Below are 115,343 nucleotides of genomic sequence, written 5' to 3' on the forward strand. Positions count from 1 at the left end.
CTTCGGTCTTCACGTTCAGATCGATCTGCTCTTCCGAGAACGTGCACCAGACTTTTTCCGATGTGCCGTCTTTGAAGTGAGCATCCACGAAAGGCGCTTTGGGTTTGCGTTTGTAGATCAGATCGATGTCCGCTTCAGTCGGTCGGTTCTCCGGCCAATAGTCGTTGTAGCGGATGAAGTAGTCCTTGTAGGGCGATGCTTCTTTCTTCTCCAAAAAGTCCAAATAATAGGGAGATTGCGCAGAAATGTGGTTGAGCATGAACTCATACATCATGTAGTATTTTTCGCTGATGCGCTTGATGTCTTCCCAGCCACCGAACCGCTCATCCACTTTTGTGTAGTCCATCGGCGAAAAGCCGCGGTCGCCCGATGAAGGGAAGAACGGCAGGATATGCACGCCGCCGACTACCCCTTTCAGATGGGTATCCAGCACCTGTTCCAGATCTTGCAGGTTATTGCCCAGACTGTCCGGATAGGTGATGAGCATTGCTTCGTTTTTGATTTTCATTACAGTTACCTCATTTTCAAATATCGTTAAGTTACGTCTTTTATTGGTGATGTCTAGCGGACCAAGCCTGCCTCTCGGAAATTAGATAAATCTGACCCATTGCGCTCTGCGATGCTCATTTGCATGGGAGTCTTAGGGATTCATCCCTTAGACTCCCAGTATAAGGTGACCGTAGGGAACGTTGCGAGGCCAGATTTCCTAAATTTCTTTCGAGGCAGAGCGGGCTTGGTCCGCTTTTCTTTATTTTCCGCCGGTTGTGGCGATGCCTTCGATGAATTGTTTTTGGAACAGGATATATAGGATAACCATCGGGATGATCGCGATGACCGAACCGGCCATTAGCTGCGGATAGTTCGTCGTGAATTGCCCTTGCAGGCTGGCCAATCCAGCCGACAGCGTCATTTTATCCTGGGACATGTTGACGACCAAAGGCCACATCAGATCTTTGAAAGCAAAGAGCGACGTGAAAATACCCAAAGCCACCAAGCCGGAACGCGCCAGCGGCATATAGATGCGGTAAAATACTTGCCAGGTCGTCGCGCCATCAATCGTGGCGGCTTCCATCAGTTCATCCGGCAATTTTATGAAGAATTGGCGCAGCAGGAAGGTTCCGAAAGCGGAAACGATACCCGGGATAACCAAAGCCGGGATTGAGTTCAAAAGACCCAGATTCTGGACCAATAAATATTGCGGCGTCAGATAGATCTGCGCAGGGATCATCATCTGTGTCAGGACGATACCGAAAAACAGATTTTTTCCGGGAAAATCCAGTTTCGCAACCGCAAAGGCCGCCATGGCGCTGAAGAGCGTCGAAGTCAACACCCTGAAGACAATCATCAAACCGGTGTTGATGTAAAAACTGACGAACGGCAAGGAATTCCATACCGCTTTGTAGTTCTCGATCTGGAATACTTCCGGGAAAATTTGCGGCGGTATCTGCGTAGATTCGCTGATTGTTTTACCTGAGGTCAAGACCATCCATAAGAACGGCACGACCATCAGCAAAGAGCCGATGATCAGCACAATATGGATCAGTGCTGTCGTTTTGTTCATTTTTGTCTGCATATGTATTCACTCCTAATCGTAGGTGACCCATTTTTTCTGCGCCAACAGCTGGATGCCGGTGATCGCCATGATGATAAGTACCAATGAGATGGCGACAGCCGAGCCGTAACCTTTATCGTTGAGCACGAACGATTCATTGAAGAACATGTATACTAATGATTGCGTGCTCTTCAGCGCCAAGTTCGTGCGGTCGAACATCATGAAGATGATATCGAACACCTGCAGCGCACCGATGACACTCGTCACCGAAACGAAAAACAGTTGCGGCGACAGCAATGGCAGCGTGATCGAGAAAAATTGTTTCAACGGTCCGGCACCGTCAACGACAGCCGCTTCATAATATTCTTTAGGTATTTCCTTCAGCCCTGCCAACAACAAGATCATGTTGTAGCCGACATTCGTCCAGATGCCGACGATGATGATCGACCAGATCGCCACTTCCGGATCGGTGATCCATAAGATATTTCCGGAATAACCGAGTTTATCAAGCACTGCATTCAGCAAGCCGTATTCCGAGTTGAACAGCCAGCGCCAAACCATGGCTACGGCAGCAGGAGCTGCAATCATCGGCAAGAAGAAGATCGTCCGGTACAATCCGACCGCTTTTATCTTTGTATTCATCAATACCGCAAAGAACAGCGACAGGATGATGGTGATAGGTACTTGGATCCCGGCGTAGAAAAAAGTATTCTTCAACGATTGCCAAAATTCAGGATCTTGCAGCATTTTCAGATAATTGTCCAGCCCGACGAAGGTCGACGTGCCGAACGTGCTCACGCTCTGGAAACTCATGTACAGCGATTGGAACAACGGGATGACATTCAGAATCAAAAGCCCGATCAAGGTCGGAGCGATGAAAAACCAGCCCCATAACGCCATTTTTCTTTTACGTTGCGCAGGTGTCACCGTACCTACCGTTTTTTCTTTAGGGATTGCTACATCCGATTTCATCATAGTTCACCTCTATATATTGAAAGCCACTTATGGGAGCATTCCCGTAAGCGGCCTTCTATTTTGTTATTTTTCGTTCGCCAAGACTTCTTCAACACCGGATACGATGTCTGCAGCAACATCTGCGACGGAAGCTTCGCCGTTGAATACCGGCATCAAAGCATTGTTTTCGATATCTTCCCAACGGGCTGTTTCTGCTGAGTAAGGCTTGATGTATGCATTTTCCATTTGGTCCACATAGACTTGCATATTGAATTGGCTGTACGCAGCTACGAATGTCTCTTCTGTTCCTTCATAAGCCGGAATAGCCGCGCCGTTCTCGCCTTGCAGACGCATCGCTTCCTCTGTTCCCAGGAATTCTACGAATTTCAGAGCCGCTTCTTCATTTTCGGTTGAAGCCGCAACGGAGTTCGCCAAGCCATTGAACACTGTCGCCGCTTGCTTGCCTTTTGGTAATGGTGCGACATCAGCATTGGCAGCCGTATAGTCGTTGTTCGCCATTTCGCCTGTCATCCAAGATCCGAAGAAGCCCATTGCACCGCGTCCTGATTGGAAGAAGGACAAGTTTGTGTTTTCAGCAAATTGACTTTGTGTCGGCGAAACGCCATGTTTCACGCTCAGATCCGCATACCATTGCACGGCTTCGATTGTTTCGTCCAAACGGAAACCGGATTCGGTCTTGTCATCGGACAATACGTAGCCACCGTTCTGGAAGATGAAGTTGTGGTAGCCTTCTTGTCTGTTCAAAGGAGCCAAGATACCATATACGCCGTTGTCGGGATCGTTCAGCTTTTGAGCGGCTTCCAGCATTGTGTCCCAAGTCCAGGTTTCATCCGGATAGGCAACGCCTGCCGCATCAAACAACGTTTTGTTGTACCATAACCCAATCGTATCGTAATCTTTCGGGATGCCGTAGACTGCATCATCAGCAGAATACAATTCGACCAATTCTTCCGGGAAATGATCCAATGAAGTCACTTCGCTGTTTGCGTAGGTTTCCGACAAATCCATCAGGACGCCGCCTGTAGCATATTTCGCGATTTCGTTGGAATGCATCCAGAATACATCCGGCATGCTATCACCTTTTGCGCCCGCTTCCAATTTGGTCCAGTATTGATCCCAAGGCGTCACTTCCACTTTTACATCGATGCCTGGGTTATCCGCTTCGAAAGCTTCTGCGATCGCTTCCATTCCCGGTTGTTGGATTTTGTCCCAGATGCTGTAAGTGATGGTCACATCACCGGAACCGGCTTCTCCATCGGAACCGTTTCCGCATGCACCTAAAACAAGTCCTGATAACAATACTGTAGCTAATGATACTTTCTTCCAATTCTTTAACATCTCTTCTCCACCTTTTCTTTTATCTATAAAATTGTATACTCGAAAACCAAGAAACTATTGGGCCATAGAGAAATTGCACCTGAACCATTCAAAATCAATCGTTTTGCAAACGTTTACTTGTTTTGATGTCATAATAATACCAAATACAGGAGAGGGCTGATAGATATTCAGCCGTACAAAAACATACCTTTTTGTTGATTTTAAAAAAATAGCAATAAATACTATACTGGCACCGAGCTAAACAGTAACCCTTCCGGCTTTCCCACTCCTTTCGTCTCTGGTAAGCTGACTTGTTTTAAATTATAGACACTTGAAAGCGTATACTATATAGTGCAATGTTTTAAATATCAGTCAAAATGTTGGATGCTGAAAGCACAAAGAAAGCCGGACCTGCCTGGAATCGATGCAATATCGTTCCAAGCGGCACGGCTTTTTTATGCTACTTGCCTGATTGCCTCATTTGGTTTTTACTTTCTTGACGTATACCCTTGGGGACAGCTGCATCTTGCTCTTGAAGATGCGCGTGAAACTCAAGGGGTTCTGATAGCCGACCTTTTCGGCGATTTCAGCGATGCTGAGGTCCGTCGTTTCCAAGTATTCCCGGCTTTTCTGGATGCGGAAATCGATCAGATATTCATGGGGTGTCCGGTTTGTCGTTTTATGGAAAACAGCGGTCAAATAGGAGTCATTCAGAGACAATTCCCGGCTGATGTCGCCGATCAGAAAATCACTGTCCTGATACCTGTCTTTGATGATCTCGATTGCCCTTTTCGTGTATTCGACACTTTTATTGATTTTCTCAATCTGTTTGATTTCGGTGCCATCCAAATCATGTGCGAGCATGCTCAAAAAGAGGTACAACTGTCCTTGCAGACGCAGCCGGGATAACGTATCGAACGGATTTGCCGCCATAATCTCCTGCAACATCGCCTTCACCTGCCCAAAGTTCTTCACGTTCCCCACCGGATGCGAAACCTGGAAACCGATGGCCGTCAGCAAAGCTTCCAGATGCTCGCCCTTCATTCCAATCCAATAATATTCCCAAGGATCCTCTTCATCCGCTTGATAATAGGTCATCACATTCGGATAAATGATGAAGAACTGGCCTTCTTTCAGGTTGAAGCGGCTATTGCCGATTTCGAAATATCCCTTTCCCTTCATAATGATATGGATCAAAAAATATTCCCGGACTGTCGGCCCGAAACTGTGGTTGGGAGCGCACTGCTCTTTGCCTTTGGTTGTGTAGTAAAGGTCCTTATAATAGATATCTTCCTTGAAAAAATCTTCATCCATTTCCATCACCTCGGTCCTTATTTCTGTTGTAGCCGCTGCCCCCATTATAGAATGCTCTCCTTGCTATGGCAAACCCGCACTTTTATCCGCAACTCTCCTCCCGCACGAAACTCCGCCCTTTCGCAATCACAGATTCTCTTGTACAATGAGAAAAGATTGCCCGCGTATCGGGCAGATCCCAAACAAACTGACTAATCCCATACCTTTGCTATAGATTTGGAGGCAATACCCTTGAAAAAAATCATCCTTTCCGCGTTGCTTCTGCCGCTCTTCCTGCTTTCAGCCTGCACAACCGCCCTGCCTGGGGAAGAAGTCATGCAGAATCTGGTCAACCGTTCCGCCGACCTGGACAGCTATCACCAGTTCGTCGCTTTCAGAACAACAACCACCAAAGAGGATCTCAATGGAGCAACAACAGTGAACGAGCAGTACACAACCGCCGACGCGACGCTGTTCCCGGAAGAAAAGACCGGCTATGGAAAGCGGATAGACAAAAACAACCCTTATCCCGCAACCAAATCCGAATTCTACGTGACTGCTGAAGTGGGTTACGTCCGGACCGACGATGCCGACTGGACCGCTTATGCCACCCCTGATGTACCCTTAGCCAGCCTGCAGGTCTATCCGCTGGAAACGTTCATCGAACTGAGCCAAATCATTGAGGAATACGGCACCCTCGAACTGGAAGGGGACGAATATTTGCTCAGCTTTTCCGGCAGCGATGATGCTTTGAACAAAGAGATCAACTACCTATTCCAGACTTTTCCAGCCGAACGGACCGATTACGATATCGAAATTCGTCTGGATGCCGAAACCTTCTATCTGAGCGACTTCTCCTACCGCTCGATCGTTACGCAAGCCGACCAGAAAGCCGTCTCCACGACGGAACTGACCGGCGAGTTCGATCTGTATGATCAAGCAAAAAAGTTGAAGTCGACGCCGGTATTCGATTCAGCAAGTAGTGTCCCGGAGACGAGTGATTCTTCATTTTGATAAAAATTCGATCCCAAAGTCAATCAATGTCTGCCTCTGGGATTTTGGTTGACTTACAAGTGTATTATGCATATAATACACTTGTACATATATTTTTTAACCCAAGTGTATTAACCGTTTAATACAATCGATCGGAAAAGGCAGGTGGAAAAAGTGATTTTTGACAAAAGAAGTCCGGTCTACGAACAGATTATCGAAATGCACAAGCAGAAAATCGTAAGCGGCGCTTTCCAACCCGGACAAGAAATACCGTCGCGCCGGGAATTGGCTACACAATTAAAAGTAAATCCGAATACGGTACAGCGTGCTTATAAGGAGATGGAGGGGCTTGGTTTGATTTATACAGATGGAAATTCTCTCAGCAAAATAACGGAAAGCCAATCAAAAATCCAGACATTAAGACAAGAGCTATTGGACGAGGCCTTGCAGGGATTCATCGAAACGGTACGCACAATCGGACTAGAGGATGAAGCGGTCCTGGACTTGATCAAAAAGCGCTTGAAGGAGGTGCACGTGAATGATTGAAATCAAGAATCTGGAAAAAAAATACGGCAAACGGACCATTTTGGAAGATGTCAGCTTTACCATCAAAAAAAATGAAGTGACTTGTCTGACCGGAATGAACGGTACAGGCAAAACGACCCTCATGAACTGTATTATGGGCTTAGTTCCACGCAACAACGGCTCGATTACGATCGACGGGCAAGACATTCATAAACAGCTATACGAAAAAATCTCCTATATCCCTGACTCACTGACGATGCCCCGATGGATGACAATCGCGGAGTCGATGAAGTTTATGAGTACCTACTACCCGAATTGGAATGCCGCCAAAGCGGATGAATTACTTTCGTTTTTCCGTCTGGAATCGGATCTGCAACTGAAAAATCTCTCAAAAGGGAATAGCGCAAAGGTGAGTTTCTTGTTGGGACTTTCTCTGGACGCGGATTACTATTTGATGGATGAGCCATTTTCCGGCATCGATGTCTTTGCCCGCGAGGATATTCTCGAGGTCTTCACGAGCAAATTCGTGACGGACAAGGGCGTCCTCATCGCCACTCATCATATGGATGAAGTCGAAATGTTGTTGGACCGGATCGTGATGCTGCGCAGCGGCCGTGTCGTCAAAGATTTTTACGCAGAAGACATCCGCCAAAACGAAGGCAAGGCAATCATTGATGTGATGCGGGAGGTGTATCAACCATGAAAAAATTTATGGAACTATGGACATTTGAGTGGAATCGCGCGAAACGGTTCTATGGCTTCCTGTTGGCTTTTGTGACGGCTTTACAGGCTTATGCAGTCTTCCACGAATACCATATCTGGAAAGACGGATATGAGAACTACCGGCAACAGAACTATGCTGCACTACCCGAACAATATCTGCAGGACTATGGGTATCTTACGTTGGAGGATGTGACAAACAACTCGTTCTTCGTTTTTTCGATCATGACAGCCATTTTCGCATTGCTGTTCTATGCCGTCTTTATCTGGTATCAGGATTGGTCTGGAAAAAACCGTTTCTCTTTCCGTTTGCTCAGTCTTCCGGGTAACCGTTTCGCTGTGTATGCAGCAAAATTCGCGACCATTTGGCTCCTGATTACAGGGCTGCAAGTTTGGCAAATCGGGCTTTTGTATCTTGAGGAGCTGGTCTTTTCCGGACTTATTCCGGCGGACATCTATCGGGAAATCCCCTTGCAGATGGCATCAACCAGCGCTTCTCCATTGGCCTTGGCTTTACCAAGTCTCTTTTCCAATTATCTGCTTTTTTACACTATTGGCTATACAGCGCTCACTTTAGGGTACACGTTCATCCTGATGCACTTGAGCGGACGTTGGAAAGGGGTATTCTTGGCAGCTACTCTCGCAATCGTCCTCTTTGCCGCGATGCTTCTCTTCTTGCGTACCGGCATCACGACGCGTTTGTATGCGGAAGAAAAGTACTGGATGACGATTGCCGTGAGCCTTATGCTTTTGCTGTCCGGGACATGGGCTAATTATCGGTTGCTTGAAAAACGCATCAGCGTATAGAAGGAGGACAAAAATGAGAAAACAAACGATTTTATTGCTGAGTCTCCTTTTGCTTACCATTCTCGGAGGGTTCTATGTCCAGCCGCTATTGGCAAAAGAAGAGCCTTTGCGTATCGGTATTGAGACAGTTTCTGGTGATGAAGCAGTTTTGGATGGCTTACTCTATTACGGAACAGCACACTCGCAATGGGAAACGACTACCCTAAGCTTTGACAGCTCCGGCTTGCGCCATTCCGAGACGCAACGTCAGGATGCATTCTTCCAAGACTACGCAGAAAGCGCTGTTCAGGTTTGGCGCGATGAGTATAAAGCATTTATGCGTGGGAAGCGGCCTTTTGAAGGGAATTATGCCGAAACCGAAGGAAACTTATACTATACAGCAGCGGATAATGACGGATTCCTGATAGCGACACTGGATAAGGCTGACAAAACTGTTGCGGAAACGCTCCTCGCTTATCCGGAAAAAAAAGAAAAGACCTATTTTAACGTCAATAGCACGGACTTCCTGGACGGTAAGCTGATTATCTCGTACAGCCGTTATGATGAGTATTCAAATGATCGTGGCACGGATATCCTGATTTATGATCTGGACAGTGGTATGCAGGAGGAACATTTTGCTTTCGATATACCTGCGGATTTTACGGGTTATCAGAGTGTTACCACATCCGTGTTGACACAAGGCGATCAAAAAGCAATCTTTGTCATGGAGCGGCTCGAAGAAACTGATTCGGAAGCTACAGAATACGTTGCACCGGTTGTCTCACTATCCTTCAAGCGCTATGATTGGACAACGAAGGAATGGTCAACACTGGCTGCTGAAGAAGCATTGGTGGATGATTTATCTTACGCAATTAAGGATGGTATTTTCTATCAATTGCAGCACACGGATCAGGAATGGTCAATCCAACCTCTTGATCTGATGCAGGATCAAGTGCGCGATAAAATCATTCTCCAGAATACTGCTGATTGGGAAGAGACCGTCGATATGAATTGGCAAATCCTCGTTTCCGACAACCGCATCATACTGACGGAAAATTATCTGGAGCCTGACCGAGCTTCTCAACTGGCTGTTTTCGAACTCCAGACTGGGGAAATGCTCTACAGCGGGGAAATCAATGCCACGTTCGCCGATACAAAAAAAATCGATTTGCTCTATTTTGATAAGATTATTTACGAACCCTAAAGCGAAAAAAGAACAAGATTCCAATTGGAGTCTTGTTCTTTTTTATTTCTCTTTAACTGTTGCTGCCTTTCTTTAAGGCAACATTTTGCCTGCAGCCTTATAGAGTTCATACCACTCGGTGCGGCTCAGCGCCACATCGGAAGCTTTGCAGATGGCTGCAATACGCTCTGGGTTCATGCTGCCGACGATTGGCTGCATTTTAGCCGGATGACGCAACAACCACGCGATTGCGATTGCTTCCCGGGATACACCTTTATCTTCCGCAATTGTGTTGATTTTTTCATTCAATTCCGGATAATCGGGATGGTCGAAGAACAGCCCTTTCTTGCCATTACCAGCTTGGAATGGCGACCACGGCTGGATCGTCATGTCCGAGATCCGGCTGTATTCCAGGACGGAACCGTCGTGCATGAATGAAGGATTGTTCATCATGTTCACGTTGAATCCTGCATCGATCATCGGTGCGTGGGTCAGACTGAGCTGCAGTTGATTGATCAATAATGGCTGTGTGACAGCTTTCTTCAACAATTCAATCTGCATCGGATTTTGGTTGCTGACGCCGAAATGGCGCACTTTCCCTGCTTTGTGCAGTTCATCGAAAGCTTCGGCGACTTCCTCCGGCTCCACCAACGTATCCGGACGGTGCAGCAGCAAGGCATCCACGTAATCGGTCTGAAGTCGTTTCAGACTTCCCTCCACCGATGCGATGATATGTTCTTTTGAGAAATCGAACATGACACCCGGCACGATGCCGCATTTCGTCTGCAGCATCACGCTGTCCCTCGCGATGCCGAGTTCCTTAAAGGCTTTTCCGAAAATTTCCTCCGAAGTCCCTCTGCCGTAGATGTCCGCATGATCGAAGTAATCGATGCCGTTGTCCACTGCCGTGCGGATGACCACTGTCGCCTCTTCATGCGTCAAAGCGTTCATACGCATGATGCCGAGCGAAATTTCTGATGCTAACAGTCCTGAATTACCGATGTTCATTTTTTTCAATTGTCATACCAACTTTCTTATTGGGATTATTTGAAAACGTTTCAATAAAATTAGTATAGCATTTTTGATGTGTTTTTGGGTAATGAAGCGCATCAAAAAAGTGCTGCCTCGAAGTGAGGCAGCACGATATGTTTTACCATTCAAGCGTAAGCATTGGCCCAAAGAACTTTTTCTCCGGCTTCCAGCGATTTTTGCACATCGATGATAGTCTGATTGGAGCTGCCGCGGAACTTCAATGTCAGATCCCGTTTGGACAGTTCGAAGCGGCCGTCGACGAGCACATCCATCAAGCGCAGCAATTCCTGCTTGTCTTCGGATTCTGAAGCCAATTCGTCCCAATAGTAGCCGGTCCAGCCCCAGATGTCCTTGGTCCGGCCGAACTCCGCACGGATGCGTCGCGCAAGCCGCAGCGCAACCTTCGTGTTGAGGAACGGTTCGCCGCCCAAAAGCGTCAAGCCCTGCACATAAGGCTGGCGCAGATCGGCCATGATCTGTTCCTCCAGCTCGGTCGTGTAGGCAATCCCGTAGTCGAAGTTTTGGACAATCTTATTGTAGCAGCCTTCGCAGGCGAACAGGCAGCCGCTCAGATAGATGCTGCAGCGCACGCCTTCGCCGTCGACAAAGTTGAACGGCTTGTAGTCCGCCACCTTGTCCTTGCTGTATTTCTCTGCCAACCATTCTTGCGGTTGCGGATTTTTCACTTCACATCACCTAACTGTTCTGATTACTGTTCTGACTTGCAATCCGCATGCAGATGTTTGACGCGGGCGGATATTTCTTTATGGCGACCTTTCACCATCGGACGGATCTGCGGATTGCCGAGATAGCCGCATGTGCGTTTTACGACGTCGCATGTCTGCGGATCGGTATTGCCGCATTCCGGGCATTGGAATCCGCGTTCGGTCGGATTGAAGTCTCCTTCGAAACCGCACTCCAAGCAGTGGTCGATCGGCGTATTCGTTCCCAAATAGCCTACTTTGTCGTAGGCGAAATCCCAGACTGTTTCCAACGCTTTCGGATTTTGCTGCAAGTTCGGGTATTCGCAATAATGGATAAAGCCGCCTGAGCAATATTGCGGATATTCCATTTCGAAGGTGATTTTTTCGAAAGGATTCGGATTCTTGCGGACATCGTAATGGAAGCTGTTTGTGTAGTATTCCTTATCCGTGATATCAGCGATGATGCCGAATTTTTCTGTGTCCATGCTGCAGAAGCGATCGGTCAAACTTTCGCTCGGAGTCGAGTAGACGCTGAAATGATAACCATATTGGTTGCCCCAAGCATCCGTTTTTTCCTTCATCTTCTTGACGATGTCCAAAGTGAAGGCTTTTGCTTCCGGATTCGTTTCCCAATCTGCTCCGTAGAAAACGGTAGCCGCTTCATACAATCCGATATATCCCAGAGAGACTGTAGCGCGTTTGTTTTTGAATAGTTCATCGACCTGATCCGTTTCACCCAGGCGTTTCCCGAAGGCTCCGTGCTGGTACAGGATCGGTGCGTTCGTAGGCGTCGCTTCTTTGGTGCGTTCGACACGGTAGACGAGGGCATCCTTACAGATGGCCAAGCGTTCCTCGAAGATGTTCCAGAATGCTTCCGGATTCCCTTCCGATTCCAAGGCGATTCTAGGGATGTTCAACGTCACGACCCCAAGATTCATCCGACCGGAATTGACTTCATTTCCGTTTTCGTCTTCCCAGCCCTGCAGGAAGGAACGGCAACCCATCGGTGTCTTGAAACTGCCTGTCAATTCAACGATTTTATCGTACATCAGCACATCCGGATACATCCGTTTCGTGGCACAAGTGATGGCCAACTGCTTGATGTCATAGTTGGGATCGTGCGTCTCTAGGTTTGTGCCTTTTTTCAAGGCGAAGATCAATTTCGGGAAGATTGCTGTGCGTCTTTCCTTGCCCAATCCTTTGATGCGTACTTGCAGGACGGCTTTTTGGATTTCGCGCGCAAACCAATCGGTACCCAGTCCGAATCCGAGCGTGGTAAACGGTGTTTGTCCGTTTGAAGTGTAGAGTGTGTTGATTTCGTACTCCAGGCTTTGCATCGCATCATAGATGTCTTTGCGGGTTTTTTCTTCGGCATAAGCAATCTGTTTCGCTTCGCCTTCTACCCACTCTTTAGCCGTTTCCAGATGCTTCTCATAGTTCAGGCGTGCGTAAGGTGCCAACACTTCGTCGACCCGGTCTGCGCTGCAGCCGCCGTATTGACTGGAAGCGACGTTCGCAAAAATCTGCGCCATTTGGGCAGTCGCCGTGTTGACTGAACGCGGGCTGTCCACTTCGGCATTACCGATTTTGAAACCTTCACGGAGCATATTCTGGAAATCGATCAGAACACAGTTCGTCATCGGTGAATACGGCTGGTAATCCAAGTCATGGTAATGGATATCGCCTTTCATGTGGGCGTTGGAAACGTGTTTCGGCAGCATCCGCAAGCCGATCGCTTTCGCGGCCACTCCTGCCGTCAAGTCCCGGATCGTATTGAAGACACGGCTGTCCTTGTTGGCATTCTCGTTGACGACGCTCTGATCGGCATTCATCAGGCTCTGGATGCGCAATTCGATGTCCTGTTGTTGGAGTTTTTTGACTTTCTTCGCTAGTTTATAGGTATTGTAGGCTTCGGCTAATGGCAGATTGCCCATTTCAGCAAGCGTCGCTTCAACCTGATCATGGATATCGTCTGTCGAAACACTTTCCGCTTCTGACGCAATCAGTTTGTCTACGACCAGTGCCACGACAGCATCCACATCGTAATCTGCAGCCGCTTCGTTCTGTTCAGATAAAAAACGCTCCGCTTTTTTGATTGCTTTATATATTTTCTTGGCATGAAAAGGAACAACCCGTCCATCCGCCTTCAATACTTGGATGTTCACTTCTGTGTCAGCGACTTGAAGATTCGTGCTCTCATTTAAGTAATCTGTTGGTAATGAAGCCATATTTTTCCCACTCCTTAGTTAAAAATCAACCGAACATGCAAAAAAAGCTAATAAAAAGTAAGAGGTCGTTACAAAGTGAGCAAGCTTTCCTTATCGGACGCGCTTCTCACGTTGGTTGCCTCTACTTAAAGTAGACTCTGTTTCGATTCTCTTTGTATACTATATATCATCCAAAGAGAAATTTCCACCACAATATATAGTGTTTAAAGTCAAATTCCGTCTAAATTCAGCAGACATATTTTGATGCTTTGGTCAATAGGAAAATACCCTGAAAATTAAAAAAAATGTTAAAAAACATATAAAGTACATAAAATCAATAGAATCTACTGTACTTTGTAAAAAAAAGCAGTTATACTATGACTTGTCAGAAATGTAAGCGATTCATTCTTATTTTCGGATCTGTTATCCGGCTTTAAGCCACAGGGATGTCAAAAGAATGAGGACACAAAAAAGGGGTGAAATGATAGTGTGGAAAAATAGAATGTTGCCTGAAATATCCAGAATTGCTAAATTTAGAATACCGGTCGGAGAAGGCCTATTTTTGAGACAGTGCGCTTCTTGGCAAAACCTTTTCCATCTGCCTTCATCTTATCGCTACCCGACTGGAAGCATCCAAGGCTATATTACACGATTGAATTGGACCGATGAATTTATCATTCTTGAAAAAGAACATAATGAAGCATTCGAATATTTTATTATCGATAGAAGAATTGAATCTGTAAAAGGCCCTTTTTCGAAGGAAGGGTTCGAGAAGGCGTTAAAAGAGGAAGCGATCGAGTTGCCATTGATTGAATTATCGGAAATGGACTGGATCATCAACTTTTAGAAGTTACTAAAAGAATACATAGAGCCGTAAGGAAAACATGTCCCGCATGTTTCCCTTACGGCTTTTTGCTGTATATTTGCTCTTTACCCCGGATATCCCCGCTGATGGAACCTATTCGTTGTCACCGATTCTGACATCCGTCCTATTCCCTACTCGCTCATGTCAGATTTATTTTAATCATGTTGACCAAAAATACACAACCGCATCCAACATCCCTGCAATTTGATGAGATTTAAGCTCAGAAATCTCATCATTTTCGCATCCAAGCGCTTGCAAACATTGATTTGTAAGCATTGTCACATTATATTACATGGTGCGTAAGCAGGATATAGCATCAATAAAATTATTTCTATACACTAAGACTATGCTAAAACAAAAGGAGGAATCATTTATGTTTTCATCAGTAGACACATTATGGACCTTGCTGGGAACGGTATTGGTATTCTTTATGCAAGCCGGTTTCGCGATGGTCGAGACGGGCTTCACTCGCGCTAAGAACGCAGCGAACATCATCATGAAAAATCTTATGGACTTTGTACTCGGATCATTGGGATTCTTCCTTATCGGCTACAGCATCATGTTCGGGGACGATATCGCCGGCATCATCGGAACTCCTGCTTTATTTATGGAAGGACTTGATTCCACCATTCCTGGAGCTGTCCATTTCATGTTCCAAAACGTATTCGCGGCAACTGCAGCCACTATCGTATCCGGAGCTGTTGCGGAACGGACAAAATTCAGCTCTTATCTCGTGTACTCCTTCATCATCTCCTTGTTGATCTATCCGATCTCCGGACATTGGATCTGGGGCGGCGGTTGGCTGGCTCAAATGGGCTTCATTGACTTCGCTGGATCCACAGCCGTGCATATGGTAGGTGGCGTTGCTGCTCTTGTCGGGGCTGCCGTCGTCGGTCCACGTATCGGAAAATATAAAGATGGTAAAGCACAAGTCATTCCTGGCCACAATTTGACGATCGGTGCCCTTGGCGTCTTCATCCTCTGGTTCGCTTGGTTCGGATTCAACGGAGCCTCAACGGTTGCGGCAACAGGAGACGAAACCCTTGCCTTGATTGGTACGATCTTCTTGAATACAAACTTATCCGCAGTCACAGCGACTCTGGTCACGCTCTTATTCACTTGGACAAAATATGGCAAGCCTGATGTATCCATGACACTGAACGGCTCACTGGCAGGGCTTGTTGCCATCACGGCCGGCTGTGCTGTCGTCTCTCCTTTCGGGGCTATCGCAATCGGAATCATCGCCGGATTCGCCATTGTACTCGCTGTCGAATTCGTCGATCAAAAATTGAAGATCGATGATCCAGTCGGTGCTTTCAGTGTACACGGTGTGAATGGTGCATTAGGAACAATCTTAGTCGGCATTTTCGCAACGGATGGCGGAGTATTGTACGGCGGTGGATTCAATCTTCTTGGCATTCAAACGTTAGGCGTCGCTTCCGTAGCCGCCTACACAGCCGGTGCCATGTATGTAGTCTTCAAGGTCATCCAAAAATCAATGGGTATCCGCGCTAGCGCTGAAGAAGAAATCATCGGTATGGACGTCGCTGAGCATGGCTTGACTTCAAGCTACCATGACTTTGTCGCAACGACTGCATTCGAAGATTATGTAACAGACAGCAGCAAACCTGCTGGAATCCCTGCTGTCCAAGAAGTGGACCTGACTAAAGTCGGAGCCTTCAAATTGGCTGATTCAGGCTACACGATGAATAAAGTGGAAATCATCGCCAATCCGGATAAACTGGAGCGTCTGAAAGCGGAATTGAACGCTATCGGTGTAACCGGCATGACGGTCACATCCGTGCATGGTTACGGGCTCCAAAAAGGCCAACAAACCTTCTATCGTGGTGCGAAGGCTGAGGGCAATCTTTTACCGAAAGTCCGCATCGAAACGATCATCAGCGAGGTGCCTGTCGAAGAAGTCATCCGTGCTGCCCGCCGCGCTTTATACACGGGTCATGTCGGTGACGGTAAAGTCTTCGTTTCCCCGGTTGCCGATGCCTTCCGCATCAGCAACAGCGATTCAGGCCCAGCTGCCCTAAAATATTATTAAACCGAATAACGAACACTAAATAAAGCCAAGGAGCCGTCTCACTGCGAGACGCACTCCTTGGCTTTATTTCTTTGCAGTAAACTGTTTCCAGGTTTTTTGTTTGCCCGCGCTTTGCTATAATAAGGACTATGATGGTGGCTCTCCACCAATCGATGAGGAGGAAAACATATGTGGGTCATCAAACCTTTTGAAGAACTGACAGCGAGGGAATTGCACCTCATCTACAAAGAACGGACTGCCGTTTTCGTTGTGGAGCAAAATTGCCCTTATCAAGAGGTGGATGACACCGACCTCGTCAGCATCCACTTCTGGAAGCAGGCAGATGATCGGCTGCTGGCCTATGCCCGATTGATCCCTGAACTGGATGATGTGCGCATCGGACGCGTCCTTGTCCCGCAAGGCGAACGCACCCATGGCTACGGCCAGGAATTGATGCAGGTCGTGCTGGAGTATGCAAAGATGCATTTCCCCGGACTAGCGATCCACGCGCAAGCACAAGCCTACTTGCAGGATTTTTATGCCTCATTCGGATTCCGGCCCGTATCGGATATCTACCTGGAGGATGATATCCCGCATATCGACATGATCATCGATTCGCAGAACACTCAAACGGAAAGTAAAAACCAACAGGAGGAACATCGTGAATAAATATCTTACAGCCAGCATACTAGGCATCATCAGCATCGGAATCAACGTCTGGATCATGTACCAGACACGCTACGACAAAGGCCTGAACCCGATCACAAAGAAAAACCTGGAGAAATTGTCCTACGCCCTGATCGTCGCCGCAGTAATGTTCATGACATTCGGTTAATCCAAAATAAAAAAGCCCAGCACGGGCTTTTTTATTTTGATTAATTCAGGACCATCTAAACGACCTATAACACTAAACCTGGATCCGCAAATCTTTTCTGCCGTAGATGAGATAGCTTAGACCCAATACCAGCAAGCTTCCGATGATGCAAATAACCATATACTCCCAGGAAATCCCCTCTTCCAACAAGGCCGCTGGATGTGCATATTCGATCGGCGACAAAACCCGCAGAAATTCGTATTCCTCGACCATTTTCGAGACAAGGCCGATCATATAGGTGCCGAACACCAACAATAGCGCGACTCCGCTTGTTGAACGGCTACTCGCAATGAACGTCGAGAAAAGGAAGCCGATCGAATAAAAGAACAACAATACCAACGACTCCGCACCGAACATCAGCGTGATATCCTTTATGATTTCCACAAAATCGGCTCCATCCTCCTTGAATAGATAGATGAACAGCAGAGCTGCGCCATATAAAACGATCCAAAAAATCAGCAGTAATACCAAGTTAGCGATGTATTTGCTCGTGACAATAGCTTTTCTGCTGATTGGCTGTGCATAAAGATACTCGATTGTACCGTTCGTCTCTTCCTTGATCAGCGCCTGCGCACCCTTCATCGTTGCAAAAATGCAGGCCGCCAAAAAGAGGTACTGAAAAATATAGGCAAAAAATCCGGCGGCCTGCAGCAAGCTCGCGCCATTCGTGAGCGAGAAAGCCTCCAGCATCTCAGGAGGCATCGCATCGAGCTTGGTCGTCAGGATGTCCTCCATTCCTTGATTCGACATGACGGGGAACATCGCCATCATCAAGCCCATGATCAGGACCATAAAAAACAACCACACGAACAAACCGTTGCGCTCCTGTTTCCACTCCAAACGGATGCTATTCATGGGATCCACCTCCACCATACAGGGTCATGAATTTTTCCTCCAGATTCTGATTGCGGATTTCGATATCCTCCAAATCCAGCGGCGCCATATCGGCCAGAATCTGCTTCACGTTGTCTTTGTAGAGCAAGGAAACGACCCGATCCGTCTTGGAAAGGACGCGATACCCTTTGGATTCGAAATCCTTCGTTACGATGGCTGAACCGGTCAGCGTCACCACTTTCCCTGGTTGATAACCGGAAGCCATATCTTCCACGGAAATGATTTTGCCTTCACGGATGAAGGCAGTCCGCGTACAGAATGCTTCCACTTCCGGAAGGTTATGCGTAGAAATGAAGACTGTCGCGCCTTCTTTGTTGTGGTAGTTCAGCTCCTCAAACAAACGATGCTGCATCAAAGGATCCAGTCCGTTTGTGGGCTCATCCAGTATCAAAAGTTCCGGATTGAAAATCAGACTGTTCACAATCGCGACTTTTTTCCGATTACCCAAGGAAAGGTCCTTCATTTTCTTTTTCGGCTCCAATGCGAAGCGTTCCACGTAATAAGCCATCATTTCCTTGATATTATGGATTTGGTGGAATTTCCCCGTCATCATCAAAATCTCTTCAACGGTAAGATTGCTGTAGTAGTGCACGTCACTCGGGACATATCCGATGATGCGCTTCAGGCTCTCGGAGTCTTTCTGGGCATCCAGTCCGAAAACTCGGGCATTTCCTTTGCTGGGCTTGATGAAATCAAGCAACAACTTGATGGTTGTCGACTTCCCTGCTCCGTTCGGCCCGATGAAACCAAACCGTTCGCCTTGTTCCACAGTGAGGTGAATATTGTCCAAAGCCACACTCTTACGGTATCGTTTGGTCAAACCTTCCATTTCGATTGCTTCCACTGTAACCCCTCCTCTAAAGAACTTTACATATATCCATTATACGTTTTCTCGGCTGAAGTTTACAGCAACAGCATGATTTTTCTTCCCTGAACGACACAAAAGGCCGAGACAAATTGGTCTCGGCCTTTTGCAGAAGAGCGGGATTCTTACACTCTCGGTAAACGCGTTCTGAATCCCGCTCTTTAAACGTGTTCTGATTTGCAGGGGATTCCGCCTAAGCTGACTACCACACACGGACAAAAAACGTCCGTTTAGTGTTAGTCCTCTTAGTGCTCGATTTCTAGAGCGGGATTCATCTCGCTCTTAGTAAACCTGTTCGAAAAGTCAGCTCCCACTAACGTTTCACACCCCAAGTAGTGAACAAAAGAGGTTCACTTCTTGGGGTGCTCCAACGTACGGGGAGCTAAACGACTTTTCTCACACTCTTAGTACATATTCAAGTATTGTTCTCTTTCCCACTCTGTTACTTGTTGGATGTAAGACATTACTTCGATTTCTTTTGATTCGACGAAATTGTTGCTGATGTGGTCGCCTAATGCGTCAACCAACAATTGGTCTTTAGAGAACTCTTCAAGAGCTTCTTGTAATGTTGTAGGCAAGTCCAAAATTCCGTTTTCGTAACGGTCTTCAGCTGACATTTGGTAGATGTTGCGGTCGATTGGAGCTGGAGCTTCCAATTTGTTCTTCACGCCGTCAAGACCTGCAGCCAATAATGCAGCTAAAGCCAAGTATGGGTTAGCAGCTGGGTCAACGCTACGCAATTCAACACGAGTGGACATGCCGCGTGATTCTGGGATACGGATCAGCGGTGAACGGTTTCTTCCGCTCCATGCGATGTATACAGGCGCTTCATAACCAGGAACCAAACGTTTGTATGAGTTAACGATTGGGTTGCAGACAGCAGTAAAGCCGCGAGCATGTTTGATCAGACCAGCGATGAATTGGTAAGCTGTTTCGCTTAATTGACGATCATCGTTTTTGTCGTAGAAAGCATTGCCGTTTTCGTTGAATAAAGACATGTTGAAGTGCATTCCGGATCCGTTGATTCCGAATACTGGTTTAGGCATGAACGTTGCATGCAAGCCATGTTTGCGGGCTACAGTCTTAACAATCAGTTTGAACGTTTGGATGTTGTCGCAAGCTTCAACAGCATTTGCGTATTTCCAGTCGATTTCGTGTTGTCCTGGTGCAACTTCGTGGTGGCTTGCTTCGATTTCGAAACCTAAAGCTTCTAATTCCAAAACAATGTCACGACGGCAGTTTTCGCCTAAGTCAGTAGGAGCCAAGTCGAAGTATCCGCCTTGATCGTTCAATTTCAATGTAGGTTGACCTTTTTCATCCAATTTGAACAGGAAGAATTCAGGTTCAGGTCCTAAATTAAATTCTGTGAAGCCTAACTCTTCCATTTCAGCAAGTGCGCGTTTCAAGTTGCTGCGTGGGTCTCCAGCAAATGGTTGGCCGTTCGGTTGATAGATATCACAAATCAGACGTGCAACTTTGCCTTGTTCAGTTCCCCAAGGGAATACTAACCATGTATCCAAATCTGGGTACAAGTACATATCACTTTCTTCAATACGTACAAAACCTTCGATGGAAGAACCGTCGAACATCATTTTGTTGTCTAATACTTTTTCTAACTGGCTGATAGGAACTTCCACGTTTTTGATTGTTCCTAAGATGTCAGTGAACATTAAGCGTAGGTAACGGACGTTATCATTCTTTGCTGATGCGATGATTTCTTCTCTAGTAAATTTTGGCATTTGTATTCCCTCTCTTTGACTGTGCTTTGTTTGTTTTTTTTATAATCTTCCCCAAGGTTTGTTTGAATCCCCAGGGTTAAATCCACTTGCGTTGAGTATCTCTTTGTAGAGGATGCGACGGACGTCTTCATCAGTCAAGTTTTTGTGCTTATTTTCAAGCTCCTCTTCTTGCTGCTTCTTCAGTCTTTCGGTACTGTACATCCGCTTGATTGCAGTGATGTTCAATCCTTCAGCCAAATAGTCTTTGACTTCCAGCAGACGATCGACGTCGTTCAATGAAAACATCCGGCGATTAGTATCTGTGCGCTTAGGATGAACGAGTTCTTGCTCTTCGTAATAGCGGATCTGTCTAGCTGTCAGATCCGTCAGTTGCATGACGGTTCCGATGGTAAAAACAGCCATCGAACGTCGTAGCTCTTTTTCTTTCATACCAACCCCTCCATCGAAGCTTCTGAGTTGAGCGAAACACAGATGTATCCTTTTTCTTCAGGAGTTAGTGCCTGTTGAGAAAAAGATAGTTCTTTTCAGCAATTAATCGTATTTACTAGCAATTAATTGAGTCATTTAATACAACAAGAATACTCCTAATTCTCATTCAAGTCAACGCTACCTTTACATTCCATGTCACATTTTCTAACATCTACGTAAAACCTTGTCAGAATAACATTTGAAAGGCATTTCATCTCCCCCTCACACGCCAATTCCCTCGCATGGGATAAAAAAAGAGCCCTTTAATGAAAAAAATATTAAAAAAAAATGTGAGTAACGAAACGGCTGCGACGATAAGCACCTGCAGAGGGTTTGGATTGCCGCAATTATCAGCGCCTTCACTTAGATGAACATACCTGCCCTCTCCAGTACCGCCGCAATATCCAAAAGCCACTCCTCTTTCCCTTTAGGAGCAGTGAACTGCACCCCCAAAGGCAAGCCGGAATCTGTTCGGTATACCGGCAGACTGATGGCAGGCTGCCCGGTCAAATTTGCTTGCTGCGTGAATGGGGTCACGCCCAAACTCTCTTCAAACATAGTCCAGACAACTTCTTTCCGGTCCGCTGCCGACAACAGATCCGCTCTGCGCATCCGCTCCTTCAGTTCCTCGCTTTGGAAAGCATGATCAATGCGGGGAGCACCTGCTGCTGTAGTCGGCTGCAGCAGCAAGTCATAGCTTTCATGAAACTGATCCATTGTGGCCGCAGCCTGGTCCCATAGGCCCAATGCCAAGGAGTAGTCGCCACCGGAGATTGTTTGGCCGTATTGATAGAGAGACCAGGAAACCAACTCCATGTCATCGGCCGTCAAAGGCCGCCCCAGTTTCGCGGCAAACCCTCGCAGCATCGCATCCGTTTCGGCTCCATTCATTGCATAGTAGGCCTCCATCAAAAGGATCCCGTCGATATCAGGTTTTTTTTCTTCCACTTCGTACCCCAACTCTTCCAATACTGTCACTGTCTGGAGTACAGCCTGCTTCGCGTCCGCACTGACGACAGATTTCACCGGTGATTCGAGTGAATAGGCGATCCGGAACTTGCGATGTTTTCCGGATTGCTGTTCCTGGAAATGGCTGCCTGGAAACAAGGGCGTTTGGAACGGCGCTGCCGCCTGGATTGTCTGCAGAGCATCGAGCATCATCGCTGTATCCCTTACCGTCTTCGTCAATGCGAAGCTGATCGATGCGCCTTGCCAGCCGCGATATGCTCCTGGCCCCACCGGCGTCCGCCCTCTTGTCGGTTTCAGCCCCACCAAACCTGTGAAAGAGGCTGGAATCCGGATCGAACCGCCACCGTCACTGGCGGTGGCGATGGCAACCATATCTGATGCCACGGCAGCTGCCGCACCGCCGCTGGAACCTCCCGGAGAATGGTCCCGATTAAAGGGGTTTCTGGTTGGTCCATGGATGACGGCATCAGTAATGTTTTTGAATCCGAATTCAGGCGTACTCGTCTGGCCGATGACGATGAATCCGGCCTTTTCAATTGCCTCGATAAAATGACTGGTGCGGGGAGCGACATAATTCCTCAGCAGCTGCGAGCCTGATGTTGACGGCTCCCCGGCCAAGTCCTGACCCAAATCTTTGATCAAGATTGGCACACCACCGAATAAAGTGTTCCCAAAGTCCCTTGTTTTGGCTTCATGCAGCGCTTTTTCCCTGCGCGTATGCACGACGGCATTGTAACGGGGATTCTCTCTATCTATCTTTTTGAAGGCATCCACAATCAATTCTTCAGGGGATACCTTTTTTGTCCTTAAAAGTTCGGTGTAGTACAGAGCATCTTTCTGGCGATCCATAAAAAAGCCTCCTTATCATTTTCGCATTTCCTTCCATTGTAGGTGGCACGCCAGAAAAAGGCAATGTTTTGCCTGGGCCAGTGCCTTGTTGTACCGGTTTCTGTCCCTATTCAACGGGAGGTAGACAGTATTTCCATTCATTTTGGATGACAACCAAACTGAAATATAGTAGAATCCTTCTATTGTCTCAATTTCAGAAAATGCAAAAGAACACCCGGATGAATTCAAAGGAAATGGAGTAGGACACGATGAACGAAAGATATAAGGACTTAAAATTGGCGGAACAGGGCGCACGGCTCAGCATGGTTGCGTATGTTACCCTCTCTTTCGCAAAACTCTTCATCGGGAATGCCTTCGGGTCAGCTGCGCTGAGTGCCGATGGATTGAATAATTTTACTGATGTCATTTCCACGGTCGCTATCATGATTGGCCTGCGTATCGCTCGTCGACCAGCTGATGAGGATCATCCTTATGGTCATTGGAAGGCAGAGACGATCGCAAGTCTCGCCACTTCCTTGCTTATGCTTCTGGTCGGCCTACAGGTTCTGTTCTCAAGCTTTTCAAAACTGACCAGTGGAGAGTTTACTACTCCCGATGTGCTGTCGGGTATCACTGCCTTGATCGCAGGGGTTATCATGATTGGAGTCTACATATTCAATAACCGGCTCGCGAACCGCATCAACAGTCTGGGCTTGGCCGCTTCCGCGAAAGATAACCTGAGTGATGCCCTTACCAGCTTTGCAACGGCCATCGCTATTTTTGGCTCCATTTTCGGGCTGTACTGGTTGGACGGTGTCATGGCAGTCTTCGTAGGCATCGTCATCATCAAGACTGCAATCGATATTTTCCGCGAAAGTGCCTTCTCCCTTTCCGACGGTTTCGAAACAAATCATTTGGCTGAATACCGACAGGCTATCCTCGACATTCCTGATGTCCAACAAGTGACGTCCATCGCCGCACGCAGCTATGGTGCAAATGTCTATGTTGATGTGACCATTCTGCTGGATGCGGAGCTGACAGTGTTGCGCAGCCACGAAATCACGGAAGCAGTCGAAGATTGCTTGCGCACGGTATTCAATGTTTTTGAAACAGATGTCCATGTAGAACCACTGACGCACTGATGTTATAAGTTTGATAGGCTTGCCATCATTTTGATGGTATAATAGCAGACGGATTTATACAGATTATTTTGGCGGACGCAGCTGCCATCCAGATCTGTCCGTCTTTTTTTTTGGGAAAAAATACATCTATTGGGAGTGACTTATGAAAGAAGAGAAACATTACGGCTTATTTACTGCAGTATCCATGATTGTCGGCATCTGCGTCGGATCAGGAATCTTTTTCAAAGCTGATGACATTTTGGGAGCGACCGGTGGGAACGTAGCATTAGGGATTTTGGTTTTCTGTATCGGTGCATTCAGCATCATTTTCGGGAGCATCACCTTGACGCAACTGGCTAACCGGACCGAAAAAAACGGCGGCGTCGTCGCTTATTTCGAGGAGTTCATCTCCGACAAAGCAGCAAGCGCGTTCGGCTGGTTCCAATTGTTCGTTTACCTGCCAACGATCACCGTCGTCGTGAGCTGGGTATCCGGCATCTACACCTGCATGCTGTTGGGTCTGCCGAACACATTGGAAACACAAACACTGATCGGAACAGGCTATATGGCGTTCTTCTTCTTGTTGAACTATTTCTCGCTCAGATTGGGTGGCTACTTCCAGAATCTCGCCACCATCATGAAACTGATTCCGCTGATCGCCATCGCCTTTGTAGGTATTTTCTGGAAAGAGCCTGCTCCGATCGTTCCTCCTGAATTGGCTGTTCCGATCACGAATGTCGGTTGGGGTTGGCTTGCTGCATTGGCACCTATGGCTTTCTCCTACGACGGCTGGACTATCGCGACAAACATCACGCATGAAGTGAAAAATGCCAAACGGACGATGCCAATGGCTTTGACCATCGGACCCTTGCTGGTTTTGGCCATCTACTTGACCTACTTCAGCGGACTGGTATCCATCGCCGGCCCCGAGTACATCTTGGCGATGGGGGATGAAGCCACTACAACAGTGGGCATTTCCTTGTTGGGCGAACGCGGCGGCAGCATCATTCTTTCGTTTGTATTGATCGCGATCTTGGGTGTAACGAATGGCGTAATCATGGGTATCCTGCGTTTGCCGCAGGCGCTCGCTGAGAAAAATATGTTGCCCAACAGCGCGAAGGTGAAACAGATTGATCCAAAAAGTCAACTGTCCCCGGTTGCTGCACAGATTGCTTTTGCAATTGCTTTTGTGTGGATGGTGTTGCACTATCTGACCCAAAAATCCGGTATTATGGGGGGCGGAGATGTCAGCGAAATCGCGATTGTCTTCAGTTATCTGACCTATGTCATCCTTTATCTGAAAGTCATCAGCATGAAAAAAGAAGGGGTCATCACCAGTCCTTTCTTCGGTTGGATCATGCCGGTATTCGCGATCATGGGCTCCGCCATCATTCTGATCGGCGGCATCGTGTCCAATCCGACTTATGTGCCGGTTTTCATCCTGTTCTGCTTCGTTGTTTGCTTCATCGGATATAAATACTACGAGAAAAAAATTACGGTATAACATTAATGAAGGGCTGCTCATGCCGAGCAGCCCTTCTTCGTTTTTTAGTGTCTGGACAGTATCCGCTCCTGGCTGCCGTCGAAGGAGTGTGCCTGACCGGAATCGAGCACCCAGCTCCGGCCAAGGTGCCGCTCCCCGGAGAAGAGAGACAATCCCCACGATGTCCTCCTGCGAAGCCTTGCTCGCAGGAGGATGCAGACTAAATGTTGGCCGAACTCCGGGGAAACCTCCCCTCACCGGAGCTCACGCTCACGTCCTTCGGTCGCACTCAAAAAAAATGGAGCCGTCCCGCGAAGGGACAACTCCATTTTTTTGACTGACATTTAGTTTTTGAATGAGTGGATCGGTGCAGGGCTACGTCCACCGCGGTTGATGAAGTCAGCCGAACTTTCTTCATGGACAGGTTGTACGGGAGCGCGTCCGAGCAAACCACCGAATTCAACAAAATCACCCACACCACAGCCGATTGCCGGAATCACGCGGACAGCTGTGGTTTTGTTGTTTTGGACCCCGATGGCCGCTTCATCCGCGATCATCGCTGCAATCGTTGTCGCCGGCGTATTGCCAGGGATTGCGATCATATCCAACCCAACCGAACAGATAGCCGTCATCGCCAACAACATATCCAACGAGATTTGGTTGGCAGCAGCCGCTTCGATCATGCGATGATCCTCAGATACTGGGATGAACGAGCCGGATAAGCCACCAACGTGACTGCAAGCCATTACGCCGCCTTTTTTGACTGCGTCATTCAGTACAGCCAAAGCAGCAACCGTTCCATGGGTACCGACTACGCCCAACCCAAACTCTTCAAGGATTTCCCCTACCGAGTCGCCGACTGCAGGAGTCGGGGCCAAAGCCAAGTCGACGATACCGAATGGCACGCCCAATTTTTGCGATGCGATATTCCCGACCAATTGCCCCATTCGGGTGATTTGGAACGCCGCTTTTTTGATTGTGTCGGCAACGATATCCATCGGTTCGCCTTTCACTTTTTCCAAAGCACGTTTGACGACACCAGGTCCGGAAATGCCGACATGAATTTCGCAATCCGCTTCTTCGATACCATGGTAAGCGCCGGCCATGAATGGATTATCACTTACGGAGTTTGCAAAAACAACCAGTTTTGCGCAACCGAAGCCGTTTCTGTCCGCTGTTTTTTCCGCTGTAGCAAGAACGATTTCGCCCATCAATTTGACAGCATCCATGTTGATGCCCGCTTTAGTGGATCCGATGTTCACGCTGCTGCAGACCTTGTCCGTCACTGCTAAAGCTTCCGGAATCGAGTCGATCAATATCTTGTCGCCTTTGTTGTAGCCTTTTTCAACTAGAGCCGAAAAGCCGCCGATGAAGTCGACGCCGACTTCCTTCGCCGCCGCATCCAAGGTTTTTGCGTAGGCTACATAGTCCGTGTCATCGCTTGCGCCGGCAATCAAGGCGATCGGTGTCACCGAAATCCGCTTGTTCGTGATCGGAACGCCATATGTATCTTCGATTTCCTGCGCTACGCTGACCAAGTTCTTCGCTTTAGTGGTGATTTTTTTGTATATTCTTTCACGAGCTTTTTCACCATCGCTGTCGATGCAGTCCAATAAAGAGATCCCCATGGTGATGGTACGGATATCCAGATTGTCCTCTTCGAACATGCGGATGGTGTCCAAGATATTGTCAGTTCTTAACATTCAAATGTCCCCCTAGATCCGATGCATTGCATGGAATGTGTCTTCTGCCTGTAAACGGATGACCAAGCCTTGTTCTTCTTCAACTTTTTTCATCGCTTCTTTGACTTCTTTGACCGAATTATTCGCCTCGTTCAATTCAACCATCAAAATCATGGTGAAGTACTCATCCATAATCGTCTGTGAAATATCCAGGATATTTACGCCCAGACGCGCCAATTCCACCGATACGCTTGCTACGATCCCAGTATGGTCTTTACCTGTTACGGTCATGATTGCTCTCATCTTTTTTCGCCCCTGCTTCTTTAGTTTTTTGTCGAGTCTATTATACCATTTTACAGCAATATGAAAATCCAATTAAAATTTTATGTTTCCTATTCTATCACATCTAAAGGGAATGACTACTGTTTTTTTGGGAAACGGAAACCGGTAACCGCTATCCAGCGGAATTTTTTTGTGTTCTTTCCCGAAACACGAAAATTATTGCAGATTCCGCATTAAATCTATCGCTTTTTGAGATTAATTGCTACACTGGATATAAGCAAATTCTAATCTAATCTCAAGGGGGTTTTCCAATGCAATTGATTCATTTCTCAGAAGCTGGGCAGAGCCGCATCGGCATCAAAACGGAGCGCGGTTTCCTGAACGCAGCAAAAGCGGCTGCAGCTTTATCCTTGCCTGTTCCTTCCTATATAGATGACGTATTGAAGGATCCGGTACAGGCCGCCCAACTGGATGCTATTCTGGCCCAAGCGGACACGCTGACGGATCCAGTCTACTATGTTTCCTTGGATGAGGTCACATTCCTGCCCGTCCTTTCCCGTCCGGGCAAAATCCTCTGCATCGGCAAGAACTATGCCGCCCATGTTGCGGAAACAAAAAGTGAGGCCCCGAAAAAACCGCTTGTCTTCAGCAAGTTCACGAGCGCTCTGGCTGCCCATAAAGAAAACATCCCGATTCCGGCCGGCACGGACAAGGTCGATTATGAAGTCGAGTTGGTGGCTGTGATCGGCAAAAAAGCTTATTGCGTCTCCCCGGAAGAAGCCCTAGAGCACGTAGCGGGCTACACCATCGGCAACGACGTGACTGCGCGCGACTGGCAAAAAGGATCTCCGCAATGGGTGCTGGGGAAATCACCTGACAAATTTGCGCCGCTCGGACCGGTCTATGTGACTGCCGATGAGCTCGATCCGACCCATCTTGATATTTCCCTCAAGCTGAACGGAGAGGTCCGCCAGAACAGCAACACAAAGCATCTCATTTTCGATATCGCGACGATCATTTCCTACATTTCCCAACACTTTGCCTTGGAACCCGGCGACATTATCTTCACCGGAACGCCGGATGGGGTCATCCTCGGTTATCCGGAAGACGAACAAGCCTGGCTGAAACCAGGTGATGTCATTGAATCTTCCATCGAAGGCATCGGGACATTGGTGAATAGTTTCTGCTAGAAAACATCCAAAGAGGCTCTCTCGTAATGAGAAAGCCTCTTCTTTTTGCGCCTGCTGAGCGGAGGCGTGCTGATAATAAATAAGAGCTAATCCGTCCCAGCTCCGGCGAAGAACCTCCTCACCGGAGCACATCGGTAACAATCGGACTCCCCTCCCACGAAGCCACCTTCATCGAAGAACGTAAACGAAATGAATCCTGAACTCCGGCGAAGCCTCCGTTCGCCGGAGAAGAAGACAGCCGATATGCGCGCAAAAAATGACCGAATAACGACGATAAAGGGCCTTCCTCAAAGTGACGAGGTAGCCCTTTATTTAAACTGTCCTATTTAAAAAACTGGTTCGGTCCCGACTGCCTGCAGTTGGAAATGCATCATTTCCATCGCCTGCAGCAGCGCCTCGGTTGTATCCAGCGAGGTCAGGCACGGCAGGTTGTTGTCCGCGGCTTCGCGGCGGATGAAGTAGCCGTCGGTTTCCTCGGTCTTGCCTTCGGTCATCGTATTGATGACGAACTGGATTTTCCCTTCGTGCATGCTTTTCAGGATATTTTCCCGTTTTGCTTCGCCATTTCGGAGAATCGTGACCGGCACATAGGCCTCCAGCAAGGTTTCCCCTGTCCCCTGTGTAGCAAGCAGACGATACCCGACCGCAACCAAGCGTTTCGCCAGCGGCAGGATTTCGTGTTTGTCCTTGTCGGCAATCGTCAGCAGCGCCGTCCCGTACTCGGGAATCTGGATATTGGCGGCACGAAATGCTTTGTACAGCGCTTTGGAAAGGATGGCGTCCTTTCCGATGATCTCCCCTGTGGACTTCATTTCCGGCCCCAATACGGTATCGACTTTCTTCAGTTTATTGAAACTGAAAACCGGCATCTTCACGTATACGCCTGATTTTGACGGAACCAGACCAGTCCGATAGCCTTGATCATTCAGTTTGATGCCAAGGATGCCTTGCATCGCCAAATTCGCCATCGGGATGCCGGTCACTTTGCTAAGGAATGGGATTGTCCGGCTCGCGCGCGGATTCACTTCGATGATGTAGACGACACCGTTGCTGATGACGAACTGGATGTTCACCAAACCGATTGTGTTCAGCCCTTGCGCCACGCGGATTGTGTAATCTTCAATCGTTTGGATCAGTTCAGCCGACAGATTCTGCGGCGGGTAAACAGCGATCGAGTCGCCCGAGTGGACGCCGGCGCGTTCGATGTGTTCCATGATGCCCGGGATCAGGACGGTTTCGCCGTCGCAGATCGCATCGACTTCCAGCTCTTGTCCGATCAGGTAATGATCGACCAGGACCGGCCGTTCGGGACTGGCCACGACCGCTTCGCGCATGTATTTCTCCAAATCGGCTTGGTTGTAGACGATCTGCATCGCCCGGCCGCCCAATACATAGGACGGACGCACTAAGACCGGATAGCCGATTTCGTCGGCAACTGCGACCGCCTCTTCAACGGTCACGGCTGTTTTACCGGGTGCCTGCGGGATATCCAAGTCGCGCAACAACTGTTCGAACAGTTTACGGTCTTCGGCACGGTCCAGATCTTCCAGGCTCGTGCCCAGGATCTTCACGCCGTGTTTGACCAATTTGTCGGCCAGATTGATGGCCGTTTGGCCACCGAACTGCACAACGACGCCCAACGGTTGTTCCAGGTCGATGATCGCCATCACGTCTTCTTCGGTCAAGGGTTCGAAATACAGCTTGTCGGAGATCGAGAAATCCGTCGAAACGGTTTCCGGGTTGTTGTTGACGACGATCGCTTCGTAGCCGGCTTCTTGGATCGCCCAGACCGCATGCACGGTCGCGTAGTCGAACTCGACCCCTTGGCCGATACGGATCGGACCGGAGCCCAAGACGATGACTTTTTCGCGGTCGCTCGGGAATGATTCCTGTTCCATTTCATACGTGCTGTAGAAGTACGGTGTGAAGGATTCGAATTCGCCCGCACACGTATCCACCATCTTGAAGACAGGGACGATGCCGTTGGCTTTACGCAACGCGTAGATGTCTTCCGAAGCCATGCCCCACAGTTCCGCGATGATTTCATCGCTGAAGCCGTATTTCTTCGCTTCGCGCAACGTCTCCAGATCCTTCACATTGGCTGCCACTTCTTTTTCAAGATCGATGATGTGCTTGAATTTGTACAGGAAGAAGTAGTCGATTTCGCTCCATTCGTGGATCGTTTTCAGTGTCACGCCGCGGCGCAGCGCTTCGCCCAGATAGAAAAGGCGTTCGTCGCAGGCGACGCGGATATTCTGTTCGATTTCTGCCATCGTCACGGTCTGGCCTTGGTCTTTCGGCAATGCCAGATGGTTGACGCCGTATTCCAAAGAACGGACGGCTTTCAGCATCGATTCCTCGAACGTATGGCCCATGGCCATGACTTCGCCTGTCGCTTTCATCTGTGTGCCGAGGGTACGGTCGCCCTTTTCGAATTTATCGAACGGGAAACGCGGGATTTTGGAGACAATGTAGTCCAAAGCCGGCTCGAAAGCCGCATAAGAAGTGCCGGTAACCGGGTTCTTCATTTCATCCAAGGTCAGGCCGACCGCGATCTTCGCAGCCATCTTCGCGATCGGGTAACCGGTCGCTTTACTCGCCAAAGCCGAAGAACGGCTGACGCGCGGGTTCACTTCGATGATGTAGTAGTCGAACGAGTACGGATCCAATGCCAACTGGACATTGCAGCCGCCTTCGATTTTCAGGGCGCGGATGATCTGCAGCGAGACATCGCGCAGCATTTGGTATTCTTTGTCGGACAACGTCTGGGAAGGCGCCACGACGACGGAATCGCCTGTGTGGACACCGACCGGGTCGATGTTTTCCATGTTGCAGACAACGATGGCGTTGTCGTTGCTGTCGCGCATTACTTCGTACTCGATTTCCTTGAAGCCGGCGATCGATTTTTCCAACAAACATTGTGTCACCGGTGAGTAGCGTAAGCCGTTGGCGACGATTTCGCGCAGATCGGCTTCATTATAACAGATGCCGCCGCCGGTACCGCCCATGGTGAAGGCCGGACGAACGATCAGGGGATACCCAATTTCGGCTGCGAAGCGAAGCGCTTCGTCCACCGTGTGGATGATGTCGCTTTCCGGAACCGGCTGATTCAATTCCGCCATCAATTGACGGAACAGATCACGGTCTTCGGCTTGTTGGATGGAAGTCAGTTTGGTGCCAAGCAACTCGACCTTGTACTCCTTCAGGATACCGGCTTCATCCAGCTCGACCGCCATGTTCAGACCGGTCTGGCCGCCCAATGTCGGCAATAGGGCATCCGGGCGCTCTTTGCGGATGATGTTCGCGATAAACTCCAATGTCAGTGGTTCCATATAGACTTTATCGGCAATCTCAACGTCCGTCATGATCGTAGCCGGGTTGGAGTTGACCAGGATGACTTTGTATCCTTCTTCCCTTAAGGCTAAACATGCTTGCGTTCCAGCATAGTCAAATTCCGCGGCTTGGCCGATGATGATAGGTCCCGAGCCGATCACGAGGATCGACTTGATGTCTGTTCGTTTAGGCATGCTTTGCCATCCTTTCTTTAAGCTTCAATTGTTTGAAAAACCTCATCCATCACTGCAACAGCCTTGTCGATTTCCGCGGTTGTCACATTCAGCGGCGGCAGGAAACGCAGGACCGTATCATGCGTGCAATTGATGATGACGCCTTTTTCCAAGCACTTCGCGACGATATCGGTACCCTTCATCGCCAGTTCCATCCCGAGCAGTAAGCCTTTGCCGCGTACATCGAGGATAAAGTCATATTTTTCCTTGAATGCCACTAATTTCTCTTTGAAATAGTTGCCCATCTCATTTACATTCGCCAGGATATTCTCGTCCTCGATCGCTTGAACAGTCGCAAAAGCCGCCGCACAAACAAGCGGATTGCCGCCGAAAGTCGAACCATGGTCACCCGGTTTGAAATGGGAAGCGACGACATCCTTCGACAACAGTGCGCCGATCGGAACGCCATTGCCCAAAGCTTTCGCCAACGTCATCACATCCGGTTCCACACCGTAGCCTTCGTAGGCGAACAGCTTGCCTGTTCGGCCCATGCCCGTTTGGACTTCATCAAAGATCAACAGGATATCCTTCTCGTCGCAAAGTGCGCGCACTTGCTGCAGGTAAGTTTGATCGCCCACGTAGACGCCGCCTTCGCCTTGGATCGGTTCCAGCAGGATTGCGCATGTCTTTTCCGAAACTTTGGCGGCCAAAGCCTCAAAGTCATTGAAGGGAACGTAGTGGAAGCCTTCCAGGAACGGATCGTAATCTTTATGGAATTGTTTTTGGCCGGTCGCCGTCAACGTCGCCAACGTGCGGCCGTGGAACGAGTTATCGGCAGTGATGATCTCGTAGCAGCCTTCGCCGTGGACCTCACGTCCGTATTTACGCGCCAATTTGATGGCTCCTTCATTGGCTTCCGCACCGCTATTGCCGAAAAAGACCTTATCCAGAACGGAATTCGTGATCAGTTTTTCCGCCAACTGCACTTGCGGCTCGATCCAATAAAAGTTTGAGCAGTGGACCAGTTTGGCTGCCTGTTCCGCTATCGCAGCCGTCACTTTCGGATGGTTGTGCCCTAACGCGTTCACGGCGATGCCAGCCAAGAAATCCAAATATTGCTTGCCATCCGCATCCTTCAGGTAGCTGCCTTGTCCTTCGACCATACAGATCGCTCCCCGGTTGAAGGTATTCATCAAGTAGGTTTGCCCTTTTGTTTTTATTTCTTCATTCGTCATTCTTTATACCCCTTCCTTATCGCGATCAATCATTGTGCCGATTCCTTCGTCGAAAAAGACTTCCAATAAAATCGAGTGGCGCAGACGGCCGTCGATGATGTGCGCTCCGGCAACGCCGCCCTTCAACGCATCGATGCAGCAGTCCACTTTCGGTACCATCCCACCTGAGATGATGCCATCCGCTTCCAGCGCCTCGATATCTTCGAGCGTGATCCGCGAGATAAGAGAATCCTTATCGTGATAATCACGGAAAATCCCTTCCACATCGGTCAGCAGGATGAATTTGTTTGCCTGGACGGCCTTCGCCACAGCGCCGGCTACATAATCGGCATTGATGTTGTAGCTCATTCCGTCCTTGCCCATTCCGATCGAGGAAATGACCGGGATGTAGCCGCTGTAGATAAGTGACTCCAGCATCTCCTTGTTAACTACTTCGACTTCGCCGACATAGCCGATGTCGATTTTCTCGCCGTTCTTTTCCAAATATTTTTTGCGCGCTTGGATCAGATTGCCGTCTTTGCCTGACAAACCGATGCCTTTTCCTCCGATCTGATTCAGCGTGCCGACGATGTCCTTGTTGACTTTGCCCGCCAACACCATTTCGACGATTTCCATCGTCTCTTTATCGGTCACACGCAGCCCTTGTTCGAAATGGCTCTCGACCTTCAGCTTTTTCAGCATATCGTTGATGGCCGGTCCGCCACCATGGACAAGGATTGGGTGCATACCAACTGACTTCATCAATAACAGATCCTGCATGACGGCTTTTTTCAATTCTTCATTGATCATGGCATTGCCGCCGTATTTGATGACGATGATCTTATCGCGGAAACGGTTGACGTAAGGCAGTACTTCAACAAGCATTTCGGCTTTTTCACAATTACTCTTGTTCATCTTCATCCCGCTCTCAGCTCCTGTAGTCCGCATTTATTTTCACGTAATCGTAAGAGAAGTCGCATGTCCATGTACTGGCGGCTTCCGTGCCCAGATGCAAATCGATCAAAATATTGATTTCATCTGCTTCGAGTATTTTTTTAGCAAGCTCTTCATCGAAGACGACACCCATTCCCGCTTCGCAAAGCTGGATTTCGCCGTTCTTGCTTGAGAAGGCGATGTCGATCACGTCGGCATCGAAGTATTCCGTCTCCGCATAACCGGCAGCTGTGATGACCCGGCCCCAGTTGGCATCCTCGCCGAACATCGCCGTTTTCACCAAGCTTGAAGTCGCGACCGATTTTCCGATCGAAACCGCATCAGCCATTGTCTTCGCGCCGGAAACCAGCACCTCGACAAATTTTGTCGCCCCTTCACCATCCTTGACCAAAAGCTGCGCCAATTGGGAGCAGATGGACAGGACAGCCGCTTCAACTTCGGCATAGCCGGCATCATCAGCGGAAACAATCAACGGATTATCGAGTTTGCCTGTAGAGGCCACAAAAACAGAATCGTTCGTGCTCGTATCCCCATCGATGGTAGCGTGGTTGAAGGTCGCATCCGCGGCTTTCAGCAACATCGCATGTAAAGCTTGTTGGCCGATTGCGACATCGGTTGTGATGTAGCCGAGCATCGTGCCAAGGTTCGGATGGATCATCCCGGATCCCTTGACCATTCCGCCGATGGTAGCCGTCTTGCCGGCGACTTCAAAGGTGAAGCTGACTTCTTTCGGAACCGTGTCCGTCGTCATGATCGCCTTGCTGGCTGCCGCGCCGCCGAATTCAGAAACTTCCGGTGCAATCGCCTTGACCCCTTTTTTCATTGTCTCCATGTTCATGAACATCCCGATGACGCCTGTCGAAGACACCAACACTTCTTCCGGTTGGATGTTCAGTTCTGCAGCAAGGAGCTTCACGGTCTCTTCCACATCGGCTTTGCCTTGTTTGCCTGTGCAGGCATTCGCGTTGCCGCTGTTGATCAGGATCGCCTTGAAGCGGTCATGTTGCTGCAGGGCTTGTTGGTCGTACTGGACCGGAGCCGCTTTGACTTTATTTTTGGTGAAGACGCCCGCAACCGTCGCCCCATCCGGGAAATACAGCAGTGCCATGTCCTTTTTGCGTTTTTTGAAACCGGCGTGGATACCTGCGGCTTGCACACCTGCAGCGGCAGTCACACCGCTTTTATGTAATTTCTTTATCATTTCGTCTGTTTCCTCCTTCAGTCTTCCGTTATTACGGGAAAAGCCCTATCATCTGTAATCCTGTCGTTTCGGCAAGTCCGAACAGCAGGTTCATGTTTTGCACGGCTTGGCCGGCAGCGCCCTTCATCAAGTTGTCGATGACCGATACGATGATGACGCGGCCTGTGCGTTCGTCGTAGGTGACACCCAATTGGCAATTGTTTGTGCCTTTTACCGATTTCGTCATCGGCCACATGCCCGCTGGGAGAACCTGCACAAACGGTTCATCGGCGTAAGCTTCCTCAAAAAGGGCCTGAATTTCAGCTGCCGTCGTTTTTTCCTTGACCGTCGCATAGATAGTGCTGAGGATGCCTCGGCTCATCGGCACCAGATGCGGCGTAAATTGGATCATCGTCTCCGTTCCGGCCATCTCCGTCAGCAACTGCTCGATTTCCGGTGTATGACGGTGATGCGCTACACCGTAGGCTTTGAAGCTGCTTTCCACCTCAGTGAAAAGGTTCGCTACGTTGCCGGCGCGGCCAGCTCCGGAAGTGCCGGATTTGGAATCGCAAACGATGCTGTTCGGCACGACCCAGCCTTTCTTCATCAAAGGCATCAAGCCCAGAAGGATGCTCGTCACGAAGCAGCCCGGGTTGGCGATGACCGCTGCATCCTTGATCGCATCGCGGTTCCATTCAGGCAGGCCGTAGACCGCTTCCTCCAACAAACCCGGCTCTGTGTGCGGCACCTTGTACCATTCTTCATAGACCGCCGCATCCTTCAAGCGGAAATCAGCTCCCAGATCGATGACTTTTTTGCCTTTTTCTTTGGCTTTTTTGGCTATCGGCAAGGCGTGTCCATGCGGCAAAGCCACAAAAATAACATCGCTGTCCGTCGTAACTTGTTCCAGATCCAATTCTTCGCAAGTGTGATCGACGTTGCCCAACAGGTGCGGAAAAAGATGCTGGATCTTTTGACCCGCATACGTACGGGAGGTCAGATGATCCAGGACCACATCCTCGCGCAATCCCAATAATCGGACTAATTCCACCCCCGTGTAACCTGTTGCTCCAATGATACTGACATGAATCATACTTCCCATCCCCCTTTTTTTATTTGTTGCAAAAACAGGCCAAGCCCGTTTTGCAAAGTCTTGCAGATATACAAAAAAACTTCCGTGCCTATACCAAACCAAATAGATTGATTCAGTATAGGGACGAAAGTTCGTGGTGCCACCCTTATTTTCCATCTATACGCGCACAGACGGACTCAAGTATTGCTACTTTTGCGATAACGGGGCAACCGGATTAAACTTTATGGTTCACATTCAGCTTATCAACTCAAAGTTCCTTTTCATCCATCGCGGTTGACCTTGCTTTCACCATCCAAGGTTCGCTTCACTGTGCAAATGGACTACTCTTCTTGTCAAAGTTTTTGTTTGTGTTAGATGTTGTTTGACATTTTCATTAAATTTATCATCTGTTTTTCACTTTGTCAATCAAACTTTTGGAATAAATAAATTTCCTAAGGTCGCAGCCATGATCGCCTTGATCGAATGCATGCGATTTTCGGCTTGTTCAAACTGAAGACCGTGCTTGCTGCGGAAGGCCGCATCGGTCACTTCCATCTCGCGCATGCCGAATGTATCCGCGATTTCCTGGCCGTATTGCGTTTTTGTATCATGGAAAGCCGGCAGACAGTGCAACAGGATCACGTCGTCGTTGCCGGTCTTCTCAATCATCTCCATATTGATCTGGTAAGGAGTCAACAATTCGATACGCTCTTCGAATTTATCCTCTTCACCCATCGATACCCATACATCGGTGTAAAGGACATCGGCGGCTTTTACGCCTTTGGCCACATCGGCCGTGATTTCGATTTTGCTGCCGCTCTTTTCAGCGAATTTCTGGGCCATCTCAACCAATTCCTCGTTCGGGAACAGCGATTCCGGCGCGCAGATCGTGACATGCACACCGAGGATAGCGCCGGTAACCAACAGGCTGTTGGCGACATTGTTGCGTCCGTCCCCGACATAGACCAATTTAAGTCCGGCTAATTTTCCGAAATGCTCTTTGACCGTCAGGAAATCGGCGATCATTTGGGTCGGATGCCACTCATCCGTCAAGCCGTTCCATACCGGTACACCGGCATATTTCGCAAGATCTTCGACTGTTTTTTGGCTAAAGCCACGGAACTCGATACCATCGAACATGCTGCCGAGTACTTTAGCGGTATCTTCAACGGATTCCTTTTTGCCCAATTGAATGTCATTTTTCCCGAGATATTCCGGATGCGCCCCAAGATCGATGGCAGCCACTGTAAAAGCAGCTCTAGTACGAGTGGAGGCTTTTTCGAACAAAAGGGCAATGTTTTTGCCTTCCAGATAACGGTGCGGAATATTTCGTTTCTTCAGATCCTTCAAATGCGCCGAAAAATCAATCAGATACTCCAATTCTTCCCGAGTGAAATCTTTTTCCGCCAATAAGCTTCTTCCTTGAAATACTTGTTCCAAAATTCCGCCATCCCCTTTTAATGTTATTCTCACTGTCGCTCTTGCGAACGATCATTTCCGAGTCATGATGCAACTATTATTGGACTCATTTTATACCCAATTCTAATGGATTACAAACCTTATTTTAATCTAACGGTTATAATCCGACCAAATACGGGCAGCAGGAGACACTCTTCCACTACGGAACATTTGTTTGCAAAAATTTTTATTTGACAATGATACGGATTGGGATTATCCTAGAGACAACTTAATTGAATAGTCTTCAGGGACGGGTGAAAATCCCTACCGGTGGTAAAGCCCACGAGCCGTTAAGGCAGATTCGGTTAAATTCCGAAGCCGACAGTCAGAGTCTGGATGAGAGAAGACAGAAACCATTTTCGAGTGGGCATACGTTTATTTGCCATGCAAATAACACTTGTTCGCCATTCGTTCATGAATCGGAATGTCAATCCCTGGGTGTAGTGTATACCCAGGGATTTTTTGGCCTTATTTAGCTGGCCTTCCTTTGTCGAGCCCTGAAGCAGAAATGTTCAGGGCTTTTTATTTTGGAAATGGGAGGCACACAAAGATGCAAGATAAGGATACATACTTTATGCAAATGGCGCTGGGACTTGCCGAGAAAGGCCGCGGTGCCGTTGCCCCGAATCCGATGGTCGGCGCCATCATCGTCAAGGACGGACGCATCATCGGGTCCGGCTACCACGAAAAAATCGGGGAAGGCCATGCTGAAGTGAACGCGTTCCGCTCGGCAACAGAAGATGTGGCCGGTGCAACCATCTATGTGACTCTGGAACCCTGCTCCCATTTCGGCAAAACACCGCCCTGCTCCGACAAAATCATCGAAAAGAAAATCGGTCGAGTTGTCATCGCGGCTTTGGATCCGAATCCTTTGGTTTCCGGACGCGGCGTCAAGAAACTGCAGGCTGCCGGCATCGAAGTAATAACCGGCGTCCTGGCTGAAGAAAGCAGCCGTTTGAATGAAATATTCATGAAATACATCGTAAAAAAAGAACCCTTCGTCGTCATGAAAGCAGCGATGTCCCTGGACGGAAAGATTGCGACCCGAACCGGCGAATCGCAATGGATCACCGGACCTGCCGCCAGGGAACGCGTGCACCAACTACGCAGCGCCCTCACCGGCATCATGGTCGGTGTCCAGACCGTCATCATGGACGATCCGCAACTGACTTCCCGCATTCCGGGAGGAAAAAATCCGCTGCGGATCATCGTCGACAGCACCTTGCGCATCCCTTTGGAAGCAAAAGTGCTCCAAGATCAGGATGTGGCCAAGACTCTTATCGCAACGACAGAATGGGCGGACCGCAATAAAGCCGCACTGCTCGAAGCAGCCGGCATCGAGCTTTTGACTGTACCGACCAAGGATGGCCGGACCGATCTGAAGGCGCTGATGAAAGTTCTCGGAGAGCGCGGCATCGACAGCATCCTCTTGGAGGGCGGCGCCACTTTGAACTTTGCCGCATTGCAAGCAGGCATCGTCGACAAGGTGCAAGTCTACATCGCCCCGAAACTGATCGGCGGGGAAACGGCAAAAACACCTGTCGGCGGAGAAGGTATCGAGAAGCTGAGCCAAGCTTTCAGCGTCATCGAGTTGAAGGCCAGCACCGTTGGGGAAGATATCCTCTTGGAAGGCTACCTTTCCAAGAACGAATAATAGAGGAAAGTGGGAGGACATTCATGTTTACTGGAATCATCGAAGAAGTCGGCACCTTAAAAGGCATCCGTCATAGCCAAAAATCTTCCGTCGTCACTATCGGCGGAAAAAAAGTGCTGATCGGAACAAAAATCGGCGACAGCATCTCCACCAACGGCGTCTGCCTGACGGTAACGAAGCTGCATAAGGATGCCTTCGATGCCGACGTCATGCCGGAAACGCTGCAACGCTCAAACCTTGGCGGCCTGCAGATGGGCGGCCGCGTCAATCTGGAACGGGCATTGCAGCTTGATACCCGCCTGGGCGGGCACATCGTCAGCGGCCACATCGATGGCACCGGATCGATCAAGGAATACCGCAAGGACGATAATGCCGTCTGGATCACCATCTCAGCCGGCCCCGAACTGCTCCGCTACATCATCGAAAAAGGCTCGATCGCCATCGACGGCGTCAGTCTGACTGTGGCGACGGTCGACAGCGGCTCGTTCCAGGTATCCATCATTCCCCATACCGGAGCGGAGACGATCCTGCTCGAGAAGAAATTGGGCGACACGGTCAATCTGGAGTGCGACATCATCGGAAAATACGTGGAAAAACTGCTGGGCCTGAGCCCTAAAACACAAACAAAACAAAGCAACCTATCTGAAGCTTTCTTGCAAGAGAACGGCTTTTTCTAAAAGAAATAAGGAGGGAAACATACATGTTCAATACATCTGAAGAAATCATCGCGGACATCAAAGCCGGCAAAATCATCGTGCTTGTCGATGATGAGGATCGCGAAAATGAAGGCGATCTGATCTGCGCAGCGGAATTCGCGACGCCGAAAAACATCAATTTCATGGCCATCTACGCGAAAGGTTTGATCTGCATGCCGATGGATCGGACACTCACCGAAAAACTGGTACTGACTCCGATGGTGGACCGCAACACCGATAATCATGGGACAGCCTTCACCGTCGCCATCGACCATGTCGAGACGACCACCGGCATCTCAGCCTTCGAACGCTCTTTGACCGTCATGAAGGCAGTTGAGGATGACGCCAAGCCCGAAGATTTCCGCAGACCCGGCCACATTTTCCCGCTGAAAGCTGTGGACAATGGCGTACTCGCGCGCAACGGCCACACCGAAGCCACCGTCGACTTGGCGCGTCTGGCCGGGCTGAAGCCAGCAGGGCTCTGCTGCGAAATCATGGCCGATGACGGCACGATGATGCGCACAGCCGAACTGATCACTTTCGCCAAAGAGCATGACCTGAAGATCGGCACGATCGCTGACCTGATCGCTTATCGCAAAGAGAACGAGCAGCTCTACAAACGTGAAGGCCAGGCCAAGCTGCCCACAAAATACGGTGAGTTCGACATCTACACTTACGTGAGCAAAATCGACGCGGATGAGCATCACGTTGCCTTGGTCATGGGCGATGTCACGACGGAAGAACCCGTTCTGGTCCGCGTCCATTCCGAATGCTTGACCGGCGACGTCTTCGGATCGAAACGCTGCGACTGTGGCCAGCAATTGGACGCGGCCATGAAGCAGATCGCCGAAGCAGGTCGCGGAGTTTTGGTCTATTTGCGCCAGGAAGGTCGCGGCATCGGCCTCGTCAATAAAATCCATGCTTATGCGCTGCAGGATCAAGGCTACGATACGGTTGACGCCAATCTGATGCTCGGATTCCCCAGCGATCTCCGCGAATACTACATGGCTGATGAGATGCTTCAGGATTTGGGCGTCAAAGAGATCCGGCTTTTGACGAATAACCCGCTTAAAATAGAAGGATTAAAAAAGCACGGCCTGAAAGTCATCGAACGAATCCCGATCCAGCTGGAAATTTTCGACGAAACGCAACGCTACATGGAAACAAAGAAGCAAAAGATGGGGCATTATTTAGATTTATAAAAAAACAACCAAACAGGAGGAAAACAAAATGAACATCATCGAAGGACAATTAATTGCACAGGATTTAAAAATCGCTATCGTGGTGGCACGTTTCAACGAATTCATCGGCTCAAAATTGGTGGGCGGCGCTTTGGACGGCCTGAAACGCCATGGCGTAGCTGAAGATGCCATCGACTTGGCATGGGTACCAGGCGCATACGAAATCCCGTTGGTAGCGCAAAAAATGGCAGCTTCCGGAAAATATGATGCCGTCATCACTTTGGGCGCTGTCATCAAGGGTGCAACGGCACATTTCGATTACGTCTGTTCCGAAGTGTCCAAAGGCGTAGCGACAGCTTCCATGAATACCGGCGTTCCGGTCATCTTCGGTGTCCTGACAACCGACACGATCGAACAAGCCATCGAGCGCGCCGGTACGAAAGCGGGCAATAAAGGCTATGATTGTGCTGTATCTGCCATCGAAATGGCCAACCTGCTCAAAAATTTATAAAAATTATGGGAAAACGAATGTTCAAAGGTGTTCACACCATCATCCTTGACTACGACGGCACTATCCATGACAGTACCCGGAATTACATCTATGCTTTCAAACAAGCCTATGCTTTTCTTGTTGAAGCCGGCCACGCTGCTCCCAGGGATTGGGCGGATGCAGAAATCACGAAGTGGCTGGGCTACAGCAGCAAAGCGATGTGGGAAAATTTCATGCCCGACTTGGACGAAGACATCCGATCGAAGGCCTCAAAAATGATCGGGCAGATTCTGCTGGAAAAAGCTCAAAATGGGCAGGCTATTCTTTACGAAGGCGCTCTGGAAACCTTGCAGGCATTGAAGGAAAAAGGCTATCGCCTAATATTTTTGAGCAACTGCAGCCGGGCCTATATGGAAGCCCATCGGGAAAGCTTCGGCTTGGACCGTTACTTCGACGGCATGTACTGCACCGAAGACTTCAGCTTCATCCCAAAATATGAAATCTTCGAATCGATCGAATCTGTTTTCCCTGGCGGCTACCTGATTGTGGGCGACCGTTTCCAGGACATCGAAGTCGCCGAACATCATCCCGTCCGCACAGTGGGCTGCCGTTACGGCTTCGGTTTCCCCGGGGAACTGGAATCGGCGGATGTGCTGATAGACGATATCCGCGAATTGAATGACTTGCTTTAACAATCAAAAGAGGCTGGGATTTTGTCCCAGCCTCTTTTTGCGCTTCCGGATATGAGGTGCCTAAACATGGAAGAGCCTACATAAACAGGCTTCCTCGGCTGTTTGTAAAACTATGATTGCATATCAGCCGACACAAAGAAGATTCCTTGACTGTTTGCAAAGTAGCGACTGCACATCAGCCGACACAACGGGACTCCTCGGCTATTCGCAAGGAAGCGCATGACGGACAACCGACGAAGCACACTTCCACCGGAAATTCCGATTCCCCCATCTTATCGATCTCGCCGGATTTATGCTGTTCAATCCGGTACCGTAGCTTTTAACCGATCCAGCAAGCGATAAAGCAGCTTCCGGTTGCTCGCGGGTATCGGATAATTCCGAATTTCTGCTGACGTCTGCGTATAGGCGGTGCCGTCCAAGAAGGCCGCATCGTTCTGGAGAATGCTTTCGATGCTTTCCTTTGTGGATTCGAAATGGAACTGCAGACCGATCACATTTTCTTTATAGATAAAACCCTGATTCGGACAGACTTCGCTTGTGAACAGGCGCTCCGCTCCTTCCGGCAAGCCGAATTGCTCCCCGTGCCAATGGAACACGACCAGTTCCTCAGGCAGTTCGCCTAGCGTTTCCGATTTCATCGTCCGGATCGGCAGCCAACCTGCTTCCCGGTATTCCCCCTGAAAAATGTCAGCCCCCAAAGCTTTGGCGATCTGCTGTCCGCCCAGACAAACTCCGAAGACCGGCTTTCCCTGGCTGATGAGTACACGGATGAACTGCCTTTCCTCTTCCAGCCAAGGCAGTTCATCCAGGACGCTCATGGGACCGCCCAATATCACAAGGAAATCCGTTCTCTCCGCTTTCGGCAAAGCTTCCCCCAGAAATAGGCGGTATACCTTATATTCGTTTCCGGTCTGCCGGCACCAATTCTCGATCTCCGCCGGCCCTTCAAAATCCACGTGCTGTAAAATTGCGATTTCCATGCTGATCCCTCCTTAAAATTGATTATTCCATCATAATATATGAGCCCGCAACCGTCACCCATCGCCGGGTTATTGAGTGCAGATGCAGGTGGAGAATGTTATGATAGACCTATAGAAAACACTTGATCCAAAGCCATTTCCGAAGGGAGCAAGCACCATGAGAAACCTGGACAAAGAAATTGCGATCATCCAAAAATTCAAAGCCGAGCACCCGGACAAAGCCTACAAACTCTACATCGAGACAAGCGATGACTTCGACTTCCATGACGAAACCGAAAGCGAAGACTACATCGCCATCCTCATCGCCGAATTGGAAACCGAAACGCCCGTAGAAAATCCGTTTTTGGAAGGCACATCCGCCTACACTTGGGATGCCGAATACGTCATCTACATCGACAAACCCACTACCGCTGACCGGGAATTGATCACGAAGCTTTATTATGATGAACTGCTCCAATATGTCTGAAGGAAATCATCCTTCAGGCATTTTTTCGTCCGTTTCGTCTTTAGCAGTTCCCTCCGAAACACGCTCTAGGGGCTTATGCCCTAATTCTTTTCCCTCATCGGTCCCACTCCCGCTTGGCTCCGGCTTTTTGGATGAACGCAGCAGCTTCTCCACGAGCAGTTTGACCAAGTGATCCAGTTCAGCCATCACAATCCCTCCCCTGCTTTTTTCATTATCATACAATATCCGCCCGAATATTTCGGGATATTTTTGTACTTTTTGGTCCCCATCTCAAAGTTTACGTTCAGTTTATCCCCTGTTGATATAGTCATACCAAGGTTTACAGAACACAAAAAGTAGACCAAATCGAAGGAGGAAAAATAATGAGTCAGAATTTCGAGAATGCGATCAGAGAGCGGTTTGAGCAAGGCTTCAAAAATTGGAATAATGGGTACGATGCTTGGCTGGATTGGTGCGAAACTTTGTATGAGCCGGATGCGCACTACAATGTCTACAGCGACCGCCTGACTTTGCAGCAGTACAAGGACATGATGGGGCAACTTTTCCAGGCCTATGACATCGAACTCGGCGAATTCCATAATATGATCGTGGAAGGTGAATGGGGTGCCATCCGCTATAACGTCTATATCATCGACAAACGCACCGGTGAACGGATTGAACAGAAAACGATGGAATTCGTCAAATTCAAAGAAAATCCTGAACCGATCGGGGCACGCGTCGTAGAAGGCTGGGCATTGTCCGACAAACCGCTTTCCGCCCACTGATATCAAGTCATTACCGTCTCCCGACAACACAAAAACAGCCTCCGGAATTCCGCATGTTACGGACTTCTGGAGGCTGTTCATTTTATCCTGGTTGCGGCAAACCAATCAGTCGTTCAAAGACTGTTCGGACAGCCATTGCATCAATGTAATCTCTGTTCCGTCGATCACTGTCGATACTTCGTTGTTGTGGACATATACCCAAGAGAAATGGCCATTGTATTGATAAGGCGTGCCGTCCGCATTTGTGTACAGACCGGAAGTGTCCTCGACCTTATCAAACAGGGTCAAGTACACATCTGCATCAGCAGCCACCAAGCGGTCGTAGGTAGGCAGCGTATTGATTGCTGGAGGCAGCACCATGTCGTTTGCGGCTGCAGTGAACCAGATTGGAGTCTGCGCCAGATTCTGGATGTCCGCATCCGAGATCAAAATATCATTCAAACCTTCGCAGACAGGGAAAGCGGCAGCAAAGTAGTCAGGGTAATCACGCGCCATCAGCATCGTCATGTAGCCACCGTTGGACGGTCCGCCGATATAGATCCGGTCGGTGTCGACATCCGGATTGTTGGCGACGTACTCCTCGATCAGCGCCATCAAAGCATCTTCGTATTTGGAAGAACCATCCGCTCTTCCGCCGATTCCGTCCATCCAATATGTCGGTGTCTGCGGAGCCAAAACATAGGCCCCATCGAAGTAGGACTGGATCTCATCCGTAGCCAAAGCAGTCGCTTTGTTGGCAGCCAACGGGATTGTCGCATCCGTTCCGCCTTCCCCGCCTCCGTGCAGCCAGATGATCAGTGGATTTTCTTGGTTGTCCTTTGCTGGGCTGTAGTCGGCATAAGTCAATGTGACGTCCCCGAAGGTCGATGCGCCGGTTTCGAAGTCTTCGATGATTTGCTTGGTTGTACCGGCAAACTCGGTGACGAATAGACCGGATACGGTGCCTGCCGGCGTTTCGATAGCCGTCTGCTGCGTGATGGTGTAGGTATTCGTCGTCCAATCATTGCGACCGGTAGCGACCTGATAGTTCAAAGCAGAGCTCAGGGCCAAAGTTGGACCGTATTCCATTTCCAGCACAGCATATTTGCCCGTCTGAACGGCTGGATTACCGTCTTTGTCGGCCACGTAGGCATTGGTGACATTCACGATGCCCTCGCCCAGCAAGGAAAGTTCCAAACGGCTGTCGCTTCTTGAGACATGGACGCTGAATGTATCCGCAGTCACGGAACCTTGCGGAACCGGTCTGCCCAAGTCCACGATGATTTTTGTCACGGTGGCGCCCCAGTCCTTCACTTCGATGACCGTTTCATAGGAGGCAGGCTGGGTCTTCAACTCTTTTGCCGAAACCGGGTCGGCCGTTGCAAACAGCCCTCCTAAAACCACTGCGCTCAATGCCGTTACTTTAGCCATTTTTTTCACTCTACCCATCATATTCTTTTTCCTCCCGATCTATCTGTTTTTTTGTATTGAAGCCTATCAGACTAATGCGTTGTCCAATTCAGTTGCTTCCGTTTGCTGTTGTGCTTCCACTTCTTGTTTATATGCGGCTTTGTCCATGACTTTGAAGAACGGCAGATAGACGAAATAGCTCACAGCGATCATAAGCGCTTGATAGATAGCCCATCTCCAGCCACCTGCCATCAATCCGTTGATGATGACCGGAACACCCAATGGTACCGCGATACCCGGCAGGTAAGGCAGGATGCCTGTCAGCATGCCCAGATAGGAAGTGACGGCGATGATCAAAGGCACCAGGATAAATGGGATAGCCAAAGTGAAGTTCATGATGATCGGCATCCCGAAGATGATCGGTTCATTGATGCCGCAGATGTTCGGTATCAAGCTCAATTTGCCAAGTACACGGTATTGCTCCGATCTTGCCCGCATCATCGCCATCGCCAACCCTAAGGTAGCGCCTGAACCCATGAATACGACCATCCCGAACATACTTCCGGAAACGATATTCGGGATTTCCAGACCAGCGTTATACGCTGCCAAGTTTTCGGTACCAAGCGGTGTCCAAATCGGCATAAATACACTGTAGACAACCATCGCACCATGCACACCGACCAACCAGAGAATCTGTGCCGCAAACATGGCAACCAAGAGTGCCGTGAAGCTTCCGCCCAGTTTGGTCAAAGGTGCCGCCACAACTGAAAAGATGAAGGAGTGGATATCGGCATAGGCAGTCAATGTCATCATGTAACGGATCGCCAAGGCGATGACGGCAAGCACCAAACCAGGAACCAGACCGGAGAATGATTTGGATACAGTCGGCGGCACACCATCCGGCATTTTGATGACCCAACCTTTAATTTTAAAAATGGTATAAACTTTCGCAGACAATAATGCGACAAGAAAAGCTGTAAACAATCCCGGTGCACCCATCCAAGTAGCGGGCAGCGAGGCCAATGTATTTGTTTCTGTGTAATTGAACGGTGTCACGATCAAGAAGCTCATCAAGGCCAGAATCCCTGCTGGCGTACCGTCGATATCATAGGATTCTGCAAACTTCGCAGCGATCAGATAAACAACATAGATTGCCAAAAGGTTGGTCGTAATTTCGGCAGGGATGACCGTAATCGCTTTCAAACCGGTGTTGACCAAAAAATCCTGATAGCCTTGAACCGGGAAACTGTTCACGAGACTTCCCAAGGCACCCACGATCGTAATCGGCATCGCTGACATCAGTCCATTCGTGATGGCACTGATATATTTGTTGTTTTGGATCGCACCCGCACCACGTTGTAAACTCATTTGCACATTCGAAAAATCAGCCATTCTTTTCAGCCCCCTATTTGTTTAATAAATTCAAAGCATCCGCCAATATTTTTTTGCCGTTCATCATACCGTAATCCATCGATGGAATCGTTGCGATTGCAACCGAATGGCTACTGTACTTCTTTTTAAAGCTCTCTTCCATGTAACCGACTTGCGGTCCCAACAAGAGAATGTCGACATTCTGGATCAGTTTATCCACTTTCCCTTCCGCCGTAGCATCGATGTTGACTTCCATCCCTCTTTCTTTTGCCGCATCTTTCATCCGTTCGACCAACATGCTGGTGGAGAAGCCTCCGGCACAAGCCAACATAATTGAAAGTGTCATGCAATCCCCTCCTGCTTCATTTTTTGTGTATGCAACAAATGGACTTCTTCTCTCAGTTGGATCAGGTGCTGCGCCAGATCTCTCACGGTCATAGCGTTCATCACATGATCCTGTGCGTGGACCATCAGCAGTGTCGTGCTGGTCGGTTTTCCTCTGATTTCTTCTTGGATAATCGCAGTCTGCAGATCATGCGCCTTGTTCAAGGCAGTCCTTGCCTCCCCCATCAACTTGCCGGCTTCCTTAAACTCGCCCTTTTCAGCAGCCTGGATAGCTTTCATGCTGTACGCGCGGGCATCTCCCCCGTGTATGATCAGCTGCATAATGATTTTCTCCTCGTCTTCCAAATGAATCCCTCCTGTCCTTTATCCTTTCATTTATAGATATGCAAAAACCGTGCCAACACACATGATGCACACTGCCACGTGCAACAAAAAAATCTGTGTCGCCAAAACGACACAGATTTTTTGAATTTATGCAGTTGTGTGTCAGCTATTCGCTATATAGGACACACTTCGGGCCAAGTAAGCATAGGCGACATGGTTCAGCATGTCTTCGTTGATGATTTCGAGATGCTCCCGGAAATAATCCAGGAAAAGATTCTTGAGTTTGGGAACGATATATTTGTCCTGCGGAAACGAAACCATCCCTTTTTCAAAATGAGGAATCTGTTCTTTGCGCTTGATTTTCCGCAGCATGCCGATGATATGGAAAGAAAGGCCGATTTTATCACTCACGAACAGGGAAGGACTCATCATTTCGTTCACCTCATCATTGAAGCGATAAATGCTGGACAGCAACTCCTCGATTTCAGGCATGTCGTAATACTTCAGAATCGTTTCCTTAATCGAACGGTACGTATAGATTTCGTCGATGCAGTCCTGAATCCGTTGCAGTCCTATCCGGTTCATGACCGTATACAGTTCAAAGGTCGGATACTCCGTTTTGATCGCAAAGGTGCTGATGACACAGATGATTTCGTACTCCTTCGTTAATTCCTGAAGGCGTGCATAAATGCTCTCTTTGCCGACCAAATTGATCGGCACAATCGTTATCTCCTTCTCATCAAAGGAAAGCTCCTTGCGGATGATGTCACGAATCGTTACGGCTGTCCCCTCTCCGGTCAGGCAAATCGAAATGATCGCCAACGGTCGGAAATGAAATGAATCATTAGCTTGCGGCCGAACTTTCGGCTGCTGTACCTGTTCCGCTTCCTTCCTGTCCTGATAGATGGCCATATAGTCATTTACCTTCAGTGTTTCGACGTAGACTTCACGCAGACCGCAACCGATCATCGCTTTTCTGCTGGCTTCGAGGACATGCATGGTGCTCACGAGCGGAATGGACTTAGCTTTCAGAGGGAACAGTTTCTCCAATTCCCCCGCAAAAGTCGTCAGGCTGCCCATGTCCACCAGCAGCAGGATGTCATCGGTGATCTGATGGTTTTTGATGTAACGGACCAGCCTTTCGAACACTTGCTGGGGCTCCTCATCCAAACGCGCATTGATTCCGATGGCCCCTTCGTGGTTCAACAGCTGGTTCGCCGTGTCGCAAAGTGCCGAGGCAATCCCCGATCCGTGCGCAATCACAATGACCTGCACTTTCGCCAATCTTTCGATCGCATCCATCTCATCGTGCATCAGGAACATGATGAAATAACTCGCTTCCTCTTCCGGAATAACCACACCAAGATCCGCTTCCAGAATAGTCATGCACTCCTTCGCGACGCCGTACATCTCCGGATACTTGTCGATGATCGCTTCATGCATGTCATTCTTCAGCACATGGTCTTGTTGGCTTCGCTTCACAAGGTTGTAGATATGAATAGCCATCATCTGGAAAACCTTGTCGCTCACTACCTTACCCGTCTTAATGGTGACATGGCGGAGGATTTTCTCCAGTTCCTTGATGATGTTATCCGGCACAAGTGCGATTAGGTTTTCTTTGTTGCAAAAAAGTTGTTCCTTTTCTCCGGTCAATTTGAAATAAGTCTTCAGATCATGCTCCATCGCTTTTTGGATCTCTTCCGCGCTGGCTTTGTTCTGCTCCAATTCCCGATAGCGTGTGTTCATTTCCCGGTAGATGGTGCTTTCACTCGGAACGCTGACTTCCGTAACGGTAGCGGTGGATGGCAAATATTGGATCGCCTGTCGGTTCGTAACTTCGTATTTTGACCACATCTGGCGGTGAGCCGCATTGCTGAGCAGCCCCGCCCGGATATAATCCGGCAAATCTTTACTGCTGACTCTCAGATAATCCTCTTTGACTGCCAAAAACCGGGCATAGCTTTTCGCGAAAGCGATCCGGATATCTGCTTTGAATTGCCCAATATTCAATTCACACTTGTAGTGCAGAAAAGCTTTCAGCGCATTCTTGCTGAAATACATCGGCACCCCCAACTGATCTACTTCCTGTTGGACGAATGTATCGAACAACTGATGTCTTTCTTCGATTGACCTTTCCCTCAAACTGGGCAGATCGATGATGATCGGCAGTCTGCGGATGAATGTCTTCAAAAGTGTATCCTTTTTTTCAGTCGTCGCGCCGATGATCAGGACATTGGCATGATGATCTTTTTCGGATTCGCCGAGCCGCCGGAAAACACCGCGGTCGATATAGGTGAACAGCATCTCCTGTCCTTCGATCGGTAACCGGTGGATTTCATCCAGAAACAAAATCCCGCCGTTCGCCTTCTCCAGAAGTCCCGGCTTGTTGGTCTCCGCCCCGGTGTAGGCGCCTTTGACGTGGCCAAACAGTTGGCTCATCAACAGCTGCGGGTTATGGGCATAATCAGCGCAATTGAACTGGATGAACGGCGAGGCCTCCGCCAGTTTTCCGGACTGGATGCCGTATTTGTGCAGCAAATCGGCGAACAAAGATTTCCCTACGCCAGTCTCGCCCAGCAAGAGCATATGCATGCCGTCCCCCGGATAAAGGATGGCAGCCTTCCCTTGTTCGATCTGATGGAACAGGCTCGGATTACGCTTCAGGAACTTGTCCATGTCCACCATTTTAGGCGTTTCCTTCGGTACCCCAGTCTTTGGTACCCTCTTGTGGGTGCATGGAAAAAAGCGTACCGGTCTGGTCTTCTCTTTGTAGCAGCGCTGTTCTTTGTGCAACTGGTTCAGGTCGCGCGAAATATTGCTGCGATCACTCTGCAACCTGTAGGCAATCTCTTCGGCCGTTATCCCCTGCTTCTTCTCTTCATAAAGCATGCCCAGTGCCTCAAGCACTTTCTCGATCCTCTGCAAAAATCATCACTCCTCAGAAAAGCGTTTACATCTTCAACAATCGTACCATATTTTTATGACAGACGAATACAAAAACGTTCAATCTGACCTATTGTTTTGCTCTATTTGAGTGCTAAGGCGAAAATTGGCAAAGATGAAAGTAAAAATGGACATATTGCCCCAATCCTTTTCTGATCGGATACGATATAATGAACTCTAAATTCTTAACTACAAGAGAGGACTGCACATGATTAGTATCTTATTGGTTCGGAAAATTGCCCAACTGTTCCTCATCATGATTTTGGGTTATCTGTTGGTAAAACTGAGAATTCTGAAAACGGAAGAGAGTATCGTCTTGTCGAAACTATCGTTGTATCTAGTGATGCCTGCCGTGATACTCAGCGCTTTTCAGGTCGACTTCAAGCCGGAAATCCAAGCAGGCTTGATGCTGGCCTTTGTGGCGGCTGTTGCCATCCACATACTCCTGCTCATAATCGGACACATCTCGGGTAGTCTGTTCCATTTTGAGGAAATTGATATTGCGTCCATCATCTATTCCAATGCAGGAAATTTGATCATTCCCATTGTAACAGCCGTTTTGGGGACTGAATGGGTCATCTATTCCACGGCATTTCTGTCCGTTCAATTGATTTTCCTGTGGACGCACTGCAAATTGATGTTCTCAAAAGAAAAGAAACCTCATTTTCGGAAAATCATTCTCAATGTAAACATGATCGCCATTTTTATTGGCGTGCTGTCCATGTTGTCGGGAAGCCGCTTGCCGGCCATCCTCAATGAAACATTGGCTTCAATCGGTTCCATGATCGGACCGCTGGGCATGCTGATCACAGGCATGATCGTCGCTGGTATGGATATGAAACACGTATTCACAAGCAAAAAAGTTTATGCAGTAACCTTCTTCAGAATGATTCTTTGTCCGGCCATCATCCTGTTGCTGCTGAAACTCAGCAATGCCGCTAGTTTGGTGAATAACGGCACGGAAATATTACTCATCACCTTCTTGGCCACCGTGACCCCCGCAGCCTCCACTGTGACGCAATTCGCGCAGGTGCACGACAAGAATGCAGCATACGCAGGTGCGATCAACATCATGACCACGCTGCTATGTATCGTAACCATGCCCATCTTCGTCATTCTGTATTATATTTGAAAAAAAATCCTTGGAAACTATTGAAGACAAGCACTTCAATGTTCCAAGGATTTTTTGTTAAGATTTATGGGTAATGAGGGGCTCGAACCCCCGACCCGCTGATTAAGAGTCAGCTGCTCTGCCAACTGAGCTAATTACCCCTATCACGTACTGAACACGTAACAAATGTTATTTTACTCCCCTTTTCAATAAAATGCAATAACATTATGAAAAAAAGAGTCCACATCCGGATAGGTTCTCCGGGGTGGACTCTTCATTGTGTTCATCGCTAGATTAGATACTTGCCCAAACGTTTTCCAATACATTCGTTTGATTGCGGTCAGGTCCCACTGAGAAAGTGGAGATGCGGACGCCAACGGTTTCTTGAACGCGACGGACATAGTTGCGCGCATTTTCAGGAAGCTCTTCCAAAGTACGGCAACCAGTGATGTCTTCGCTCCAGCCTGGAAGTTCTTCGTAGACAGGCGTGCATTGCGCCAATTCCTTCAAGCTTGCTGGATAGTGGTAAATCAATTCGCCTTCAGCATTTTTGTAGGCGGTACAGATTTTCACTGTTTCCAAGCCGCTCAAAACATCAATTGAGTTCAAGCATAGGTTGGTGATACCTGAAACGCGTTTTGAATGACGCATAACAACTGCATCAAACCAGCCGATACGGCGCGGTCTGCCAGTTGTTGTTCCGTATTCGCGGCCAACTTCGCGGATTTGGTTTCCTACTTCGTCGAACAATTCAGTTGGGAACGGGCCATCGCCGACACGGGAAGTGTAAGCCTTGCAGACACCGACAACTTTATCGATCTTGGTAGGGCCCACACCACTACCGATGGTTACGCCACCAGCAACCGGGTTGGAAGAAGTAACGAATGGATAAGTACCTTGGTCGATATCCAACATAACCCCTTGTGCGCCTTCAAATAGGACACGTTTGCCTGCATCCAATACATCGTTCAAGATAACCGATGTATCACACACGTATTTTTTGATTTCTTGTCCGTACTGATAATATTCTTCAAAAATATCTTCGAATTTGATTTCTACAGAATCGAACATTTTTGTGAATTGACGGTTCTTTTCTTCCAAGTTGATTTTCAGACGCTCTTCAAAGATTTCTTTGTCCAACAAATCGGCTACCCGGATACCGACACGCGCTGCTTTATCCATGTAAGCTGGCCCGATGCCTTTGATGGTCGTACCGATTTTGTTTTCGCCTTTTGAATCCTCTTGAAGCTGATCCAATTGAATATGATAAGGCAAAATGACGTGGGCACGGTCGGAAATACGTAGGTTATCCGTGTTGATGCCGTGATCTTTCAAATATGCCAATTCTTTGATCAATGATTTCGGATTCACTACTACGCCGTTTCCGATCACGCTGATTTTTTCTGGATAAAAAATGCCGGATGGAATTAAGTGCAATTTGTATGTAACGCCATCAAACTGGATTGTGTGGCCAGCATTGTCCCCGCCTTGATATCTAGCGATTACTTCTGCATTCTCACTAAGGAAATCTGTAATCTTCCCTTTACCTTCGTCTCCCCATTGAGTCCCAACAACTACTACTGAAGTCATTATTTACTCCACCTCATCTAATTTATTCATAATACTATGCTAGTTTACCAATATTACCTATGTCTTTCAATAAAGAATCAGATAAAAGCGCTCATTTCTGAACAATTTGTCCAAAAATATCAACTAATTTCCGGCATATAGCTCATCGAAGAAAATTTATTGAATTCCTTTTTGAACAGGAGCTTGACGGTTCCCCGCGCCCCGCTCCGGTTTTTTTCGATGATGACCTCTACGACATTATTCTCTTGCTCATCCCGTTCCGGTTCTTCGCCGCCTTCACGTTCGTAATAGTCGTCGCGGTACAGGAAAGCAACGATATCGGCATCCTGCTCGATCGATCCTGATTCACGGATATCGCTCAATACCGGACGTTTGTCTTGCCTTTGCTCCACGCCACGGGACAATTGGGAAAGGGCGATGACCGGTACTTTCAGTTCCTTCGCCAACTTCTTCAATTGACGCGAAATGTCTGAAACTTCTTGTTGACGGCTTTCGCGGTTGTTCCCTTCAATCAGCTGCAAGTAGTCAATCACAATAAGTCCTAACTTTCCCTGTTCCTGCAGCAAGCGACGACTTTTTGCCCTTATTTCCGCAATCCGTATACCTGGTGTATCATCTATAAAAATCTTGGACTGTCCCAAAGTCCCCATCGCCATGATCAGGTTGGACCACTCATCTTCAGAAAGCTGCCCTGTCCTCAAGTGACCGGCATCGATGTTCCCTTCCGCACACAGCATCCGGTTAACCAACGACTCCGCCCCCATTTCCAAACTGAAAATGGCAACTACCTGATCCGCCTTGGTTGCGACATTCTGTGCGATGTTCAGAGCAAAGGCGGTCTTACCGACCGCCGGACGAGCTGCCAGGATGATCAATTCTTCTTTCTGAAGACCCGCCGTCATTTTATCCAAGGCGATGTATCCGGTGGGCACCCCTGTGACGTCATCGCTTTGTTGGGCCAGCGACTCGATGTTCTGCAGCGACGCCGAAACGACATCCGATATGCGGATGAAACCGGAGCGATTTCTCCGTTCGGATACCTGAAGAATATTCTGTTCGGCGCTGTCCAACATCACGGCAAGCTCATCACCCTCTTCATAGCCTTTGCGGACGATTTCTGTAGCCGAGCGGATCAGGTTGCGCAAAATCGATTTCTCTTCTACTATCTTGGCGTAATATTCCACGTTGGCTGAAGTCGGTACCGCAACCGCCAATTCGGCCAAATACTCCATACCGCCAGCATTTTCAAGCTGATTCTTCGTATCCAACTCATTCGCGATTGTGACGACGTCTATCGCTTCGTTTCGGTTGTTCAATTGCAAAATCGCGTCAAAAATAATCTGATGATTTTTTCGGTAAAAATCAGATGTTTCAAGGTATTCCAAAACATTCACAACCGTTTCAGGATCCAAAAAAATGGAGCCCAGAACGGATTGCTCTGCTTCTATACTATGAGGAGGTATGCGATCTTGAAGTGTTTCTTCCATTTTATATTTTCACCCTTTAGGTTTTATTCATTTCGACAAGGAACCGGTTACTGGTTTACCCATCTTTCGCTCTCTTATTGTACTGTAAACTGGAGGCTTTTACAACCAACGAAAGGGAACGCTTGTTCTGTTTCGAGTCAATATTTATCCCCCTCTACACAAGCAAAAAGACAGAGATGGTTATCCCTGTCTTTCGTTTATATCTGGAAAATTATTATCCTTCAGTCACTTGGACAGTCAACATCGCTGTCACTTCCGGATGAATTTTTACGGGCATTTTCGTGAAACCTAATGCTCGGATAGGACTGTCTAATTCAATTTTCCGCTTATCCAATTTAACATTATGTTGCTTCTGTAATGCTTCAGCAACCTGTTTCGTTGTTATCGAACCAAACAAACGACCATCTTCGCCAATTTTTGCGGACAATTTGATGATTGATTCATCCTTCTCCAGAAGTGCCTTTAATTCTTGAGCAGCGGCTAACTCCTCAGCCTGCTTCTTCTCTTCAGCCTTCTTTTGGCCTTTCAATGCAGAAATCGTAGCAGCATTCGCTTCTTCCGCTTTACGGTTTTTGATCAGGAAATTAGCGTAGCCATCCGCAATATCTTTGACTTCCCCTTTTTTCCCTTTACCTTTAACGTCCTCTAAAAATACAACTTTCATTTATTATTCCCCTTCCTTGATTTTTTTTGGATCTATGACTGCCTTCAATCTCTCAACGACTTCATGGACCGTCGTATTCTCAATCTGCGTGGCTGCATTGGATAAATGTCCGCCTCCGCCTAATTTTTCCATGATAGTCTGCACATTATATTGCCCCAGACTTCTGGCACTGATTCCAACTCTGCCGTCCTGACGTTTTGTAACGACAAATGAGGCGTCTACTGCTTCCATCGATAACATCGTGTCGGCTGTTTGAGCAGCGACAACCGTATCATAGATTTTTTCATCTTCTCCATGGACGATTGCGAGGTTACCGTTCACAAATTCCATCGTTTGCAGCAAATGACTACGCAACAGATAGGTATCCAAGTCCTCTTTCAATGATTTCTGGATCAGAACGGTATCCGCTCCGTTCGACTGCAGATAACTGGCAGCATCAAAAGTCCTGGATCCGGTTCTCAAGCTGAAATTGCGTGTATCGACAATAATCCCAGCCAGCATAGCCGTTGCTTCTATCTTATTGATGGCATCCATCTCATTGGATTGATATTCAAACAATTCAGCGATCAATTCCGAAGTGGATGACGCATAGGGTTCCATATAGACCAAAACAGAGTCTTTGGGAAATTCTTGTCCACGTCTGTGATGATCCAAGACGACTATTTTTTTGGACAGATTCAAAAGTCCAGGGGCCGGTGTCATGGAAGGACGATGCACGTCAACCATCACGATAAGCGTTTGCGGAGTCACCAATGCCATTGCCTGCTCAGGCGAAATGATTCGCTTCGCAATCAAAGGATCTTTGTCTATCTCCTGCATAATCCGATTCACATCATTGGAAAATTGCTGCGGATCCAATACTATCCAAGCCTCCCGATTGTTCATCTGAGAGATTCGGCGGATCCCTAAACAGGAACCGATGACGTCCATATCAGGATAACTATGCCCCATGATGATCACTTTATCAGCATGAACGATGAGTTCTTCCAAAGCCTGGCTGATCATTCTTGCACGGATACGAGTCCGTTTTTCCATCGGATTCGTTTTACCACCATAGAAACGGGCATCTTCATCTTCAGCCCTCACAACAACCTGATCGCCACCTCTTGCCAATGCTAAATCAATATTCGACTGCGCCATTTTAGCGACTTCTTTAAAATTGGTTTGCTCAAAAGTTTTCTCATATGAGAAGCCCATACTCAGTGTCAACGGAAAATTTTGCTTGTAGGTTCTTTCTCTGATTTGATTTATGATATCAAAATTGTTTTCTTCGATTTTATTCAATGCACGCATATTGGTCAATGCTATGAAGCGGTCATCATCCACTCGTTTCAAAAAAACATTATTCATATTAGCCCAGTTTGTGAGTTGGTTCGTCAGATAGTTGTTTACATTCGATCGCTTGCGATCATTCATGGATTGGACAGCCTCATCATAATTGTCGACAATGATATTCCCAAAAACAAATTTTTCATCTTTGTATCTTTCTTCAATTTTGGCATACTCCGTTATGTCCATCAAATAAATGACGCCAATATCCTCTTGAATAATCATATCAAAATAATGATCTCCCCATTTCACACGGCGCATCACATAATCCTGCGAACCCTTAAAAAGCTGATATAATTCTTCATCGACCACGTTCAGCTTACGTCCCAATGTGTCTTTCTTGCCAAAATACTTTATTAAATATGGGTTCATCCATTGGATTTCTTCTTGCTTATTATATAGAAGTATCCCAATAGGCATTTTAATTAAAGCCTCTTGTTCACCTTTTTTTATTCGATAAGATAAGTCAGATATGTATTGATTAGTTTCGTCAATCAAATACTCCGAAGAATAACTGATGAACCCAAAAATTCCAACGCATAAGAGCATAATTCCAATTCCGATTTTCCAATCTGCAATGAAAGTTAAAACAACAATCATAAGCAGTAAGAATACGATAATCAGGAAAGGAACCTTAATCTTGTCAGCCTTTATGAAGTGAGGAAGATTTTTTAACTTTTCCTTTATTTTCATGATAGCTCCTTTACTGAACCTACAATTTGCACTTGTACATTTTAACATATTCAAATAATAATAGCTATAATGCCCTTTCCAGAGGGATTAGTTACCATTTTAGCGTCAAAATGAATGTTTCACGTGAAACATTTCCTCTGTATAAAGTACGTATTGCGGAGAGCAGGTTTTCTGAGCGAGAACGATTGTTGCTATATTTCAGGCATTGAAAAGTATTCATTTACCCAGTGATGATATCTGTGCTCAATAATCGAAGTCTCAACTGTTATCATTTAGCGTTCATTAGACCCTCGGCTAGATTGGATTATAATGCTGTATTTTTTCTGGATATTTTTTCAAAGCATACCTGCATTTTGGATAAGTAATTCTCTATTACTGGATTTGCATGTCGTGAAAATTTATCTTTCAAAATAGTTACCATTTTCGACATAAATGTAATTATTATTATAGTTATAAGTTGAATGCGACTCCTTCTACTATTCAATAGTTCCACGTGAAACATTGATTGATTACGCTCTTCAATTTATCCTCAAATTCTGAATACGTTTATTTTTTGACCAATGTTCCACGTGGAACGTTTTTAGATTTGATCTCTACTTTTTCTATTTTTTCGCATAGACTTGCTCTCTTTCACTTTTATTATTTAATTAGTTTTTTTAAAAAAAACGATTTTCGCGATGACTTCTATTACTATTTCACTGATGATTTGAATAATCTAGCTATACGATTTTCTCCTTTTTTTTCATATAATCTGCAGTATCCATTTCCGTAATTGAAAATGGATTTTCATCCTCTCACTTCTCCCCAGCTTCATTTCATTGTAGTAGCTCCTGTTTTTGTGGATAACTCAAACTATCCGCAACCTTTTTAGTTATGCACATTTTCCAACGACGCTCTGTGCATAACTAAATTAATTACCACATCATAACCTTGCTGCAGTAGGATTTCTGTCATAAAATGACTTTGTTGATAACTTATTTTTCTGATACTATTCATGACACCTTTACTACTCTCGAATACCTGTGGATATCCTGTGCATAAGTTGAGTTAAGTGCGCGGATTCCTTCATTTTATTCTGAACATTTGTTTGATAAGTATTTTAATGAAATGAAACCCTTTATTTTGTGTGAATTTATTACTATTTTTATGAAAAAAGCTGGATTTTGAAGAATTCACTCTTATCTCCAGCATTTAGTCATTCCCGCTCGTTTGCAAATGCATACCAGCATCCGCCGTTGATATTATCAGGATTCTTCTGTGGATAAAGTTCAGGAAATAGTTTTCCACATCCTATCTTTGAATGTACTATTGGTCTCAAAATCATCGTCATATCCTTTTGTGGATAATTGAAGAATAAACATATAATCAGCCTGTGTACAATCCACGGAGCCTTTTCAGGTTATCACATGCGTCCGTCTATAAAACCATCTCATTAGTATAGTATGTAAAAGGGAGTTATTTACTCTTACAACACGTGATTTAAATTTTGGTTCCCCCGCAATCGCCCAATCATCATAGAGGAGATTTTGTCTGAATAGACTTCCTCTTTTTCGTCTTTTAGAAGGGATGATACGATACAAATTTCTCAATTCGTAGAAAAAACATCGCTTGACTCGAGTAGTTTCGATTTATATGAATAAAGTCTCGGACTCATATTTTATGAAAATTATTAATTAATCCATTCTTGAAATGCGATGGCCTCTCAGGAATAACCGTCTGAACGGAAATATGCGACTACCGATCTGATATATTTTGAATAGTCTCGATCTATTTTTATCTTGAGATATGATACTTGCCTTAGTTCAGATTTGCGTGTGAACTTTTTTCATGGCAAACCTGATCATCTACTCATACGTTCTAAGCCTATGTATGGTATCAAAATCGCCAACTTTTGCCATTGATGTTGAACGCGTTTGATGCTGGCCCTCAGATTCTTTTCGATTTATACCAGAAGGAATCCAATTTCTTGGCCCATGGCGTCGGTTTGTTATATGGCATTGGCGATGATAGGGGAGTACTGTTGTTCCTTCAGCTCTACGTTGCCTTGTCTTGAGCAGCTGCTTCCGCTTTTATATTTGTTGAAGCGGGTTTATGCATTTTCTTTATTGAAGCCGATTCACTATTTTCTGGCTCATTCATTGTTGTTGATTTTTACGATCCATCATCAGCAGGCCTTCTATCATTGTATCGATTTGCTGATCGGGATAACCATAGGACGGATGATGGAGTGGAAGATTTTATTTTTTCTGGATTGCACGCTTCGGGTTTTCCCCATAACTCAGTTCTTTCTGCTTTCAGATTGTAGCGATCTGAAAACTGTTTTCAAATCAAATCAGCGCTCAAATGTTCCACGTGGAACATTTGAGCGCTGGCGATTTTTCTTTATTCAATTCGGCTATATTTAAGCTTATGACAGCACCTGTATTCTTCTATGAAGATTTACCCTAGTATAATGTTAATTCGTTCTTACAAGCGTAAAATGACCCGATCAGATCATTTTAGTTCTTAGTCCTATGCCTCCGATGGAGAATAATCACTCATTGCAACAGCCAGGTATGGAAAAAAGGTTGAGAAAGCTTTCTGCTAGCATGAAGGAGAGGGCATGTAAATTGAGTATCACATCTATTGAGCGAGGAATGTATTTGAATGATCCACTCTCAACCTGAAAAAAAATAGTCTATCCTCAGCCGGTTGAGCAATACAAAATGAGAGCTGGGAGCAGACACTGGGAACGGAAAGATGAAGCAAACTGTTTGCTTCACCTGAGCATACTGATCGTTCAAAAGAAACGGATAGGGCGTGTCCAAAAAAGTTGTAGCCGAAAGAGGAGGAAAGGGGAGTCCCGTGATATCCGATCCGCTGCAAGACGTGTTCGTGTTCAGCAACTATTTTTGGGTACAAAAAAAGGAGCGCTCCTGGAAGCGACTCCCTTAATCTTATTCTGCTAATGTAAATGGCATAAGAGCCATGATACGAGAACGTTTGATAGATACAGTCAAAGTTCTTTGATGTTTAGCGCATGTACCTGTTACACGACGAGGTAAAATTTTACCTTTTTCAGATATATAACGTTTCAATAAATCAGTCTCTTTGTAATCTACATGATCAATGTGGTTAGCACAGAAGTAACAAACTTTTTTACGTTTGCGTCCGCCTCTGCTGTTACGTTGAAATGCCATGTCAATTCCTCCTTTTCCTAAACTAACCATTCTGCCCTAAAGACTAGAATGGCAAATCATCATCTGAAATGTCAATTGATTCTCCGTTTGATGAAAACGGATCGGCAGTTGAGTTAAAATCAGAAAAACCGTTTTGTTTCGGAGAAGAGTATTGATTATTATACTGTCCTTGGTTTTGGTTAGATTCAAAAGATTTGCTTGATCCGAAGTTTGCACTCGGAGCTGCTTGATTTGAAGAACCTGCGCCAGTCTCTCTCGGTCTTTGTTCGGTAGTTGTTTTCGATTCCAACAATGTGAAATTATCTGCAACAACTTCAGTCACGTATACGCGCTGTCCTTGCTGATTATCATAATTCCTTGTTTGGATTCGGCCAGTGATACCGACTAAAGAGCCTTTACGAGTGAAATTTGCGAAATTCTCTGCAGATTTTCTCCACATGACACAATTGATGAAGTCAGCTTCTCTTTCTCCCGCTTGGTTCGTAAACTGTCTGTTTACTGCAAGAGCGAAGGTTCCGACTGCTGTGCCGCTGGATGTATAGCGTAAATCAACATCTTTTGTAAGTCTGCCGACTAAGACAACATTATTAATCATTCATCTTACTCCTTTCAAAATGTTTCACGTGGAACACTTTATTTAGCTTCTTCTTTAACAATGATGTGGCGAAGAATATCGCTATTGATCTTTGCTAGACGGTCGAATTCGTCGATTGCTTTAGCGTCTGAAGCAGAAATTTTCACGATATGGTAGATACCTTCACGAAAATCTTTGATTTCATAAGCTAAACGGCGTTTCGCCCAGTCTTTTGATTCAATAACTTCAGCGCCATTATCTGTTAAAATAGAATCGAAACGTGCGATCAATTCTGCTTTAGCTTCTTCTTCGATGTTAGGACGGATAATGTAGTTGATTTCGTAATTGTTCATTTGACTGTCACCTCCTTGTGGACTTTGGCCCTTACTTTTGTAAGAGCAAGGAGAGTACCTTTTCAGGATTACTCACATCTAAAGATTGTATCATATTCCATTTTTTATGGCAAGCTTTTTTTTGCCATGAATTCGGAACTGGGGGTAACTCACACAAATGAATCCAGCCTCCGCTGGGCAGTCCGCAATCATATCTGTGAATTTTTACTCCTGCTCCGGCGAACAAAAGCTTCGCCGAAGTTAGGCAAACATTATATTGCTTTCCTTCGGTAGGATCGGCTTTATCGGAGGTTCGACCAATAACGGTCTCTGTCCTCCGATGAACAGCCGCTACACCGGAGCAACAGTCCGATCCTGCAGCTCCGCTGTGGCAGCAGGCAACTAGCCGAAATCCAAAGTACACTAAAAAACGGGGCTATCTCACACTGAGACGGCCCCGTTCTGAATTAGTTTCGTTTTTGACGCTTTATTCTTCCGAATCTTCTTCATCCAACAGTTCATCTGCGAAATCGCTCAATTTATCGGCCATTTCGGATGTTTCCGTTGTATCTAATGTATTTGCCTGTTCAGTTGCATCAAATGCTTCTAAGGCGTCATTTTCGCCCTCTGAATCTATTTCTTCATTCAGGGGAGCAACAACAACTTCTTCATCCTCTTCGCGCTCAACTTTTGCCATTGTCGATACGATAGCTTCGCCATCAAGCTTGATCAGACGCACGCCCAGAGTGGCACGGCCTGTTTGGGAAATGGCATCGGCGTGGAAACGGATCATGACACCTTTATCTGTAATGATCATGATGTCTTCTTCGCCGGAGACAGTCGTCAAGCCCACCAACTTACCGTTTTTCTCAGTGATGTTGGCTGTTTTGACCCCTTTACCACCACGGCCTTTAATGGCATATTCATCAGCTGCCGTACGCTTGCCGTAGCCATTTTCTGTGATGATGAGAACTTCCGACTCGTGTTTCAGCACATCCATGCCGACAACATAGTCGTTTTCTCTCAATTTCACGCCACGGACACCGGTAGCAGTTCTCCCCATATCGCGGACATCCTTCTCATCAAAACTCACGGAGTAGCCGAAGTGCGTTCCGATGATGATGTTCTGGTTGCCATCAGTCAAGGAGACTTTGATCAGCTCATCCTCATCCTTCAGGTTGATTGCGCGCAGACCGCTTTGACGGATATTCTGGAATTCCGTAGCGGATGTCCGTTTGACGGTACCCATCCGTGTCGTGAAGAACAAGTAATCTCCGTCTTGTGGGCCGCCTTTGACGTTGATGATGGCTTGGATTTTTTCGTTGGCATCCAAATTCAGCAAGTTAATGATCGGCAAACCTTTTGCCTGGCGGCCGTACTCAGGCACTTCATAGCCTTTTGTTTTGTATACTTTCCCTTGGTTCGAGAAGTACAGCAACACATCATGCGTCGATGCCGAAATCAGCGTTTCGATGAAATCATCATCATGGATACCCATACCTTGGACACCGCGTCCGCCGCGTTTTTGGGCTCTGAATTCGCTGTTTGGCAAACGTTTGATGTAGCCGTTATGAGTCAAAGTCAAGACGATGTCTTCCTCTTCGATCAAGTCTTCATCCTCAAGCGACAAGACTTCTCCGACCAACAGCTCCGTGCGGCGTTTGTCGCCGAATCTTTCTTGGATTTCAAGTAATTCTGTATAGATGATGTCGAAAACACGCTGCTCATTCGCTAAAATATCAGCCAAATCAGCGATCAGAGCCATCAGCGCATCATATTCCGCTTCAACTTTTTCTCTTTCCAAACCGGTCAGACGCACCAGACGCATATCCAAAATGGCTTGCGCTTGTTTCTCAGAAAGACCGTATTTGTCGATGAATATTTGTTTGGCTGCATCGCCATTGTTTGAACCGCGCAGAATCGCTACGATCTCATCGATATGATCCAAAGCGATCCGCAAACCGGCCAAGATATGCGCACGGGCTTCCGCTTTTCGTTTGTCGAATGCGGCTCTTCTGCGGATAACTTCTTCTTGGTGTTCCAAGTAGTGGACCAGAATCTGCTTGAGTCCAAGCACTTTCGGGATGCCTTTTACAATCGCCAACATATTGAAGCCGAAAGAGGATTGGAGCGGCGTCAGTTTGTACAGATTGTTCAGAATGACGCTGGCGCTGACATCTTTGCGGACATCGATGACGACACGCATGCCGTCGCGGTCGGACTCATCCGCCAAGTCGGTTATGCCTTCGATCCGTTTGTCGCGGGCCAGTTCAGCGATCCGCTCGACCAATTTCGCCTTGTTGACCATATAAGGCAATTCGGAAATGACGATGCGTTCTTTGCCGTTTTTCAGTATTTCGACTTCTACACGCCCACGGACAATAATCGATCCTTTACCTGTTTCATAGGCTTTCCTGATACCTGATTTGCCCATGACGATACCGCCAGTAGGGAAATCGGGCCCAGGAACGGCTTCCATCAATTCGGCAGTCGTCGCATCTGGATTGTTCATCAGGATATGCAAGGCGGAAATGACTTCCGTCAGATTATGCGGCGGGATATTTGTTGCCATCCCAACGGCGATACCGGAAGCACCATTCACCAGCAGGTTAGGGAAGCGGGCCGGTAATACATCGGGTTCACTTTCGGAACCGTCATAGTTATCGTGATAATCGACTGTATCTTTATTGAGATCACGCAGCATTTCCAAAGCAATTTTTGACATCCGCGCTTCGGTGTAACGCATCGCTGCGGCGCTGTCTCCATCGATGGAGCCGAAGTTTCCGTGTCCATCTACCAGCGGATAACGGTAACTGAAATCCTGGGACATACGCACCATCGATTCATAGATGGCACTGTCACCGTGGGGATGGTACTTACCCATTACGTCCCCGACGATACGTGCGGATTTTTTGTGCGCTTTATCAGGCGTGACGCCCAATTCGCTCATGCCGTAAAGGATACGGCGATGGACCGGCTTGAGTCCGTCACGGACGTCAGGCAAAGCCCTGGCTACGATAACGCTCATGGCATATTCCAGGAATGACGTTTCCATTTCATGGCTCAATTCCCTTTGTTCCATGGCTTGATCATTTACTTTTTCAATTTCATCAGACATTTAGTCTCCAACCCCCTTTTAGATATCCAAGTTCTTCACGTAAACCGCATTTTCTTCGATGAAGTTCCTTCTTGGTTCTACATGATCCCCCATCAGCATGTTCAATGTTTCGTCAGCTTTGACGGCATCATCGACAGTCACCTGCAGGAAGTGACGGTTCTCAGGGTTCATGGTCGTATCCCACAATTGTTCTGCATCCATTTCTCCAAGCCCTTTATAACGTTGGATGCTTGGTTTTGGCGAGTCAGGGATGGAGGCCAAGTACTCTTCCAGTTCCTGATCAGTATCGAGATATTTCTCTTTTTTGCCTTGCTTCACTTGATACAAAGGCGGTTGTGCAATATACACATATCCAGCTTCAACCAAAGGACGCATGTAGCGATAGAACAGCGTCAACAGCAACGTACGGATATGCGCGCCATCGACATCGGCATCGGTCATGATGACTAATTTATGATAACGCGCTTTGGAAACGTCGAAGTCTCCGCCGAATCCTGTACCCATCGCCGTAAACAGCGAACGGATCTCTTCGTTGGCAAGGATTTTATCGATCGATGCTTTTTCTACGTTCAGAATCTTACCGCGGATCGGCAGAATCGCCTGGAAGAAACGCGAGCGTCCTTGTTTTGCCGAACCTCCGGCTGAGTCCCCTTCGACGATGAACAATTCAGATTCTGCCGGGTTTTTGCTGGAGCAATCGGCTAATTTTCCGGGCAGATTGCTGATTTCCAATCCGCTCTTCTTGCGGGTCACTTCACGGGCTCTTTTGGCTGCCAAGCGTGCTCGGGCGGCCAACATGCCTTTTTCGACAATCTGACGGGCGACTTGTGGGTTTTCCATCAGGAATTTGTCGAAGTACGTTGAAAAAAGTCGGTCAGTGATGGTACGCGCTTCGGAATTGCCCAATTTTGTCTTGGTTTGTCCTTCGAATTGCGGATCCGGATGTTTGATGGAGAGAACAAGGGTAAGGCCTTCGCGCACATCTTCACCAGTCAGGTTCTCTTCATTTTCCTTAATGATCTTATTACGTTTTGCATAGTCATTGATGACACGCGTCAAAGCAGTTTTGGCGCCGGATTCGTGGGTTCCGCCTTCATAAGTATGGATATTGTTGGCGAAGCTCAGAAAGTTTGTATGATAGCCATCCGTATATTGGATTCCTACTTCAACTTGAATATCGTCCTGTTCGCCTTCGATATAAATCGGTTCTTCGAAAAGGACTTTTTTGTTGCGGTTCAGGAATTCGACGTAGCTCTTGATCCCGCCTTCGTAATGATATTCTTGTTTCAAAGGTTCTTCCGGACGATTGTCGACGATCGAGATGTTCAGTCCTTTATTCAAAAAGGCCAATTCCCTCACACGCACAGCTAATTTTTCATAATCAAAAACAGTCGTTTCCCTGAAGATTTCCGGATCCGGAAGGAAATTTACGGTCGTTCCGTGCTTATCCGTATCGCCGGTCACTGTCAATTCGGAAGTGATGTCCCCGCGCTCAAATGTCTGCGTATAAATTTTGTTGTCTTTATGTACACTGACGGACAGCTTGGAGGAAAGGGCGTTTACGACGGAAGCTCCAACACCGTGCAGGCCGCCGGATACTTTATAGCCTCCACCGCCGAATTTACCGCCTGCGTGAAGAACAGTGAAGACTGTTTCCACAGCGGGACGACCGGTATTGGCTTGGATATCGACAGGAATGCCGCGTCCGTTATCGGTTACAGTGATGCTGTTGTCCTCTTCGATTGCGATTTCGATTTTTGTCGCAAAACCAGCCAGCGCTTCATCGATGGAATTATCCACGATTTCCCAGACTAAATGATGCAGACCTGCGCCACTGGTGGAACCAATGTACATCCCGGGACGTTTACGGACTGCTTCCAGTCCTTCCAGAACCTGGATCTGACTGGCATCATATTCCTTAGCTCGTTCAGCTTTGTTCTTTTCGTTTTCTACCATTCTGTTACACACCTTCCATTTCTACTTCACCGTTTTTTATATGGTAGATAGTCGGTTCGTCTATCTTATTCTTCTTTATGCCATCCAAACTGGTTGTCGTCAAAAAGGTCTGAACCTTCTTCTCGATCGCTTTCAACAAATGGGTCTGGCGTTCATCATCCAATTCTGACAGGACATCATCCAACAAGAGGATCGGATACTCCCCCAGAACCTCATTCATACATTCGATTTCCGCCAGTTTGAGACTGAGGACAGTTGTTCTTTGCTGTCCTTGAGAGCCAAAGTTTTGGACATTGCGCCCGTTCACCTGAAAAACCAGATCATCACGGTGCGGGCCGAAAAGGGTGACTGCCTGGTCTCTTTCACGGCTTTTCCCTTGCTTGAAAGCTTCCATCAGTTTCAAAAAAAGAGCGTCCTTATCCATCTCATCCGACAACTCGACATTGGATTTGTAGGCGATAGTCAGTTCTTCCCGCTCCAAAGAAATCTCTTTATGAAGCGGTTGGGCCCAGGCTTCCAATTTTTTGATGAACTGCAGACGGTAGACCAGCAGATCGGCACCCAAAATGGCCAATTGCTCAGTCAGCACATCCAAATAGACTTCATCCTTGGCTTTGCCGGTCACCAACTGCTTCAGATAAAGATTCCGTTGCTTCAGTATCCGCTGATATTGCACAAGATCATGCAGGTAGACCGGGTTCATCTGGCCCAGCTCCATGTCCAGGAATTTTCTCCGGTTGGCCGGTGCACCCTTGACTAAATTCAAGTCTTCGGGAGCAAACAACACAACATTCAGTTGGCCGATGTATTGGCTCAGCTTTTTTTGCTCCAAATGATTGACTTTAGCGATCTTACCCTTTTTGGAAAAAATGATTTCTAAAGGGAATGTTGAAACCCTTTTTTGGATTTTTCCGGTTATCTTGGCGGAGTCTTCTTGCCATCGAATCATTTCTTTTTCGTTTGACGTACGCGGACTTCTTGCCAAAGCCAATGCATAGATAGCTTCCATGAGATTGGTTTTGCCTTGCGCATTCTCACCTAAAAACACATTGATGCCATCTGAAAAGGACACAGAAAGAGACGGATAATTCCGAAAATTTTGCAGCGTCACTTCTTTCAGGATCATGCTTCGGACTCACTGTTGTCTTGCTCAGCCTCTTCTTTATCCGATTTTGTTGACTGAATGAAGAAAGTGCCTTCACCAGGGATGTCGATCATCGTACCAGGAAATAATTTGCGGCCTCTGCGGTCTTCTTTTTCGTTGTCTACATACACCACATATTCTGAAAGGAACCATTTGGCCATACCGCCGCTGGAAATCAGATTGACATGTTTCAGTAGTTGACCAAGAGTAATGAACTCTGCGTCAATATTCACAATATTTTTCAAGAAATTCACCTATTTTCCAATAAAATAAGCGTGGAAAACAAAATCCACGCGACCATGCTGATTAATACGTTTATTATACTATTTTTTTTGATCAATTTCAAATTTTCGCGAAAAAAAAGGCCCTTATTTCAATTTTTTTAGAAAACAATACAAATTGGCTATATCCAAACGAAAGCGTCTATAGGCTTATAAATTAAAAATTCGCGTTTTTTATTCATTTTATCTTTATCTGAACAAAAGGACCGAATGCTAACTTTCTTCCTATAGGAAAACAGCAGATCCAAAATTTTTCATTTTCAGATAAACAAAAAGCAAGGAAACGAAAGCATACGTTTCCTTGCTTTTTGGATTTAAGCGGTGGGATCAATAAGTCCTTACAGGCGTGATCAACTGGATGAACGAATTATCGTTTTCGTCTTCACGATCCGCCGGTACGACTGTGAATGGCCGTACAGCTGAAGTGAAATTGACTTGGACATCCTGTTGGCCGAATGTGCGCAGCGCATCCTTCATGTAATCAGGATTGAAGGATATGATCAGTGGGTCGCCACTGGCGGACTGATAGGCTAGGGATTCCTCCACATTACCGACTTCAGGTGAGTTTCCTGAAAGCTCGACTTTATTGGAGTCAATGGACAATTTGACGACGTTGTTCTTTCCTTCATGCGAAAGCAAGGAGGCACGGTCGGTAGCCTGCAGCAAATCGTAAGCGTTCAGGACAATCTGTGTACTTGAGCTGGCTGGAATCAAGCGATTTGTATCGGGATAATAGCCCTCCAACAAACGTGAATAGAAATAAACATTTTCGGCTTTGAAAAGAACCTGGTTCTCCGTGATCATCATTTCGATGGTTGGTTGGTTCTCAACGATCCGTGACAGCTCTACCAGGCTTTTTCCTGGAATGATGACATTGTAGTTTTTTTCAAGCTGTGATTCCGGCGCGGCAATCGAGATGATCCGTTGGCTTAATCGATGGCTGTCCGTAGCGACAGCCGTCAATTTGCCATCTTTGATGGTCATGTTCACTCCCGTCAAAATCGGACGGCTTTCTTGTGTCGACGTTGCGATTACCGTATGTTGGATCACTTGTTTGAACAGGGCTGTCGGCAAGGTGATGACTTCATTCGAATCGATGACCGGAAAATTTGGATAGTTGTTTACATCGATTCCGTTGATGGTAAAAGAAGCTTTTGCCGAAGTGATGTTTGTCTGGAAGTGATCTTTGACTTCAATCGTAATTTTTTCATCAGCTAATTTTTTTACGATTTCACTGAAGAAACGAGCTGGCAAGACAATGCCGCCTTGTGTGTGGATTTCGATCTGGTTATTCTCTTCCGACACAGGAATCAGCGTTTCGATGGAAATATCCGAATCGCTTCCGCTCAATACGATCCCATTTTCATCAGCACTGATTTTTACCCCTGTCAAAATAGGAATTGTCGTTCTGCTGGAAATAGCTCTTTGTACGTCAGATAAGTGTTTGATCAAAACCTGACGATTAATGGAAAATTTCATAATAAGGGACCTCCGATGGTTATTCATATAAATTAAATAATATTAGTAATAGTAGTAGGGCCTGTTCATACTGTGGATAAGTGAAAGAAGCCGATAAAACCAATCGTTTTCCACTTGTGGATAACGTGTTCGTAAATGGCGTCTTAGTTATTGGCTTATCCACAATGCGCGAGAGGATCATTTTTTCAGACTGTTTTGGATCGTCTCGATTTCGCGTTGTAGAACAGGGTCTTTTTTTACGGAAAGGGCAATCTTGTCATGGGCGTGGATGACGGTTGTGTGGTCCTTGCCGCCGAATTCAGAACCGATTTTCGGCAAGGAATTGTCCGTCATGACCCGGGAAAGATACATGGCGATTTGTCTTGGCACCACGATTCCCTTAGTGCGCTTTTTGCCTTTCAATTCCTCGACGGACACATGGTAATATTTCCCTACCGCTTGTTGAATGGCATAGATGGATAATGCTTTTGGTTTTTCGGAAGGCATGATGCTCTTCAGCGCATCCGCAGCCAGGCTGGTGGTGATGTCGGTCCCTTGGATAGCAGAATAGGCTTGAACGCGGACCAGTGCACCTTCCAATTCCCGGATGTTGGAATCTATCTGTCCAGCGATGTAACTGAGAGTGTCATCCGGAATCTCCAGGCGTTCGCTGTTGGCTTTTTTGCGCAGAATAGCAATGCGCGTCTCCAGATCCGGCGGCGTGATATCAACCGATAAGCCCCAAGCAAAACGGGAGACGAGCCGTTCCTGCAGTTTAGGGATTTCGTTCGGCAGACGATCGCTCGTCAGTACAATCTGTTTGCGTTCATCGTAAAGCGCATTGAAAGTATGGAAGAACTCTTCCTGCGTTCCTTCTTTGTCGGCAAAAAATTGAATATCATCGACCATCAACAAGTCGACGCTGCGGTATTCATTGCGGAATTGCTCCTGCGTCCGATTCTGGATGGAATTGATGAAATCATTGGCGAATGTCTCGCTGCTGACATATTTTACTCTCGCGGTTGGGCGCAGTTGCAGCATTTGATGGCCGATGGCGTGCATCAAATGGGTCTTGCCTAAGCCGACGCCTCCATAGAAGAAGAGTGGGTTGTAGATTGTTCCGGGTTCTTCTGCCACGACGAGGGCAGCTGCGTGAGCCATCTGGTTTCCTTTTCCGATAACAAAGGTGTCAAAGGTATACTTGCTGTTCAGTTGGGCATCCTTGAAGAGACGATTGTTGTTGGTGCGTTTGATGGTCGGTTTTGCAATATCGGGCATTTCCTCGTTCTTGATCATAAAAATGGGAGTCAGTTCTTTGCCGCTGAATTCGTAGATGCCTTCAACAATTCTGCTCATCAAATTATTTTGCCAATAATCTTTATGTAAAGAAGAGGGAACTTCGATGATGATATTCGTATCAGTCAGTCGGACCGGGACTGCGCTGTCTATCCAAGTATCGTAGCTGACTTTTGACAGTGATTCTTGAAATTTTTCTTGCAGATAACGCCATAATGAATAGATGTCATCCAAATGGGACACCTCCTTTTAGTGAGTCCTTTTTATTTTAGCATTATATCAAAAAGTTTTCCACAACTCTTTTAAGCTGTGAATAAAACAATTAACCGGTGTATAAATAGTTTTCCACAGGTTGAAAAAGGGTGTGGAAAAGGCTTGTGGGTGAAGTTGTTATCCACGGTTTGTTGTGGGTTTAAACGTGAATTGGAATGCGATTGTTACAGCTTTTGGAACACTTTTCCACAGGTTTCCAAGGTGGTGTTTCGAGAGAAATGCACACCCTGTAAGAATGTGGACAAGTCGGTTCGAAGGTGTGAGCAAGCGCAGGGCGTGCGTGAGTTATCCCTGGGCATTGTGCATTAAAAAAAAGGTTGTGGATAAATTTATTTCGATGAAAATCAAATTTTTTTCAAGAAAGGTGTTTTATCTTTCATTGTTTTGTGCTATTATATCTCAGTGAGTTCAATAAAAATGAACCAATTTTACTTGACAGGTCACATTCTGTCTCTTTATAATGTATTGGACTGTCTAAACAGTGAAATATAACCTATTTGAAAGATAGTTTATCAGGAGGTGTAAAGATCAATGAAAAGAACATACCAACCTAAAAAACGTCACCGTCAATCCGTTCATGGTTTCCGTAAACGTATGAGCACAAAAAACGGCCGTAGAGTATTAGCAAGAAGACGCGCTAAAGGCAGAAAAGTTATCTCTGCATAGATCACTGACCGTTTCAGTGGTCTTTTTTTTTAAGTATTTCGAAAAACGCAAAAATGTCTTTCTTAAATGGAGAGTGTGACAAATGTGTCCGACAGAACCGAAAGCTGTAAAGCTTCGGGAGTGGGTTTGCATTTGTGATGAGAACGGAGAGAGAAATTTTTCTGTTTTTCTCCATTTTTGGGAGATTTTTTTGTATGTTATGATTGCAGATTTGAGGGAAGAAACATGAGGAAATCTTTTCGTGTTAAGAAAGAGAAAGAATTTCAAAAAGTATTTCATAATGGTGTTTCCAAAGCGAATCGCCAATTCGTGATTTATGTGCTCGATAAAAAAGGACAACCGCATTTCCGGGTAGGATTGTCCGTCGGCAAAAAAATCGGCAACGCCGTAGTGCGGAATGCCGTCAAAAGAAAAATCCGCCAGGCACTCACGGAATTGAAGGAAGAGTTGGTTCAGGATATTGACTTCATCGTTATCGCACGCAAGCCGGTTGCTGAAATGTCGGCTGCGGAAGTAAAGAAAAGCCTGATCCATGTTCTTAAGCTTTCCAGTCTTTTGAAAAACAAATAAACTATGTTATTCCTATTTAAGGAGGAGTTCTCTTGTCAAAGCGTAAGCGATTACTTTTTACACTCAGCTTATTTGCTGTTATGATGGTTCTATCAGCATGTGGAACGGAACCTATCACCTCAGAAAGTACCGGTTTTTGGGATCGGTATGTTGTTTTAAACTTCTCAAACATGATCGTGTGGTTGTCCAATCTCTTTTTCAGTAATTATGGCCTAGGAATCATTGCCTTCACAATCATCATCCGGGTTATCCTATTGCCGCTCAATCATTTTCAGACGAAGAGCACGAAAAAGATGTCGGCTGTTCAACCAAAGGTAAAAGCGTTGCAGGAAAAATATGCCTCTAAAGATCGGGAGACGCAGGAACGTCTGCAAAAGGAAGTTTCTAAGCTGTATGCAGATAATGATGTGAATCCTTATATGGGATGTTTGCCTGTTTTGGTTCAGATGCCTGTATTGATGGCACTGTATCAAGCAATCAGCCGGACTGAAATTTTGAAGAGCGGTAGCTTCCTCTGGATGAACTTGGGAGAACGCGATCCATTCTTTATTTTACCAGTAGTGGCCGCGATACTGACGTATGCCACCAGTAAGCTGACGATGATGTCACAAGCAGAAGCGAATTCTGCGACAAAATCGATGACGTACACGATGCCGATTATGATTTTGATGATGGGTATCAACTTCCCGAGTGCCCTGTCGTTGTACTGGGTAGCCAGCAATGCCTTCTCGGTAGGACAGACGATGTTGTTGAACAATCCGTATAAGGCCATCCGTGAACGCGAAGAAGCTGAAGCTCAGGCAAAGGCGCGCGAAAAAGCATTGAAGAAAGCCCAAAATCCTAAAAAGAAAAAGAAAAACTAGTTAGACTTTGAAGTAGGAAAGGATGACATTCTATTATGGATAAAGTAATTGCGAAAGATACGACTGTTGACAAAGCGATCCGCAAAGGTCTGGATGTGTTGGGCGTCGATAGCCATGAGGCCGATATCGTCATAATCTCTGAAGGAAAAAAAGGGATTTTCGGATTCGGACAAAAAGAGGCTGTCGTGGAAATCACGCGCAAAGAAATCATGGACTTTGATGAAGCCGGCGATATCCAATTAGCCGAAATCGAGGATACAGTCGAAGATATCGTAGAAGATCTTGAAGAGGATTATCCGGAAGCTGCGGAAAAGATATTGGCTGATCAACCTGAAGTCGATAAGGTGATTTATTCGGACGAGAACGTGGAATCTTTCCCGGAAGATTATGATGAAGAATCCGGTCGCGATGAAGCGATTGCCGCCGTGACTGCTTATCTTACATCTGTAGCTGAAGCATACGGGGCTCCTGCGATCGTGACGGTCGAAGAGAAGAACAACATGCTGATTTTCCAAATGGAAAGCGAAAAGCCAGGCTTATTGATCGGCAAATACGGAAAAATCGTCAATGCTTTGCAGATATTGGCCCAAGCGCTGGTGCAACGTTATGTGCGTCGCCGCTTGTCCGTAATCGTGAACGTCGGTGACTACCGTGAGCGCAGAGCTTCCGTTTTGGAAAGCATCGCTGACCGTACTGCAGAACGCGTCCTCAAAACGAGACAGCCCGTGTTCCTTGAGCCGCTGCCTGCTTTCGAAAGAAAACAGATTCATGCGCGCTTGAGCCAGAACAAACGCATCAAAACCCATTCCGAAGGCAAAGAGCCGCATCGTTATTTGGTTGTTGAGATAGCGGACTAATCGAATATCTTAAAACCTTCATCGGAGATCAGCTTGATTCTCGGTGAAGGTTTTTTTATTTGGCTCTTTTTTCATGTGGGTTGCGGGGAAGAGGTCGCAAATTATGGGCAGATGGACTAAACTTAAGAAAATACACGCTGAAAAGAGGGAAATGCAGTATGGAAGAGTTCAAAGCTTTATGGGCGGAAAATACAGGCGAAAAAGTGGAAGCGACGGTCAGAACATTCAACAAAGAGGACTTACCTGATGGGGAGGTGCTGGTCGAAGTGCACTATTCGAGCGTCAACTACAAGGACGGGCTGGCCGGAACCAATCCGAAAAGCGGGGTCATCCGCAACTATCCGATGATTTTGGGGATCGATCTGAGCGGCGTGGTTGTGGAATCGCTCGATCCAACTTTCCAGGCAGGGGATAAGGTGATCGTGACTGGCTACGGTTTAGGTGTGAGTCATTTCGGCGGATTCAGCCAATATGCCCGGGTCCCTGCAGCCTGGGTCGTGCCGTTGCCTGAAGGGTTGAGTTTAAGGGAAGCAATGATTTTCGGGACGGCCGGGTACACAGCGGCTGAATCGGTGGATGCTTTGGAGAAGCAAGGCATCCAGCCGCAAATGGGGAATGTATTGGTGACAGGTGCTTCCGGCGGTGTCGGCGGGATGGCGATCGCGATGCTGAAGCGCCTAGGTTATACGGTCGAAGCTGTGTCCCGCAAAAAAGCGGACTGCACGGATTACCTGAAGAAGGGACTCGGTGCTGAAGCGGTCCTCCATCCCGATGAAGTAGCACTGGAGAAGAAGCGGCCATTGGCACAGCAACGTTGGGCGGCGATCGTCGATCCGGTCGGCGGTCCGATGTTGCCTGACTTGCTGGCGCAGCTGCACTACGGCGGCTGTATGGCTTTGAGCGGGAATGCTGGCGGAATCGCATTCGAGGCGACCGTGCTGCCATTCATCCTGAGGGGCGTCAAGCTTGTGGGGATCGACTCGGTGAGCCATCCTTACGCAGAGCGCATCAAACTTTGGGGGCGGATGGCAAGCGATCTGAAGCCGGAAAATCTGGATCTGTTGGTGGAACAGGAAATCACGCTGGAGGATTTACCGGTGGCTTTCGAGAAAATCATGGAAGGAAAGATGCACGGGCGTACGTTGGTGAAAGTGAAACAAGGGATATGATCGGTTTGGCATAATCAAAAAAACGGCAAGGAACCGGCAATTCGATCCTTTTGCCGTTTTTTTTTTGATGGGGTTGTCCAGCGTGCTAACGCTTCATAAAATACGGAAAATTCAAAACTTGTCTATACAAGTTTAAGTGTTACAAAAGGAAAACGTTTGCATTGTAAAACGATTCACGGTAAAATAGAATTGTCAGGAACATGTATATACAAGTTGAGGAGGAGAAAAAATGGTGGATTTCAACAAAGATGCAAAAGATTTGCTGGAGTATATCGGAGGGCCCGATAATATTTCTGCCGTCAGTCACTGTGCCACTCGGATGCGTTTCGTTCTGAATGACCCTGCTGCCGCCAACATCAAGAAAATCGAAGACATACCCGCAGTCAAAGGAACCTTCACGCAAGCTGGACAATTTCAGGTCATCATCGGTAATGAAGTGCCACAATTCTATAATGCATTCGCGAAGGTATCAGGCAAAGAGGGTGTTTCGAAGGATGAGGCAAAAGCTGCAGCAAAGCAGAACCAAAATGTAGTGCAGCGTGCCATGGCTGTGCTGGCGGAAATCTTTACGCCGCTGATTCCGGCGATCGTAGTAGGGGGTCTTATCCTCGGATTTCGGAATGTGCTTGAAGGGATCAATTTCGCCAACGGCACAATCGTTTCCAATTCCCAGTTCTGGACAGGCGTCAATGATTTTCTTTGGCTGATCGGTGAGGCGATTTTCCACTTCTTGCCAGTCGGTATCACTTGGAGCATCACGAAAAAGATGGGCACTACGCAGATTCTGGGTATCGTTCTCGGGATTACATTGGTATCACCGCAATTATTGAATGCTTATGGTGTCGCTGGTGCAACAGAGATTCCGTTCTGGGATTTCGGTGCTTTCACGATCAACAAGATCGGCTATCAAGCACAAGTCATTCCCGCCATGTTGGCTGGGTTTGTGCTGGCCTATCTGGAGATTTGGCTGCGTAAATGGGTTCCGCAATATATTTCGATGATTGTGGTCCCATTGTTGGCCCTGGTTCCTACTGTCATCATCGCGCATACGGTGCTGGGCCCTATCGGTTGGACGATCGGACAATGGGTTTCCGAAGTCGTCTATGCCGGATTGACTGGGGACTTCAGATGGTTGTTCGGTCTGTTCTTCGGTACGCTGTATTCGCCGCTTGTCATCACAGGGCTTCATCATATGTCCAATGCCATCGACCTGCAGCTGATTGCTGATTTCGGCGGCACGAACCTGTGGCCGATGATCGCCCTTTCGAATATCGCACAAGGCTCGGCCGTGCTGGCAATCATCTTCCTGCACAGAGGCAATGAAAAAGAGGAACAAGTTTCCATCCCTGCTGCCATTTCCTGCTACTTGGGCGTAACCGAGCCGGCCATGTTCGGGATCAACATCAAATACATCTATCCGTTCGTTGCAGCCATGATTGGATCCGGAATCGCCGGATTGGTGGCTACGACCTTCAACGTCATGGCGAACAGTATCGGAGTAGGTGGGATTCCAGGTTTCTTGAGTATCCAGACCGATTCGATGGCAATGTTCATCGTATGTATGGCCATCGCGATTGTCGTGCCGTTCCTGTTGACGGTTTTGTTCGAAAAGAAACAACTTTTCGCTCCTAAAGGCGAAGTCGAGGACGCACCGGTTATCCAAACGCAAAAATAAAAAGTGAATTACTGAAGGCAAAAAGCTGTGACTGAAGCTTTTTGCCTTCAGTCATAGTAAGAAGACAGGGGGCTTTACAATGAAAGACTTTCAAAAAAAAGTGATCTATCAGCTTTATCCAAAATCATTCAAGGATTCCGATGGCAATGGTATCGGTGATCTCCAAGGGATCATCAGCAAAGTGCCCTATTTGGCGGAGTTAGGCATCGATATGATTTGGATGAATCCGATCTTCGTATCCCCGCAAATGGACAATGGATACGACATCACTGATTATTATGCCATCGATCCTGTTTTCGGCACGATGGCGGATTTTGAAGAACTGATCGGCAAGCTGAAGCAGCATGGCATCGAAATTATATTCGACATGGTGTTCAATCATACATCGACCACACATGAGTGGTTCCGGAAAGCGTTGGCCGGGGACAAAGAGTACCAGGATTATTACATCATCCGCGATCCGAAAGAAGACGGCAGCCTGCCGACCAACTGGAGTTCGAAATTCGGCGGCGAGGCGTGGGCGCCATTCGGGGACACCGGCAAGTACTACCTGCATCTGTTTGATGTCACGCAAGCGGATCTGAACTGGCGCAACCCGAAAGTGCGCGAGGAACTGCAGAAAGTCGTCAATTTCTGGTTGGAAAAGGGCATCAAGGGCTTCCGCTTCGATGTGTTGAACCTGATAGGCAAAGATGTCGCGCTGGTCGACAGTGAAGGAAGCAACGAAAAGAGCCTCTACACGGATCGACCGATCGTCCATGAGTACATCCGTGAGTTGAACCAAGCATCGTTCGGGACGCTGGAGGATATCATCACGGTCGGCGAGATGTCCTCGACCACTGTCGAAAATGGTATTCTTTATTCGAATCCGGACAGAAACGAACTCTCGATGATTTTCAGTTTCCACCATCTGAAAGTTGATTACAAAGATGGTGAAAAATGGACGGATCAGCCATTCGATTTTCTTGAACTGAAGCGAATTCTGAATGAGTGGCAGGCAGGGATGTCGGACGGAAACGGATGGAACGCACTGTTCTGGAACAATCATGATCAACCGCGAGCCAACAGCCGATTCGGTGATCCGGAGCGGTATCCTTTCGAGACAGCCTCCATGCTGGCGCAAACAATCCATCTCTTGCGGGGAACGCCTTACATCTATCAAGGCGAGGAAATCGGCATGACGAATCCGGATTATGATGACATCAGCAGTTATCGGGATATCGAATCGCACAATGCCTACCGCGAGCTGAAACTTGCCGGATTGACGCATCAGGAGGCAATGCGGATCATCAAACAAAAATCCCGCGACAACAGCCGGACGCCGATGCAATGGGACAGCAGCCGGCACGCAGGCTTCACGACCGGCGAACCATGGCTGCAGGTCGCGGCCAATTATCCAGAAGTAAACGTCGAAAAAGAATGCGCTGAGGGCCAAATTTTCCGTTACTACCAGGAGTTGATCCGTATCCGCAAAGAGCATGCAGTCATTGCGGATGGTTCCTACGAGGGTATCCTGTTGGACGATTCGGAAGTGTTCGCCTATATCCGGGAGAACGAGGAAGAAAAAGTGTTGGTTCTGAATCATTTCTATGCCGGTGAGTACACAATCAGCGTACCGGAAGAATGGGCAAGCAAGGCCAGCAGTTTCTTGGTCGGCAATTATGGGGAAAGGCAGCTTGCGTCTTCCTTCACGCTGAACCCGTACGAAACCATCGCTTTCAGGATAATCAAATAAGCACAAAAGAAATGGTCGTCTCACTAGAGATGGCCATTTTTTGGTGCCCTGCTCCGGTAAGACGCATGCTCACAGGAGAAAACCGGCAACTATCGATGTGAACGCCGACGAAGCGGCGCTCATAGGAGCTGGCAAGAAAAATGTTGGCCGGCATCCGGCGAGGCCTCCTATTACCGGAGCAGAACGGTGATAGGAGACGATGAAGGATGATTACACAGAAAGTTACCGGCTAACGCCAAAAATACCGGGCGGCCTCAAAAATGGGGCCGCTCGGTATTTTTATTGTTTGGCAATCGCTCCTGCACTTCACAGTAGTTCAGGAAAGGGTGCGTTTTTCGCCGTCAAGATCGATGATCGGCTGGATGTCCTGCACATATTCAAGGGTTCCCATGTAGCTGCCGTCGTCATCCCTGACGGCGCGATAGGTTACCAGGATGAATTTGCCCATCGCGCGGAACCACATCGATTCGCTTTCTTTCGCGCCTGATTTCAAATCAGCGAGCAGTTTTGTGACAATCGGCAGGCTCTTCGGTGGATGGCAATTCAGCACATCTCGGCCGATTGCACTGCTTGTGCGCTTGAAGAACTTTTCTTCGCCGTTGTCGTTGTAGTAGCGCACGATATTGTCGGCATCGACGAAAGTCAATTCCAAAGGGATATTATTCAGCATCTTTTCCAACTGGTGCGGCGTCAGATGTCCGGTTTGGAAATTTATGTATGCATTTTCTTCAGTTATAAATGTTTCATGTGAAACATTTTCTGGAAGGGTCCGTTCCGGCACCCATTTTGCTTCCGGTTTTACGATGCAATAGCCGATTTCATCAGACTCCTGGGCGATCTGTAGCCAATGGTCCTCGTTGAAGATGTCGATAATCATCGGCAAGAGGATATCTTCCTCTTTTGTGATCATTTCCGTCATTTCGTATTTCAGGTCGGAGAATGCTTTCGGGATCGCATCGAAGTCCTCGTTCTGCAACAGTGTTCGGAATTCCTTGAACATGCTGCGAATTTCATCATCGACACCCCACATGACTTTCGGTGGGGCTGTGATGCCTTTGTTTTCCATAATCGGGAAGATGGCGTATTCTTTGCGGGCATAGTGCTTATCGAATTCGCCGAGCAAATTCAATTGGTTTTGGATACCTTTTTTGATTTCCGGCTCTTTTTTTTCAAGATAGACAGCCAGTAATTTGCTGATTTTTTCCAGCGTATTTTCGATGGCTAAGTTTTCGAGTTTCATAACTTGGATTGGATGGCCGGCATGCTGCTGTTCTGCTGAAGTGGTGTAGACCGCTTCGATGGATCCGCCGAAGAGCGAGGCGTGCACGTTGCAAAGGCGCTGGATGTCTTCGGCGTCAATCCCTTTGCCCATCAGGCCTTGCTCCATGACGGAAATTTCGTAGGCACTGACGCCCGTGAAATGTTTCTTGAAGTCGGCTTGCACCGCATCCCAGTCCTCCCCTCTATGCAAACGCAGGATGAGGCTCTGCAGAATGTCTTGGCGCTCCTGGAATTCCGTTGAACCCATGCGGGCAATTCCACCGGTTGGAGCAGAGGGCTCTTCGGATTCGCTTGGAGCAACCGTTACGGCTGATATTGCCAATTCCTTCACGCTGAATCCGTTTTTCGCCAGCGTTTCAACGAATAGCTCCTCCGGCACATCATTGCGCTTGAGGGCTTTCCCTATAGTCATGATGCGGCCGGCGGTGTTTAGCATTTTGTCGCTGCGCAATGGTTCGAAGCCTAGGCTGATGATGAGCTCCCTGATTTCAGGGTACTGCTTTACCAGATTGTAGACGGTATCGTTCAAACTGATTTCCTTCATATTTTTTCCACCTCTATTTAAAATTTGTGAAATGTTTCTTTTAGTTTCGTGCTGGCTTCATTATACTTGAAAGGAGCTGCTCAGTGCCACAGCATTCGTGCACGGCAGCAATAGTTAGGGTAATGCCTTAGAAAGCGGTTGTGATATAATGAAGACAACTAAGGCAGAAGGTGGGAAAAAAATATGAGAAAGAAAGTTCCGAATCTGATGGTAGCGTTAGTGGTGCCCCTATTAGCTTCTTGCAGTCTCTTTGGAGGATCCGATTCCTCATCCGATTCTTCGGCTGTCAGCAGTGTATCTTCTTCCGTGTCCAGTTCAACAGACAGCGGCTCGGCTTCCTCGTCCTCTTCCGAAAATGTAGAAGCAGTGACAATCGAGGCTTATTATCCGTTCAGCGCATCCGTATTCACTAAATATTTGGGCGAGGGGAATGAGTATGCTTCCTTCACGGTCTATCCGCAATACATCGAGGGTAACCGGATGCAAATCACTTCCAACAACGGTGGCACGCAGGTTGTGACGGTATTGGAACTGGCTGACGGGGAACTCAGAGAAGTATTCAAGCGTCCGGAAACCTACTTCAGGGAAAATATGCTTGAAAAAACAGCAAGCGGCGATGCGGCAAACCAGTTGGATATTCTGTTGAAGGAGCCTTTGGAAGTCGGGAACAGTTGGGTGAATGCGAGCGGAGTCCCTTCCGAAATCACGAATCTGACGGCACAGATCGAAACACCAATGGGTAATTTTGAAGCGCTTGAAGTGACGACGACTTATGAAGCTTCGACTACCAAGGATTACTATGTGAAAGATATTGGTTTGGTGAAACGGGTGACGGACCTTGGGGATGACATGGTTGTCTCTTCCAGTCTGGAAGCCCGCAACGAGGACGTTCCAGAAACGCAACAGTTGCGCGTTTTTTATCCGGACAGCGAGCTGATGGGATTGAATGCAACAAGCATCGTTTTATCTTATACGACCAATGATATTACCCGCACCATTCTGGCGGAAGCGCTGAAGAATGTTCCGGATGCTCCAGGGGGAAGTCTGATTGGGCCGAATGTCTCCATCAACAGCTTGTCCTTGAGTGACGATGGGCGTGTCTATGTGGACTTCTCGCAGGAATTTGTTTCTGAAATGAATGCCGGAACATCAGCGGAATCGTTGATTTTGCAGGGAGTCGTCAATACGATCGGGGAATATTACGGAGTCCAGGAAGTCTACCTTACGGTGGCCGGAAACCCGTACGAATCAGGGCATATCCTGATGGCTGAAGGTGCCTATTTTACTGTTGATTATACGAAAGTCAATGAATGATCAGTCCCTGCACAACCAAAAAAGATGAGGCCATGCCGGCTTCATCTTTTTTCTAATTTGTAGCATGTTATTAACTAAAAAGTGCATCACCATGGGTGTTTTATAGGTTTGCACAACGTTTTATGCCTCTAAAATGATGGCTAGCGGTCCAAGCCTGCCTCTCGGAAATTAATGAAGGAACCCCTTGTCTCTATCGAGCCAAGGATAATATTCGACTTGTCATGGTTCTTGCCATCTTTGATGGCTTAGAAACATGAAACAACTGACCGGTACGGTCACGTTGATTCCTTTTTTTGGAAGTCTCTCAGCAATTGCGCTTTGCGATGCTCATTTGCATGGGACTCTTAGGGATTCATCCCTTAGAGCCCTAGTACAAGGTGACCGTAGGGAACGTTGCGAGGCCAGATTTCCTAAATTTCTTTCGAGGCAAAGCGGGCTTGTCCCGCTTTGCTTTTATAGGCTGTGTTTTCTGCGGGCGAATTCGACGAAGCGGAAGCGGTCCAAACGATGGCGAGACTCTGTGTACTGGAAAAGACGGGTATCCTCCAGATAGACTTCGCTCTTTACGACGACGATATGCGTGTCATCTTTCAAATTCATCAGTTTGTGATCTTCCCGTGTCGCAGGCTCCACGACGAATTCCTTTTTGGCATAAGCGATATTCAGACCAAGTTCATTCTCCAAATACGCATAAATGGAATTTTCAGCAGCTTCGGAAGGGATTTGTTCGATGATATCATGGAAGAGATAGTCCTTATCCATGATGACAACTTCCCCAGCAATCTTGCGAAGCCGGACAAGGGAAATTACTTCGCGGCCGGGATCTACCTTCAGATTTTCCGCAAGGAACTCCGGAAGGGTCTCTAGTTTATTTTTGATGACGATTGTTTCATTTGGGATTTGTTGGGAATCTTGAAGCTCTTTAAAACTGGTAAGTCCGGAAACGGGGAAATTGAAGCGTCTGATATCAAGTACAATGGAACCTTTGCCTTGTTTCTTTTGGATATAGCCACCTTCCAGCAACAGGGCCAAAGCCTTTCTGATTGTTTCCCGCGAAACATGATAGTGGTCCGAAAGTGTTTTTTCGCTGGGCAACAGAGATCCTGTTTCGAATTCTGCATGTTCAATTTTTTTTCTCAAATCCATATAGATATCAAAGAATTTATTCATAATCATCACTCCTTCAGTAAGTGGATGGGTTTATTGGAAATAAAATAAATAAGTTGCAAAAATTGTGTTTAATAATATTATTCCCGTTTATTCTATAGTATAACCACGGAAATAAAAAGAGAATCCGCATTTTTTTAATTTGTAAGGGTTTGCATATCATTATTTTATCATATTGTTGCCATTTATGGTGAAAAATCATCACTTTTTTAATGTGAAATCAGGGTATTATTTCTTCTCTTTTGAAAAAAAACTGATTATTTCCGAACGAACAGGTCTGTTTTGTCTAAAATTGTTTGGAATAATTACAGATGATGTGCTATATTAAAAATGAAAAATCGATAATGGGGGAAAATGGATGAATACGGTTGTTTCTGTCGTAATGGGTAGTACTTCTGACTGGGAAACTATGAAAGAAGCTTGCATGATACTGGATGAGTTTGGCATCGCTTATGAAAAGAAAGTCGTTTCGGCTCACCGGACACCGGATCTGATGTTCACTTTTGCTGAACAAGCACGGGCTGCGGGAACGAAAGTCATCATTGCCGGCGCGGGCGGCGCAGCGCACCTTCCGGGCATGATTGCCGCGAAAACGACGCTTCCGGTCATCGGTGTTCCGGTCCAATCGCGCGCTTTGAGCGGAATGGATTCTTTGTTGTCCATCGTCCAGATGCCCGGTGGTGTTCCGGTTGCGACGGTAGCGATCGGCAAAGCAGGGGCAATCAATGCCGGTCTGCTGGCCGTGCAGATCCTTTCAATCGAAAATCAGGATTTGGCCGATCAATTGGAAAAGAGACGGGAAGATTTAAAACAAAAAGTATTGGAAAGTAGTGAAGATCTTGTATAAAATACTGAAACCGAACGACGTGATCGGCATCATCGGCGGGGGACAATTAGGACGTATGCTGGCACAGTCCGCAAAGAGGATGGGATTCACCGTCGGAATTTTGGATCCGGGAGAAAATTGCCCGGCAGCCCAAGTTGCGGATTGGCACATCCAGGCGGCATACGCTGACGCGGTGGCTTTGCGCGAATTGGCCGAAAAATCCGATGTCGTGACATTCGAATTTGAGAACATCGATGCAGTAGCGCTGCAGGAAGTGGAAACACTGTCCAGCATTCCGCAAGGCAGCGGAATTTTGACGATTACGCAGGATCGCATCAAGGAGAAGGAATTCCTTCAATCCGCCGGTGTATCGATTGCGCAATTCGCGGTAGTGGAAAATGCGGAACAATTGGATGCGGCCATCGCTAAAATCGGTTATCCGAGTGTTTTAAAAACGACCCGTTTCGGGTATGATGGTAAGGGACAGGTTGTCCTGAAATCGGAAGCGGACAAAGCGGAAGCCATGAAACTGGCAGCGGACAGCATCTGCGTTTTGGAGGCTTGGGTTCCGTTCACGAAAGAACTTTCGGTCATGATCGTACGCAATCAAAAAGGTGAAGCGACGGTGTTCCCGGTCTCCGAAAATATCCACATCAACAATATTCTGCACGAATCGATTGTGCCGGCCCGCGTCACGCCTGCGGTAGCCGAAAAAGCCAACAAGGCGGCCCACCAAATCGCCGACGCGCTGCAGTTGGTAGGTACGCTGGGCATCGAAATGTTCCTGGCTGCGGATGATACGATCTTCATCAATGAGTTGGCGCCGCGTCCGCATAATTCTGGCCATTACACAATCGAGGCAATGAACGTTTCCCAATTTGATGCCCATATCCAAGCAGTCGCCGGATTGCCGATGCCGACAGCGCGTCAATTGTCGCCTGCCATCATGGTCAATATCCTGGGACAGCATATGGAAGGCACAATCGCGCTGCGGGAAGAAAAAGCGGATTGGTCTTTCCATTACTACGGCAAAGCGGAATCGCGCACAGACAGAAAAATGGGTCATATCACCATTTTGACAGATGATCAAGAAGCAACCTTAACAGAAATAGACAATACCCGAATCTGGAACGGAGGAACAATTTAAAATGCTTACACGTTATACACGCCCTGAGATGGCCGAGGTTTGGTCCGAATACAATCGTTACAAATGCTGGCTGGAGGTCGAAATCCTGGCTGATGAAGCTTGGGCAGCCCTAGGTGAAATCCCTGCGGAAGACGTTGCTAAAATCCGCGCGAATGCAACTTTTGATATCGACCGTATCCTTGAAATCGAAAAAGAGACCAGACATGATGTAGTGGCGTTCACACGCGCCGTTTCCGAATCTTTGGGAGAAGAAAGAAAATGGGTCCACTATGGCCTGACGAGTACCGATGTGGTCGATACTGCCTACGGTTACCAATTAAAGCAAGCTAATGATATCCTGCGCAAGGATCTGCAGAATATGCTGGAAATCATCGGCAACAAGGCAAAAGAACACAAAAAGACTGTCTGCATGGGTCGTACGCATGGTGTACATGCAGAACCTACGACATTCGGCTTGAAACTGGCTACGATGTATTCAGAAATGAAACGCAACATCGAGCGTTTTGAACACGCAGCAAAAGGTGTTGAAGCCGGAAAAATCAGCGGTGCAGTAGGCACTTTCGCAAACATCCCGCCATTCGTGGAGGAGTATGTCTGTGAAAAATTAGGTATAAGACCGCAAGAGATTTCGACGCAGGTTCTTCCGCGCGATCTGCATGCCGAATATATGGCAACGATCGCTTTGATCGCGACAAGCATCGAGCGTTTCGCAACTGAAATACGTGGACTGCAAAAATCGGAAACCCGCGAAGTGGAAGAATTCTTCGCGAAAGGCCAAAAAGGTTCTTCCGCTATGCCGCACAAGCGCAACCCGATCGGTTCCGAAAATATGGTGGGCCTTGCCCGCGTCATCCGCGGTTACATGGTCACTGCTTACGAGAATGTAGGCTTATGGCATGAACGCGACATTTCCCACTCTTCTGCGGAACGCATCATCCTTCCTGACGCAACGACATTGTTGAACTATCAGTTGAACCGTTTTGGGAACATCATCAAGAACTTGACTGTGTTCCCTGAGAATATGCTCCGCAACATGAATGCCACGTTCGGATTGATCTATAGCCAACGCGTTCTGTTGAAATTGATCGACAAAGGTATGAGCCGTGAAGAAGCTTATGACTTGGTACAGCCGAAGACTGCCCTTTCATGGGATAATCAGACCGATTTCCGTCCATTGGTGGAAGCGGACGAAGCGATCATGGCAAAATTAACGAAAGAAGACATCGAGGATGCCTTCAACTATAACTATCACTTGAGTCACGTCGACGAAGTATTCGCAAGACTTGGTTTAGGAGACTAATGGAAAGGCTGGGACTACGGTTCCGGCCTTTTTCTGTTCACCGGATGACTGAAAGGCACTGAGGAAAAACCGGGATTTATTTCAATTTTCATGAAAATGCCATTGACAAGTAGAGGGCAGATGATACAATATAAACGAATGAATAAGGCGTTTGTATAAATTAATGTTCGGTTTTGGAAAGGGACGGGGAAGATGGAAAGAAAAGAATTGCTTTATACTGGGAAAGCTAAAAAGATGTATGCTACAGATCAGGAGAATGTTCTTTGGGCCGAGTACCTAAATCAAGCTACGGCATTAAACGGCATAAAGAAGGATACTATCGAGGGGAAAGGCAGACTCAATAACCAGATCACCGGCCGCATCTTCGAGTATCTGGCTGAAAAGGGTATCGCGAGCCATTACATCCAAGAACTATCAGAAACCGAACAATCAGTGAAAAGAGTCAATATGTTCCCATTGGAAGTGGTTGTCCGCAATGTAGCCGCTGGAAGCTTCGCGAAACGTTTCGGCATGGAGGAAGGCATCGACTTGCCGTTCCCTGTTTTGGAATTCTACTACAAAGACGACGCGCTCAATGATCCTTTCATCAATGATGCCCACGTACAAGTTCTGGGAGCAGCGACTGAAGAAGAAGTTGCCGAAATCAAGCAGCAAGCGCTGAAGATCAATGCAGCCTTGATCGAGATGTTCAAGGCAATCGGCGTCCGCCTGATCGATTTCAAAATCGAATTCGGCAAGACAGCTGAGGGAGAAATCATCCTGGCTGATGAAATCTCACCGGATACATGCCGCCTTTGGGATCTCGAAACGAATGAACATTTGGACAAAGACATCTACCGCCGTGACTTGGGAGATCTGATTCCGGTCTACGTGGAAGTGCTGGACCGCCTGAACAAAATGTAAGCCAACCGGAACAAAACCAACTAAAAAAAAACAAAAAATAAAAAAACAAAAGCGAGGAATTTGGACATGTATAAAGTAACCGTGTATGTAACGTATAAAGACTCAGTATTGGATCCGCAAGGGGAAGCCGTGAAGGGTGCCGTCCACCGTATGGGCTACCCGACGATCGAAGATATCCGCATCGGGAAATATTTCGAAATCCAAGTTTCCAAAGATGAAGAGAACGTTGAACAAGTCATCGAAGAGATCTGCGACAAATTGCTGGCGAACGTGGTCATGGAAACTTACCGTTATGAAATCCAGGAGGTTGAAGCTTAATGAAATTCGCTGTCATCGTTTTTCCTGGCTCGAACTGTGATTTAGATATGTATGCAGCCATTAAAGATATTCTTGGAGAAGATGCAGAGTATGTGCAACATTATGAAACAAGCCTTGAAGGTTTCGATGCTGTCCTATTGCCCGGCGGATTCACATATGGCGATTACTTGCGTACAGGTGCGATTGCCCGCTTTGCGAACATCATGAGCGAAGTCGTCCGTTTCGCTGAAGAAGGCAAGCCTGTATTCGGCACTTGCAACGGATTCCAGATTTTGGCTGAAGCCGGCTTATTGCCTGGTGCTTTGCGCCGCAATGATACTTTGAAGTTCGTCTGCAAACCGCAGGATCTCAAAGTCGTGAATGCTGATACGCAATTCACTTCCCTCTATAAAGAAGACGAAATCATCTCTGTTCCGATCGCGCACGGTGAAGGAAACTACTTCTGCGATGCAGAGACTTTGGCTGACCTGAAAGCCAACAATCAAATCGTATTCACTTATGCTAATGGTAACCCGAACGGCAGCATTGAAGACATCGCCGGCATCATCAACAAAAAAGGCAACGTCCTCGGCATGATGCCTCACCCGGAGCGTGCTGTCGAAGCTTTGCTGGGATCGGCTGACGGCCTGCGCCTGTTCCAATCCATGGTTGAAAATTATAAGAAGGAGCTGAACAAATAATGGCATTTTTAGAACCAACGCCAGAACAAGTAAAAGAATCCAAAATTTATCGTGAATGGGGTCTGACAGACGAAGAGTACGGCACAATCTGCGATAAAATTTTGCATCGTTTGCCGAATTATACTGAAACTGGCCTGTTTGCCGTTATGTGGAGCGAACACTGTTCTTATAAAAATTCAAAACCAGTCCTGAGAAAATTCCCTACTACCGGCCCGCAAGTGTTGCAAGGACCTGGCGAAGGCGCTGGTATCGTGGATATCGGCGACGGCCAAGCTGTCGTTTTCAAAGCGGAAAGCCACAACCACCCATCAGCTGTCGAGCCTTATGAAGGTGCAGCTACCGGTGTCGGCGGAATTATCCGTGACATCTTCAGCATGGGTGCACGCCCGATTGCGATCCTTGACTCTTTGCGTTTCGGCGAATTGGACAATGAGCGTACGAAACACATCTTCGAAGAAGTCGTTGCCGGTATCAGCGGTTACGGCAACTGTATCGGTATTCCGACTGTCGGCGGCGAAACGGTCTTCGACCCTTGCTACAAAGGCAATCCGTTGGTCAACGCAATGTGCGTCGGTTTGATCGATCAAAAAGATATGCAAAAAGGCCAAGCTGCCGGAGTCGGCAACTCGATCATGTACGTGGGCGCAAAAACAGGCCGCGATGGCATCCATGGCGCCACTTTCGCTTCCGAAGAATTCAAGGAAGAGGAAGAAGCGCAACGTTCAGCTGTCCAAGTGGGCGATCCATTCATGGAAAAATTATTGATGGAAGCTTGTTTGGAATGCATTTATGACTACTCCGACGCTTTGATCGGTATCCAGGACATGGGTGCTGCCGGTTTAGTCTCTTCCAGCTCGGAAATGGCTTCAAAAGCAGGCAGCGGCTTGCTTTTGAACCTTGACGATGTTCCGCAGCGTGAAACAGAAATGACACCTTACGAAATGATGCTTTCCGAGTCACAGGAGCGTATGCTGTTGTGCATCAAGAAGGGCGAAGAGCAACGCATCGTCGACCTGTTCAAAAAATATGAATTGGATGCAGTCGTGATCGGTGAAGTTACCGATGATGGCATGTACCGTCTATCCCATGCAGGCAAAGTGGTCGCTGAACTTCCGGTTGATGCTTTGGCTGAAGATGCACCGGTCTACTACAAACCGACTGCAGTGCCTGCCCGCATCGCTGCATTCGCAGCTATGGAAGACTATAAGCCAGTCTTCACATCAGCGCAGGATACCTTAGTGGCTTTATTGCAACAAGCGACGTTGGCTTCCAAGAAGAGCGTCTATGATACCTATGATTCCATGGTCCGCACCAGCACGGTTGTAGGCCCAGGAAGCGATGCTGCAGTTGTCCGCGTCCGAGGCACCAAAAAAGCGATCGCAATGACAACGGACTGCAACGGCCGTTACCTGTATTTGAACCCGGAAATCGGCGGACAGATCGCTGTCGCTGAAGCTGCCCGCAATATCGTTGCCAGCGGCGGAAAACCATTGGCAATCACAGACTGCTTGAACTACGGAAATCCTGATAAACCAGAAATTTTCTGGGAATTAAGCACTTCCGCGGACGGTATCTCTGAAGCTTGCCGCCAATTGGATACGCCTGTCATCTCAGGTAACGTGTCCCTTTACAATGAAACCGACGGCGTGGCCGTTTATCCGACACCGATGATCGGTATGGTTGGTCTGATCGAGGATCTTGCACACATCACTACGCAAGCTTTCAAAGCTGCAGGCGACCGCATTATTCTGATCGGCGAAACCAAAGCAGATTTCAACGGTTCCGAACTGCAAAAAATGGAATTGGGCAAAATAGAAGGCAAACTGATGGACTTTGACTTGGCTGTCGAAAAAGAAAACCAAGCGAACGTCCTGAAAGCAATAAAAGCGGGTCTGATCGCAAGCGCGCATGACCTATCAGAAGGCGGCTTGGCTGTCGGCTTGATGGAGAGCGTCTTTGACACCGGTCTAGGCTTCGATGTGACGGTTGCTATGGATAAAACATTGCTGTTCAGCGAAACGCAATCACGCTTCATCCTGACCGTAAAACCTGAAAATGTTGCCGCTGTGGAAGCGATCTTCGGATCAGCTGCTGCGCAAATCGGAACCGTGACTGCTGCCGCTGTCGCAAAAATCGCTGCCGCGAACGAAACAATCACTTTGGATATTAAAGAAGTACAAACGAAATGGGAGGAGGCTATTCCATGCTTGCTGAAACAAAAAGCTTAAACGAAGAATGTGGCGTATTCGGCATTTGGGGAGACGACAATGCCAGCCAGTTGACTTACTTCGGTTTGCACAGCTTGCAGCACCGTGGACAAGAGGGTGCAGGGATAGTTTCATGTGATGAAGGAAAACTGTTGGTTCACCGTAATCTTGGTCTGATCAGCGAAGTGTTCAAGGACGAAGCGGATCTGCAAAGATTGACAGGGAACCGTGCCATCGGGCATGTGCGTTACTCGACTTCCGGACAGAACAGCATCGAGAATGTGCAGCCGTTTTTGTACCATTTCTATGATATGGACATCGCCATTTGCCACAACGGCAACTTGGTGAATGCCAAATCATTGCGACGCAATCTTGAGGAAAACGGCGCCATCTTTCATTCGACTTCGGATACGGAAGTTCTGATGCATCTGATCAGACGCAGCCAGAAAGACAGCCTGATCGAAAAGATCAAAGAGAGCCTGAATCAGGTTAAAGGCGGCTTCACTTATATCCTTTTGACCGAAGAGAAAATGTTCGGTGCCGTCGATCCGAATTCATTCCGTCCGCTTGTCATCGGCCAATTGCCGAATGGCGCGTATGTGATGGCCAGCGAAACGTGTGCCATCGATACGATCGGCGCGGATTTTGTCCGCAACGTCAACGCCGGCGAACTGGCGATCATTGACGACAACGGCTTGACGATCGAAAAATATACCGACGATACAACCATCTCCATCGCTGCGATGGAGTATATCTACTTCGCGCGTCCGGATTCCAATATTGCCGGCGTGAATGTGCATACTGCACGCAAGCGGATGGGAACGCGTTTGGCCATCGAAGCACCTGCAGTGACAGCCGATATCGTTATCGGTGTGCCCAACTCTTCCTTGTCCGCAGCGAGCGGATTTGCGGAAGAAAGCGGAACGCCTTACGAAATGGGCCTGATCAAGAACCAATATGTCGGACGTACGTTCATCCAACCGACGCAGGAACTGCGCGAATTGGGCGTAAAAATGAAGTTGTCCGCCGTAAAAGGGGTTGTCCAAGGCAAGAGCGTCGTCATGGTGGATGATTCGATCGTGCGCGGGACGACCAGCAAACGCATCGTGACGTTATTGAAAGAAGCGGGAGCCAAAGAAGTGCATGTCCGCATCTCTTCCCCACCTTTGATCTACCCGAGTTTTTACGGCATCGACATCAGCAAGTCAGCTGAACTGATCGCCGCTAAAATGACCGTTGATGAAATTTGTGCATACATCGGTGCGGACAGCTTGGCTTTCCTTAGCCAAGAGGGTCTGATCGATTCAATCGGTTTGAAATTTGATATGCCGTATTCAGGCTTATGCATGGACAGCTTCAACGGGGATTATCCGACTGGGCTATACGACTATGAAGCGGATTACGTGAACAATATGACAGCTATTCAAAAAGAGAATCTAAAGGGAGGGCAAGCTTGATGGAAAACGCATATGCAAAAGCGGGTGTGGATGTCACAGCCGGTTATGAAACAGTCAGCCGCATCAAGAAACACATCGACCGCACAAAACGTCCAGGCGTTTTTGGCGAAGTCGGCGGATTCGGCGGAAACTTTGACCTTTCTGAATTGAATTATAAAAAACCTGTACTTGTATCGGGTACGGATGGTGTCGGCACGAAGCTTATGCTGGCCATCGAAGCCGGAAAATTCGATACGATCGGGATCGATTGTGTCGCAATGTGCGTCAACGATGTTGTAGCGCAAGGTGCAGAACCTCTTTATTTCTTGGATTATGTAGCTGTCGGTAAAAACCGTCCGGAAAAATTGGAGCAGATCGTTGCTGGCGTAGCTGAAGGCTGCGTCCAAGCCGGAGCTGCTCTGATCGGCGGAGAAACAGCTGAAATGCCCGATATGTACGATCCGGAAGATTTCGATCTGGCCGGATTTACGGTAGGGATTGCGGAAAAAGATGCTTTGTTGACACCTGCCTTGATCAAAGAAGGCGATGTGTTGGTTGGGTTGCCTTCATCAGGCATCCATTCGAACGGCTACTCCTTGGTGCGCAAAATCTTCTTCAAGGACAATGACTACAAATTGGCCGACAAAGTGGATGGCATCGAAGACCAAGAATTGGGCGATGTTCTGTTGACGCCTACAAGAATCTACGTGAATGCTTTATTGCCGTTGATCAAAAAACAGCTGCTGCATGGTGTTGCCCACATCACAGGCGGCGGCTTCGTCGAAAACGTGCCGCGTATGCTTCCCGATAACGTCCAAGCGGAAATCCAATTAGGCAGCTGGCCTGTCTTGCCGATTTTCCAAGTGATGGAAAAAATCGGCAAGATTCCGGCTCTTGAAATGTACGAAATCTTCAACATGGGCATCGGTATGGTGCTGGCGGTCTCTCCTGAAAACTTGACGGAAGTGCTCGGCGTTCTAACCGAGAACGATGAAAAAGCCTACGTGATCGGATCCGTGGCTGCAAAAACATCAGAAAAAGAGGTTATCCTGAAAGAGGCTCAAGCATGAGGATAGCTGTCTTTGCTTCAGGAAACGGCTCGAATTTTCAAGCCATCGCCGAAGCCATCGCGTCAGGCGAAGTGGATGCGACGATCGCTTTCCTGTTCTGCGACAAGCCGAAAGCATATGCGATCGAGCGCGCCAAACAACACAATATCCCGGTGGTCTCCTTTACGCCGAAAGGCTTCAAGGATCGGGTCGCCTACGAAAATGAAATTTTGAAGCATCTGGCTGAAGAAAAGGTCGACTTGGTTGTCTTGGCGGGCTATATGCGGATTGTCGGACCGACTTTGCTATCGGCCTACGCCGACCGCATCGTCAATATCCACCCGTCCTTGCTGCCGGATTTCCCGGGTCGGCATGGTATCCAGGATGCCTTCGAAGCAAGCGTTCCGGAGACCGGCGTCACTGTCCATTTCGTTGATGAAGGGGTCGATACCGGCCCGATCATCGCCCAAGAAAAAGTGGCGATCCTTCCGGAGGATACGCTGGAGACTTTGGAGACCCGCATCCATCAAGTAGAGCACCGGATTTTCCCACAAGTGATCCAACAACTGGCACAAAAGAATAAAGGCTAAGAAAAGCTGAACGGGTTCGTTCAGCCCTGAAAGAAAGTTAGGAAATCTGTCCACGCAACGTTCCCTACGGTCACCTTGTACTGGGGCTCTAAGGGATGAATCCCTAAGAGTCCCATGCAACTGAGCATCGTAGAGCGCAATAGGTACGATTTATCTAATTTCCGAAGGGCTAACCCGTGAAGCTAGCCATCATTATTAGGTGCATGAAACATTTTGCAAATGTGTGGAACACCTACGGTGATGCGCTTTTATGTTGAAAACAATTTTATAAATTCCTATAGCCTAACAAAATGGATGAGGACTCCGCGCTTGCGGAAGTCCTTCCTTTTGTTAAAACCGCATGAATCCATCATAAATTTAAGGAGTGACACACAGTGACAAGAGCATTGATCAGTGTTTCAGATAAAACAGGCGTAGTAGCATTTGCGCAGGCATTAGCAGCAAAAGGAATCGAAATCATCTCAACTGGCGGAACGAAGAAAGCTTTGGAAGAGGCTGGCGTACCGACTATTTCCGTAGAGGATGTAACCGGCTTTCCTGAAATGATGGACGGCCGCGTAAAAACGTTGCACCCACTGATCCATGGCGGACTTTTGGGCAGACGTGATCTTGCGGACCATATGCAAGCCATGAAAGATCACAATATCGCACCGATTGATTTTGTTGTCGTCAACCTGTACCCATTCAAGGAAACCATCAGCAAAAACGATGTGACTTTGGCTGATGCCATCGAAAACATCGACATCGGCGGCCCAAGCATGCTCCGCAGCGCGGCTAAGAACTACGCGAGCGTAACTGTTTTGACCGATCCGATCGACTATGAAAAAGTCCTTGCCGAATTGGAAGCTGCCGGCGAAACGACTTTCGAAACACGCCAAGCTTTGGCTGCAAAAGTGTTCCGTCATACAGCCAGCTACGATGCTTTGATCGCCCAATACTTGACCAATGTGGTCGGCGAAACCGAACCTGAAAAATTGACAGTGACTTATGATCTGAAACAAAGCCTGCGTTACGGAGAAAACGGCCACCAAACAGCGACTTTCTACCAAGAACCATTGGCTGTACCGTTCTCGATCGCGAGCGCGGTCCAATTGCACGGAAAAGAATTGTCCTACAACAACATCAAAGATGCTGATGCAGCTATCCGTATCGCACGCGAATTCGACGAGCCCGCTGTAGTTGCCGTCAAGCATATGAATCCATGCGGCGTCGGTATCGCAGACGACATCGATGCAGCCTTCGATCGTTGCTATGCAGCTGATCCTGTCTCCATCTTCGGCGGCATCGTGGTTGCGAACCGTCCTTTGGATGTGGCGACTGCCGAAAAACTGAACAGCATGTTCCTGGAAATCGTTTTGGCGCCAAGTTATACAGAAGCGGCTCTAGCCATTCTGTCCAAGAAGAAAAATGTCCGCATCATGACTTTGGATTTCTCGGCTGCAAAAGCAGGCGGAAAAGAATTCGTCTCCGTATTGGGCGGCATGCTGGAACAGACGCAGGACATCAACACAGAAGACGTACCGGCTAATTGGGAAGTCATGACCGAACGTCAACCGACTGAAGACGAAATGAAAGCAATGGATTTCGCCTGGAAAGTCGTGAAACACGTGAAGAGCAATGCCATCGTATTGGCAAACAGCAAACAGACAGTCGGCATCGGCGCAGGCCAGATGAACCGTGTCGGATCCGTAAAAATCGCAATCGAGCAAGCCGAAGCGGCCAACGCCATCGAAGGCGCTGTATTGGCGAGTGATGCCTTCTTCCCGATGAACGACAGCGTAGAGTATGCTGCCAAACACGGCATCAAAGCGATCGTTCAACCAGGCGGCAGCATCAAGGACCAAGATTCGATCGAAATGGCAAACAAATACGGCATCACGATGCTGAAAACAAGCGTAAGACACTTCAGACACTAAGATGAGATGAAATCCGTTTAGACCCTGAGCACTAAGAGGACAAACGCAAAGCGGACGCTTTTTGTCCGTGTGCGTTTGTCAACTTAGGCGGAGGGGCCTGGATTTCAGAACTCGATTAAAACAAGATGAGATGAATCCCATGGTAGAAATCGAGCACTAAGAAGGCAACTGCAAAGCGGGCGTTTTTTGCCCGTGTGCAGTTGACAGCTTAGGCACTCAAACGTCACAGTGCGACGTTTGAGGTCTTTAGCATTTTGAGTATCGAGGCTATTGACGCACTTTTTGCTAAGGATTCAGAACTCGATTAAAACAAGATGTGATGAATCCCATGGTAGAAATCGAGCACTAAGAAGGCAACTGCAAAGCGGGCGCTTTTTGCCCGTGTGCAGTTGACAGCTTAGGCGGAGATTTCTGGGATTCAGAACTCGATTAATAGGCAATATCAAGCTTCATATAAAAGGTTGGAGGATCTCAAAGATGAAACTTCTTGTAATCGGCAGTGGCGGACGCGAGCATGCCATCGCTAAAAAATTAATGCAAAGCCCGTTGGTGGAGACTGTTTACTGCGCCAAAGGCAACCCAGGGATGGCCCAGGACGGCATCACGTTAGTAGACATTGCGGAAAACGATCACCAAGGATTGATCCAATTCGTCAAAGACAACAACATCGCTTGGACTTTCGTCGGACCGGAAATCCCTTTGTTTGAAGGGGTTACGGATGCATTTGAAGCGGCTGGCCTGAAAGTCTTCGGACCCAGCAAAAAAGCGGCCGACTTGGAATGCTCCAAGCAATTCGCAAAAGACCTGATGAAAAAATACGGCATCCCGACTGCAGCCTATGAGACATTCGAAGACTATGAGGCAGCTGTTGCTTATGTGGAAGCCAATGGTGTTCCGATCGTCATCAAGGCGGACGGTCTGGCGGCCGGCAAAGGCGTCGTTGTCGCGATGACGATGACGGAGGCTCTGGATGCACTGAACGACATGCTCCTGCAAGGCAAATATGCAGCCGGCAAACCGAAAGTCGTCATCGAAGAGTACCTTGAAGGGGAAGAATTCTCGTTGTTCGCGTTGGCGAATGGTGCGAAGTATTACTATTCAGGCGTCGCACAGGACCACAAGCGGGCTTACGACGGCGACAAAGGACCGAATACGGGCGGCATGGGCGCTTATTCGCCTGTACCGCAAGTATCCGAAGCTATGATTCAAGAAGTGCTGGATACGGTCGTAAAACCGACTGTAGAGGCGATGGTTGCTGAAGGCATCCCATTCAAGGGAGTTGTCTATGCCGGCTTGATGATCACCGCCAAAGGGCTGCGCGTCATCGAATTCAATGCCCGTTTCGGCGATCCGGAAACACAGGTCATCATGAATCAGATGGCATCCGATTTGGCGCAAGTCATCGATGACATCCTGAACGGAAAAGATCCGGTCATCGAAATGTACACCGATCGTTACACTTTGGGTGTCGTTGTTGCCGCTGAAGGCTATCCGGAAGCGCCGATGAAAGATATCCCATTGCCTGATCTGGATAAGGAAAATGCGGATTGCATCGTCTATGCAGCAGGCGTGAAGGCTGGCGAACAAGGACTATTGTCAAACGGCGGTCGTATCCTGTTGATCGCTGGCCAAGGCGAAACGCTCCAAGCCGCGCAAGACAAAGCCTACCGTTACCTGAGTGCAAATCCGATTGCGCACACGTTCTACCGTTCCGATATCGGAGCAAAAGCGATCCGTTTTACCGAAAAATAGCAAGTGAGAGGGAGGCTTCGGGTCTCCCTCTTTGTATTTCTGTCCGGAAAAGTTATACTGAATCTGACAGAACTATTCATTTGAGGAGTGATCGATATGGTGAAAACATTGATTCACAGCGGAAAAGTCGGACTGGAAGGTTTGAAATGGGAAGACCGTGCGGAACAGCCGGCGGGACCTTTCGAGATCAAAATAAAGGTCAAAGCGGCGGGACTGAATCATCGCGACCTTTTTGCCTTGAGCCAAGTCCATGAGAAGCATCCGGTTGTCATCGGATCGGATGCTGCCGGTGTCGTTGTGGCTGTCGGAGCAGAGGTGACACGTTTCAAAATCGGTGATGAAGTGATGCTTTATCCCGGCAGTGGTTGGCGCAAGAACAGCGATACGGCACCGGAAAATTTCACGATCCTCGGGAGTTCGGAGCAGGGGGCGATGGCGGAGGAAATCGTTGTTTCCGAAGAGAATGCTGTCCATAAACCGGCCCATCTGTCTTGGGAAGAAGCCGGGGTGTTGTCTCTGTCCGCTTTGACAGCTTACCGGGCTTTGTTCACAAAAGGCGGCGTATCGGAAGGCATGAAAGTCCTGATCCCAGGCATCGGCGGCGGAGTGGCCACCTACCTGCTGCAATTCGCCAAGGCCGCTGGAGCGACAGTGTATGTCACTTCCCGCTCCCAAGAAAAATTGGGAACGGCGCTGCAGCACGGAGCCGATAAAGGGCTACTGCACGATGAGGATTGGGTCGAAGGAATCGGCGGAAAAGTGGATGTCGTGATCGAATCGGTCGGAGCAGCCACTTTCGACAAATCGCTGGATGCGGTCCGCAGAGGCGGCACCATCGTGACTTTCGGCTCATCGACGGGCGATCTGGTCACCTTCGATCTGCGGAAATTCTTTTACGGACAATACACGCTGAAAGGTTCGACAATGGGCAGTTTTGAAGAATATGAAGCGATGATCCGTTTTGTTGAGGAACATGATCTCCATCCAGTGGTCGATGCCGTTTACCCGGCAGAGCAGTTCAAGGAGGCTTTCCAACGGCTGGAAAGTGCCGAACAGACAGGGAAAATCGCCCTGCAGATTGGCTGATCCGCAACAGCATCCTCCTGTTGGCGGGCGGAGCTTTGTATCTGATGATGAAATGAAAAAACATCCGTCAAATGCTTGCATTGCGCCCGCATTGCTTGTATAATCGGCTAGAAATCTATTTAAAGTAAGCTGAAAAGAATATCCAAAGTGAACTGCAGTCAAAGTGCTTTTCCTCCCGCTTGAACGAAGGGGAGGAGTGGGCGCTTTTTTTGTACGCTGAAATGACCGAGAAAGGATGAAAATGAATGATTACAAATGAATTTGATACCATCGCCGCCATTTCGACGCCGCCAGGAGAAGGGGCCATCGGAATCGTGCGTTTGAGCGGGGATCAGGCGATCCAGATCGCCGATGCCTTATACCGAGCCGGGACGAAGCATTTGGCTGACGTCGCCACACACACCATCAATTACGGCCACCTATATGATCCGCGCACAGGCGACATGATCGACGAGGTCATGGTGTCCGTCATGCACGGACCGAAGACGTTCACCCGCGAAGATGTCGTGGAAATCAACTGCCACGGCGGTGTCGTGAGCGTCAACCGGATTCTGCAGACGATCCTCCAGAACGGCGCCCGCATGGCGGAGCCCGGGGAATTCACGAAGCGTGCCTTCTTGAACGGCCGGATCGATCTGTCGCAGGCCGAAGCGGTCATGGACTTGATCCGTGCTAAGACCGATCGTGCGATGAATGTGGCTCTACATCAGTTGGACGGCAAATTGTCCGGCATGATCCGGGATATCCGTCAGATCATCCTGAACACCTTGGCTGAAGTCGAAGTGAACATCGACTACCCGGAATACGATGACGTCGAGGAAGTGACGACGAAGCTCTTGAAGGAACGCACCATTGAAGTGCGCGGACACATCCAGCACTTGTTGGATACCGCCAAGCAAGGGAAGATCCTGCGCGAAGGTCTTCAGACAGCCATCATCGGCCGCCCGAACGTAGGCAAATCCAGTTTGCTGAACCGCCTGTTGCGTGAAGAGAAAGCCATCGTGACGGATATTGCCGGCACTACCCGCGATACGATCGAGGAATACGTGAACGTCAGAGGCGTTCCATTGAAGCTGATCGACACGGCGGGCATCCGCGAAACGGATGATGTCGTGGAAAAGATCGGAGTAGAACGCAGCCGGAAAGCCTTGGCCGAAGCCGATCTGATTCTTCTGTTGATCAACCAGAATGAAGGGCTGACGGAAGAAGACAAGCAGCTTCTGGAAGACACGAAGGACATGAACCGCATCATTCTTATGAACAAAATGGATCTGGAAGCCAAGATGACAACCGGCGAGCTGGAACCTTGGAGCGATCCTGAAAGAATCATCGAAACATCGATGCTGAGCGAAACCGGCCTGGACCAACTGGAACAACAGATCACGAAGATGTTCTTCTCCGGGGAAACCGGCGAGAAGGATGCTACCTATGTATCAAATGTCCGCCACATCGCGCTCTTGAACGATGCGATGGACTCGCTGGATGAAGTGCTGAGCGGCATCGCATCAGGCATGCCGATCGACCTCGTCCAGATCGACTTCACCCGTTGCTGGGACCTGCTCGGAGAAATCACCGGCGACAGCGTCCAAGACGAACTCCTCACCCAACTATTTACACAGTTCTGTTTAGGGAAATAACAGTGTGTGATGAATCCTGAGCTCAGAGTTTGAGCACTAACGAGGTTCAGGACTAAGCAGCCCGGTTTTGGCTGCGTGGGCCTGAACAGCGTTAGGCGGAGAACTCTAGGATTCAGAACCGTTCTAAAAGGATTCAGAGTTCAACTAAAACGATAAGAACAAATAGATAGCATAAATGAAAGGAATGGAAAAATGAACAGATTTGAAGCTGGAATTTTTGATGTGATTGTTGTAGGAGCCGGACATGCCGGATCCGAAGCGGCTCTTGCCGCTGCGCGTATGGGATGCAGCACGATGCTGGTTACCATCGATTTGAACATGGTTGCCTTTATGCCCTGTAACCCATCCATCGGCGGACCTGCAAAAGGTGTCGTCGTGAGAGAAATCGATGCATTGGGCGGCGAGATGGGACGCAACATCGACAAGACGTATATCCAAATGCGCATGCTGAACACAGGGAAAGGCCCTGCAGTCCAAGCATTGCGCGCACAAGCGGATAAGGATGACTATGCCCACCATATGAAGCATACCATCGAAAAACAGGAGAACCTGCTGTTGAAGCAAGCCATCGTTGAGGAACTGATCGTAGAAGACGGTGAAGTCAAAGGGGTAGTGACGCATACAGGCGCCGTTTACCGCGCTGGGGCTGTCGTCATCACAGCCGGAACCTCTTCCCGAGGGAAAATCATCATCGGGGACTTGGCTTATTCATCCGGACCGAACAACTCGCAGCCTTCCATCAAGTTATCCGAAAATCTGCTTGATCTGGGATTTGAATTGGCGCGCTTCAAGACCGGAACGCCGCCGCGGGTGATGGCTTCGAGCATCGATTATTCCAAAACCGAGGAACAGCCTGGTGACGTTGAGCCGAATCATTTCAGCTTCCTTTCCAAAGATGAAGACTATCTGAAAGATCAATTATCCTGCTGGCTGACGTATACGAGCCCGGAAAGCCATGAAATCATCCGCGACAATCTCCACCGCGCGCCGATGTTCACGGGTATCGTGGAAGGTGTAGGGGCGCGTTATTGCCCATCAATCGAAGACAAAATCGTCCGTTTCAGCGACAAGCCGCGCCATCAGCTCTTCCTTGAGCCGGAAGGCCGCGAAAACGAAGAAGTCTATGTGCAAGGCTTGTCCACCTCATTGCCGGAAGATGTTCAGCTTGATCTGATCCGTTCCGTTCCGGGGATGGAAAATGCCCAAATGATGCGGACAGGCTATGCCATCGAATACGATGTCGTAAAACCGCATCAGTTGCGCCTTTCCTTGGAGACAAAATTGGTGAAGAACTTATTCACTGCCGGTCAAACGAACGGTACGTCCGGTTATGAAGAAGCTGCCGGACAAGGCATCATCGCCGGCATCAATGCAGCACTGGCTGTGCAAGGCAAAGAACCTTTCATCCTGAAGCGCAGCGATGGCTATATCGGCGTCATGATCGATGATTTGGTCACAAAAGGGACGATGGAGCCTTATCGCTTGCTGACTTCGCGCGCTGAGTACCGTCTGTTGCTTCGCCATGATAACGCCGACTTCCGCTTGACCGAAATGAGCCGTGAAATCGGTTTGGTGACGGAAGAACGCTACGCCTCATTCCTTGAGAAAAAACAGGCTGTCGAAAAGGAAATCGCCCGCCTCGAAAGTACGCGCCTGAAACCGACTGAAGAGCTGCAGGCTTTCCTTGCGGAACAAAATTCCGCTCCGCTGAAGGATGGCATTCTGTTTGCGGATATTTTGAAGCGTCCAGAACTGAAATATGAAGGTCTGATCGCTTTTGCTCCGCTTGAAGAAGCTTTGCCGAAAGAGGTCATCAAGCAAGTAGAAGTGCAGATCAAATATGCCGGCTACATCAAGAAAGCAGTCGAAAAAGTGGACAAGCTGAAGAAGATGGAAGAAAAACGCATCCCTGTGAACATCGATTACGATGCAATCAACGGAATCGCCAATGAAGCCAAACAGAATCTGAAGAAGATCCAACCGGAAACGATCGCCCAAGCAAGCCGGATCAGCGGCGTCAACCCAGCCGACATTTCCGTTTTGATGGTCTACGTGACCCAAGGAAAGATTGCAAAAATTGCAGAATAAGAAGCCGGGGCTGTCTATAGAGACAGCCTCGTTTTTTGTTGTTAACCGTTAACTTTTTCTCGACTACTATCCATGATCGAGGAGATCCATTTTTCTCCTCCGGTGAGCGGAGGCTTCGCCGGAGTTCGGTTCGCATTTTCAGTTATTCTCCGATGAACCCGGTTCTATCGGAGTTAAGTCTGATTTCTAAGTTGTTTCCGTATAATTGTGTAAAAAGAAAAGGCCATACCCAAACCTTTGGTACAATGTAGTTACCACACAACATCGCAAAGGAGAACGGATATGACCCAACTAAATATTAATATAAATATGGAAGAATTAACAGAGGCAGTTTTGAACAGCAATATCACCAGCATGATGAAGTCAATGGCAGTGCTGGTTTTTAACGCTTATATGGAAGCGGAGCGGGACGAGCACATCCGAGCCAACCAGTACGAACGGACCATTAGCCGGACAGATTACCGCAATGGCTATTACGAACGGGACTTCACTCTTTCCATCGGAAGGCTCACTTTAAAAGTGCCCCGTACACGCAACGGTGATTTCTCCACTAAATTATTTAAGCGTTACAACAGGATGGATCAGGCTTTCGTGCTAAGCATGGTGGAGGCTGTGATCAACGGTGTTTCCACGAAGAAAGTGTCGAAAATCGTGGAGCAATTGTGCGGAGAAACCGTATCGAAATCGTTTGTCTCCAGTGCAATGAAGCATCTGGATCCAGAGCTTAAGGAGTTCCGGGAACGCTCTTTGACCGGGCATACCTTTCGGTATGTCTACTTCGATGCCATGTACATCAAGGTGCGCGAAGACCACCGGGTCATCAGCAAGGCCGTCTACATCGCCCAGGGCGTCAATGATTTGAACAAGCGGGAAATCCTTGGTTTCAAAGTATCGGATCAAGAATCCAAGGAGACCTGGAGATCCTTCTTACAGGATCTGCGGGACCGTGGATTGATGCAGCCTAAACTGGTGATTTCGGATGCCCATCAGGGCCTGAAAGCCGCCATTCAGGAAGTGTTTGTGGGCGCAGCCTGGCAGCGGTGTACGGTCCATTTTCTCCGGAATATCCTGGACGTGATGCCGAAAAAAGATAGCGAAGAGCAGCGTCAAGCCTTGCGGAAAATTTTCCGCGCCAACACCCTTCAGCAAGCGTTGGAAAGCCGTCAGGCATTCGAGGAGCTGACCGGTGGAGAGAACCGCTTCAGCAAGGCCTTGGAGACGTTGGACAGCGGCTTTATGGACGCAATGCAGTATCTTCAGGAACCGGAAGTCTACCACATTTCCCTGCGGACAACCAATTCCCTGGAACGGGTCAATCGCGAGATCCGTCGAAGAGAACAGGTGGTTTCGATTTTCCCGAATACTGACTCAGCGGAACGCTTGATTGGCGCAGTTCTGATGGATATCCATGAGGACTGGGAAAAGAACCGTTGGACATTCCTGATGAAGACAGGAAATCCGATCGTAGGGAGGACTTAACAATTGCACGCTCGGTTTAGGTAGGAATCGGTTTTTGATTCCTACCTAAACCGAGGGTCCTGCCAGGCTCGCCTGGCACAAAAACACACGTATCAAGAAAAAGGAACTACAAAGTGATTTTACACAGGATTTCGGACTTGACCGATTTCTATGCTGTCCTCCGATGGACGGATTCTTCACCGGAGCTGCGGACCCATTCCGTCGTTTTTGAAGATTGAACTATAGTATAATGAAATGTAAATGGAACAAGGAAGAATGGAGGGGTCAGGGAGTGAGAGGTAAAATAAGCGGCACTATTTTTACATCAGGGATAACGGCAGGTTTGCTTGCCGGTTGCGGTTCCGGAGAATCGGTGGATCAACAGGATTCAGACCAGCAAGAAGGCGTGCAATCAGCCGATGCCTATGCTGGCGTCGTGAAGACCAGCATCTATGTAAAGGGGTATGAAGGAGGACCGGGCGTACCGAAGCTCATCATCGAACTGGAGGATGCGGTCGACAGTGTCGATCCTAGCGGCTGGCAGGTCATGACGGCCGGATCGGAACGCACGGTGACGGACGTCTATACATCCGATGAAAACGGGAACCCGCAGGAGAATTCAAACTTCATCGCGATCGATATGGAGACCGGTTTTAATGATGAAACCTTCAGTGTGATCGGATCCCCGTTCACCTACAATACGACGACATCGATGAATGAGTGGTCTCCAGCTTATGAGGTCGCAATCGCTGCTCCTTCCGTCACGATCGAGGATGAAACCTACTCTTTGAGCATCACGGAGGATGCCGTGAACAACCGCATCTCCCCGGATACGGATTTGTTCACCGCCAGAGGAACTTTCAGCGGCACCTACGTGAATCCGTTGACGGATCAAGAAGAGGAACTGACGCTTTCGACAGCCGCCTATGAACCGGCGAACCTTGCCGAAGGGGAAGCGAATCCATTGGTCATCTGGCTGCACGGTCAAGGTGAAGGCGGAACAGATCCCGACATCGCAATCCTTGGAAATGAAGTATCGGCGTTGGCAAAAGAGGAGATCCAGTCCTATTTCAAAACTGACGACGTGACCGGAGCTTACGTGTTGGCTGTCCAAGCGCCTACCTATTGGATGGACGAAGGGGACGGAACGAACGGCAATGGCAGCGGTATCTCCAGATACACCGAAATCTTGATGGATACCATCAATGATTATGTAGCTGCGCATCCGGATGTCGATACCGATCGCATCTATTTGGGAGGCTGCTCGAACGGCGGCTACATGACCATGAATATGGTCATCCAATACCCGGAATATTTTGCTGCAGCTTATCCAATCTGCGAGGCGTATGCTTATTATGAATACGAGCGCAACAGTGATGGTACGTATGTGAAAGCAAGCGAGGAAGCTACCGGTACTTCCGCTTTCGTGAAGACCGGGCGAGTTTGGTTCACCGAAGAAAAACTCCAGGCAATCAAAGACTTGCCGATTTGGTTTGTCCAATCAGCTGATGACCCGGTCGTCGTCCCTGCGAACTACTTGCTGCCGACTTACCAGGCACTTGTCCAGGCGGGAGCCGAAAACACTTGGGTTTCCTACTTCGAAACAGTTGAAGGAACGGATAGCCCCGGCACGACTTACATGGGTCACTTCTCCTGGATCTATCTCTTCAACAACCAGGTGACAGGCGTCCAGGATAAGGAAGCGATCGCGGCTGCTGCCGACACTGAAACATTCGGATCAGAACCAAGCAACGCTGCCGGCGGAGGAACGGCTGCAGCCACAGTCGGCGGAACCACTTATGCGAATATTTTCGAGTGGCTGAATGCGCAATCAAAATAAAAAAATCAGCAAAAATCATCCTTGAGTAAGGCTGCCACTTATGCTAAGATAGTGACACAATTACATACGAAAAAAGGGAGCTTGTGTCAGCAGGCTGAGAGGAAGTAATCAACTTCGACCTATTACCTGATTTGGATAATGCCAACGTAGGGAAATAACATTGAATGATTCTATTCAGCGGGAAATGCCTATTTCGGACATTTCCCGCTTTTTTTGTCGCATCAAATAAATTATTTGGAGGTACTCCCATGTTCAAAATGCTATTCGAAAATGTCCAGCAACAGACGCCGCTGGTCCATTGCATCACCAATTACGTAACCGTCAATGATGTCGCCAATGTCCTGCTGGCTGCCGGTGGGTCGCCGATCATGGCGGATGCCCCCGAGGAAGTCGCGGACATCACAAGCATCTGCACCGCCTTGAATCTGAATATCGGTACACTGAACAGTCGAGCCGTGGAATCTATGCTGCTGGCCGGGCGCCAAGCCAATGCGCTCGCCCATCCCGTTGTTTTGGATCCGGTCGGTGCGGGGGCATCCCCTTTCAGGACCGAAACGACCTTCAACTTGCTGGAAGACATTGCCTTCACCGTGATCAAAGGGAACATTTCGGAAATGAAAACGATCCATTCCGGCAGCGGCACGACGAAAGGCGTCGATGCAGACATCAGCGATGCCGTGACCGAGGAGACGCTCGAGGCAACGGTCGCTTTCGCCAAACGCTTGGCCGACCGCAATGAGGCGGTCATTGCGATCACCGGCGCAATCGATATCGTTGCGGACCGGGACAAAGCCTACATCATCCGCAACGGACATCCGCAGATGGCGAAGGTGTCCGGAACTGGGTGCATGTTGTCGGCAGTGATTGCAGCCTATTGCGGAGCCAACCCGGAGCAGTTGCTGGATGCTACCGCGGCAGCGGTATGCCTGATGGGAGTCAGCGGCGAGCTGGCTTATGAAAGGATGATCCGCAATGCGGCAGGGACTTCCTCCTACCGCAGCTACCTCATCGATGAAATTAGCAAGATGTCGGCCGAAAAACTGGAAGGAGGCGCTAAAATTGAGAATAGATAAGAACGATTTGCTGCTTTATGCGGTTACCGATCGCCAATGGCTGGGGGAAGCATCCTTGGCGGAACAGCTTGAAGAAGCCATCCAGGCGGGGGTTACCGTCGTGCAATTGCGCGAGAAGGAACTGGATTTTGATGCCTTTGTATCCCTTGGCAAGGAACTGCAGGCCGTGGCCAAACGCCACCGCATTCCCTTCATCATCAATGATGCGGTCGATGTGGCCTTGGCGTTGGATGCGGACGGTGTACATGTGGGGCAGAGCGATATGCAGGCAGGAGATGTCCGCAGCCGGATCGGCGAAGAGAAAATCCTGGGTGTCTCTGCCCATTCCGTCGAAGAGGCGCTGGCGGCCGAACGGAACGGGGCCGACTATCTGGGCGTCGGTGCCATCTACGGTACAGCAACGAAGCCGGATGCCAATACGCTATCGATCGAGACGTTGCAGCAGATCTGCCAGGCGGTGAGCATACCCGTTGTGGGGATCGGAGGCATTGCTGAAGGGAATATCCTCAATCTGAACGGCAGCGGCATCGACGGAGTCGCCGTCGTATCCGCCATCTTTGCGCAGCCTGACATCACAGCGGCCGTTAAGCGACTGCGCCCGTTAGCGGAAGCGATGGTGCAGCCATGAAACTGGAAGCAGCCATCTTCGATCTGGACGGGACGTTGCTGGACTCCATGCCGATTTGGCAGGGGTTAGGGGAAAATTACTTGCTTCAGAAAAAGCTGAAGCCGGCACCTGGATTGCAGGAGGCATTGAAGACGATGAGCCTGCAGCAAGCCGCGCAACATTTTCAAACGGCTTATGGATTGCGCGAAGCCGAAGAGACGATCATTGCGGAAATCGAAACGCTGATTGCGGATCTTTACCGCTATGAAATCCCGCTTAAAGCTGGCGCAGCGGAATACCTGCAAACATTGCAGGAGCAGAATGTCAAGATGTGCATCGCCACCGCGACCGAAAGAAATTTGGCCGAGAGCGCTTTGGAGCGTTTGGGCATCCGGGACTATTTCAGCACCATCTTGACCAGCAGTGAAGTGAAGGCAGGCAAAGACAATCCGCTCATTTACCAGCGGGCGGTTGAACAGCTCGGGGCTCCCTTCGTGCAGACCGTTGTCTTTGAGGATGCCCTGCACGCCATCGAAACGGCAACGACAGCCGGTTTCCGGGTAGTCGGCGTCTATGATGAGACGGCGGCACAGGATAGGGAGCGCATCGAAGCGTTGACGGAGCAGTACATCTATTCATTTTCGGATTGGAAAGGATGAGCAAAAACATGAAAACAGTATTGACGATCGCCGGGTCGGACAGCAGCGGCGGAGCAGGGATCCAAGCGGACCTGAAGACGATGATGGCGCATAAAGTCTATGGGATGAGCGTGATCACAGCGTTGACGGCGCAGAACACAACAGGCGTGGCCGGAATCATGGAAGTGACGCCTGAATTTGTGGCGCAACAGCTGGATTGCGTCTTCAAGGATATCCGGCCGGATGCGGTGAAGATCGGCATGGTGTCGAACGCCGCAATCATCAAAGTCATTGCGGAGAAGCTGTTCGAATACAAAGCGGAAAATATCGTCGTGGACCCGGTCATGGTGGCCACAAGCGGCAGCAGCCTGATGCAGGACGATGCCAGCCAAGCTTTGCGGACGCTGCTGTTGCCGTTGGCTGATGTGATCACCCCGAATGTGCCGGAAGGAGAGGCATTGAGCGGTGTCAAAATCGAGAGGAAGGCGGATATGCTGGCTGCGGCGGAGCGCATCGCTTCAGCAGCGGGGACCAGCGTGCTCCTGAAAGGCGGCCATCTCAAGGACAGCGCCGACGATCTGCTCTTTATGGACGGGAAAGTCAGTTGGTTCGAGTCGGAACGGATCAAAAACTCGAATACGCATGGCACCGGCTGTACGCTTTCCTCGGCCATCGCCGCGAATCTGGCTTTAGGTCACGGAATGGAAGCGAGTATCCGCCAAGCCAAAGCCTACATCACCGGCGCACTCCGTGATGGAATGGATTTGGGCAAAGGCAGCGGGCCGCTCAATCATGCTTACGGGATCAACTAAAAAAGAAAACAGGCGCAATTGCGCTTGTTTTCTTTTTTAGGCTTTGGGTCTGCGGTTGTAGCCGCGTTCTCCGAAAGGTTGCTTGTCACTCAGCCATTTTTCTTCCAATTGTTCCAAGGCCTTCTTCTCATTGAAGGAAGGGTCGTCGCTCTTTTCCAGCACTTCCAAAATCGTAAAGATGAAGGCGTCCTGCCCGAAGTGGCTCCAATCGGATTGGAGCTCCTTGTTGTTGTTCGCCCCCACATTCAAAATGTGTTTCATGCCATTCAAAGTCTTCAGATTCGGGGTTTTTCCGATGAAAATCTTTTGATTTTCCGTATTCTGTACTTCGTAGATGCCGGCTTCAATAGGCACCTCTTCAAATTGGCGTCGCAGTTCTTTTTTCTGTGCCATTTCGCTTCCAACTCCCTTTCTGGGTTTACTCAAAAGCATACGCAAATTTTGATATTCCGTCAATTGCCCCTGTCCAAAGATGGATACCGCAACGGGCAATAGCTGGGTGGGTAAAATCAGTACATTGATAAATCGTCTATCTCCTAACGTTCGGAAATAAGCGGTTGGAGATAGTGAAAACTAGGGAATTCTTTCCAAATTCTAAATAAAACCTCATTATTCTGTCGTTTTTGTTTGCTATAATTTTGATTATAGTGAACATTCGGATTTTTTGGTTTTTGCATAATAGCAGGGCACGCCTCTATTGTCCGCATCCGGTTCATATTTGCGATCGAAGGGAAGATGGAAGATGGGATTACTATTATTCGATTTTGACGGTACCTTAGCAGAAACATGCAAAATTAGCGAAATGGCTACAATGGATACATTTGAACATTTCGGCTATCCCGTTCCAACCCCTGAGCAATTGCGTGAGGATAGAGGGAAGCCCCATTTTGTGAAGTTTATCGGCTATCTGAAGCAATATGCACTCTCTCCGGTCGAGATGGACAAGCTGATGGAAGTCTTTTGGGACAAATACGAAAAATATGAAAATATGCTGTTGGAACCATATGATTTATCGCGGGAGTCCTTAATGGAACTGAAAGGGAACGGCCACCGTCTGGGCGTGATTTCCAACAAAGCAACCAAGGCTTTGTTGCGCAGCCTTGCTGCAGTGGATCTGTTGGACCTGATGGAAGTGGTCATCGGATTGGATAACATGAATCAACACAAACCGAATCCGGAAGGCATCTTCACCGCTTGCGAGAAAGTCCCGATGGCGAAAGAAGAGACCGTGATGATCGGTGATACCATTTATGATATGCAGATGGGGAAAATGGCAGGCGTAAAGACCGTCGGCATCACTTGGGGGGGAAGTTCCGCCCAAACCTTGCGTACTGAAAATCCGAATCGCATCGCCAATTCCTTCGTTGAACTGGAAATCATTCTTACAAGCCTGCTTGATGCTTAAATAGATTGAAAAAAGCCGTTGTCCTTTATTCTGGACAGCGGCTTTAAAGTTGATTTAGCCCTTGTACAGACTGCACTTTCAGGATAAAGTAGAGAGGTAGAAAAACACGCCAAGCCAACGATGAAAGGAAACAATATGAATCCAGAACAATTTGCCCAAGCCCTTGCCGAAAAGGGGATCCTTTTGAATGAAACGCAACTCGAACAATACGCAACTTATTTGCGCCTGTTGCGCGAGTGGAATGAGAAAATCAACCTGACCGCCATCACTGAGCCGGATGAAGTCTATCTGAAGCATTTCTATGACTCCATTTCGCTGGGCTTCCATATGGATTTTACCCAAGCGGAAGTCACCCTTTGTGATGTCGGCGCCGGTGCTGGTTTTCCGAGTATCCCGCTCAAAATTGCTTTCCCGAAATTGCAGGTGACGATCGTGGACTCGTTGAACAAACGGATCACTTTCCTGGAGACTTTGGTTTCCGAATTAGGTTTGACGGGGGTGTCCTGCTTCCATGACCGTGCGGAGACTTTCGGACAGAACAAGAAATTCCGTGCCCAATTTGATGTGGTGACGGCACGTGCGGTTGCAAGACTGAGTGTCTTGAGCGAACTGTGTCTGCCTTTGGTCAAAAAAGGTGGCACTTTCGTCGCGATGAAAGCAGCCAGCACGGAAGAAGAGCTTCGCGATGCAGAGCGCGCCATCGCAACACTGGGCGGCAAAATCGAAGAGGATATTTTCTTTGAACTGCCGAATGATGCAGGCGAACGCCATATCGTAAAAATCAAGAAAACGAAAGAAACACCCAAAACCTACCCGAGAAAAGCCGGGACACCGAATAAGAATCCGTTGTAAACCGGAAAAGGAACGGCCCGGCCACCTGTTGATCTGCAGGATGGCCGGGTCGTTTTTAGTGGGAAGGACGATCTTGAATTGATTTTCCCGCACAGACTTTATCTATCCTATATTTTTCTGAACTTTTTTGTTACAATAGTCTGGTAAAGTTATAGCCTTTTTTATAAATAGACATATTGAGCGATAAATGATGATTCATTTTGAAGAAATGCGTAGGAGAAAAGGCGCAGGTATCGTTTTTTCTCTTTTTTTAGGCAAAAAAGTAGAACGGCGGCACAGTAGCTTCAAATGAAAGACAGAAAGTGGAGGAGAACAGATGGCACGGATTATTGCAGTCGCAAATCAGAAAGGCGGCGTCGGAAAAACGACGACCACCGTCAATTTAGCAGCGTCTTTGGCCTACTTAGGCAAAAAAGTGTTATTGATAGATAGTGATGCCCAAGGGAACGCCACGAGCGGACTAGGTATTTCAAAAGCGGATGTTGAAAAAGATATATATGATGTATTAGTGAACCAAGAGCCTATCGCGAACGTCATCAGAGAATCCTCACGGGAAAATTTATGGGTCGTACCGGCAACCATCCAATTGGCAGGCGCCGAAATCGAGTTGACGAATCAGCCGCATCGTGAAGCGCGCCTTTATGAGGCAGTGCAGTCATTGCGTGAGGAATACGACTTCATTTTTATTGATTGCCCGCCCTCACTGGGACATTTGACGATCAATGCCTTCACCGCCAGTGATTCGGTTTTGATTCCGGTTCAGTGCGAATACTATGCTTTGGAAGGGTTGAGTCAACTGTTGAACACCTTCCGCTTGGTTCAGAAGCATTTCAATAAGGATCTGAAATTGGAAGGGGTATTGTTGACGATGCTGGACGCTCGGACAAACCTCGGCTTTGAGGTCGTGGATGAGGTCAAAAAGTATTTCAAAGAGAAAGTATACAAGACAATCATTCCGCGCAATGTCCGTTTATCGGAAGCGCCAAGCTATGGACAATCAATCGTTGACTATGATATCCGTTCAAAAGGAGCGGAAGTTTATCTTGAGTTGGCAAAGGAAGTGTTAGCAGATGGCGAATAAAAACAGCAAAGGGCTAGGACGCGGCATCGACGCGCTCTTCAGCAACTTTGAAGATATCGAAAAAATCGATGAAAAGACAGAGAAGGTACAGGAGATCCCTTTAGATGAGATCCGTCCCAATCCTTATCAGCCACGAAAAACCTTTGATGATTCGACTTTGCGGGAATTAGCTGACTCGATCATGCTGAACGGTGTCATCCAGCCGGTCATCCTGCGCCAATCCAGTGTGAAGGGTTATGAAATCATTGCAGGCGAACGCCGCGTCCGCGCGTCCCGTTTGGCCGGCAAAACAACAATCCCGGCAATCGTCCGTGAATTTGACGAAACAGCCATGATCGAAGTCGCCATTCTGGAAAATCTGCAGCGGGAAGATTTGACTCCGCTGGAAGAGGCAGAAGGCTACCAAACCTTGATGAACAAGCTGAATCTTACGCAAGTGGATGTCGCCCAACGGTTAGGCAAGAGCCGCCCGTACATCGCCAATCATCTGCGCTTGTTGAATCTGCCTCAGGATGTCAAGGGGATGCTGCAAGAGGGATTGATCTCTATGGGGCAAGCCCGTACGCTTTTGGGTTTGAACGATGAATCGTTGATCAGCGAACTGGCAAAACGAGCTGCCGAAGAAGGCATTACGGTCCGACACTTGGAATTGTTGGTTCAACAATTGAATAATCCCGGTGATGTCGCCAAAAAGAAAAATAAAAAGAAAAAAGAAACGAAGCCGGTATACATCAAAGAGAGTGAAGAACGTTTGATGGACAAATTCGGGACATCCGTACAAATATCCAGCAAGGGTGAAAAAGGCAAAATCGAGATCGAATACCTTTCTCCAGCCGACCTGACCCGGATTTTGGATATCCTGCAAATTTCGCTGGACGATTAAGAATAGACGAAGACATCAGAAAGAGGTGCATTTGGCCTTGGTACAACAAGATTATGGATTGCATGATGTGGTCGAAATGAAAAAACCGCATCCTTGCAAAAGCAACTCATGGGAAATCATCCGAATGGGTATGGACATCCGCATCAAATGCCTGAAATGTGGGCAGATGGTCATGATGCCGCGCCGCGAATTCGAGAAAAAAATGAAAAAAGTACTGACTAAGGCAGAAGAAACTGTCGAATAGGTCTTTGAACGAACAAATGAAAAGCAATATAAGTGGAAAGAGTGTGAAGAAATGTCATTAACAGCAGGAATCGTAGGGTTACCGAACGTCGGAAAATCCACTTTATTCAACGCCATCACTAAAGCGGGAGTGGAAGCCGCAAACTATCCATTCGCAACGATCGACCCCAATGTTGGAGTAGTCGAAGTTCCCGATGAACGTTTGAATAAATTAACAGAATTAGTGAAACCTAAAAAAACCGTCCCGACAACTTTTGAATTTACGGATATCGCCGGCATCGTAAGAGGCGCCAGCAAAGGGGAAGGTTTGGGGAATAAATTTTTGGCCAACATCCGCCAAGTGGATGCTATCTGTCATGTTGTCCGTTGTTTCCAAGACGATAACATCACGCACGTAAGCGGTAAAGTGGATCCCTTGGATGACGTCGAAACCATCAACCTGGAACTGATTTTTGCCGACTTGGAGTCCATCGAGAAACGCTATACACGCATCAGCAAAATTGCCCGCACAAAAGACAAAGATGCTGTGCGCGAACTGGAAATCCTGGAAAAAATCAAGACGACTTTGGAAGAAGGCAAATCCGCGCGTACGATTGAATTCACACCCGAAGAAGAACCGCTTGTGAAGAGCTTATTCCTTTTGACGACAAAGCCTGTTCTGTATGTCGCAAACATCTCCGAAGAGGACGTAATAGCCGGCGGAGACAATGAAATGGTTCAAGCTGTCCGTGAATTTGCGGCAACAGAAGGCGCAGAGGTCGTTACCGTTTGCGCCCGTATCGAAGAAGAAGTGGCTGAACTGGATGACGAAGAAAAAGCTGAATTCCTGGCGGAGTTGGGCATCAAAGAATCCGGATTGGATCAACTAATCCGTAAAGCTTACACGTTGCTTGGCCTGGGAACATATTTTACGGCAGGCGAAAAAGAAGTTCGTGCCTGGACATTCAGACTAGGGATGAAAGCACCACAAACGGCAGGAATCATTCATACCGACTTTGAGCGCGGCTTCATTCGTGCCGAAACAGTTTCCTACGCTGACCTGTTGGCTTTCGGCAGCATGCAAGCCGCCAAAGAAGCAGGGAAAGTCAGACTAGAAGGAAAAGACTACGTAGTCCAAGACGGCGACGTAATGGAATTCCGATTCAACGTATAACAGGATGTGATGATTCGCGTTTAGATACCCGGACGTTGGAGCACCCAGCGAAGTGAACCTCTTTTGTTCACTACGCTGGGTGTGAAACGGGAGCGGTATCTAAACGCGAATCAGAACTCAACTAAAGGATACGATGAAATGCGGGAGGGGATGAGCACTAAGAGGATATTACGAGAACGGCCGCAGTTTGGCCGTGACGTAATGTCAGCTTAGGCGGAATCCCCTGCATTTCAGAGTTCAACTAAAAGGATACGATGAATCCCGGGTAGAAACCGAGCACTAAGGGGCCAAGCACAAAGCGGACGCTTTTTGTCCGTGTGTGTTTGGCAACTTAGGCGGAGGTTTCTGGGATTCAGAGTTCAACTAAGAGCGTGTGATGAATCTCTCTTTATTTCAGATTTAGGGATTCACAACACGTTTGACAAGGGTGCCGCATGTAATCAAGGGAGGATTTATCATTGGAAGAAACGAAGAGTGTTGCACAAATGAAAGTCGAAAACAAAGCCTTATGGCAGAGTTTGACAAAAAGAAATGAACAATACATGATGGGGCTGGACAGGACCTTGAGAGCTGCAAACCTGGAAGAGGAACGCAGAGAGGAAATCTACAATAAAATGATGCGGGAGTTGCTGGAAGCCCAAAAAACCGGTAAAACCGCCCGCCAATTATATGGCACAGTATCTGAGTGCGCCTCGAACATCCTGGTGAATCCGTCAGACAACGAAGTGAAAGTGCGTTCGTCTGATTGGCTGATCGCTTTGGATGGCGGTTTATTACTAG

Annotated in this window: 101 protein-coding genes, 1 tRNA gene, 2 riboswitches and 1 other annotated feature (2 of these 105 cut by a window edge); of the genes, 56 read left to right on the forward strand and 46 right to left on the reverse strand. The window is 47.9% G+C overall.

All coding sequences use genetic code 11. The features are described from left to right. The 5 genes from gtfA to ACKPCD_RS01990 all read right to left on the reverse strand — a co-directional run. Nucleotides 1-508, reverse strand: partial view of a sucrose phosphorylase gene (gtfA, locus tag ACKPCD_RS01970; RefSeq protein ID WP_321433849.1) — the 5' end (the start) only. Its footprint begins 932 nt before the window's first position; 508 of the gene's 1,440 nt are visible here — the first part of the coding sequence; it begins with the start codon at nucleotides 506-508; its stop codon lies off the left edge, out of view. Between the two features lie 240 nt (nucleotides 509-748). After that, nucleotides 749-1,573 carry a carbohydrate ABC transporter permease gene (locus tag ACKPCD_RS01975; RefSeq protein ID WP_086989671.1) on the reverse strand — a complete coding sequence of 275 codons (825 nt, stop codon included), beginning with the start codon at nucleotides 1,571-1,573 and terminating at the stop codon, nucleotides 749-751. 12 nt (nucleotides 1,574-1,585) lie between these two features. Continuing rightward, nucleotides 1,586-2,452, reverse strand: coding sequence for a carbohydrate ABC transporter permease (locus tag ACKPCD_RS01980; protein WP_218142792.1), 867 nt, complete (start codon nucleotides 2,450-2,452; stop codon nucleotides 1,586-1,588). A 138-nt stretch (nucleotides 2,453-2,590) separates the two neighbouring features. Beyond that, complete coding sequence (locus ACKPCD_RS01985; protein WP_321433850.1) at nucleotides 2,591-3,865, reverse strand: ABC transporter substrate-binding protein; 1,275 nt, start codon at nucleotides 3,863-3,865, stop codon at nucleotides 2,591-2,593. A gap of 456 nt (nucleotides 3,866-4,321) precedes the next feature. Further along, nucleotides 4,322-5,203: an AraC family transcriptional regulator gene (locus ACKPCD_RS01990; protein WP_321433851.1), complete on the reverse strand. Its 882-nt coding sequence runs from the start codon at nucleotides 5,201-5,203 to the stop codon at nucleotides 4,322-4,324. 186 nt (nucleotides 5,204-5,389) lie between these two features. Between ACKPCD_RS01990 and ACKPCD_RS01995 the strand changes: the two genes are divergently transcribed. The 5 genes from ACKPCD_RS01995 (at nucleotide 5,390) to ACKPCD_RS02015 (ending at nucleotide 9,365) form a co-directional block, all read left to right on the forward strand. Then, nucleotides 5,390-6,151 carry a DUF6612 family protein gene (locus ACKPCD_RS01995; RefSeq protein WP_321433852.1) on the forward strand — a complete coding sequence of 254 codons (762 nt, stop codon included), beginning with the start codon at nucleotides 5,390-5,392 and terminating at the stop codon, nucleotides 6,149-6,151. A 153-nt stretch (nucleotides 6,152-6,304) separates the two neighbouring features. Beyond that, nucleotides 6,305-6,676: a GntR family transcriptional regulator gene (locus ACKPCD_RS02000; protein ID WP_232309336.1), complete on the forward strand. Its 372-nt coding sequence runs from the start codon at nucleotides 6,305-6,307 to the stop codon at nucleotides 6,674-6,676. Then, complete coding sequence (locus ACKPCD_RS02005; protein WP_276645042.1) at nucleotides 6,669-7,358, forward strand: ABC transporter ATP-binding protein; 690 nt, start codon at nucleotides 6,669-6,671, stop codon at nucleotides 7,356-7,358. Before ACKPCD_RS02000 ends, ACKPCD_RS02005 begins: the two co-directional genes overlap by 8 nt. Next, entirely contained in the window at nucleotides 7,355-8,182 is an 828-nt protein-coding gene (locus ACKPCD_RS02010) for a hypothetical protein (RefSeq protein WP_321433853.1), read from the forward strand. Before ACKPCD_RS02005 ends, ACKPCD_RS02010 begins: the two co-directional genes overlap by 4 nt. Before the next feature lie 13 nt (nucleotides 8,183-8,195). Continuing rightward, nucleotides 8,196-9,365, forward strand: coding sequence for a hypothetical protein (locus ACKPCD_RS02015; RefSeq protein WP_321433854.1), 1,170 nt, complete (start codon nucleotides 8,196-8,198; stop codon nucleotides 9,363-9,365). Nucleotides 9,366-9,437: 72 nt separating this feature from the next. On the opposite strand, the gene ACKPCD_RS02020 is transcribed toward ACKPCD_RS02015, so the two are convergent. From ACKPCD_RS02020 to nrdD, 3 genes are all read right to left on the reverse strand, one after another. Then, nucleotides 9,438-10,361: an aldo/keto reductase gene (locus ACKPCD_RS02020; protein WP_321433855.1), complete on the reverse strand. Its 924-nt coding sequence runs from the start codon at nucleotides 10,359-10,361 to the stop codon at nucleotides 9,438-9,440. 140 nt (nucleotides 10,362-10,501) lie between these two features. Next, nucleotides 10,502-11,062 carry an anaerobic ribonucleoside-triphosphate reductase activating protein gene (nrdG, locus tag ACKPCD_RS02025; protein WP_068561442.1) on the reverse strand — a complete coding sequence of 187 codons (561 nt, stop codon included), beginning with the start codon at nucleotides 11,060-11,062 and terminating at the stop codon, nucleotides 10,502-10,504. A gap of 23 nt (nucleotides 11,063-11,085) precedes the next feature. Further along, nucleotides 11,086-13,308, reverse strand: coding sequence for an anaerobic ribonucleoside-triphosphate reductase (gene nrdD / locus ACKPCD_RS02030; protein WP_321433856.1), 2,223 nt, complete (start codon nucleotides 13,306-13,308; stop codon nucleotides 11,086-11,088). A 466-nt stretch (nucleotides 13,309-13,774) separates the two neighbouring features. On the opposite strand from nrdD, the gene ACKPCD_RS02035 reads away from it, so the two are divergent. The 4 genes from ACKPCD_RS02035 (at nucleotide 13,775) to ACKPCD_RS02050 (ending at nucleotide 17,019) form a co-directional block, all read left to right on the forward strand. Then, a complete protein-coding gene (locus tag ACKPCD_RS02035) occupies nucleotides 13,775-14,134 on the forward strand; it encodes a DUF3997 domain-containing protein (protein WP_157080402.1) in 360 nt (119 codons plus the stop codon). 391 nt (nucleotides 14,135-14,525) lie between these two features. Further along, nucleotides 14,526-16,205: an ammonium transporter gene (locus tag ACKPCD_RS02040; RefSeq protein ID WP_321433857.1), complete on the forward strand. Its 1,680-nt coding sequence runs from the start codon at nucleotides 14,526-14,528 to the stop codon at nucleotides 16,203-16,205. Nucleotides 16,206-16,373: 168 nt separating this feature from the next. Continuing rightward, the gene (locus tag ACKPCD_RS02045) at nucleotides 16,374-16,853 is read left to right on the forward strand and encodes a GNAT family N-acetyltransferase (RefSeq protein ID WP_321433858.1); all 480 of its coding nucleotides are present in this window, start codon (nucleotides 16,374-16,376) and stop codon (nucleotides 16,851-16,853) included. Beyond that, nucleotides 16,846-17,019 carry a hypothetical protein gene (locus ACKPCD_RS02050; RefSeq protein ID WP_157080403.1) on the forward strand — a complete coding sequence of 58 codons (174 nt, stop codon included), beginning with the start codon at nucleotides 16,846-16,848 and terminating at the stop codon, nucleotides 17,017-17,019. Before ACKPCD_RS02045 ends, ACKPCD_RS02050 begins: the two co-directional genes overlap by 8 nt. 72 nt (nucleotides 17,020-17,091) lie before the next feature. On the opposite strand, the gene ACKPCD_RS02055 is transcribed toward ACKPCD_RS02050, so the two are convergent. The 5 genes from ACKPCD_RS02055 to ACKPCD_RS02075 all read right to left on the reverse strand — a co-directional run bounded on the left by ACKPCD_RS02055 (nucleotide 17,092) and on the right by ACKPCD_RS02075 (nucleotide 22,842). Further along, nucleotides 17,092-17,913 carry a DUF2705 family protein gene (locus ACKPCD_RS02055; protein ID WP_321433859.1) on the reverse strand — a complete coding sequence of 274 codons (822 nt, stop codon included), beginning with the start codon at nucleotides 17,911-17,913 and terminating at the stop codon, nucleotides 17,092-17,094. Continuing rightward, nucleotides 17,906-18,796, reverse strand: a complete 891-nt coding sequence (locus ACKPCD_RS02060) for an ABC transporter ATP-binding protein (protein ID WP_321433860.1) — start codon at nucleotides 18,794-18,796, stop codon at nucleotides 17,906-17,908. The genes ACKPCD_RS02055 and ACKPCD_RS02060 overlap by 8 nt, the downstream gene beginning before the upstream one ends. Before the next feature lie 425 nt (nucleotides 18,797-19,221). Further along, entirely contained in the window at nucleotides 19,222-20,556 is a 1,335-nt protein-coding gene (gene glnA / locus ACKPCD_RS02065) for a type I glutamate--ammonia ligase (protein WP_321433861.1), read from the reverse strand. Between the two features lie 39 nt (nucleotides 20,557-20,595). Then, nucleotides 20,596-20,985, reverse strand: coding sequence for a MerR family transcriptional regulator (locus ACKPCD_RS02070; protein WP_068561450.1), 390 nt, complete (start codon nucleotides 20,983-20,985; stop codon nucleotides 20,596-20,598). A 402-nt stretch (nucleotides 20,986-21,387) separates the two neighbouring features. Further along, nucleotides 21,388-22,842, reverse strand: coding sequence for an amidase (locus ACKPCD_RS02075; RefSeq protein ID WP_321433862.1), 1,455 nt, complete (start codon nucleotides 22,840-22,842; stop codon nucleotides 21,388-21,390). A gap of 248 nt (nucleotides 22,843-23,090) precedes the next feature. Between ACKPCD_RS02075 and ACKPCD_RS02080 the strand changes: the two genes are divergently transcribed. Next, nucleotides 23,091-23,963 carry a cation diffusion facilitator family transporter gene (locus ACKPCD_RS02080; protein ID WP_086989421.1) on the forward strand — a complete coding sequence of 291 codons (873 nt, stop codon included), beginning with the start codon at nucleotides 23,091-23,093 and terminating at the stop codon, nucleotides 23,961-23,963. A 142-nt stretch (nucleotides 23,964-24,105) separates the two neighbouring features. Beyond that, entirely contained in the window at nucleotides 24,106-25,446 is a 1,341-nt protein-coding gene (locus ACKPCD_RS02085) for an APC family permease (RefSeq protein WP_068561453.1), read from the forward strand. Nucleotides 25,447-25,769: 323 nt separating this feature from the next. Here ACKPCD_RS02085 and ACKPCD_RS02090 read toward each other — a convergent pair whose 3' ends face one another. Both ACKPCD_RS02090 and ACKPCD_RS02095 read right to left on the reverse strand, forming a co-directional pair. Continuing rightward, on the reverse strand, nucleotides 25,770-27,128 hold the full coding sequence (locus ACKPCD_RS02090; protein WP_068561454.1) for a PFL family protein: 1,359 nt from the start codon (nucleotides 27,126-27,128) through the stop codon (nucleotides 25,770-25,772). A 12-nt stretch (nucleotides 27,129-27,140) separates the two neighbouring features. Next, nucleotides 27,141-27,410, reverse strand: coding sequence for an ACT domain-containing protein (locus ACKPCD_RS02095; protein WP_068561455.1), 270 nt, complete (start codon nucleotides 27,408-27,410; stop codon nucleotides 27,141-27,143). 290 nt (nucleotides 27,411-27,700) lie between these two features. Between ACKPCD_RS02095 and ACKPCD_RS02100 the strand changes: the two genes are divergently transcribed. After that, nucleotides 27,701-28,579: a fumarylacetoacetate hydrolase family protein gene (locus ACKPCD_RS02100; protein WP_288927215.1), complete on the forward strand. Its 879-nt coding sequence runs from the start codon at nucleotides 27,701-27,703 to the stop codon at nucleotides 28,577-28,579. Nucleotides 28,580-28,905: 326 nt separating this feature from the next. On the opposite strand, the gene carB is transcribed toward ACKPCD_RS02100, so the two are convergent. From carB to argF, 6 genes are all read right to left on the reverse strand, one after another. Beyond that, nucleotides 28,906-32,106, reverse strand: coding sequence for a carbamoyl-phosphate synthase large subunit (gene carB, locus ACKPCD_RS02105; protein ID WP_321433863.1), 3,201 nt, complete (start codon nucleotides 32,104-32,106; stop codon nucleotides 28,906-28,908). A 17-nt stretch (nucleotides 32,107-32,123) separates the two neighbouring features. Further along, entirely contained in the window at nucleotides 32,124-33,320 is a 1,197-nt protein-coding gene (locus ACKPCD_RS02110) for an acetylornithine transaminase (protein ID WP_321433864.1), read from the reverse strand. Nucleotides 33,321-33,323: 3 nt separating this feature from the next. Next, the gene (gene argB, locus ACKPCD_RS02115; RefSeq protein WP_288924763.1) at nucleotides 33,324-34,220 is read right to left on the reverse strand and encodes an acetylglutamate kinase; all 897 of its coding nucleotides are present in this window, start codon (nucleotides 34,218-34,220) and stop codon (nucleotides 33,324-33,326) included. 7 nt (nucleotides 34,221-34,227) lie between these two features. Continuing rightward, nucleotides 34,228-35,454, reverse strand: a complete 1,227-nt coding sequence (argJ, locus tag ACKPCD_RS02120) for a bifunctional glutamate N-acetyltransferase/amino-acid acetyltransferase ArgJ (protein ID WP_321433865.1) — start codon at nucleotides 35,452-35,454, stop codon at nucleotides 34,228-34,230. A gap of 31 nt (nucleotides 35,455-35,485) precedes the next feature. Further along, nucleotides 35,486-36,526: an N-acetyl-gamma-glutamyl-phosphate reductase gene (gene argC, locus ACKPCD_RS02125; protein WP_321433866.1), complete on the reverse strand. Its 1,041-nt coding sequence runs from the start codon at nucleotides 36,524-36,526 to the stop codon at nucleotides 35,486-35,488. Between the two features lie 116 nt (nucleotides 36,527-36,642). Continuing rightward, nucleotides 36,643-36,871: a binding site (T-box leader), on the reverse strand. Between the two features lie 60 nt (nucleotides 36,872-36,931). Beyond that, nucleotides 36,932-37,948 (reverse strand): ornithine carbamoyltransferase, encoded by a 1,017-nt coding sequence (gene argF / locus ACKPCD_RS02130; RefSeq protein WP_321434527.1) that lies wholly within the window; start codon nucleotides 37,946-37,948, stop codon nucleotides 36,932-36,934. Nucleotides 37,949-38,199: 251 nt separating this feature from the next. After that, nucleotides 38,200-38,315: riboswitch (FMN riboswitch) on the forward strand. A 198-nt stretch (nucleotides 38,316-38,513) separates the two neighbouring features. On the opposite strand from argF, the gene ribD reads away from it, so the two are divergent. From ribD to ACKPCD_RS02155, 5 genes are read left to right on the forward strand one after another with little or no spacing between them, the layout of a single operon-like run. Continuing rightward, a complete protein-coding gene (gene ribD, locus ACKPCD_RS02135; protein ID WP_321433867.1) occupies nucleotides 38,514-39,617 on the forward strand; it encodes a bifunctional diaminohydroxyphosphoribosylaminopyrimidine deaminase/5-amino-6-(5-phosphoribosylamino)uracil reductase RibD in 1,104 nt (367 codons plus the stop codon). A gap of 23 nt (nucleotides 39,618-39,640) precedes the next feature. Next, nucleotides 39,641-40,294, forward strand: coding sequence for a riboflavin synthase (locus tag ACKPCD_RS02140; RefSeq protein WP_321433868.1), 654 nt, complete (start codon nucleotides 39,641-39,643; stop codon nucleotides 40,292-40,294). 23 nt (nucleotides 40,295-40,317) lie between these two features. Next, nucleotides 40,318-41,514: a bifunctional 3,4-dihydroxy-2-butanone-4-phosphate synthase/GTP cyclohydrolase II gene (locus ACKPCD_RS02145; RefSeq protein ID WP_321433869.1), complete on the forward strand. Its 1,197-nt coding sequence runs from the start codon at nucleotides 40,318-40,320 to the stop codon at nucleotides 41,512-41,514. Between the two features lie 28 nt (nucleotides 41,515-41,542). Continuing rightward, the gene (gene ribH / locus ACKPCD_RS02150; RefSeq protein WP_086628735.1) at nucleotides 41,543-42,004 is read left to right on the forward strand and encodes a 6,7-dimethyl-8-ribityllumazine synthase; all 462 of its coding nucleotides are present in this window, start codon (nucleotides 41,543-41,545) and stop codon (nucleotides 42,002-42,004) included. 17 nt (nucleotides 42,005-42,021) lie between these two features. Beyond that, nucleotides 42,022-42,675, forward strand: a complete 654-nt coding sequence (locus ACKPCD_RS02155; RefSeq protein ID WP_321433870.1) for an HAD family hydrolase — start codon at nucleotides 42,022-42,024, stop codon at nucleotides 42,673-42,675. 299 nt (nucleotides 42,676-42,974) lie between these two features. Here the strand turns inward: ACKPCD_RS02155 and ACKPCD_RS02160 are convergent, their stop codons facing one another. Further along, nucleotides 42,975-43,655, reverse strand: coding sequence for a type 1 glutamine amidotransferase (locus ACKPCD_RS02160; protein WP_321433871.1), 681 nt, complete (start codon nucleotides 43,653-43,655; stop codon nucleotides 42,975-42,977). A 157-nt stretch (nucleotides 43,656-43,812) separates the two neighbouring features. On the opposite strand from ACKPCD_RS02160, the gene ACKPCD_RS02165 reads away from it, so the two are divergent. Further along, nucleotides 43,813-44,121, forward strand: coding sequence for a hypothetical protein (locus tag ACKPCD_RS02165; RefSeq protein WP_321433872.1), 309 nt, complete (start codon nucleotides 43,813-43,815; stop codon nucleotides 44,119-44,121). Nucleotides 44,122-44,127: 6 nt separating this feature from the next. Here the strand turns inward: ACKPCD_RS02165 and ACKPCD_RS02170 are convergent, their stop codons facing one another. Next, nucleotides 44,128-44,307, reverse strand: coding sequence for a hypothetical protein (locus tag ACKPCD_RS02170; RefSeq protein ID WP_086989407.1), 180 nt, complete (start codon nucleotides 44,305-44,307; stop codon nucleotides 44,128-44,130). Nucleotides 44,308-44,483: 176 nt separating this feature from the next. On the opposite strand from ACKPCD_RS02170, the gene ACKPCD_RS02175 reads away from it, so the two are divergent. Continuing rightward, nucleotides 44,484-44,885: a nuclear transport factor 2 family protein gene (locus tag ACKPCD_RS02175; protein ID WP_068561476.1), complete on the forward strand. Its 402-nt coding sequence runs from the start codon at nucleotides 44,484-44,486 to the stop codon at nucleotides 44,883-44,885. A gap of 105 nt (nucleotides 44,886-44,990) precedes the next feature. Here ACKPCD_RS02175 and ACKPCD_RS02180 read toward each other — a convergent pair whose 3' ends face one another. The 5 genes from ACKPCD_RS02180 to ACKPCD_RS02200 form a co-directional block, all read right to left on the reverse strand. Further along, complete coding sequence (locus ACKPCD_RS02180) at nucleotides 44,991-46,316, reverse strand: prolyl oligopeptidase family serine peptidase (protein WP_321433873.1); 1,326 nt, start codon at nucleotides 46,314-46,316, stop codon at nucleotides 44,991-44,993. A gap of 45 nt (nucleotides 46,317-46,361) precedes the next feature. Continuing rightward, nucleotides 46,362-47,666 carry a PTS sugar transporter subunit IIC gene (locus tag ACKPCD_RS02185; protein ID WP_321433874.1) on the reverse strand — a complete coding sequence of 435 codons (1,305 nt, stop codon included), beginning with the start codon at nucleotides 47,664-47,666 and terminating at the stop codon, nucleotides 46,362-46,364. A gap of 13 nt (nucleotides 47,667-47,679) precedes the next feature. Further along, a complete protein-coding gene (locus ACKPCD_RS02190) occupies nucleotides 47,680-47,991 on the reverse strand; it encodes a PTS sugar transporter subunit IIB (RefSeq protein WP_321433875.1) in 312 nt (103 codons plus the stop codon). Beyond that, entirely contained in the window at nucleotides 47,988-48,335 is a 348-nt protein-coding gene (locus tag ACKPCD_RS02195; RefSeq protein WP_321433876.1) for a PTS lactose/cellobiose transporter subunit IIA, read from the reverse strand. The genes ACKPCD_RS02190 and ACKPCD_RS02195 overlap by 4 nt, the downstream gene beginning before the upstream one ends. A gap of 141 nt (nucleotides 48,336-48,476) precedes the next feature. Next, complete coding sequence (locus tag ACKPCD_RS02200) at nucleotides 48,477-51,239, reverse strand: sigma-54-dependent transcriptional regulator (RefSeq protein ID WP_321433877.1); 2,763 nt, start codon at nucleotides 51,237-51,239, stop codon at nucleotides 48,477-48,479. Between the two features lie 226 nt (nucleotides 51,240-51,465). Between ACKPCD_RS02200 and ACKPCD_RS02205 the strand changes: the two genes are divergently transcribed. Further along, complete coding sequence (locus ACKPCD_RS02205) at nucleotides 51,466-52,389, forward strand: AEC family transporter (RefSeq protein WP_321433878.1); 924 nt, start codon at nucleotides 51,466-51,468, stop codon at nucleotides 52,387-52,389. Nucleotides 52,390-52,456: 67 nt separating this feature from the next. Here the strand turns inward: ACKPCD_RS02205 and ACKPCD_RS02210 are convergent. From ACKPCD_RS02210 to dnaA, 14 genes are all read right to left on the reverse strand, one after another. Continuing rightward, nucleotides 52,457-52,529 (reverse strand) — tRNA-Lys (locus ACKPCD_RS02210). A 133-nt stretch (nucleotides 52,530-52,662) separates the two neighbouring features. Next, nucleotides 52,663-53,958, reverse strand: coding sequence for an adenylosuccinate synthase (locus tag ACKPCD_RS02215; RefSeq protein WP_068561486.1), 1,296 nt, complete (start codon nucleotides 53,956-53,958; stop codon nucleotides 52,663-52,665). Between the two features lie 119 nt (nucleotides 53,959-54,077). Next, nucleotides 54,078-55,445, reverse strand: a complete 1,368-nt coding sequence (gene dnaB, locus ACKPCD_RS02220; RefSeq protein ID WP_068561487.1) for a replicative DNA helicase — start codon at nucleotides 55,443-55,445, stop codon at nucleotides 54,078-54,080. Nucleotides 55,446-55,659: 214 nt separating this feature from the next. Continuing rightward, nucleotides 55,660-56,109, reverse strand: coding sequence for a 50S ribosomal protein L9 (gene rplI, locus ACKPCD_RS02225; RefSeq protein ID WP_086989402.1), 450 nt, complete (start codon nucleotides 56,107-56,109; stop codon nucleotides 55,660-55,662). Between the two features lie 3 nt (nucleotides 56,110-56,112). After that, nucleotides 56,113-58,131 (reverse strand): DHH family phosphoesterase, encoded by a 2,019-nt coding sequence (locus ACKPCD_RS02230; protein WP_338114736.1) that lies wholly within the window; start codon nucleotides 58,129-58,131, stop codon nucleotides 56,113-56,115. Nucleotides 58,132-61,067: 2,936 nt separating this feature from the next. Further along, the gene (rpsR, locus tag ACKPCD_RS02235) at nucleotides 61,068-61,310 is read right to left on the reverse strand and encodes a 30S ribosomal protein S18 (protein WP_068562133.1); all 243 of its coding nucleotides are present in this window, start codon (nucleotides 61,308-61,310) and stop codon (nucleotides 61,068-61,070) included. Nucleotides 61,311-61,353: 43 nt separating this feature from the next. Further along, nucleotides 61,354-61,905 carry a single-stranded DNA-binding protein gene (gene ssb / locus ACKPCD_RS02240; protein ID WP_068562132.1) on the reverse strand — a complete coding sequence of 184 codons (552 nt, stop codon included), beginning with the start codon at nucleotides 61,903-61,905 and terminating at the stop codon, nucleotides 61,354-61,356. Between the two features lie 38 nt (nucleotides 61,906-61,943). Beyond that, on the reverse strand, nucleotides 61,944-62,237 hold the full coding sequence (gene rpsF, locus ACKPCD_RS02245) for a 30S ribosomal protein S6 (protein WP_068562131.1): 294 nt from the start codon (nucleotides 62,235-62,237) through the stop codon (nucleotides 61,944-61,946). 466 nt (nucleotides 62,238-62,703) lie between these two features. Continuing rightward, the gene (gene gyrA / locus ACKPCD_RS02250; RefSeq protein WP_068562130.1) at nucleotides 62,704-65,334 is read right to left on the reverse strand and encodes a DNA gyrase subunit A; all 2,631 of its coding nucleotides are present in this window, start codon (nucleotides 65,332-65,334) and stop codon (nucleotides 62,704-62,706) included. Nucleotides 65,335-65,352: 18 nt separating this feature from the next. Next, nucleotides 65,353-67,290, reverse strand: coding sequence for a DNA topoisomerase (ATP-hydrolyzing) subunit B (gene gyrB / locus ACKPCD_RS02255; protein WP_288926550.1), 1,938 nt, complete (start codon nucleotides 67,288-67,290; stop codon nucleotides 65,353-65,355). 4 nt (nucleotides 67,291-67,294) lie between these two features. Beyond that, on the reverse strand, nucleotides 67,295-68,416 hold the full coding sequence (gene recF, locus ACKPCD_RS02260; protein ID WP_068562128.1) for a DNA replication/repair protein RecF: 1,122 nt from the start codon (nucleotides 68,414-68,416) through the stop codon (nucleotides 67,295-67,297). Beyond that, nucleotides 68,413-68,679 (reverse strand): S4 domain-containing protein YaaA, encoded by a 267-nt coding sequence (yaaA, locus tag ACKPCD_RS02265; RefSeq protein ID WP_068562139.1) that lies wholly within the window; start codon nucleotides 68,677-68,679, stop codon nucleotides 68,413-68,415. Before yaaA ends, recF begins: the two co-directional genes overlap by 4 nt. A 363-nt stretch (nucleotides 68,680-69,042) precedes the next feature. Then, nucleotides 69,043-70,194 (reverse strand): DNA polymerase III subunit beta, encoded by a 1,152-nt coding sequence (dnaN, locus tag ACKPCD_RS02270; protein ID WP_086988991.1) that lies wholly within the window; start codon nucleotides 70,192-70,194, stop codon nucleotides 69,043-69,045. A 177-nt stretch (nucleotides 70,195-70,371) separates the two neighbouring features. Beyond that, complete coding sequence (gene dnaA, locus ACKPCD_RS02275; protein WP_321433879.1) at nucleotides 70,372-71,703, reverse strand: chromosomal replication initiator protein DnaA; 1,332 nt, start codon at nucleotides 71,701-71,703, stop codon at nucleotides 70,372-70,374. Between the two features lie 570 nt (nucleotides 71,704-72,273). Here dnaA and rpmH point away from each other — a divergent pair. The 7 genes from rpmH (at nucleotide 72,274) to treC (ending at nucleotide 79,277) form a co-directional block, all read left to right on the forward strand. Further along, nucleotides 72,274-72,408 carry a 50S ribosomal protein L34 gene (rpmH, locus tag ACKPCD_RS02280; protein ID WP_072763781.1) on the forward strand — a complete coding sequence of 45 codons (135 nt, stop codon included), beginning with the start codon at nucleotides 72,274-72,276 and terminating at the stop codon, nucleotides 72,406-72,408. A gap of 225 nt (nucleotides 72,409-72,633) precedes the next feature. Next, nucleotides 72,634-72,978 (forward strand): ribonuclease P protein component, encoded by a 345-nt coding sequence (rnpA, locus tag ACKPCD_RS02285; protein WP_321433880.1) that lies wholly within the window; start codon nucleotides 72,634-72,636, stop codon nucleotides 72,976-72,978. Between the two features lie 32 nt (nucleotides 72,979-73,010). Then, nucleotides 73,011-73,841, forward strand: a complete 831-nt coding sequence (gene yidC / locus ACKPCD_RS02290) for a membrane protein insertase YidC (RefSeq protein ID WP_068562124.1) — start codon at nucleotides 73,011-73,013, stop codon at nucleotides 73,839-73,841. 35 nt (nucleotides 73,842-73,876) lie between these two features. Continuing rightward, nucleotides 73,877-74,698, forward strand: a complete 822-nt coding sequence (gene jag / locus ACKPCD_RS02295) for an RNA-binding cell elongation regulator Jag/EloR (RefSeq protein ID WP_321433881.1) — start codon at nucleotides 73,877-73,879, stop codon at nucleotides 74,696-74,698. Between the two features lie 158 nt (nucleotides 74,699-74,856). Next, nucleotides 74,857-75,867 (forward strand): oxidoreductase, encoded by a 1,011-nt coding sequence (locus tag ACKPCD_RS02300; RefSeq protein ID WP_321433882.1) that lies wholly within the window; start codon nucleotides 74,857-74,859, stop codon nucleotides 75,865-75,867. A gap of 229 nt (nucleotides 75,868-76,096) precedes the next feature. Continuing rightward, nucleotides 76,097-77,542, forward strand: coding sequence for a PTS system trehalose-specific EIIBC component (treP, locus tag ACKPCD_RS02305; protein ID WP_288926562.1), 1,446 nt, complete (start codon nucleotides 76,097-76,099; stop codon nucleotides 77,540-77,542). A gap of 79 nt (nucleotides 77,543-77,621) precedes the next feature. Beyond that, nucleotides 77,622-79,277: an alpha,alpha-phosphotrehalase gene (gene treC / locus ACKPCD_RS02310; protein ID WP_321433883.1), complete on the forward strand. Its 1,656-nt coding sequence runs from the start codon at nucleotides 77,622-77,624 to the stop codon at nucleotides 79,275-79,277. Here the strand turns inward: treC and ACKPCD_RS02315 are convergent. Both ACKPCD_RS02315 and ACKPCD_RS02320 read right to left on the reverse strand, forming a co-directional pair. Then, on the reverse strand, nucleotides 79,270-79,431 hold the full coding sequence (locus ACKPCD_RS02315; protein WP_218778227.1) for a hypothetical protein: 162 nt from the start codon (nucleotides 79,429-79,431) through the stop codon (nucleotides 79,270-79,272). The genes treC and ACKPCD_RS02315 overlap by 8 nt on opposite strands. 162 nt (nucleotides 79,432-79,593) lie before the next feature. Beyond that, entirely contained in the window at nucleotides 79,594-81,102 is a 1,509-nt protein-coding gene (locus ACKPCD_RS02320; protein ID WP_321433884.1) for a DUF438 domain-containing protein, read from the reverse strand. Nucleotides 81,103-81,285: 183 nt separating this feature from the next. Between ACKPCD_RS02320 and ACKPCD_RS02325 the strand changes: the two genes are divergently transcribed. Continuing rightward, nucleotides 81,286-82,416: a GerMN domain-containing protein gene (locus ACKPCD_RS02325; protein WP_321433885.1), complete on the forward strand. Its 1,131-nt coding sequence runs from the start codon at nucleotides 81,286-81,288 to the stop codon at nucleotides 82,414-82,416. A 453-nt stretch (nucleotides 82,417-82,869) separates the two neighbouring features. Here the strand turns inward: ACKPCD_RS02325 and treR are convergent, their stop codons facing one another. After that, on the reverse strand, nucleotides 82,870-83,586 hold the full coding sequence (gene treR / locus ACKPCD_RS02330; RefSeq protein WP_321433886.1) for a trehalose operon repressor: 717 nt from the start codon (nucleotides 83,584-83,586) through the stop codon (nucleotides 82,870-82,872). A gap of 355 nt (nucleotides 83,587-83,941) precedes the next feature. On the opposite strand from treR, the gene purE reads away from it, so the two are divergent. The 21 genes from purE to thiD all read left to right on the forward strand — a co-directional run bounded on the left by purE (nucleotide 83,942) and on the right by thiD (nucleotide 108,946). Continuing rightward, nucleotides 83,942-84,430 (forward strand): 5-(carboxyamino)imidazole ribonucleotide mutase, encoded by a 489-nt coding sequence (gene purE, locus ACKPCD_RS02335; protein ID WP_321433887.1) that lies wholly within the window; start codon nucleotides 83,942-83,944, stop codon nucleotides 84,428-84,430. Continuing rightward, on the forward strand, nucleotides 84,423-85,556 hold the full coding sequence (purK, locus tag ACKPCD_RS02340) for a 5-(carboxyamino)imidazole ribonucleotide synthase (protein WP_407702680.1): 1,134 nt from the start codon (nucleotides 84,423-84,425) through the stop codon (nucleotides 85,554-85,556). The genes purE and purK overlap by 8 nt, the downstream gene beginning before the upstream one ends. Before the next feature lies 1 nt (nucleotide 85,557). Beyond that, nucleotides 85,558-86,856: an adenylosuccinate lyase gene (gene purB / locus ACKPCD_RS02345; protein ID WP_086988979.1), complete on the forward strand. Its 1,299-nt coding sequence runs from the start codon at nucleotides 85,558-85,560 to the stop codon at nucleotides 86,854-86,856. 192 nt (nucleotides 86,857-87,048) lie between these two features. Then, entirely contained in the window at nucleotides 87,049-87,759 is a 711-nt protein-coding gene (purC, locus tag ACKPCD_RS02350; protein WP_321433888.1) for a phosphoribosylaminoimidazolesuccinocarboxamide synthase, read from the forward strand. A 66-nt stretch (nucleotides 87,760-87,825) separates the two neighbouring features. After that, the gene (purS, locus tag ACKPCD_RS02355; RefSeq protein WP_068562113.1) at nucleotides 87,826-88,077 is read left to right on the forward strand and encodes a phosphoribosylformylglycinamidine synthase subunit PurS; all 252 of its coding nucleotides are present in this window, start codon (nucleotides 87,826-87,828) and stop codon (nucleotides 88,075-88,077) included. Further along, entirely contained in the window at nucleotides 88,077-88,757 is a 681-nt protein-coding gene (gene purQ / locus ACKPCD_RS02360) for a phosphoribosylformylglycinamidine synthase subunit PurQ (RefSeq protein ID WP_086988978.1), read from the forward strand. Before purS ends, purQ begins: the two co-directional genes overlap by 1 nt. Next, nucleotides 88,757-90,985: a phosphoribosylformylglycinamidine synthase subunit PurL gene (purL, locus tag ACKPCD_RS02365; RefSeq protein WP_321433889.1), complete on the forward strand. Its 2,229-nt coding sequence runs from the start codon at nucleotides 88,757-88,759 to the stop codon at nucleotides 90,983-90,985. The genes purQ and purL overlap by 1 nt, the downstream gene beginning before the upstream one ends. Next, nucleotides 90,961-92,421 carry an amidophosphoribosyltransferase gene (purF, locus tag ACKPCD_RS02370; RefSeq protein WP_068562110.1) on the forward strand — a complete coding sequence of 487 codons (1,461 nt, stop codon included), beginning with the start codon at nucleotides 90,961-90,963 and terminating at the stop codon, nucleotides 92,419-92,421. The genes purL and purF overlap by 25 nt, the downstream gene beginning before the upstream one ends. Further along, nucleotides 92,421-93,470, forward strand: coding sequence for a phosphoribosylformylglycinamidine cyclo-ligase (purM, locus tag ACKPCD_RS02375; RefSeq protein ID WP_276641062.1), 1,050 nt, complete (start codon nucleotides 92,421-92,423; stop codon nucleotides 93,468-93,470). The genes purF and purM overlap by 1 nt, the downstream gene beginning before the upstream one ends. Continuing rightward, nucleotides 93,467-94,039, forward strand: coding sequence for a phosphoribosylglycinamide formyltransferase (gene purN, locus ACKPCD_RS02380; protein ID WP_321433890.1), 573 nt, complete (start codon nucleotides 93,467-93,469; stop codon nucleotides 94,037-94,039). The genes purM and purN overlap by 4 nt, the downstream gene beginning before the upstream one ends. Nucleotides 94,040-94,413: 374 nt before the next feature. Next, nucleotides 94,414-95,955 carry a bifunctional phosphoribosylaminoimidazolecarboxamide formyltransferase/IMP cyclohydrolase gene (purH, locus tag ACKPCD_RS02385; RefSeq protein ID WP_321433891.1) on the forward strand — a complete coding sequence of 514 codons (1,542 nt, stop codon included), beginning with the start codon at nucleotides 94,414-94,416 and terminating at the stop codon, nucleotides 95,953-95,955. 477 nt (nucleotides 95,956-96,432) lie between these two features. Then, nucleotides 96,433-97,707 carry a phosphoribosylamine--glycine ligase gene (gene purD, locus ACKPCD_RS02390; RefSeq protein WP_068562106.1) on the forward strand — a complete coding sequence of 425 codons (1,275 nt, stop codon included), beginning with the start codon at nucleotides 96,433-96,435 and terminating at the stop codon, nucleotides 97,705-97,707. 96 nt (nucleotides 97,708-97,803) lie between these two features. Beyond that, a complete protein-coding gene (locus ACKPCD_RS02395) occupies nucleotides 97,804-98,793 on the forward strand; it encodes a zinc-binding dehydrogenase (protein WP_276641075.1) in 990 nt (329 codons plus the stop codon). Between the two features lie 245 nt (nucleotides 98,794-99,038). Then, entirely contained in the window at nucleotides 99,039-100,430 is a 1,392-nt protein-coding gene (gene mnmE / locus ACKPCD_RS02400) for a tRNA uridine-5-carboxymethylaminomethyl(34) synthesis GTPase MnmE (protein ID WP_321433892.1), read from the forward strand. 192 nt (nucleotides 100,431-100,622) lie between these two features. Then, the gene (gene mnmG / locus ACKPCD_RS02405; RefSeq protein WP_321433893.1) at nucleotides 100,623-102,518 is read left to right on the forward strand and encodes a tRNA uridine-5-carboxymethylaminomethyl(34) synthesis enzyme MnmG; all 1,896 of its coding nucleotides are present in this window, start codon (nucleotides 100,623-100,625) and stop codon (nucleotides 102,516-102,518) included. 282 nt (nucleotides 102,519-102,800) lie between these two features. Continuing rightward, complete coding sequence (locus ACKPCD_RS02410; protein WP_321433894.1) at nucleotides 102,801-103,997, forward strand: IS256 family transposase; 1,197 nt, start codon at nucleotides 102,801-102,803, stop codon at nucleotides 103,995-103,997. Nucleotides 103,998-104,268: 271 nt separating this feature from the next. Continuing rightward, nucleotides 104,269-105,816: a prolyl oligopeptidase family serine peptidase gene (locus tag ACKPCD_RS02415; RefSeq protein ID WP_321433895.1), complete on the forward strand. Its 1,548-nt coding sequence runs from the start codon at nucleotides 104,269-104,271 to the stop codon at nucleotides 105,814-105,816. A gap of 63 nt (nucleotides 105,817-105,879) precedes the next feature. After that, nucleotides 105,880-105,986: riboswitch (TPP riboswitch) on the forward strand. 78 nt (nucleotides 105,987-106,064) lie between these two features. Then, on the forward strand, nucleotides 106,065-106,889 hold the full coding sequence (thiM, locus tag ACKPCD_RS02420) for a hydroxyethylthiazole kinase (RefSeq protein WP_321433896.1): 825 nt from the start codon (nucleotides 106,065-106,067) through the stop codon (nucleotides 106,887-106,889). Further along, nucleotides 106,876-107,517, forward strand: a complete 642-nt coding sequence (gene thiE / locus ACKPCD_RS02425) for a thiamine phosphate synthase (protein WP_321433897.1) — start codon at nucleotides 106,876-106,878, stop codon at nucleotides 107,515-107,517. Before thiM ends, thiE begins: the two co-directional genes overlap by 14 nt. Next, nucleotides 107,514-108,155 (forward strand): HAD family hydrolase, encoded by a 642-nt coding sequence (locus ACKPCD_RS02430; RefSeq protein WP_321433898.1) that lies wholly within the window; start codon nucleotides 107,514-107,516, stop codon nucleotides 108,153-108,155. The genes thiE and ACKPCD_RS02430 overlap by 4 nt, the downstream gene beginning before the upstream one ends. An 8-nt stretch (nucleotides 108,156-108,163) precedes the next feature. After that, nucleotides 108,164-108,946: a bifunctional hydroxymethylpyrimidine kinase/phosphomethylpyrimidine kinase gene (gene thiD / locus ACKPCD_RS02435; protein ID WP_321433899.1), complete on the forward strand. Its 783-nt coding sequence runs from the start codon at nucleotides 108,164-108,166 to the stop codon at nucleotides 108,944-108,946. A gap of 36 nt (nucleotides 108,947-108,982) precedes the next feature. Here the strand turns inward: thiD and ACKPCD_RS02440 are convergent, their stop codons facing one another. Next, complete coding sequence (locus tag ACKPCD_RS02440; RefSeq protein WP_276645371.1) at nucleotides 108,983-109,339, reverse strand: GIY-YIG nuclease family protein; 357 nt, start codon at nucleotides 109,337-109,339, stop codon at nucleotides 108,983-108,985. A gap of 349 nt (nucleotides 109,340-109,688) precedes the next feature. Here ACKPCD_RS02440 and ACKPCD_RS02445 point away from each other — a divergent pair, with 349 nt between their 5' ends. From ACKPCD_RS02445 to ACKPCD_RS02475, 7 genes are all read left to right on the forward strand, one after another. Continuing rightward, entirely contained in the window at nucleotides 109,689-110,351 is a 663-nt protein-coding gene (locus ACKPCD_RS02445; RefSeq protein ID WP_321433900.1) for an HAD family hydrolase, read from the forward strand. A gap of 135 nt (nucleotides 110,352-110,486) precedes the next feature. Next, nucleotides 110,487-111,203 (forward strand): 16S rRNA (guanine(527)-N(7))-methyltransferase RsmG, encoded by a 717-nt coding sequence (rsmG, locus tag ACKPCD_RS02450; RefSeq protein WP_086988960.1) that lies wholly within the window; start codon nucleotides 110,487-110,489, stop codon nucleotides 111,201-111,203. Between the two features lie 316 nt (nucleotides 111,204-111,519). Beyond that, entirely contained in the window at nucleotides 111,520-112,284 is a 765-nt protein-coding gene (locus ACKPCD_RS02455) for a ParA family protein (protein ID WP_068562095.1), read from the forward strand. Then, a complete protein-coding gene (locus tag ACKPCD_RS02460) occupies nucleotides 112,274-113,167 on the forward strand; it encodes a ParB/RepB/Spo0J family partition protein (RefSeq protein WP_086988959.1) in 894 nt (297 codons plus the stop codon). The genes ACKPCD_RS02455 and ACKPCD_RS02460 overlap by 11 nt, the downstream gene beginning before the upstream one ends. Nucleotides 113,168-113,204: 37 nt before the next feature. Next, complete coding sequence (locus ACKPCD_RS02465) at nucleotides 113,205-113,411, forward strand: DUF951 domain-containing protein (RefSeq protein ID WP_086988996.1); 207 nt, start codon at nucleotides 113,205-113,207, stop codon at nucleotides 113,409-113,411. A 51-nt stretch (nucleotides 113,412-113,462) separates the two neighbouring features. Then, nucleotides 113,463-114,563, forward strand: a complete 1,101-nt coding sequence (gene ychF, locus ACKPCD_RS02470; protein ID WP_321433901.1) for a redox-regulated ATPase YchF — start codon at nucleotides 113,463-113,465, stop codon at nucleotides 114,561-114,563. Between the two features lie 458 nt (nucleotides 114,564-115,021). After that, nucleotides 115,022-115,343, forward strand: the 5' end (the start) of a protein-coding gene (locus ACKPCD_RS02475) for a DUF1129 domain-containing protein (RefSeq protein WP_321433902.1). 365 nt of this gene lie beyond the right edge of the window; only the first 322 of its 687 coding nucleotides appear in the window; it begins with the start codon at nucleotides 115,022-115,024; its stop codon lies beyond the right edge, outside the window.

Origin of the sequence: Trichococcus flocculiformis (assembly GCF_963662535.1) — a bacterium.
GTDB classification, from domain to species: Bacteria; Bacillota; Bacilli; order Lactobacillales; family Aerococcaceae; genus Trichococcus; species Trichococcus flocculiformis.

Coding starts and splice junctions, on each gene's coding strand:
- ACKPCD_RS01975 (WP_086989671.1), bottom strand. CDS start 1,573: ATGCAGACAAAAATGAACAAAACGACAGCACTGATCCATATTGTGCTG.
- ACKPCD_RS01980 (WP_218142792.1), bottom strand. CDS start 2,452: ATGGCGTTATGGGGCTGGTTTTTCATCGCTCCGACCTTGATCGGGCTT.
- ACKPCD_RS01985 (WP_321433850.1), bottom strand. CDS start 3,865: ATGTTAAAGAATTGGAAGAAAGTATCATTAGCTACAGTATTGTTATCA.
- ACKPCD_RS01990 (WP_321433851.1), bottom strand. CDS start 5,203: ATGGGGGCAGCGGCTACAACAGAAATAAGGACCGAGGTGATGGAAATG.
- ACKPCD_RS02005 (WP_276645042.1), top strand. CDS start 6,669: ATGATTGAAATCAAGAATCTGGAAAAAAAATACGGCAAACGGACCATT.
- ACKPCD_RS02010 (WP_321433853.1), top strand. CDS start 7,355: ATGAAAAAATTTATGGAACTATGGACATTTGAGTGGAATCGCGCGAAA.
- ACKPCD_RS02015 (WP_321433854.1), top strand. CDS start 8,196: ATGAGAAAACAAACGATTTTATTGCTGAGTCTCCTTTTGCTTACCATT.
- nrdD (WP_321433856.1), bottom strand. CDS start 13,308: ATGGCTTCATTACCAACAGATTACTTAAATGAGAGCACGAATCTTCAA.
- ACKPCD_RS02040 (WP_321433857.1), top strand. CDS start 14,526: ATGTTTTCATCAGTAGACACATTATGGACCTTGCTGGGAACGGTATTG.
- ACKPCD_RS02045 (WP_321433858.1), top strand. CDS start 16,374: ATGTGGGTCATCAAACCTTTTGAAGAACTGACAGCGAGGGAATTGCAC.
- ACKPCD_RS02055 (WP_321433859.1), bottom strand. CDS start 17,913: ATGAATAGCATCCGTTTGGAGTGGAAACAGGAGCGCAACGGTTTGTTC.
- glnA (WP_321433861.1), bottom strand. CDS start 20,556: ATGCCAAAATTTACTAGAGAAGAAATCATCGCATCAGCAAAGAATGAT.
- ACKPCD_RS02070 (WP_068561450.1), bottom strand. CDS start 20,985: ATGAAAGAAAAAGAGCTACGACGTTCGATGGCTGTTTTTACCATCGGA.
- ACKPCD_RS02075 (WP_321433862.1), bottom strand. CDS start 22,842: ATGGATCGCCAGAAAGATGCTCTGTACTACACCGAACTTTTAAGGACA.
- ACKPCD_RS02080 (WP_086989421.1), top strand. CDS start 23,091: ATGAACGAAAGATATAAGGACTTAAAATTGGCGGAACAGGGCGCACGG.
- ACKPCD_RS02085 (WP_068561453.1), top strand. CDS start 24,106: ATGAAAGAAGAGAAACATTACGGCTTATTTACTGCAGTATCCATGATT.
- ACKPCD_RS02090 (WP_068561454.1), bottom strand. CDS start 27,128: ATGTTAAGAACTGACAATATCTTGGACACCATCCGCATGTTCGAAGAG.
- ACKPCD_RS02095 (WP_068561455.1), bottom strand. CDS start 27,410: ATGAGAGCAATCATGACCGTAACAGGTAAAGACCATACTGGGATCGTA.
- ACKPCD_RS02100 (WP_288927215.1), top strand. CDS start 27,701: ATGCAATTGATTCATTTCTCAGAAGCTGGGCAGAGCCGCATCGGCATC.
- carB (WP_321433863.1), bottom strand. CDS start 32,106: ATGCCTAAACGAACAGACATCAAGTCGATCCTCGTGATCGGCTCGGGA.
- ACKPCD_RS02110 (WP_321433864.1), bottom strand. CDS start 33,320: ATGACGAATGAAGAAATAAAAACAAAAGGGCAAACCTACTTGATGAAT.
- argB (WP_288924763.1), bottom strand. CDS start 34,220: ATGAAGATGAACAAGAGTAATTGTGAAAAAGCCGAAATGCTTGTTGAA.
- argJ (WP_321433865.1), bottom strand. CDS start 35,454: ATGATAAAGAAATTACATAAAAGCGGTGTGACTGCCGCTGCAGGTGTG.
- argC (WP_321433866.1), bottom strand. CDS start 36,526: ATGATTCATGTCAGTATCATTGGAGCAACAGGTTACACGGGGGTGGAA.
- ribD (WP_321433867.1), top strand. CDS start 38,514: ATGCAAGATAAGGATACATACTTTATGCAAATGGCGCTGGGACTTGCC.
- ACKPCD_RS02140 (WP_321433868.1), top strand. CDS start 39,641: ATGTTTACTGGAATCATCGAAGAAGTCGGCACCTTAAAAGGCATCCGT.
- ACKPCD_RS02145 (WP_321433869.1), top strand. CDS start 40,318: ATGTTCAATACATCTGAAGAAATCATCGCGGACATCAAAGCCGGCAAA.
- ribH (WP_086628735.1), top strand. CDS start 41,543: ATGAACATCATCGAAGGACAATTAATTGCACAGGATTTAAAAATCGCT.
- ACKPCD_RS02155 (WP_321433870.1), top strand. CDS start 42,022: ATGTTCAAAGGTGTTCACACCATCATCCTTGACTACGACGGCACTATC.
- ACKPCD_RS02160 (WP_321433871.1), bottom strand. CDS start 43,655: ATGGAAATCGCAATTTTACAGCACGTGGATTTTGAAGGGCCGGCGGAG.
- ACKPCD_RS02165 (WP_321433872.1), top strand. CDS start 43,813: ATGAGAAACCTGGACAAAGAAATTGCGATCATCCAAAAATTCAAAGCC.
- ACKPCD_RS02170 (WP_086989407.1), bottom strand. CDS start 44,307: ATGGCTGAACTGGATCACTTGGTCAAACTGCTCGTGGAGAAGCTGCTG.
- ACKPCD_RS02175 (WP_068561476.1), top strand. CDS start 44,484: ATGAGTCAGAATTTCGAGAATGCGATCAGAGAGCGGTTTGAGCAAGGC.
- ACKPCD_RS02180 (WP_321433873.1), bottom strand. CDS start 46,316: ATGATGGGTAGAGTGAAAAAAATGGCTAAAGTAACGGCATTGAGCGCA.
- ACKPCD_RS02185 (WP_321433874.1), bottom strand. CDS start 47,666: ATGGCTGATTTTTCGAATGTGCAAATGAGTTTACAACGTGGTGCGGGT.
- ACKPCD_RS02190 (WP_321433875.1), bottom strand. CDS start 47,991: ATGACACTTTCAATTATGTTGGCTTGTGCCGGAGGCTTCTCCACCAGC.
- ACKPCD_RS02205 (WP_321433878.1), top strand. CDS start 51,466: ATGATTAGTATCTTATTGGTTCGGAAAATTGCCCAACTGTTCCTCATC.
- ACKPCD_RS02215 (WP_068561486.1), bottom strand. CDS start 53,958: ATGACTTCAGTAGTAGTTGTTGGGACTCAATGGGGAGACGAAGGTAAA.
- dnaB (WP_068561487.1), bottom strand. CDS start 55,445: ATGGAAGAAACACTTCAAGATCGCATACCTCCTCATAGTATAGAAGCA.
- rplI (WP_086989402.1), bottom strand. CDS start 56,109: ATGAAAGTTGTATTTTTAGAGGACGTTAAAGGTAAAGGGAAAAAAGGG.
- ACKPCD_RS02230 (WP_338114736.1), bottom strand. CDS start 58,131: ATGAAAATAAAGGAAAAGTTAAAAAATCTTCCTCACTTCATAAAGGCT.
- rpsR (WP_068562133.1), bottom strand. CDS start 61,310: ATGGCATTTCAACGTAACAGCAGAGGCGGACGCAAACGTAAAAAAGTT.
- ssb (WP_068562132.1), bottom strand. CDS start 61,905: ATGATTAATAATGTTGTCTTAGTCGGCAGACTTACAAAAGATGTTGAT.
- rpsF (WP_068562131.1), bottom strand. CDS start 62,237: ATGAACAATTACGAAATCAACTACATTATCCGTCCTAACATCGAAGAA.
- gyrA (WP_068562130.1), bottom strand. CDS start 65,334: ATGTCTGATGAAATTGAAAAAGTAAATGATCAAGCCATGGAACAAAGG.
- gyrB (WP_288926550.1), bottom strand. CDS start 67,290: ATGGTAGAAAACGAAAAGAACAAAGCTGAACGAGCTAAGGAATATGAT.
- recF (WP_068562128.1), bottom strand. CDS start 68,416: ATGATCCTGAAAGAAGTGACGCTGCAAAATTTTCGGAATTATCCGTCT.
- dnaN (WP_086988991.1), bottom strand. CDS start 70,194: ATGAAATTTTCCATTAATCGTCAGGTTTTGATCAAACACTTATCTGAC.
- rpmH (WP_072763781.1), top strand. CDS start 72,274: ATGAAAAGAACATACCAACCTAAAAAACGTCACCGTCAATCCGTTCAT.
- rnpA (WP_321433880.1), top strand. CDS start 72,634: ATGAGGAAATCTTTTCGTGTTAAGAAAGAGAAAGAATTTCAAAAAGTA.
- jag (WP_321433881.1), top strand. CDS start 73,877: ATGGATAAAGTAATTGCGAAAGATACGACTGTTGACAAAGCGATCCGC.
- ACKPCD_RS02300 (WP_321433882.1), top strand. CDS start 74,857: ATGGAAGAGTTCAAAGCTTTATGGGCGGAAAATACAGGCGAAAAAGTG.
- treP (WP_288926562.1), top strand. CDS start 76,097: ATGGTGGATTTCAACAAAGATGCAAAAGATTTGCTGGAGTATATCGGA.
- treC (WP_321433883.1), top strand. CDS start 77,622: ATGAAAGACTTTCAAAAAAAAGTGATCTATCAGCTTTATCCAAAATCA.
- ACKPCD_RS02315 (WP_218778227.1), bottom strand. CDS start 79,431: ATGCCGGCCAACATTTTTCTTGCCAGCTCCTATGAGCGCCGCTTCGTC.
- ACKPCD_RS02320 (WP_321433884.1), bottom strand. CDS start 81,102: ATGAAGGAAATCAGTTTGAACGATACCGTCTACAATCTGGTAAAGCAG.
- ACKPCD_RS02325 (WP_321433885.1), top strand. CDS start 81,286: ATGAGAAAGAAAGTTCCGAATCTGATGGTAGCGTTAGTGGTGCCCCTA.
- treR (WP_321433886.1), bottom strand. CDS start 83,586: ATGAATAAATTCTTTGATATCTATATGGATTTGAGAAAAAAAATTGAA.
- purE (WP_321433887.1), top strand. CDS start 83,942: ATGAATACGGTTGTTTCTGTCGTAATGGGTAGTACTTCTGACTGGGAA.
- purB (WP_086988979.1), top strand. CDS start 85,558: ATGCTTACACGTTATACACGCCCTGAGATGGCCGAGGTTTGGTCCGAA.
- purC (WP_321433888.1), top strand. CDS start 87,049: ATGGAAAGAAAAGAATTGCTTTATACTGGGAAAGCTAAAAAGATGTAT.
- purS (WP_068562113.1), top strand. CDS start 87,826: ATGTATAAAGTAACCGTGTATGTAACGTATAAAGACTCAGTATTGGAT.
- purQ (WP_086988978.1), top strand. CDS start 88,077: ATGAAATTCGCTGTCATCGTTTTTCCTGGCTCGAACTGTGATTTAGAT.
- purL (WP_321433889.1), top strand. CDS start 88,757: ATGGCATTTTTAGAACCAACGCCAGAACAAGTAAAAGAATCCAAAATT.
- purF (WP_068562110.1), top strand. CDS start 90,961: ATGCTTGCTGAAACAAAAAGCTTAAACGAAGAATGTGGCGTATTCGGC.
- purM (WP_276641062.1), top strand. CDS start 92,421: ATGGAAAACGCATATGCAAAAGCGGGTGTGGATGTCACAGCCGGTTAT.
- purN (WP_321433890.1), top strand. CDS start 93,467: ATGAGGATAGCTGTCTTTGCTTCAGGAAACGGCTCGAATTTTCAAGCC.
- purD (WP_068562106.1), top strand. CDS start 96,433: ATGAAACTTCTTGTAATCGGCAGTGGCGGACGCGAGCATGCCATCGCT.
- ACKPCD_RS02395 (WP_276641075.1), top strand. CDS start 97,804: ATGGTGAAAACATTGATTCACAGCGGAAAAGTCGGACTGGAAGGTTTG.
- mnmE (WP_321433892.1), top strand. CDS start 99,039: ATGATTACAAATGAATTTGATACCATCGCCGCCATTTCGACGCCGCCA.
- mnmG (WP_321433893.1), top strand. CDS start 100,623: ATGAACAGATTTGAAGCTGGAATTTTTGATGTGATTGTTGTAGGAGCC.
- ACKPCD_RS02410 (WP_321433894.1), top strand. CDS start 102,801: ATGACCCAACTAAATATTAATATAAATATGGAAGAATTAACAGAGGCA.
- thiM (WP_321433896.1), top strand. CDS start 106,065: ATGTTCAAAATGCTATTCGAAAATGTCCAGCAACAGACGCCGCTGGTC.
- ACKPCD_RS02430 (WP_321433898.1), top strand. CDS start 107,514: ATGAAACTGGAAGCAGCCATCTTCGATCTGGACGGGACGTTGCTGGAC.
- thiD (WP_321433899.1), top strand. CDS start 108,164: ATGAAAACAGTATTGACGATCGCCGGGTCGGACAGCAGCGGCGGAGCA.
- ACKPCD_RS02440 (WP_276645371.1), bottom strand. CDS start 109,339: ATGGCACAGAAAAAAGAACTGCGACGCCAATTTGAAGAGGTGCCTATT.
- ACKPCD_RS02445 (WP_321433900.1), top strand. CDS start 109,689: ATGGGATTACTATTATTCGATTTTGACGGTACCTTAGCAGAAACATGC.
- rsmG (WP_086988960.1), top strand. CDS start 110,487: ATGAATCCAGAACAATTTGCCCAAGCCCTTGCCGAAAAGGGGATCCTT.
- ACKPCD_RS02455 (WP_068562095.1), top strand. CDS start 111,520: ATGGCACGGATTATTGCAGTCGCAAATCAGAAAGGCGGCGTCGGAAAA.
- ACKPCD_RS02460 (WP_086988959.1), top strand. CDS start 112,274: ATGGCGAATAAAAACAGCAAAGGGCTAGGACGCGGCATCGACGCGCTC.
- ychF (WP_321433901.1), top strand. CDS start 113,463: ATGTCATTAACAGCAGGAATCGTAGGGTTACCGAACGTCGGAAAATCC.